The organism is Halomonas citrativorans (assembly GCF_900163645.1).
GTDB classification, from domain to species: domain Bacteria; phylum Pseudomonadota; class Gammaproteobacteria; order Pseudomonadales; family Halomonadaceae; genus Vreelandella; species Vreelandella citrativorans.
This window is the reverse complement of sequence record NZ_FUKM01000014.1, coordinates 1-115,343: the sequence shown is the minus strand read 5'-3', so window position 1 is coordinate 115,343 and position 115,343 is coordinate 1. Positions and strand designations below refer to the sequence as shown.

The following is a 115,343-nucleotide window of genomic DNA, read 5'->3' as shown; positions in this document are numbered from 1 at the left end:
GTGGTATGGAGCTATCTGGTTATTTTTTCTTGCGTGGTGGTCATGCTGATAGGCAACCGTATCGTAGAGCGAGATAACCATGAATAGCCTCTGGCCTCTGCTGATTACGCTTATCTATGTGGCCATTGCCATGATGATTGGCTTACGCGCCCGCGGTGGGCAGGCCAGCCGTGCCAATATGAACAGCTTGGAAGAGTGGGGGGTTGCCGGGCGTAGCATGGGGCCGGTCACGCTGTATCTGCTGATTGCCGCAGGGAGCGTCAGTGCTTATACCTTTATGGGCGCACCGGGCTGGGCTTATTCGAAAGGGGTCGCGGTCTTTTACGTCGCTATCTATTTGGCATATCTGGCCCTGATCGCCTGGTACTTTGGCCCCAAGGTATGGCAGTTTGGCGCTGAATTTGGCCACGTTACTCAGGCAAGCGCGATTGCTGACCGTTATCAAAGCCCTGCCTTGGGGGCGCTGGCATCGCTGGTAATGGCGGTTGGCTCAATTGCTTATGCGGTGCTTCAAACGGTTGGTTCGGCCTATATTCTGTTTGTGATGAGCGGCGGTATCATACCTGTCTGGCTAGGCGTTGTACTGGTGCTTGCCTCTATTGCTGTCTATTTATACGCCAGTGGTCAGCGGGCGATTGGGCGGACCAACGCCTTTCAGGGCGTATTAATGTTGGTCGTTGCCTGGACTGTAGGACTGTGGGCGGTGCATAGCGCCACCGGCGGTTTAAGCTTTTCAGCGGTATTTGAGCGTATTCAGTCTGAGCATGCGGCGTTTTTAACCCTGCCAGGGGCCAGCGGGGATATGAGCTTTAGCTTCTGGACCACCTCGATTATTGTCTCGATGTTCTCGTTTATGCCCCCAGTATGGACCCAGTGGATGAGTGCGTCTTCCGCACGCACTATCCGGCGCAGCGCTACCTGGCTGCCAACGTACTATGTGGTGATTTTACCCATGGTGATTGTGGGCTTTATCGGTATTTACTCGCTACCTGACCTGGCCCGAGCAGACACGGTAGCCCTTGAATACGCCATGCAGCATTTGCCCGTCGTGCTGGTAGGGCTACTGGGGGCGGGCACCCTGGCGGCTTCCATGTCATCAAGCGAGCCGTTTATTCATTCGGTGTCGCTGTCATTAAGTAAGGATGTACTGCAACCGCTGTTAAAGCTTTCAAATGCTACTACTGGCCGACTTGCCAGACTTATGATCTTACCCATTATGGCCTTGGTGATTGCACCGCTAGCGATTGCTGAACCGGGCAGTCTGGTGATGATTTTGCTGGTAGGGCTGGGGTTTGCATCGCAAGTCTTGCCTGCTTTTATCGGCATGTTCTTCTGGCCACGCGCGTCACGCTTGGGTGTTATGGCAGGCATTGTGGCAGGGTTTTTGGTTACCGTGGCATTTACTACGCTATGGCCACACCCGCTGGGCATCCACGCGGGATTCTGGGGGCTAATCATCAATTTGCCGATATTTGTGGGGGTGTCGTTAGTGACTCCGGCCACACAAGCGGATGTCGTGGAGCGTTTTTTTCGCATTGCGGCGCCGCGTGGTTTAACCCGGCTTGGGAAAAAGGCAGCGCCGTAGCGTCTCAGGTTATATCAACCTCTAGTATGCCGTGTTTGCTGATTGCCTTTTGACAATCAGCTTATCGCTGGACAGCGAGAGGCGCGACTTTATGCTGGGCTACGACTGCCCCAGCATAAAATCGTGCGCTTTAGACGCTTCAGGCCACACAATGCAGCGATTGCGGCCGCCGTTTTTAGCTTGATATAGCATCTCATCAGCCATTTTTAGCAGTTTGAATGGGTCTTGGGTATGATCTGGATAGGTCGCTACTCCGCAAGAAAGCGTTACTTTTGTTAGTGGCACTTCCTGGTATGTTAGAGAGAGTTCTGATGCCAGTGTCAATAGCGCGTTAGCACGAGACTCGGCAGCATGAACTGACGTCCCAGGTAGTAGAGCAATGAACTCTTCGCCTCCAAACCGACAAACGATATCAAGGCCACGAAAGTGATGCTTTAGCAGTTCTGCCATTTCCACCAGCACGCTATCGCCTGCATCATGGCCAAAGTGATCGTTGATCCGCTTAAAGTGATCAATATCCAGCATGAGTAACGATAGTTGGCTGGCGTTTTGCTGCGCGCGGAGGCATTCATGCTCGAATACTCTATCAAAATGACGTCGGTTATATAGGTTAGTGAGAGGGTCTTTAAAAGAGAGGTTTTCTAGCTCCTGAACGAGGCGGCCAAGCTTCTTGGTCCTTGATGCCACTTGATACTCCAGGGTTTCATTCGCAAGTGACATCTGCTGCTGAGTATGGCGGTAGTGCCAAAGAAAGATCGCCGCGTTAGCCAGTGAAAAGATCAGCGTGCCGTAGCTTAATGGTATGGTGCGCCAGGCAATAAATCCGTGGGCTACCAGCATGTCGGTCAATAAGAGTGGTATGAAAAAAGTGAAGCAAAGTGCTAATAATCGCTGTTCAGTACTTAGTTCTCGGAACCTAAACAGGGCGAGTATTAGCATGGTAGGTAGCGTGACGGTGAGTAATGCATCAAATACGGGAAAAGTAAGAGAAAGACTAACAAGCCCTAATTGAACCAGGCTGATCGCTATGGCGAGATAGGCTAAGTGTAACGCCCAAATGCTTGTCAGCCAGCGCTTTGTTTTTCCGTTAAACCAATGGCTTAGTAGTAGCCCAAGAGCAATGGGTAGCGTGTAATAACTGCCCGCGCGCAATGTATCCCAAGCCAAGGCATTATCAACCATCAACTGGCGAGCTGGCGCTTCAGCCAGCAACATTAGCCCAGAGGCATAGGCAAACAGAGCAATAGCTGAAAAGCCGCGCCTTTCAGGGCCAATTACGGCGAATATAGTCGCTATAAACGCTAAAACGAATACCAGGGCACTGACTGCAAGGTCTTGGACGGACATGTGGATGATACTTTCCAATACCTCAAGGCGCTCCATGACCTTTACTTCGCCCCACAGGCCGATATTGGTGTAGTAGGAAAATACTCGGATATTGATCGGTTTGCCGGAAAAATTCTCAGGCAGTTCAACCATGTGCCACGGCCAGCCTGCAAAATCTCCCCGCCCTTGGGCATCGAATTCGCCGTATTGGTAGATCAGTGCATCATCCAGATAGATCTGGCCAATCAGGTCAATACTGGTGATGTAGAGCACGGGGTCATTCCAGTTACCGTCTGGCAATACACCACGGAACCATACCTGTTCCTGACCGTTTCTTTCCGGTGGATTGGCAGGAAAGCTGATTGGATTCCAGGTGAGTGATGTATCGGGCGGCTGGGAAAGAGTGCTTTGAGTCTCCGCAGGGAGGTCTCCCCAGTGGTACTCCCAGCTATGGAGAGGTTGGGGGGCTGAATCAGCCTGTAAAACACCCGAATACAGCACCCACACGCAAAGTGTAATGCTCCACAGAATAGCCTTATATTTGCCATCCCCAAGCGGCAACAAAATTCTGTCCTGGTCGCTGTTATGCGGCTGTTAAACGCATTATCACTGATGATAAGCCAATGAAGTGGTGCTAAAACCCGCTCGGCCAGCCAGTGTATACATAGTGAAAGCGGCTGATGATGCTCGGCTTGGCAGGGGGAGAAGGTCCCTGTTAACTTAAAAACCGGCTGATAAACCTCATTCTTTTGTGGTGAAATAAAGTTTGTCATCCTGCGGGCTGTATAAAAAGGTGCGTATCAAAGTTTTATTATTGCGTAAATTAAAGCAACTTTATGTCATGTTGGCTACAAAAAAAGTCGGGTTTATTGTTACCCGACTTGGCTTGGTCTTTTTTAATGGTTGTTATCAGCCTAGGGTTATTAACTGCTAATACCTCCGCCTACCACGCCGCTGCGAAAGCTGTTGGATGGGTTAGTACTGCCGGTGCGGTGTTTTAGATGTTCTCCTACAGCATCCTCAGGTGAGCCTGCCAGTTCGCGGAACATGCCCATGGAACCCAGCAGTGCAGAGGATTCATAAGGCACAAAGACGCGCTCGCCGTTTTTCGCCATGTTGGGCAAGCCCTTGATATAGCTCTGGCCGAGTAAATAACCCACCACGGTGCGTTTGTTTTCCTCGCTGTCGCCAATGGCGTTCAATACCAGCTTGATGGACTCCTGCTCGCCCTGAGCGCGCAGAATGGCTGACTCTTTATCACCTTGGGCGTTGAGAATGGATGATTCACGCTGCCCTTGGGCCATGGCGATAGCCGCAGATTTTTCACCTTCTGCTTCGGTCACGGTAGCGCGGCGTTTACGTTCGGCGGCCATTTGCAGGCGCATGGCGGTTTCTACTTCTTCGGGCATGGCGATGTCCTGTACTTCTACCCGAGATATCTTGATGCCCCACTTGGACGCGGGCTCTTCCATGGCGGCCTGAATTTCGTTATTCACTTCTGCGCGAGATTCAAACAGCTTGTCCAGTTCCATTTTGCCGACCACCGAGCGCAGCGTGGTTTTCGCCAGTACTTCCACCGCTTGGCTCATGTTGACGACTTCATAAACCGCCCGCTTGGGGTCGATGATTTGATAATAAAGCGCGCCATTGATACGCACGGTCACGTTATCGGTGGTCACTACCGGCTGGCCGGGGAAATCCATCACCGTTTCGCGCCGATCAATACGAACCTCATCAGTGGTAATCGCCTGGTACTCTTCGCCCGTTTTGCGATAGCGCAGCATGGTGATTGCGCGGGGCTGCTCAATAAACGGGACAATAATATTGATGCCGCTTTCGAGCACACGATTAAATGAGCCGAGGCGCTCAACTACCATTACTTCCGACTGACGTACAATCACCAGTCCTTTGGAAATAATCACAATGCCGATAACGACAATAATCAGGCTTATTAATAAACCGGGGCTAATAGGTAAATCCATTATTAAGGCTCCTTGCGTAGGGTGGTATTGTCTTGCAAAGGGTCAGGGGCTGACGAGGGGAGGACAACCAGCGCTGTGGTACCTTCAAAGCGCTGAAAGATAACGGACGTACCGGGGGGAAGTTCTGTGGCACCCGTGTCCATAACACGCAAGCGGTAAAAGTCGCCGTTAATTTTGATACCCGTGGCATCGTCAAAGTCGCGCCGCAGCGTGTCGTAATAGTTGCCCTTTTCCACGCCCGTGCCGGTGGTGCCATAGGCAACGCCTCGGGGCGAAAAACACGGACGGATCACCCAGATACCTATTGGCACCAGAACACCGGTAAAGATACCCATGCTTAAAAGCTGCCAGGGTAGCGATACCCCCAACGCGGTAACGGCCGAGGTAAGGGCCGCGGCTATGCCAAGCGCCAGTAGCACCATGGCGCCTGACGTTAACTCCCCCAAGCTGAGAAGTAGCGCCAGCACTAACCACGTATAGGCAGGATTCCAATCCATAGAGCCTCCTTTTAAAGTTATCGTCAGCCTACCTTAAGCCACTGCATTAAGTCTGTTTAATTCGCGCATCAGTAAGCGATAGACGAAAAACGCATTAGTGATATTCTGCCTGCTTTAAGAAACCGCTTTAAGAAACATAGCGCACAAAGGGGAATCACGTGACGGGTGTGGTGTATTGGTTGGACATGATGGGTGTGATTGTTTTTGCGCTATCGGGCGTTATTCTCGCATGCCGGTCAAAAATGGACCCGTTTGGCATGCTGGTGTTGGCCGCTGTGACCGGTATTGGTGGCGGTACACTGCGTGATTTAGTGCTGGGCTTGCGGCCTGTCTTTTGGGTCGCTGATCCCACTTACTTATGGGTTATTCTGGCAACGGTGGGCGTTTCGCTGGTGGGTTTCCACTATATTCATCGCTTGTCGCGAAGATTTTTGCCTATTGCGGATGCCTTTGGCCTTGCCTTGTTTACGGTCATCGGCACCCATAAAGCGCTGTTGCTGGGAACCTCCGGTGTAGTGGCGGTATTGATGGGCATGATGACCGGTGTCGCCGGAGGAATGATCCGCGACATGCTGGCCCAGCGCGTACCGATGGTGCTGCGCGAAGAGATCTATGCTACCGCTGCCATGGTTGGCGGCACTGTATATGTCGTGCTGAAAACCTTGAATACGCCGCTGAGCGTTAGTATCGCCATGGCCTTGGCGATTACGCTGGGCCTGAGGTTAGCCGCGATTCGCTGGCACTTGGCGTTGCCGGTGTTTGCTTGGGTCACTTTGCCGCCAAAAGAGACGGATTCAGCAGCGCCGCTTTCGACGCCGGCTAAAGCCAAAGAGCGGGTCAGGATGATTCGGCGCCAGCGCAAACAGCGCTAATCAGGACGAGGGTAGCGAACCGCCTGCCGCCAGCGGTCAAACCAGCGCCTGGGTTGCAGTACGTGTAGCCTGGGTTCGCTGTTAACAAGCTCTACGCCTATGCCAAGTGCGCCAAGGCGGGCATAGAGCGCGCCATTGGCGCTCTGCTCTTCAAGCGTAACATCGGAAAGCAGCAGTAGTGGGCCGCCGGTAAGCACTAGGTTGCTCAGTTGGATGCGTTCGCCATTAATGGCCAGTTCAGCAGTGCCATTAACATTGTGCACGTTGAGTAGCCTGCCGAGCCAGTCGCTTTCTCGGGCACGGGCTAAAAATAGTCTTGCGACCAAGCCGGTGTCGCGCATGGCCAGATGCAGCTGTGTGGATAGGCGAATGGGGTCATCCCAGGTAAGTTGCGCGTCATCCATGGAGAGCTGCACCCACCAGCCTGCGTCCTGCGCCCCGCGCTCGCTTATGCGGAACACATTTTCCAAACGCAGAAATGAGTCATTAGCCGTAAAACGACGTGCCTGTAAATCGCCTTCAGTAAGTTTTAAGTAGAGTTCGATATCGCCACGTAGCCGCTGATCGAGAAGGGCGAGGTCGGCGCCAAACGCACGCAGGGTCATGTTGCCTTGGGCATTCAATCCCTCCAGTAGCCACTCGCTGCCCAGGCTTGCCTGGCCGCCAAGCAGGCGCAGGCCTGCATCTTCAGGCAGGTAGCGGTTATAGCGAGTAAAGTCCGGCACTTCGATAATCGGCAGGGCTATTCGGGTAACAAAGTATTCTGCTTCTGGCGATATGAACACTTTGCTGAGCTGGTCTGTCTGGGTGGTTAAGGCAAAGTGACGCCCCTCTACATGAGGCCTGTCATCATCGTTACGCTGTAGCACAAAGCGCGGAATGCCTAGAGAAAGCTGCGCCTGTTCGGGGCTGTCGATTTGCGCGATTAGCTCGCCGCGCCCGCTGGCCTGGTAGTCTAAAAAAGCGACTTCAAGCTGGTTGGCATCTATACGCAGCCGAGTAGGTGCCAACAGGCGCTTACCGCTAAAAGAGCCTTGGGCGAACAGCTGCCCGTTGCCAGACAACGAAACACCGTGATCTGTGGGTAAAAAGGCGTTCAGAAAACTCAAGCGCTGCACGCTGCCCTCTAGCTGAAACTGCCCACTGGGAGTCTCTCCACGCCGTTGGAAGAGGCCTTCGCGAATCACTAAAATACTTTCCAGACGCTCTTCGGGCTGCGTGTCATCAGCGACCTGCCAGCGTAAACGGCTACCACTGATATCAACGCTTGCGCCATCGGTAGCTGCCTCGCGTAGTTGCAGTGAAAGCTGCATATCGCTGGTGAGCAGGGTGCTCTGCTCATCACGCTGCCAGCGGGTAGTGAGCGAATCGCCGGTTAAGGTAAGCGCTCCGCTAAGCTGTTCAGGGGTAATATGGAGCGTTCCATTACTTTGCGCTTGGCCGCTGACCAGGCTAAACGGAGCCGGGGCCGGCAGGTAAGTGGCAATATAGGGTTGCAGGGCGCTAATACTGGCCATGCGGGCGTCCCGCCAGTGAAGTGTCGCGGTGGCGTGACTGCGGGCTAATACAGGTTCGATAGGACTTTGTGCTACCAGGTCAAGCGTCGCGTCGTTAAGCAGTGTTTGGTTGGCGTGGGAAAGCGTTGCCTGGGAGAAACCAAGTGTCGCGTCAACCATCGAGGCGTCCTTTAGCTCAGCGTTAAGTGTGCCTTGCCCTTGAGCCGTCATATCCAGTGCGTTGATCGCGATTGTGTCTGCCTCGACCCGCAAATGGGCGCTATGGGCGTGAGTGTCGCGAACGCTAACCCTGGCTTCTAAACGGCCATTGCCGGATAAGCGAATGCCCTGGCCCTCCAGCGTATTGGCGAGGTAGCGGTCCATCATGTCCAGTCGGGTAATGGTGCCTTCAAGCGCCAGTTCAGCATCCGTGGGTGGTGTTAGTTGGTCCAAGCGCTGGTTGGCCATATCGCTTTTAAGGCTTAAGGCGGTATTTACCGCATAGGGCTGTGTATCTGCCAGCGTGACATCCTGCAGGCGAGTCTCAAAATCAATCTGGTGATCGGCTACGCGTAGCTGGACGCTTCCTCTACCGGTCGCTGTGTGGCGTGGGGGTGGTGCATCTGCCTCTCTCCAGATCGTTGGTTGATCGCGCTCTAAAAGCGTTCGCTCATCCAGCGTTAAACGTAATTCAGGTGCCTTCAAAGTAAGCAGGCTGCCTGGTTTAAGTGTGCCAGAGGCAAGTTCAACATGGCCCTCCAGTGCGCCGCGGCCGTCCAGGAAAAGCCAGGGAATGGTCTCCAGATAGGGCATGAATACATTCCAGGCATCTGCCTGCGCCTTAATATCAAGTGTTGCGGAAAGTGCCGCTAGCAGTTCAGGGTTAAGTGCACCCGTGGCCGGGTCCGTGGGCGTGATCTCATCAAGCGTTGCGGTGGCTTCAAGGGCTATGGCGTTAACCAGTGTGGCTTGGTCACTTGGGCGTATCAAGCGGCCTTCTGTGATTGCCAGGTTCACATGGGGTATGGCCAGGTTTTCACGGCTAAGGGTTGTATCAGCCACCTCAAGCGTGCCCTGCGCTTCAAGGGCGATATCACCCACCGTTAAGCGGCGAATTCCTTCGGCCTCTAATGCCTTGATATGTAACTCGCCGCGCAGTAGCGACCATAACGAGAGTGTGAGCGTGGCATGCTCGGCCTCAATTGCCATCGGTAGCGCATCGTCTTCGCGGGCAAGATAAAGGTTGTCTACTTTCCAGCGACCAGGGTGGCGGCTAGTTCCTTGGCTCCAGCGAACCTCAATACCTTCAAACTGAGAAATTCTTTCCGGTAACCACTGACTATTCAGCAACCAGTAGCTGCCTACCAGCCAAACCGTTATGATAAATAGGCTACTGATCAAGGTAGCCAATACAACGCGGGATAAGCGCTTTTTAGTAATGTTCGTGTTTGACATACTCGCTTCCTGGCAGGTGACTCCTGTTGGCGCGTGTTTTATGGCATTATGCGCGACGCTGGATAGTTATGGGTTTTCGATTTCAACGCTAGGCAGGCAGCAAACGCCATGTTCAAGGATTTTTACGCGCAACACGGAGAGTATGTAGTGGTCTCCGCCGAGCAGGCCAGCCGTTTCGCTAAAGGCGTGGCAGGTGATTACAACCCGATCCATAATCCGGGTGCGCGACGTTTCTGCGTGCCTGGTGACCTGTTATTTACGCTAATACTGGTAAAGTTCGGGCTGTCGCGGCAAATGGAATTTCGCTTCACCAATATGGTAAGTGCTGATACGCCACTGCTCTTTAGTGAAGCAGAAAATGGTGAGCTTCACGTAAGTGATGAGAGTGGAAAATGTTATTTACAGGTGGTTCGTGATGGTGAGACGACCCACGATAGCGCTGCTATTGAAGCATTTGCTCGTTGCTATGTGGCGTTCTCAGGCAAAAATTTCCCGCATTATTTAAAACCGCTAATGGAAAAGCATGGGGTAATGTTTAACCCTAAACGCCCTTTGGTTATCTACGATAGCATGGGGTTTTCATTAGAGCGTTTGGATGGGTTTACGCCAGGCCTTGCCTTAACGCGCTCATCGCTTGATGTGCAGGGGAAGCGAGCAGACGCATTGCTTGAGTTTTCCATTGAATCGAAGGGCGTTGCAATCGGTGTCGGCTCTAAAAAGCTGGTGGTCAGTGGCCTTTGTCATTATGACGCCGCTGAAATGGCCGCCATTGTTGATGAGTTTTACCGGCTTAAAGCTGCCTACGAAGCTGCCTGAGTTGTTTCTGCAGTGCTGGTCCAGCAGAACTGGTTGAAATACGATTCTTGGAGGACATTTTTGCAGCACGTTGAAGTATTTCAAAAGGCCACCCGTTAATAGCGGGTGGCCTTTACGTATGGGTATCAGGCGGGGTGTTGCTCTACAGTGAGTTCTGGCTGACTGATGGTCAAACCTACCGTGGTAATGCGCCCATCAAGTACGCCTTGAACGGAGAGGGTCACGTTTTCCAACGCTATTGAGTCACCTATGCGTGGTTCGTCCGTCAATCGCTCACGCAGAAGCGCGTCTAATGTGCAGTGCATATCACGGTCTAGCGTAATGCCATAGGAGTTAAATACTTCGTCGACGTTGGTGTTGCCTTTCAGATGCAATATTTGATTGGGGAGTTGGTAGTGGTCGACCGTGGCTCCCTCCGCAAAAATACAGTCAACAAACGGCAGAACCTGTGGACGCAGCACGACAAACAAGTGATCGCCTGGCTGTAATTGGGTGGACCCACGCGGTGGGATAACGTCTTTGCCACGGGTGATCATGGCCACCACTGTGCCGTCAGGCAGTGCGAGTTGCGATAAACGACGGTTGGCTGCACGGGTAAAATCACCTAGCCGATATTCCACAATGTCGGCGTCAACATCCTCCAATGAGGTAATCTCCAGGCTGGCGGCAGGCACAACAGGCGGCGCTTCGGTAAGTTTCAGTTTACGCGCCAAGTAAGGCAGCGTAGTGCCTTGAATAGTGGCAGAAATTAATACCACGAAGAACACCACGTTGAAGATAAGTTCAGCGCCTTCCAGGCCGAAAATCAGTGGGAAAATAGCCAAAATAATGGGCACTGATCCACGCAGGCCTACCCAGGCAACCAGCCCGGTTTCGCGGTTCGTAAAACCGAACAGTTTAAGAATGGGAGTGACGGCGAGTGGACGAGCCACCAGGATTAATATGGCCGCAATCATTAGGCCTTCCAGCCATACATCCAGTAGGGAAACAGGATTAATCAGCAGCCCAAGCACCACGAACATGACGATCTGACTCATCCACGCTAATCCGTCATGAAACAAAAACGTGCTGCGCTGAAAGGCAATCGGGCGATTGCCGATCATGACGCCTGCGATAAAAATCGCCAGGAAGCCACTGCCTCCAAGGTTCGCAGCAACGCCAAAGGCGAAGAGCCCGCATGCCGCAACCAGAACGGGATAAAGCCCCGATGTGACCAGATGAATACGGTTAATAAGTTGAACGGCTGCCCAGCCGACCAGCAAGCCGACGGCGCCACCTACCCCGATTTGCAGGATAAAGAGTTTTAACAAGCCCACTCCAAGGGGCATATCGTTAACCAGTACTTCAAGTAATCCAATGGTTAAGAAAATCGCCATCGGGTCGTTGGATGCGCTTTCAATTTCAAGCGTAGACTTGAGCCGCTGATTAATATGGATGCCAGCATTACGCAGTAATGAAAAAACCGCAGCGGCGTCGGTGGAGCCGACGATGGCGCCTAGTAATAAACCATCCAACAGGGGGAGCTTTAGAATATAAGCAGCAGCGACCCCGGTAACCATTGATGTGATCAAAACGCCGAGCGTGGCCAATAGCGAGGCTGGCTTCCAAACCAGGCGGATTGAGGCGAGGGGCGTTTGTAAGCCGCCATCGAACAAAATCATTGCCAGTGCCAACGTGCCCAGCGCGTGTGCCAAACCAGGATTATTAAAGTCGATACCGCCAATACCTGCTTCCCCCGCAAGCATACCGGTTCCTAAAAACAGTACGAGTACCGGCATACCCAAGCGAGCTGACAGCTTGCTTGAAATAATGCCGACCAGTAGCAGAATTGCTGCTAGTAAAATAAGTTGGTCCACCAGAAACATACGCACGATTCCTGAAATAACTTGATATGGCCAGACCTTTTAATAATAAATGCCTGGTGTCATGTATGTGGCAAAGAGGCGTTATGCACCTCTGTTAACCGTCGTTATTTGTTAAGCGTAGGGTGGTGCTCTGCAGGGAGGAAGGCCGCCTGGTAAGCCTGGGTTCGATGAGCCAAGGGTATTCAATACGCAGTGATAAACGGCAGGCGCAATACCAGGCCATCTTTCATGGGCGGGCAGAGCCACCCCGGTATCATTTTGAATTACTACCGGGTTTTGGCGTCGCTTGTCATGGTCCAGGCTAAGGCGATTAAGTGGGTTAGCCAGCACGATCAGCGGTTTGGTGTGGTCTTCCAAGGCTGAGTGATGACCTGGCTCAGCAGCCCGCGGCATCACCTCGTGGGGAGCGGCGCACCAAAGCAATAGCGCCAGGCTCCAGAGGCCCACTTGGCCAAGCCGGAGAGACGTCATAGCGGTGGGCATGTATTGCTGAGGCAAAGAGACATCTCCTGGGTGCGCCGTATTATCATCCCTTATTGAGAGGGGAGGTCAAGGGGTTAAACATGCGTTTGCACTGTCTTTGGAGTCTTGTCATCGCTAATCGGGATTGTCTCTAATCGTTAGTTGATGTTTACGTTAACTTGCTGATATACCCTGTTCTTGGCCCTGGGGCAGCTATAGAGACTGCCACTGTTACAAACACAATCATAATCAGGAGCAAGCGTAATGGCCGTTCGCGAAATTCCCATGATCATTGATGGTCAAGCCGTCCTGTCTCAAAGCCAGGAGTGGCGTGATGTGGTTAATCCGGCGACCCAAAAGGTGGTTGCCCGGGTGCCTTTTTGCACGGCAGAAGAAGTAGAGCATGCGATTGCAAGCGCCCATCATGCGTTTAGAGAGTGGCGCAAGGTACCGCTTGGAAAGCGCATGCGTATTATGCTGGCGTTGCAGGCACTGATTCGTGACAACACCGATGAGCTAGCCGCCTTAATCACCGAAGAGCATGGCAAAACGTTGCCAGATGCCAAAGGTGAAGTAGGGCGAGGTCTGGAGGTGGTCGAACACGCCTGCTCGATTACCTCGCTCCAGCTAGGAGAGGTGGCCGAGAACGCGGCAAGCGACGTCGATGTTTATACGCTACATCAGCCGCTAGGCGTAGGGGCCGGTATTACAGCCTTTAACTTCCCTATCATGCTGCCCTGTTTCATGTTTCCGCTGGCCATCGCGGCAGGCAACACCTTTGTGTTGAAGCCTTCTGAGCAGGATCCCAGCTCGACCATGCGCTTGGTTGAGCTCGCCCATGAAGCCGGTGTGCCAGCTGGGGTGTTGAACGTGGTGCACGGCGGTCCTGAGGTTGCCAACCAGATTGTCGATCACCCAACGATTAAAGCGCTATCGTTTATTGGCTCAACCCACGTCGGCTCATTGCTTTACAAGCGGGCGGCAGATGCGGGTAAGCGTATGCAGGCGATGATGGGGGCGAAGAACCACTGTGTGGTTATGCCCGACGCAAATCGCAGCCAAGCCATCAACAATCTGCTGGGCTCAGCATTTGGTGCCGCAGGCCAGCGCTGCATGGCTAATTCGGTCGTGGTGCTGGTCGGTGAGGCGCGACAATGGATTGATGATATTGTGGATGCTGCAGGCCAGATGAAAGTGGGTCCTGGCACCCAACAGGATGCCGATTTAGGACCGCTGGTATCGCCTGCCGCCAAGGAGCGGGTGTTAGGTCTTATCGAGACCGGTGAAAAGGAGGGCGCAACGCTATTGATTGATGGGCGTAACTGCCAGGTACACGATTATCCGAAGGGCAATTTTGTGGGACCGACGTTATTTACCGATGTGACTGCGGAGATGACCATTTATCGTGAAGAGATATTTGGGCCGGTACTCTGCGTTGTCAACGTGGAAACACTCGACGAAGCGATTGCGTTTATTAATGCTAATCCTAACGGCAACGGCACGTCTATCTTCACGAATTCTGGCTGGGTGGCGCGACGCTTTGAAACTGATATAGACGTGGGGCAGGTGGGTATCAACGTGCCAATCCCGGTGCCGGTTGCCTATTTCAGCTTCACTGGCTCACGCGCTTCAAAGCTCGGCGATTTAGGGCCAAATGGAAAACAGGCGATCGCCTTCTGGACGCAAACCAAAACGGTAACAGCACGCTGGTTTGAGCCTGAAAACGTTTCAAGCGGTATCAATAGTACTATTGCATTAAGCTAACGCTTACTTACTAAGCAGTCACTGGCTCTTGTGGGGGGCCAGTGACGTTGTTGTACTCAAGGCTTAAAAATCATTCAGCAGGCTCAAACTTTCTTCCAGTAGCTTTTCAATCGGCTTAAGTTGGCTTTCATGCAATACGAGTAGAGACGGCGCCTCTTTTGGTTGTCCGACAAGGGGCACTAAAAGGGCGAACTCACTCTCCTCTAGATGAAATTCATGAATTTCACGCGGGCCTAAGGCCGTTTGGCATTGGGAGCAGCGGTAGACATCGTCCTCGCCATAAACCAACCGGTGATACATTTTGAAAAGCGTATAAAGCGCTAAGCCGCCTTCAAGCGCAGGCCAGCGTGCGGGCATTTTGGGTATATCGTCGGTGACCTCTTGCCCCTCGGCTTTGGCATCGGCGATCACATTTGCTAAAGGCATCGCCAAAATAGCTGGGTCTTCAGAGGGCAGCGGGGCGTTTTGCTTCGAGGCCTGGTCGAAGTCTCTTACCGCGCGCTTTACATCATCTAGTGTATTTAAAACGTAGTCAGCATGCTGTAGGTCGCCGGGCTCGCAGCTACCGTTCTCCCAGCCATGAATCACGCGTAGCGTCATGTCTCCTCGTGACATGGGGCGGGCCAGCAGCATATAAAGCATTACGCGAACGTGAAGCTGGCGCTCATCGGTATTGTTTTCAAACGCACGGTAGGGGTCAGCAAACAGAGCATTGAGCCGCCCTTGCGTATGCTCCTTGGCTTCGGTGTATGACATAGTGGTTTTCCTGTAAGCGCGTCGCTTATTCTCCTGTACGACGCTTATAACATTAATGTTTTATAACACTAATGGCAGTAAGCTACTTTTGTTTTGTAACGCTTTGGCTCATGTTTACAGCAGCTTTTGTTAGTCTAGACAACGTTGTAGCGAATGAATAGCAGAAGTAAGTCGTTTTCCTGCTAGCTATTTAGCGGCTAGGATACACGCGAGTAGCCACTCATTTTGACGGTTAGCTCGCTTTATATCAGGATACACTCTCAATTCACTGTCGCCAGGGGAGCCACGTTGTGTGGCTGAGAATGCTATGACGCAGACCCTGGAACCTGAACCGGTTAGTACCGGCGGAGGAAGTGCGACATGCCATACCTAACGTCAGCCGTGCTGGGCGCGGCGCTCTGTTGCTTTGCATTTTTAGGCCTTAAAGCCCGTGGGCGTAAAGGCTCATTGGATGACTTTGTTAGCGCTCGTAATTCACAAACCAGCACCACGCTAGGGCTCTCTTTTGTTGCATCTGGTATGGGAGCCTGGATTTTGTTTGCACCGCCAGAAATTGGCGCTTTTATTGGCCCATTGGCCTTGGCAGGCTATGCCCTTGGCTCCTCACTGCCTTTTATCATCCTTGGCTTTTATGGTCCGTCTATACGCCGGGCTCTCCCTGAGGGACGGAGCATCGCTGAGTTTGCCGAGGCGTGCTATGGGCGCGGAGTGCGCCACTGGGTAACGCTGGTTTCCGTGGTGTATATGGCCTGCTTTTTAGCTGCTGAATTAACCGCTATTGGAGCAATCACCTCACTGCTTTCTGATGTTCCGTCGAGCTGGGTGATTATTGGAGTAACGCTCACTACGTTGCTTTACACGGTAAGCGGTGGGCTACGCGCAAGCCTGGCCACTGACCGTTGGCAGGCATGGCTATTGCTTGCACTGTTAGTGGTGGTTTCCAGCGTCACCCTTTGGCACTTGCCTGCCATGCCGAGTAGTGCGGCATGGCCCTCTATCGCCTCTTCTGATGCGCTTAGTGTTGCTCTAACGCTTGTCATTGCGGTTACCGCCGCGAACTTGTTTCACCAGGGCTACTGGCAGCGGGTATGGGCGGCACGTGATGACCACAGCTTGGCCCGCGGGGCTTGGGTAGGAGGGATCGCCACGGTCATGATCGTTATGGTGATTGGCGGTTTGGGTATGCTTGCTGCCATGAACGGTGTTCCGCTGGGCGAACCGCCCATGCCTTTTTTTGCGCTGCTCAATAACGCGCCACCCTGGCTGGCTATAACAGCACTAGTGCTTGCCGTCACATTGGTGGCATCCAGCGTAGATACGCTACAAAGCGGTATTGCCTCACTGATAGTATCGCGCAGTGAACAGCCTGGCGTTTCCATAGCGCTCACACGCTGGATGACCGTTTTGCTTATGGTGCCTGTCGTGGTTGTCGCGCTTCAAGGAGTGTCTGTTTTACGTCTTTTTTTAATCGCTGATTTAGTCTGCGCTGCAACCGTGGTGCCCGTACTGCTGGGCTTATGGCGGCGCATGACGCCCCTTGCAGCTGTCGGTGGCGGCATGGCGGGCCTATTGGGTGCGATCTTGCCTGGGTGGGTTAGTCACGCCAGCATAAGTGAAGGGATAATGGCGGCAAGCTTTCCGAGCAGTGTGCCCACACTAGCGCCGTTTCTAGGTGCGTTGTTAGCCTCCACGGTGGTGAGCGTACTGTTGGCGTATATAACGAGTGCGAAGCCGGTTGAGCAGTAAAATTATTTCGCGCTATGCTGAACAAAACACCTACTGACTTGGGTGAAGTATTTGATGAACTATCCCATGCCGTCAGACGAAAATGGACGCCTGAAGGCGCTTTATGAGCTTGAGTTGCTCGATACGCCAATGAGCCCGTCTTCGATCGCATTACTCGCCTTGCAGTGAGGGCTCTGGACGTTTCTGCCGCTACGGTTACCCTGGTTGACGCCAAACGAGCTGACAAAGCTCAGGTGCGTGTCGTGTAATATCTGCTTAAGAAAGCCTTGATCAAGAAGGCCTGCCCAAGAAAGTCCTGCTTAAGTAAGCCCCTGGAACCAAGGACAGTTATGATTCGCAGTATTTTGACTACCCCTGATGGCGAAACTCATGAAGGGAACGAAGAGCTTTTTGTAACATGGCAGAATACCCCTGACAGTCATATATGGATCGATATGCAGGGGGAATCAGAAGAATCTGCTGAGCGGCTACTGGGTAAGTTTGAGTGTCACCCCATGGCTATTCAGGACGCCCACAAGGAGCGCGTGCCACCCAAAATAGAAGAGTTTGATAACCACGCACTGATTATTTATCGCGGTATTTCATCTTTTGATGCCAAGCTAAACTTTGTTCCTCAGCAGGTCTGCTTTTTTATTGGTGAGCGCTTTTTAGTGACGCTACATCCAGGCGTTGCCATGAGCATTGAGTGGCTCTTTAAGGAGCACGGTAAGACGTTATTAGCGAAATCACCGGAGCAGGTGGCGCTCAAGGTGATGTATAGCTCTGCCGGGTACTACATCGATAGCCTGCTTGAGTTTGAAGCAGAGTTAAGCGATTTAGAAGACGAATTACTTGAAAACGGCAACGATGTATTAATGCGCAAAATTACCATGTACCGCTCTCGCTTGGTCAAGATGCGGCGCGTGTTTAATTATCATAAAGGGATTACTCAAGAGTTAACCGTCTACGACTATGAACACGTCCCGCGTGAGGAGCGTGAAACGCTGCATGCCATTAATGATGTTGCTGAACGCTTTGAGCGGCTTTATACGCTTACTCAGATGTATTATGACATTTGCGGTGATTTAGTAGACGGTTACATATCAATCTCGTCGCACCAACTGAACATTACAATGCGCGTTCTAACGGTCATTACGGCGATCTTTGTTCCGTTAACGTTTCTTGCGGGTATCTACGGGATGAACTTTGACTACATGCCGGAACTGCACTACCGCTACGGTTACTTTTTTATTTTAGGAATTATGGCAGGAGTCGGCGGCGTACTGATTTGGCTATTCAGGCGAAAGGGCTGGTTCTAGTTCAGCAGGCTTTTAAGCGGCAGCAAGAGTTTGTTATGGTCGACAAGTCATCTTATTCCTTTGTATCAAGGAGTCTGACAATGCCTGAAACTACCGCCGTTTCTTCTACGATGGCTGCCATGCTCTTGGTCGGGCATGGTGGCGTCGAACAACTGCATTATCGTGAAGACGTCAAAACGCCGTCACCCGGCCCAGGTGATGTTCTGGTCCAAGTGACGGCGACTGCGAAAAACAATACCGATCGCAAAGCGCGTGAAGGTCTATATCCTACGAAAGAGAAGGGTGATGTCACTTCATTTGCCATGGGCGGTACGCCCACCCTAACGTTTCCGCGTATTCAGGGGGCTGATGTAGCCGGGCGTATCGTAGCGGTAGGCGAAGGCGTGGATGCCGAGCGGATTGGCCAGCGTGGCCTGCTTGATTTCAATATTTATGCGGATGAGCGCCGGGATATCAATCTAACTCCCGACTACTACGGCCATGGGGCTGATGGCGGCTACGCTGAGTATATTGCGGTACCTGCAGACCAGTTCCACTCCATTGATAATCCCGAACTCAGCGACGCTGAGCTAGCCGCGATGGGCATGTGCTCCTATCAAACGGCGTACCATATGATGACTTCGGCACACATCAAGGCTGGCGAGCGCGTGTTGGTAAGCGGTGCCAGCGGTGGCGTGGGTACCGCACTCATTCAGCTGTGCCGTATTGTCGGTGCCATTCCTTATGCGGTTAGCCAGCCTGATAAAGCCGCTGCGCTGCAAGCATTAGGGGCCGAAGCTGTCATTGACCGGGGCGACCTGCCGACCTTTGTTGAGCGCGTTTTAGAAGCCACTGGCGGTAAGCCGATTGATGCGGTGATGGACTTGGTCGGCGGCGAGATGACCGACCTGTTTATCGATACCATGATTGTTGATATGCAGCACCGCCAATCCTATCCGCGCCTTTCCATAGCCGGGGCCAGCGGCGGTAATCTCAGTGAGATCATGTGGACGCGCATTTACCTTTACCAGGTGCAGATATTTGGCGTTTCTCACGGTACTCGTGAAGAAGCCGAGCAGCTAATCGCCTGGATCCGTAGTGGTGAACTCAAGCCTGTTCTCCATGCGGCGTTCAAGCTTTCTGAACTGCATGACGCCGAGCGCTATTTTGTTAATCGGGGCAGCAATTATCTCGGCAAAATTGTCATTGTTCCGGATGCGCAGTGGGATACTCACGGCGCACCTTTTGCACTCTAACAAACGCTCAGGAGCAACGCCTTTGAAAAATATCCATACGCTTCAATTAATGGATACTCATGCGGGTGGCGATGTCAGCCGAATCGTAACGGGCGGGATTGATGCTCTGCCGGGCGCCACGGTGCGGGAGCAAATGGAGTACCTGCGCGACGATGCCGATGGCTTGCGTCGCTTGCTGCTGGAAGAGCCTTACGGTATTCCAGAGATGTCGGTGGATTTGCTGGTGCCAGCGACGCACCCCGAGGCCGCAGCGGGTTATATCATTATGGAAGTGATGGGCTACCCGATCTATTCAGGCTCCAATACCTTGTGTACGGCAACCGCCGTGCTGGAGTGTGGGATTGTGCCTAAGCAGGAAGGCATTCAGCATTTTTCGTTGGAGGCCCCGGCAGGTCTGGTACATATTGAAGCGCGTGTGCATAACGGCGTGGTCGAGTCGGTTACCTGTGAAGGCTTACCCAGCTACATTGACACCTACCGCGATACCATCCAAGTGCCTGGTATCGGCACAGTGACGTATTCCGTCGCCTATAGCGGTGGCTTTTACGCGCTAGTGGATGCTGCCGAGCTTGGTTTTAAGCTTATTCGTGAGGAAGAGCAGGCGCTTTCGGCCTGCGCGCATAAAATTGTTGAGGCCTTGCAGGCTCAGCGTGGCTTTTCCCACTACACACTGGGTGATGTAGGTCCGCTGCCTTTCCTGCATTTTATGGGCCCCGAAGAGCAAGTGGGTGAAGGCTATGTACGCTCACGTTCAACAACGTACGTGCACCCCGGTGTGATTTGTCGCAGTACTACCGGTACCGGCACCTCCGCCAGGCTAGCGTTAATGAACTACGAAGGTCGGCTCAACATAGGGGATAAACTGGAAACGGTCTCGTTACGTGAAACCGGGTTTATTGGCACGTTTACAGGGACTCATCAGGAAGGCGCCTACCAGGTCGTTGAAAACACGATTACCGGGCGCAGCTATGTGCTGGCTCAGTCGGATATTGTGATCAACTGTGATGACCCTCTGGTTTCTTGCGGTGAGCTGCACCATATTTTGAGCGACCGTCACTCTGTTAATCACTACTCTGTTACGTCGGGTGGCTAATCTCGGCTAACGCGATATAGCCCTGCGCTTCCAGGCGCTCCCAGACCGGGGCTTTTTCGGCCTCGGTCATTTGGCCCCAATAGGCAATTTCATCCAACGTACGGCCACAGCCTTGGCACGTATTTGTCGTGTCTAGCTGGCAGTGCTGGATGCAAGGAGAGAGCGGTCGGGAAACGGTGGTCATGCGAAATTCAATCGACTCAATAGCGCTTACGAAGAGGAAACTTTACCACGTAGCGATTTGATTTTGCCTTTGCGGGTCTTATGGTCAACGCGACGTCGCTGGGAGCCTTTGGTGGGTTTTGTCGGTCGGCGTACCTTTTGCTGCCGAGTCGCGCTGGTGATCAATTCTTTCAGGCGAGAAAGGGCATCTTCTTTATTAAGCTCCAGCGTGCGATAACTTTGCGCCTTGATAATCACCACACCCTCTTTACTGATGCGCTGGTCATTAAGCGCCATTAAACGCTCTTTATAAAACGGCGGTAGGGTAGAGCGTGAAATATCGAAGCGCAGGTGTACCGCTGACGCCACTTTGTTGACGTTCTGACCGCCTGCACCCTGAGCGCGAATTTGGCTAATATCAATTTCCCAGTCGGCCAAGGCAACATGGTTGGAAATAGTGAGCATCAGGTCCTCTGTGTCACAGGTGAGTAATAAGGCTAGCACACTTGACACAGAGGTGGTCGCAGCGACGGGATTCAAGAGGCGAGATTAGTGACCGGCTCACCGTTGCTAAACGCGACGACATTCGCAAACGCGTCACCAAAGTAGAGCTCGTAGCTATCTTTTTCGACATAACCCAAGTGAGGCGTCGCCACGCAGTTGGGCAGGGTAAGCAGTGGATCGTCGCAGGTCGGCTCGCTATCGAAAACATCAACCGCCGCGCGTCCTGGCCTGCCTGCTTCGAGGGCACTGACTAATGCACCTGATGCAATTAACGGTGCGCGGCTAGTGTTTACCAGAAGCGCTGTGGGTTTCATGCAGGCCAAATGGTCGGCGGTTACAATACCCCGCGTTTCATCGTTTAGGCGCAGATGCAGGCTAAGCACATCGGCACGTTTAAAAAGATCCTGCTGGCTCTCGGCAACCGTTAATCCGGCGTCCATGGCTCGTGCTCTGGTGCCTTCGCGCCCCCATACCAGTACGTTCATTTCAAATGCCTGCGCGTAGCGGGCCACTAGGCTGCCAATTTTCCCCAAGCCAAAAATCCCCATTGTGCGGCCTTTTAGCCCAGTGCCCAGCGTTTGTTGCCAGCGGCCAGCTTTAAGGTTTTCTACTTCTTCAGGCAGGTGGCGCATGCCGCAAAGTACCAGCCCCCAGGTTAGTTCAGCCGCCGCGTGCGGCGAGCCTTTACCCGTCATAACGGTAACGCCTTGGCGCTGACACGCTTTTAGGTCGACATGGGCCGCACCGCCCCCGGTTTGGCTAATAACTTTTAAATTGGGTAAGCGTTCAAGCAGCGCTGAAGTGATAGGGGTACGTTCACGAATTAATACAAGCGCATCCGCGTGATAAAACCGTGCCACCAACGCCTCAAAATCGGTCAGCGTATCGTGATAAATAGTTACGTTGTGCCCGTTGAGCATTGCATAGGCATCCAAATGGCGTACACAGTCCTGGTAGTCATCAGAAATCACGATATTCATTGGCAGGTCCTTGGTCGGTGTAAGATCATCGAAAAAAGCAGCGCCGATAGCGTGCTGTTATAAGGTGATACTACTCTCACGCTAGGCAATCAAGGATCAACGAATGAGCGATTACTTATTAGAGGATTCCCCGTTAAGTGCTGGCATGATTTACCGTCTACTCTCGGGAAGTATCTGCCCTCGCCCGATTGCATGGGTGGCCACGCAGGATGTCAGCGGGAAAGACAACCTTGCCCCCTTTTCGTTTTTCAATGTGGCAAGTGTAACCCCGCCTGTTTTGGCCTTTTCGCCACTTCTGGATGGCAGTGGGCAGCCTAAAGATACCCTGCGCAATCTAGAGGAGTTGCCGGAGTGCGTAGTGCATGTTGGCAGTGAAGCGCTGATTGAAGCATTGAATACAACCAGTGCCAGCCTGCCCAGAGAGGAAGATGAGTTTACGCTTGCAGGGCTTGAGAAAACTCTAATGTCAGGCGTCACAGTGCCACGCATTGCTGCATCCCCAGTTGCCTTTGGTTGCAAGCTTTATGATCTGATTCGCTTTGGTGACCAGCCTTTGGCAGGTACGCTCGTGCTGGCGCAGATAGTCTCTATTCATATTGACGACACCCTATGGGATGGCCGTCACGTGGATATCGATTTACTCAAGCCGATTGGCCGACTAGCGGGCAGTGACTACGCTCGCGCCACTGATCGCTTTGCTATTGAGCGCCCGGCTTAGGGAGCTGCTTTTGCCTTGGCCTACCAGGTCTGGTCCGAGCCCAGTACCTTATGAGTATGCATGAGACCTGCACTGTCGTTGCCACAACACAAGACACCTACACGTTTAGCTTAATACTGTTGCAGTGTTTTCTTTCAGCAAGCGTGCTCTAAGCACGTTCGCTGTTTTACGCTCAAGGCTTGATTCTCCAAGCTGTGGCTGCACTAATTAATGAATAGCTCGTGAATATACGTAAACCAGAGAGGCAACATGACCACATTAGTAATAGGTGCCAATGGGCAGATCGGTAAACAGTTTTGTGAACTCGCCCAACAGGCTGGGGAGCCGATTAAGGCAATGATTCGGGATGAAAGCCAAGCAGAGTGGTTCAGCGAGCGTCAGATCCCCATCATTGTTGCTGATCTTGAGGGTGAGTTTGAACACGCCTTCGAGGATTGCGATCAGGTGATTTTTGCTGCTGGCTCAGGCCCGCATACTGGACCGGATAAAACGCTCATAATTGACCTTTATGGTGCTATCAGAGCCGCTGATATCGCCAGTGAGAAAGGGCTTGATCGCTATATCATGGTGAGTGCTATTCGTGCAGAACATCCGCTTGAAGCACCCGAAAAGATGCGCCCTTACATGGCCGCCAAGTTTGCAGCGGATAGCCATCTACGTTTTGCCAAGGTTCCCCATGTCATCCTTAAGCCAGGCCCCTTGACTAACGAGAAGGCAACGCACGGGTTTGCCGGGACGATGGAGGCATCCCCCGAACAATCCATTACCCGGGCAGATGTTGCCCATGCCTTGCTGCACGTTGTGAAAACACCTACGTTGAAAGACAAGGAGTTCACGCTCTTGAACGGTAAGGAACGTATTAGTGACTTGGTGCGTTGAGCCTGAGTATCACATATTAACGATTGAAGCGCCTATTGGCGTCATTGCCGCTCACCCAGTCGCTTACCGTGAATGGTTGGCGGCTACACTTGGTACATCGCTTTGTTGATTTTAATGAAGCGACGCTCTGTGATGTGGTATTGCACGGCCACTCTCATAAGCCCCGCGATGAATGGCAGGAGGATCGTCTGCTCTTTAATCCTGGTGCGGCGGGAAAGCGCCGATTTAAGCTTCCCCTTACCCTTGGCAAATTATGGCTTGAAGAGTGCCACATAAAGCGTGTCATTATGCATCTGCCGGTTTGACCGCGTGTTTTCGCTATAAAAAAATCAGTGTAGTAATGGCGTACTACCGCTATCGAAAACGCGCTTGCTAGGCTTGTGTGGCACACGCAATGTGTGCGCAACGACAAAACAAGAAGGAGTACGGAGATGACCAGCAAGCGCATTCTGATGATTACCGGCGACTTTACTGAAGATTACGAGACCATGGTTCCTTTCCAGGCATTGATGGCCGTTGGTCATCAGGTTGATGCTGTTTGCCCTGGCAAGGCATCGGGCGACACCGTGGCGACAGCGATTCATGATTTCGAAGGTGATCAAACCTATTCTGAAAAACCTGGCCACCGCTTTGCACTCAATGCCGATTTTGAGCGTATCGATCCCGCCGATTATGATGCGCTGGTGGTGCCCGGTGGGCGTGCTCCGGAATATCTACGCTTGAATCAGGATGTGTTGGCGATGGTTCGGCACTTTTTTGAAGCCAATAAGCCTGTCGCTGCGATTTGCCACGGCGCGCAATTGCTAGCCGCTGCAAACGTGCTCAAAGGCAGACAGTGTTCTGCATACCCGGCTTGCCAGCCAGAAGTTGAGTTGGCAGGCGGACATTTCGCCAGCATTGAGGTAAATGAGGCGGTAACCGATGGCAATCTGGTGACGGCGCCCGCTTGGCCAGCCCACCCAGCTTGGCTTGCTCAATTTATGGCGCTGCTAAACCAGTGAGCGCTGGGTCGTTAGCGTAATCATACAAAGCAAAGCCTACGCGCCTAACCGACATGCACCTAACAGACATTAGGCGCGTAGTGTATTTGCCCGCTATGCTAACGGCTTACCTGAACGTTAAGAGATCACACCCATGTGCAAACTCTTTATTCACGCTAATCCTGAGTTATGGTCCAGCGCGACGCATTCACTGCGTATTGATGGCATGGTGACGAGCGTGCGAATGGAGCACTACTTCTGGCTCATTTTGGAAGAGATCGCCACGCGTGATGGTATGAATACGGCTCAACTGATTACTCGCCTGTATCATGAATCTATCGATGCCGGACACGACCTGGGTAACTTCACCTCGTTTTTACGCGTGTGTGCGCTACGCTATCAGGCGCTTCAACTAACGGGAGATATTCCCACTCATCATGAGATACCGATTGCGACGCTGGATGCTGAGGAGATTCTCGTGCGTGAAGGCCGATCCAGGCGCAGCCAGGTTCACTAATCACTGACCGCCTCAGCGTTAAAGCGAGTAGCGATAAAGCCAGTACGTGAGATAGCAGGTGAGACAGTACGTGAGACAGACATTAACAGGATTTTTATGACAGATGTTGCCACTGCGGTGCGCCAATTACTCGCCACGGCACCCGAAAAAACATTACCGATCACCTATCAGCAAGTGGCTGTGGCGTTGGGTCTGACACCTCCACGTACTATTCAGCGGGTGGCTCAGGCGCTAGAGCAGCTTATGCGCGATGATGCTGCTACCCATCAGCCGTTTATCGCCGCGCTGGTGGTAAGCCGCCGGGGCGATAATATGCCCGCCGCTGGTTTTTTTGAGCTGGCCGTAGCGCTGGGGCGCTTTCCCGATGACACCACGCAACATGCCAAGGCGTATCGTCATGAATATCAGCAGGTATTGGCGTCGCGCTCAAACGCGTAACCTTATTTAGGCGGCTTTCGTAACGGGTCCAGCAAGTCGCTTAACCCATTATGGTCAATTTCCTGCATTAATTGCAGCAGTTGGCCAATCTCTCCCGATGGAAAACCCTCCCGTGCAAACCAGTTAAGATATGGCCCAGGCAAATCAGCAATCAGCCAGCCCTGGTGCTTGCCGAACGGCATCGTGCGGGTTACCAGTTTTTCAAGGTCTTCAGGTCTCATGTCTTACTTTCCTTTGGGCTTATCTATCGCGCTGGTTTCCGAAAAGATGTAATTTTGTTAGACTTTGGTCGACAAATAATACCCCCTCGATGTCGGGCATTTACAGCTTCGGCAAGTTATTTCTGTATCATCAGGATATGACATGCATAAACATTTACGTTTTTTACTCTGCACACCGCTCTTAGCGTTTGCAGCGATGCCCGTTGCGGCGGATGAGCCTGTTGATGTTGTATTAATTGGTGGCGGTATCATGAGCGCCACACTAGGTACCTATCTTCAAGAATTAGAACCCGACTGGGATATCCACCTTTACGAGCGCTTGGGCCAGGTCGCTGAAGAGAGTTCCAACGCCTGGAACAATGCAGGCAGCGGTCACTCTGCCTTCATGGAAATGAACTATACGCCAGGTGATGGTGACCACGTTGAAATTGAACGTGCGGTTAACGTTACTGAGCAGTTTGAAATTTCCCGCCAGTTCTGGGCCCACCAGGTTGACCAAGGCATCTTGAGCGACCCGAAAGCCTTTATCAACTCAGTGCCGCACCACGCGTTGGTATGGGGGGAAGATGATGTTGCTTTCCTGCGCGAACGCTATGCACGCATGACTGAAAACCCGCTATATGAAGGCATGGAATACTCGGAAGATCGCCAGGAAATCGCTGAGTGGATGCCGTTGGTGATGGCTGGCCGTGATGAGAATACGCCGGTTGCCGCGACCCGTATGCAGATGGGTACGGAAGTTAACTACGGCGCGCAGACTCGCCAGATGATCGAAGGCTTAGGCGATAGCGATAACTTCACGCTTTCGCTTAACAGTGAAGTGCGCGGCCTTGAGCGTAATGACGACGATACCTGGCACGTGACGATCAAAAACCTGGAAAGCGGTGATGAATCCAGCGTTGATGCACGGTTTGTGTTCATTGGTGCGGGCGGTGCTGCGCTGCCGCTGCTTCAGGAATCCGGTATTCCTGAAGCGGACGCTTACGCCGGTTTCCCGGTGGGTGGCCAGTTCCTTTACACCACCAACCCTGACGTTGTCGCCCAGCACCAGATCAAGGTGTATGGCAAAGCCGGTGAAGGTTCACCGCCGATGTCGGTTCCACACCTGGACTTCCGTAACCTGGATGGCGAGCCTGCGCTGTTCTTTGGTCCATTTGCCACCTTTTCAAGCAAGTTCTTGAAAGAAGGTTCCTGGACCGACCTGTTTGGCTCCATGACATTTAATAATATCTGGCCGACAACCCAGGTGGGGTTGCATAACTTCAATCTGGTGAGCTACCTGGTGGGTCAGGTAATGATGTCCGATGACGACCGCTTTGAAGCGCTGCAGGACTTTTTCCCTGAAGCGAACAGCGATGATTGGAAGCTTTGGACCGCCGGTCAGCGGGTTCAAATCATCAAGAACGACCCTGAACGTGGCGGCCTGCTGCAATTTGGTACCGAAGTGGTAAGTGCTGAAGACGGCTCAATCGCCGCACTTCTGGGTGCTTCACCCGGTGCCTCAACTGCGCCACCCATTATGCTGCATTTGCTGGAAAACGTGTTTACTGAGCAAGTGCAAAACGGTGCGTGGCAGGGAAAGCTGACCGAAATCGTACCGTCTTACGGCCAGCGCCTTTCTGAAAACCCGGAGCTGTTGCGTGAAATGCGGGTATACACGGCAGAAGCGCTTAAGCTGAACGAGCCGATGAATGCTGCTGAAACAGATACAGACGTTCAAGCGGAAGTTGAAAACGCGCAGCCTGAATCAGAAGCCGCTGATGCCGGTGATGAAAGCAGCGCTGACGAAAACGCTGATACACAAAGCGAAGAGCAGGACGCCGAAACAGAGGAAGTTGCTCTGTAAGGTTTTGCCTGCTTAAGCCCTGAATGCACTAGCGTGTCATGTCAGGTGCGGTCGATAACGCTAGCCCCTTTTTAAGGGGCTAGCGTTTTTTTTGGATTCAATAGTGGGGATTGGCAGCTTCACAAATCAGTTGGGCAAGCGCGCGAGCTGGGGCGCTTAACTGGCTGCTTGCGCGATGAATCAATCCTACATCCCGATGAAACGTATGTTCACCCAGCGGGATGGCGCGCACCGCTGGTGGCCAGGGCTGCAGGGCGGCTACTTCTGGCACCAGGGCAATGCCCACGCCGTTGGCCACCAATTGGATAATGGTATCCAGCTCGTCCACTTCACACAGCTCATGCACATGGCAGTGCTGGGCGCGTAAAAAGCGGTCGACTTGGCGGCCGCCAAACGAGGTGCGGTCGTAACGCACAAAAGGTCCGTGGCTGAGTCGTTCGCGCCAATCATCGCCTTCCGTTAAGGCCGGGACTATTAGGCGGTAAGGTTCATGGGCCAGTGGTGTCCAGCGTAAATCGCTGTGCAGTGAGAAAGGCGGGCGAATAATGGCCGCCATATCAAGCTCGCCTGCATCCACCTGATTGACCAGCGCCATGGAGAGCCCTGGCACCACGTGGCTTCGGCAGTCGGGATAGGCTCGGTGAAAACGGGCCAAAGCACTGGGCAGTAGCGAGCGCTGAATGGAGGCAATAGCGCCTATGTTCACCGGCGTGCTCGCAGGCTTGTCGGTATTGGCTTCGCCAAGTGTCCGGTAAAGGGCTAAGAGGGTATGCGCCTGATGAAGAACTTCCTGACCTTGCGCCGTTAATACCGCCGCACGCCCTTTTCGGGCAAACAGGGTAACGCCCAGCTGTTCTTCCAGCCGCTTCATCTGTGCGCTAACAGCCGCTTGCGTTAAGCCAATTTTCTGGCCTGCCGAGGCAAAGGTGCCTTCTTGAGCAACGGCTGTTAGGGTTTTAAGCTCTCTTATCATTGATAAATAATATTTGTGAATGAGCTAAAAAGATATTGATTTTATTTTTATAAAGCTCGGCCTAGGATGATCATCACGGGTTGGCACTTTGTGTCACTCATTACATAACGATAGCGAGCAGGAGACCACTATGAGCCTTTCCCCCTTTCATCTGGCCATCCCGGTTTACGATGTAGCGCTAGCCCGGGCTTTTTACAACGACGTTTTTGGTCTGGAAGAAGGGCGCTCCAGTGACAACTGGGTCGACTTCAACTTTTTTGGTCACCAACTGGTAATTCACGGCCACCCTAAAACGCCCAGCCAAGAGAATGCTCATACCAACCCGGTAGATGGCCACGACGTACCGGTGCCGCATTTCGGCGTAATTTTAGAGTGGGATGAGTGGGAAGCACTTGCTGAGCGCTTGACGTCACGCAACACCGTTTTTGTGATCGAGCCTTACGTACGCTTTAAAGGTGAAGTGGGCGAGCAAGCCACCATGTTCCTGCTCGACCCCTGTGGTAACGCGCTAGAGTTCAAGGCGTTCAAGGACAAGAGCCAAATATTTGCAAAGTAAGTCTGCAAAGTAATTTCGCCAAGTGAGCTAGCCAAGTAAGCGATAACTACCCTTGCAGCATCTGCTCCTGGCGGCGATGTTGCAGGGGAGATTCGCCAAAGTAGCGTTTATAGTCACGGCTGAATTGCGGCACGCTACGATAGCCGACCGCCAAGGCCGCTTGGTTGACATTATGATCCTGTTGCGACAGAAGCTGCTGGGCTTTTATCAACCGTAGCCGCTTCAGGTACTGGGCAGGCGAGACGCGAGTAATCTGCTTGAAATAGTGATGGAACGTCGAAACGCTCATACTGGCTCGCTGAGCCAATTGTTCAACCGTAAACTCATCGGCGAAGCTTACGTGAAGCTTCGATAGCACCTGCACAATGCGTGAATAGTGCCCTTGGCCGTTCACCAGCGCCCTGAGTGCGGGCCCCTGCTCTCCTTTCAGCGCCTCGAAGATCACCTCGCGGATGCGCGACACCCCCATGACCGCGCACTCTGTTTCGCATTTCAGCGTGTCTGCCAAGCGGGCAACGGCATCCTGCATTCCTTCTGTCATGGCAACCGACGCCATGGGCTTGGGAGAAAGAGCGGGTGCGCCGGTATCGCCCATGGTCATGACCATCTCGCTTAACAGGGCAGGATCCAGCTTTACCGAAATGCCCAGCAGCGGCGCTTCGGGTGAGCCATGAGTTTCACACTCAAACGGCAGCGGCAGGGTCTGTACCAGGTAGTGGCCGGGATTGTAGTGAATTTCACGATCGCCCAGATAGCCCACTTTCCGGCCCAGGGCGATAACGGTCAGGCTGGGCTCGTACAGTAGCGGAGTGCGCACTTGGTGGCGCCTAAGGCAGAGCAGCGAGACGCCCGGTAGATGCGTCTGGGTGATGCCGTCTGCCTTGGTTAGCGCTGCAATAGTGCGCGCCAAGGGCGGGTAGGTAGGAAGCAACGAACTCATGAAGACCTGCCATAAACGTGCAAAAAATGAGTGACTTCGGATAATAGTGCCATAATATCGGCTTATTTTTGTTATTTTATCACAGTGATTTGTAGGAATAGGCAAAAAATACGGAGCTTCGCTCATCGTTATTGCGGTTTAATCGGCGAATAATGGTCAGGCGTCCTCACGGTCACGAGGATCACCGATTTAAGGAGTTTTATCTGATGAGCCAAGCTAAATCCTACGCTGCCTTTGCGGCGGATAAACCGTTAGCGCCTTTTTCATTCGAGCGTCGTCAACCGCGTGCCGATGATGTCGCCATAGAAATTCTTTACTGCGGTGTTTGTCATAGCGACCTGCACTTTGCTCAGAACGATTGGGGTATGAGCCAATACCCGGTCGTGCCGGGGCATGAAATTGTAGGCCGAGTAACCTCGGTAGGCAGTCAGGTGAGCCGTTTTAAAGCAGGCGATTTAGTTGGCGTTGGCTGCATGGTTGATTCTTGCCGCACCTGTAGTGCCTGTAACGATGGCGTTGAACAGTACTGCCAGGAAGGGTCCACCATGACCTACGGTAGTGAAGACCGCCAGGACGGCACGATTACCCAGGGCGGCTATTCCGATAGCATCGTGGTGAGCGAACATTTTGTGTTGAGCATGCCTGATGGCATCGACCTTGCCTCTGCAGCCCCTATTTTATGCGCAGGTATCACTACCTATTCGCCGCTTAAGCACTTTGGTATCGGCAAAGGACATAAGCTGGGCGTTATCGGTATGGGTGGTTTGGGCCATATGGCTGTGAAACTGGCCAAAGCACTTGGCGTAGAAGTGACCGTCTTTACCCGTTCCGATGCCAAAGTAGAAGAAGCCAGGCGTAATGGCGCCGACCATGTGGTGGTTTCAAGCGACCCAGCACAGATGGAAGCCGTGGCTGAGAGCTTTGACTTCATGATGGATACCGTACCCGTTCAGCACGACCTAAATCCTTACCTAAAGGCGCTTAAATACGACGGTACGCATATTCTTGTTGGTTTGCTGGAGCCTATCGAGCCTCCTATTGAAGCCTTCAATCTGGTATTCAAGCGTCGTGTCGTGGCAGGTTCTTTAATTGGTGGCATTGCTGAAACACAAGAACTTTTAACGCTGTGTGCCGAGCAAAACATCACGTGTGATATCGAAATGTTGGATATCAATAATATCAACGAAGGGTTTGAGCGCATGGCGAAAGGCGATGTGCGTTATCGTTTCGTGATTGATATGGCAACCCTTAAAAATACCGCTGTTTAAAAAAGCGTCGGTATTTACCCATCGTGGCCTGAGCCATGGTGGGTTTTTTTATACCTTTTAGTTATACATAGGTCGATAGTGGCACATAAAGTACTTCAGCTTGGTTTACTCTTGCCGATAGTAATGAACAACCATAAACGGCAAGGGAATCAACTGGATGAGACATCTCTCTATTAAGTGGACTTTGACCGCAGCGCTCGCGTTGATGGTATTGATGATAGGACTGATAAGTGGATTGGGGTTTTATGCCAATCACACCAGCGGCCGAGCGCTTGAGGAGTTAGCCGATGTCAATGTTCGGTTAACCAGTCTTGCCAACCGTACCCAAGTCAATGCACTCAGAGCACAAACGTTCCTGGACCGTTTTGCAAGCTTCAGTACGCAAGGCAATCCTGATAAAGGCCTGGAAAGCCTCCAACTGGCGATTGATGCCGTAGCAATGGCCCAAGCGAATTTTGATGAATTCAGTGCGTTGTCGGTGCCAGAGGAAAGTGAGCTTGCCGGCTACCATGAGGCTGTTGTTTTAAGCTACGAGGCATTTGTTACCGACGGCATTGTGCCCCTGCTGGAGGCTCCGCCGTTCCAGGTGCAGCGTCACCAGGAGGAATTAGGCGAGAGTGGTGTACGGCTGGATGAGGCCATGAACGATTTTATCGCTTACACCGAAGCGCGGGGACAGCGCGTGATCGAGCAGGTGGGGAATTTGACCCAAACGGTCGGCGTGATTGCGTTAGCGTTGCTCATCCTTTCGTTAGTGGCCGCTACTATTATCCGTATGGCCATGATGCACAGCGTCGTGCGCCCGCTTAACCAGGCAATAGCGCATTTTGCCACCATTGCCGAAGGAGATTTGACCGACCGCATTGAAGCGCGAGGGCGTAACGAGGTGGGCCAATTGTTCAGCGCCCTGGCGGACATGCAGGCCAAGCTGAAAGCACTGGTGCACTCTCTACGCAGTAGTAGCGAGAGCGTTTTTAATGGCGCGGGCGATATTTCATCGGGAAGTCAGGACCTCTCTTCGCGCACTGAGCAGCAGGCATCTGCGCTGCAGCAAACAGCTTCCAGCATGGAGCAAATGTCAGCGACCGTAAGCAAAAACGCAGAAACCGCTCACACTGCAGACCAGCTGTCGATTGCTGCTTCTCAATCAGCGGAAGCTAGCGGCGAAGAAGTGCAGCGCACGGTACAGTTGATGCGTGACATTGCATCCAGCGCAAACCGCGTTAACGACATTATCGGGGTTATTGACTCGATTGCTTTTCAAACCAATATTCTCGCCCTTAATGCATCGGTTGAAGCTGCTAGAGCCGGGGAACAGGGGCGTGGGTTTGCGGTTGTTGCCAGTGAGGTTCGCTCGTTGGCTACGCGCAGTGCCGCCTCTGCCAAAGAAATTCGTGACTTGATTGGGCAAACAACATCACAAATTAACGGCGGCGCGGAACAGGCTGAACGCAGTGGACATACGATTCAACAAACGGTGCAGGCGATTGGGCAGGTAACCACGTTGATGAGCGAGATATCCACGGCAAGTCGTGAGCAGGATGGGGGCATTGAACAGATTAATGCCGCACTCACTGAAATGGATTCGGTCACTCAGCAAAATGCTGCCCTGGTGCAACAAACCAGTAGTGCAGCCAGCGCGCTTGAAGATCAGGCGCAACAATTAGCCACGTTGATAGCGACGTTTCGGCTAGATGAGCAGGCGCCTATCACCTCATCAAACCAACTACCTGCGAAAAAAGCCGTCGTAAAAGAGAGTGTTGGTAAAGAGAGTATTGCTAAAGAGAGGGCAACTGAGGAGTGGGACGCGTTTTAACCGTTTTAACCGTTTTAACTGTTTTAACTACTCTAGATGTTTTAAGAACGGGGGCTGGATGCCTGCCAGGGCTACAAGCATGTTGCTCTGGCAGGCGGCCTGTAACAGGTTATACGTGGGCTGAGACGCGTAAGCGGACATAATCTGCTGTCCAGTTTCCTTGGCCATCTTTTAAGCTATGACCAAGAAGAATCATGGTGTTATCCATAATTGAGTCTCGAAGGTCATCTTCTAATCCATGTAAAAACGGATTGGCGAAGGTTTCAAGCCAGCCTGCCATCCCCGCCGGTAACGCGGTGGGACGTGGAAGCAGCTCAATTGAGTCTATCTGAAAACCAACCGTTTGCAGCAGGTGCGCGTACTCTTCTGTGGTCGGAAAATACCAGGGGTGCCGACCGCGAGCGCTAATACCCCGAAACTGAAGCGAAGCAATAAGCGCGGTACAAATAGCCGCGACATTACCGTGCCCGCCAAACTCAGCCACGAACCGCCCACCCGGTTTTAAAGCACGCTTAACACCAGAAAGAACAGCTTGAGGATCCAGCATCCAATGAAGTGAGGCGTTACTGAAAACGGCATCAAATTCGTGGTCAAACGGAAGCTCATGGGCATCAACAACGCGAGCGGTAACGCCGCGTTGGCGGGCGGCTGTCACCATTTCCTCTGATGAGTCAATGCCTAATACATCAGCACCAAGATGCATTAAACGTTCGGTTAATACGCCGTCGCCGCAGCCCAGATCCAAAATGCGCTGGCCTGGTTGTGGCGAGAGCAGCTTTACGACGTCACTGCCCAATCTGGGAACAAAATGGGCATTTTCCGCATATTGCCCGGCATTCCACTCTTGACCAGAGGCATCAGATTTAATGTTATTCATGGCAGCTTCCTGGCATCGTTATGTTTCATCAGGGGATTATCAAAGAGTATAGCCTGAAGCGCTACAACATCCTTGTATGTAAGGAAAATTTCTTAACGCTAAGCGATTTCATTAGTGGAATATTCGTGGCCTACCGATAGCTGCTACCTTGATAGATAAACTAGCGAGTAGGGAGTTCAATAATGGCAGGCGGATGGGCAAAAGAGGGTGCCGAACAAGAGCAAATCGAAAGAACACTGGATGATGCTGTCGAGCTTGCCCGCAGTCGGCTGCCGCAGGGCGAAAGCCGTAAGTATTGTGAGGAGTGCGATGAGGTGATTCCTGAAGCGCGCCGCATTGCAGTCCCAGGGGTTCGGCTGTGCGTTGTTTGCCAGAACGAGCACGACAAAAAACAGTCGAACGCTAGCAGCTATAATCGCCGAGGCAGTAAAGACAGCCAGCTTCGCTAGCAAGCCCATGTTTGCGCTTATGGGATAAAAGCGTTTAGCAGTAGGCTATTAGCGTGCGGCTGTGCGATTCTAGGCTTTGTACGAAAACTGCTTGCGCTCGACCATACGGCGTTAAAAATCAGCTCAAAATACTCATTTACACATGTAAACTCCGTTTTTTCGCTGATTTTTGCCTTATCTGGCCTTCGCTCAGCGACTTTTCGTACAAACCCTGGTGTTTGGTAAGCGATACTGATTTATAAAGGCGAGGTACCATGAACGACGTTATTAAACTCTTGAAATCCCACCGTTCAGTTCGAAAATTCAAGGATCAGCCGATTGCACGTGAGCTTCTGATCGAACTTATCCAAGCGGGTCAAGGCGCGGCAACGTCCAGTCATGTTCAAGCCTATACGGTTATTCATGTTACAAATTCGGCTAATCGCGAACAGATTGCTGAGTTAGCGGGTGGCCAGTCTTATATTGCCAGTTGTGCGGACTTTCTGGTCTTCTGTGCCGATATGAAGCGCCCAACCGAGGCATCAGAGCGGGCGGGTTCCAACGTTGTTCGAGGGATGACAGAACAGCTGTTGGTAGCCACGGTAGACACTGCCTTAATGGCGCAGAATGTTGCGACAGCTGCTGAATCAGAAGGGCTGGGCATCTGTTATATTGGCGGCATTCGCAATAACCCCCAAGCGGTTAGCGATCTGTTAAAGCTGCCTGAGCATGTTTACCCTGTATTTGGTATGTGCCTTGGCTATCCGTCTCATGAACCGGAGGTAAAGCCCCGCCTGCCGGTTGAAGCGATCTTAAAAGAAGACTACTACAGCGACGACAGTGCGCAGGTGCAAGCGTTTGATGACACCATGCAGGCGTATTATCAGTCGCGTAGCAGTGGCAATAAAGACTCCGATTGGTCACAAAACCTGAAGCCGCTGTTTGATAACAAACTACGACCCCATATGCGTGACTTCTTGATTCAGCGTGGCTTTGAAATGAAGTAGCCCAAACGGCACCTTGCTTATGACCGCCATCGCTCCTCTTCCCGATGCTTCATGAGTGATCGAATTCACTGCTGCCAGGAGGTGGCAGTGATAGTCTGGAAGCCGCCGTTTTTGAGGAAGCACTATGTGTAAGTTACGAACAGGGTATAAGCGACAAACGGGCTTTGGCCTATTATTGGTAGTGACGATGTCGGCTGCAGGATGCAGCGATTCCGAAGACGAACCCCCGCGTAATTTATCTGAACAGACAGCTACCAGCACGCAACCGGCTGACGCTTCTGTAGCGGAAGAGCCTGCGAGCATCGTATCCTTGGAAGTAGCTATTTCGACATCGGTTGCCTTGCGCCCTGATCGGCGTCTGATGGTGGAGGGAGAAACCAATCTACCTGATCAGGCGCAGGTGCAGGTTATTGTCGAGCGTGAAGTGAGTCGTGTGCGCTGGAGGGCACGTGCGCGGGTTAGTGACGGAGGCTTTGTTGCCGGTCCATTTGGTTCAGGGAGCGGTTTGCCGGATGGTGGCTATATCGTACATGTACAGCTTTCCGAAGCTAGTGTGCAGCCTCAAACCGTACAAGCCGTGATCGGTAATCGCGGGGAGAATTTGGCGGGAGAGCTGGTTAGCCAATCCCGCCATGGGTTGGGTCAAGTGGCCACCTACTCACGCCGTTTCTTGGTGGGGGAGGAGCCAAGACGAACACGTGACCAGGTGGAAGTGCATTAACATTTACGGGGATGTAGATGCTTTAGACAGAACGCCAATGGGCTAGCAGTACCGCATGTATTTCTACGTCAGAAGGCGCTTTTGCAAAGTGCTCAAGTACAAAACGCTCGTCGCGACTGACAAGATAATGCCCGGCTTTATGAAATACGTGTGTCGGGCCCAGCAGCAGTAAATCATTGGCTGCGACGGGTGAAAAGTCAGTGCCTGAATCTGGAGTTGCCATGACGCAGGGCGCTTTCCAGTCGATATTTAACGCTAAATGATGTGGAACGGTAATTGTCGTTGCTTGCACCTGTTCCCAGGGGAGGGGGCCAGTGTGTTTCAACGTCAACAGTTGAGGGGCGGTGTCGCCTTCCAGCAAGGTAGCAAGTGAACAATCCAACGCCTCGGCTAGAGCGACCAAACGCTCGTGACCAATTTGTTTAATTGCACCTGATTCCCAGTAGGAAATAGTAACATCCGACACGCCAACGTTACGTGCTAGGGCAGCTTTGTTGAGCTTGGCCCTAAGACGCAATTGCTTAATACGTGAGCCTAGCGATTCCATTTCGATTTCCTATAATTGAGCTGTGTAAGCTCGTTAAGTTTACTTCAACCACAGTTGCAGCGATGTGAGCACGCTTAGTGCGTTTAAGCACTTTTTATAAGCATGATCGCCGATCATCGACGCCGCGCCATACTAAGCGATTGTTCAGTGTCGCGCATCTTGTAATCTTATAACCGTATTACTTTTTGTAAGACGCTTTAATATGGAAGTCGTTCCATCTACAGCGCTGTTGGTTATGCGTAGGGTAGGTATAATATCGCTACGCTTTCTCGCTATAAGGATGTCTTGATGACCGTTCGTACTCGCATTGCACCTTCCCCAACTGGGGATCCCCACGTTGGTACGGCGTATATTGCGCTGTTCAATTTATGCTTTGCGCGTCAGCATGGCGGGCAGTTTATTTTGCGTATTGAGGACACGGACCGCGTACGCTCAACGCCTGAGTCAGAGCAGATGATTCTGGACTCCTTGCGCTGGCTTGGGTTGGAGTGGGATGAGGGGCCAGACGTTGGCGGCCCACATGGTCCGTACCGCCAAAGCGAACGTGGCGATATTTATGCGAAGCATGCTCAGCAGTTGCTGGACGCTGGCCATGCGTTTAAATGCTACCGCACCACAGAAGAACTGGATGAGCTGCGTGAGTCGCGTAAGGCAGCAGGCTTGCATCTGGCTCTCAAGCCGGGTGACTTGGCTTTGGATGACGCAGAAGCTGCTCGCCGGCAGCAGGAAGGCTGGCCTTATGTCGTGCGTATGAACGTGCCTAGCGAAGGTGTCTGCGTAGTAAACGATATGCTGCGCGGTACGATTGAAGTGGAGTGGGCGCAAGTTGACGCGCAGATACTGCTCAAGTCGGACGGCATGCCTACTTACCATTTGGCGAATGTGGTAGATGACCATTTAATGGAAATCACGCATGTACTGCGTGGCGAAGAATGGATTAACTCCGCACCCAAACACCAGCTGTTATATGAATACTTTGGTTGGGAAATGCCTGAGCTATGCCATATGCCGCTTTTGCGTAACCCCGACAAATCCAAGCTTTCCAAACGTAAAAATCCCACGTCGATTAATTTCTATCGCCGGATGGGCTTTTTGCCTCAAGCGGTTACCAATTACCTCGGCCGTATGGGCTGGTCCATGCCGGATGAGCGCGAGAAGTTTAGCTTACCCGATATGATGGCCGAGTTTGATATTCAGCGTGTCTCGCTGGGTGGGCCGGTGTTTGATCTAGAGAAGCTTACCTGGCTCAACGGCGTTTATATCCGCGAGGATCTGGATGACGATGCGCTGCTTACTGCGCTGCGCGAATGGGCGTTTAATGATGCCTATGTAAGGCAGATTTTGCCCCAGGTGCGCCCACGCGTAGAAACACTTTCACAAATCATGCCGCTAGCCGGGCACTTCTTCTCAGGCTTACCTACGCTTACAGAAGATGACTTCGCCAGTATTAAGCTGGAGAAAGACGAGTTAGTGAAATTGCTGCAGTTTCTGGTCTGGCGCTTCGAGGTGCTACCTGCTTGGGATAAAGAAGCGTTGCTGGCCGAAGTAAAGAGCTTGTCAGAGTACTTCGAGCTTAAAATGAAAGCATTCCTGGCGCCCGTTTTTATTGCGATTACAGGCAGTAGCTCGAGCACGTCTGTTATGGATGCCATGGCGATTCTGGGTTCCGATGTCACTCGTGCGCGTCTGCGCAGCGCTATTGATGTGCTGGGTGGCGTTTCCAAGAAACAAGCGAAACGTTTTGAAAAAGAGTACCGCGATCTGTAAGTCATTCAGCTAATGGCTGCAGGAAACGCCATTCTCCATTGACGTTAGGCGTCTGGCGTTTTTCTAGGTAATTAATGCCCTTGACGAAGACGAGCGTAATCAGTATTATACGCTCCGTCTTCAGGACATGTGGGGCCTTAGCTCAGCTGGGAGAGCGCAACACTGGCAGTGTTGAGGTCAGCGGTTCGATCCCGCTAGGCTCCACCATTTAGTTTGTTTGTCGTAACGTCCCATTCGTCTAGTGGTCCAGGACACCGCCCTTTCACGGCGGTAACAGGGGTTCGAACCCCCTATGGGACGCCATCTCTTTTATACTCTTCTATCCCCATATTGATGTAGTAATGAACTCCTTCATTTGCTGCGTTTTTTCCTGCCTGCTATCTAGCTAAATCGCTAAATCCCCACTTTATTTGTGGTATTTTCGCTTGACTTGTCCACTTTTGGTGGTCCTTGCTAAAGGTTGTGCACAACCCCGTGCTGCACCTGCGAAAAATATTCGAATTAACTTATTTTGTTTAAAAACAACAGCTTACGTTCGGTCAAAAAATAACCAATTTAAGGGGAGGTCACTGTTCATGGCGATTTAGGGGCATTTGTGAGGGGTTATGAACAAGGTTATCCACAGATAGTGTGGAAAACATTTTCCCAGCCTGGCTCTTAAAAAAGTCAAGTGCTATTACGGCCTTTTGCTAGCGTTTTGGCTGGTGCTTTCGTCTATTGATGAGGTGGGACGCGAGCGTTTGGAGAAGCGTTGTTGGGTGTCATGCTGATGAGGTCAGAATGCTCGTCTAGCGCACGTATTCGAATGTGTTTAGAGAGGAGGGCTTGCGGGAATCAGCAGGCTTGGAGGGCGGTCATATCAAAGCAGAGACGCTTAAACAAGGAAGGCCACCCGAGGGTGGCCTTCTTGATGATTAAACCGTCGAAAATTATTTTGTCGGGTAATCGCGTTGGTCATGGCCAGTGTAAAGCTGGCGCGGACGACCAATTTTATAGCTTTCGCTCAACATTTCGTTCCAATGAGAGATCCAGCCAATCGTGCGTGATACGGCAAAGATCACCGTGAACATATTGGTGGGGATGCCCATCGCTTTCAAAATGATGCCGGAGTAGAAGTCGACGTTCGGGTAAAGCTTGCGCTCAATGAAGTATTCGTCTTCCAGCGCAATTTGCTCTAGGCGCTTGGCAATTTTAAGCTGCGGGTCGTTCGCCATGCCCAGTTCGGCGAGTACTTCGTCGCAGGTCTCTTTCATTACCTTGGCGCGTGGATCAAAGTTGCGATACACGCGGTGACCAAAGCCCATCAGCTTGAACGGGTCTTCCTTGTCTTTTGCCTTATCAATGAAGCGTTGGATGTTCTCTTCAGAGTCGTCACCAATCTCATCAAGCATCGCCAGTACGGCTTCGTTTGCGCCGCCGTGCGCCGGGCCCCATAGTGCCGCGATGCCAGCGCTGATGCAGGCAAAGGGGTTGGCGCCGGTAGAGCCTGCCAGGCGTACGGTAGAGGTGGAGGCATTTTGCTCATGGTCGGCATGCAGCATGAAAATGCGGTCCATCGCTTTCGCGTAAACCGGGTTGATCTTGTACTCTTCGCACGGGTTGCTGAACATCATGTAGAGGAAATTCTCTGCATAGCTCAGGTCGTTGCGCGGGTAATTAAACGGCTGGCCAACATTATACTTGTGCGACATGGCCGCCAAAGTAGGCATTTTGGCGATCAGGCGAATAGCACTAATAGTGCGGTCTTCTTCTTTAGTGATATCCATGTGGTCATGGTAGAACGCCGCAAGGCCGCCTACGACGCCACACAGAATCGACATGGGATGCGCGTCGCGGCGAAACCCTTTAAAGAAGTTGTTGATTTGGTCGTGCACCATTGTGTGATTACGAATGCGTGCAGCGAAGTCAGTGTACTGCTCGTCGTTGGGCAGTTCACCAAAAAGCAGAGTATAGCTCAATTCAACAAAGTTGGACTCTTTAGCCAGCTGGTCAATAGGGTAGCCGCGATGCAGCAGTACGCCTTTGCCGCCGTCAATATAAGTGATGGCAGATTGGCAAGAAGAGGTGGCCATAAAGCCAGGGTCGTAGGTGAACAGGCCTTCCGCACCTAAGCCGCGGACATCAATAACGTCTGGGCCAAGGGTGCCGGAGTACATGGGTAATTCGATCGTTTTATCAAGACCGTCTACCGTCAATGTTGCTTTCCTGTCAGCCATGTTGGCCTCCTTTCGGATTCGGGTTGGGACGTAAAGTCATTGTTTCGCATGCCGCACCGGCGAAAAGGTTTGCCCACTATAAGAGCGTGCGACATTTTGTCAATTATGCAAAGCGCTAGGCATGGATGGTGCATGTAATGTTATGCAAAATTATTATTGTAGACAATTTTTGTATATAGTTAATGCTAGCTATAATAACCAGGTGGCAGAGATTTGACGAACCCTTAACAGGCTTATCAAATGACTAGAGTGCTGTCACTATATCGATGCTGCATTGCAAAATCGACTCGGGTGAGCTGCTTTTTTTGACATCATAATTGAGTTAGGTCCGAGTTCGGTTTGTCAGCAGGGGCGAAGGTTCTTATAATCCACGGCGCGCGACCGGCAGGTAGGTGGTCGTGCCCGACTTGGCAAACGGCCGAGCCCCTTCCAGCAACCACTGCCCGCTCGGGCTATGCCCGACCTGTCGCAGAGCGGGCCAAGAGAGTGTGTATAAGCCGTGAATAGCAAACGACCCGTAAATTTAGATCTAACAACGATACACTTCCCACTTCCGGCACTGACGTCGATTGCCCACCGTATTACGGGGGTTATTCTGTTCGTTGGCCTGGTGTTCGCTTTTTGGGCGTTGGGTAAGTCACTTTCATCTCCAGCAGGCTTTGATGCCGTTAGCAGCGCACTTGCCAATAATCTATTGGCCAAGTTCATTGCTTGGGGGCTGCTTTCTGCGCTGGCGTTCCATTTTGTAGCAGGGATTAAACACCTGTTAATGGATGCCGATATTGGTGTGACACTAGAAGGTGGTGTGCAAAAAGCACAGATCACCGTTGTGGTGAGTGCCGTTCTAATTATTCTGGCAGGAGTTTGGGTATGGTAACCAACGTCACAAGTTTTGGCCGAAGCGGACTGTCTGATTGGCTGATGCAGCGCGTGTCTGCGGTGGTGCTGGCCGTTTACACGGTCTTTATGGTGGCCTATCTGCTGTTTAATCCAGACCTTGACTACTACACCTGGAGCGGCCTGTTTAACCAAACGTGGATGCGGATCTTCTCATTGCTGGCTTTTATATCCATTGCAGCACATGCCTGGATTGGTTTGTGGACCGTAACCACTGATTACCTTAAGTCCACTGGCCTGCGCGTAGGTGTCCAGACGCTGATTATTCTGGCTATCTTCGTGTACCTGGTTTGGGGCATTCAAATTCTGTGGGGAGCTTGATAAATGTCTAACCTTCGTAGCCTGACGTTTGACGCCATTATTATCGGTGGCGGTGGCGCTGGCCTGCGCGCTGCTTTAGAACTGGCGAAGTCCGGTAAACAAACAGCCGTCCTTTCCAAAGTTTTCCCGACACGCTCTCACACTGTCTCTGCCCAGGGCGGTATTACCTGCGCTATCGCGTCTTCTGATCCCAATGACGATTGGCGCTGGCACATGTACGACACTGTTAAAGGCGGCGACTATATCGCTGACCAAGACGCGTCGGAGTATATGTGCTCTGAAGGCCCGAAAGCTGTATTTGAACTTGAGCACATGGGCCTGCCGTTTTCGCGCTTTGATAACGGCCGCATCTATCAGCGTCCGTTCGGTGGCCAGTCCAAGAATTTCGGTGAAGGCGGCCAAGCGGCGCGTACTTGCGCGGCGGCAGACCGTACCGGTCACGCACTGCTGCACACGCTTTACCAGAACAACCTTAAGAACAATACAACGTTCTTGAATGAGTGGTACGCGGTTGATCTGGTGAAGAATGGCAACGGTGACGTGGTGGGTTGTATCGCCATGTGCATTGAAACTGGCGAAGTTGTTCACGTTAAATCCAAGGCCACTGTATTGGCGACTGGCGGTGCTGGCCGAATTTACGCATCTACCACCAATGCCCTGATCAATACGGGTGACGGTATCGGTATGGCGTTGCGTGCGGGCTTCCCGATGCAGGATATGGAAATGTGGCAGTTCCACCCGACCGGTATTTACGGTGCGGGCACGCTGGTAACCGAAGGGTGCCGCGGGGAAGGTGGCTACCTGATCAATAAAGACGGCGAGCGCTTTATGGAGCGTTACGCGCCCAACGCGAAAGACCTGGCGGGTCGTGACGTTGTTGCGCGTTCCATGGTCATGGAAATTCTGGAAGGCCGCGGTTGTGGCGAGAAGGGCGACCACGTCTTCCTGAAGCTTGACCACTTGGGTGAAGAGGTGCTGAGCAAGCGTCTGCCTGGTATCGTTGAGCTTTCCAAAACCTTCGCCCACGTTGATCCGGCGAAAGATCCGATTCCGGTCGTGCCGACCTGCCACTATATGATGGGCGGTATTCCGACCAACATTCATGGTCAGGCGATTCTGCAGGACGAAAGCGGCAACGACCAGATCATCAACGGTCTGTTCGCCTGTGGTGAAGCAGCGTGCGTATCTGTTCACGGTGCTAACCGTCTGGGCGGAAACTCCTTGCTGGATCTGGTGGTCTTTGGCCGTGCAGCCGGTATGTTTATTGAAGGCGCGCTGAACGAAGGTATTGAGTACCTGGATGCCTCCGAGTCTGATATCGAATCAGCGATGAAGCGCATTACTCGTTGGAACGAGTCGGAAGGCGGTGAGAGCATTCCTGCGCTGAAAGCAGAGCTTCAGGACATCATGCAGAACTCTTTCGGTGTATTCCGTGAAGAGAAAAACATGCTGGAAGGCGTTGAGAAGCTTGCCAACCTGCGTGGCCGCATTGCCAATGCTCACCTGCCTGACAAATCCAACGCTTTCAACACGGCGCGTGTAGAAGCACTGGAACTTGATAACCTGATGGAAGTGGCCGAAGCGACGGCAATTGCTGCCCTTGAGCGTAAAGAGAGCCGCGGTGCCCATTCGCGTTACGACTACCCAGACCGTGATGACGTCAACTGGCTGAAGCACTCGCTCTACTTCCCGCTCACCAAAGAGCTGAAGCAGCGCGACGTCAACTTCAAGCCGAAAACTGTTGATACGTTCGAACCCAAGGTTCGTACCTACTAAACTCCGCATTGACGAGAGGGAGTTATAATGTCCAATCTTCAGGTATCCGTATACCGTTACAATCCGGAAACCGACTCCGCGCCCTATATGCAGGAGTTTCAAGTTGATACCAAAGGGCGCGATGTCATGGTGCTGGATGTTCTTCATATGATGAAAGAACAGGACAGCGGCCTGGCGTTCCGTCGTAGCTGCCGTGAGGGTGTTTGCGGCTCTGATGGTATGAACATGAACGGCAAAAACGGCCTGGCATGTATTACACCGCTGTCGGACGTTGTGAAAAACAACAAGCTGATCCTGCGCCCGCTGCCTGGCCTGCCGGTTATCCGCGATATGGTTGTGGATATGGGGATTTTCTATAAGCAGTACGAGCGTATTCAGCCGTACCTGCAAAATGAAACGCCAGCACCCGCCATTGAGCGTCTGCAGTCGCCAGAAGACCGTGAAAAGTTGGATGGCCTGTACGAGTGCATCTTGTGTGCTTGCTGCTCTACGTCTTGCCCGTCGTTCTGGTGGAACCCGGACAAGTTCGTAGGTCCTGCTGGCTTGCTGCAGTCTTACCGCTTCCTGGCGGATTCTCGCGATACCGCAACCCGCGAGCGTTTGACCAGCCTGGAAGATCCGTTCTCGGTGTTCCGCTGCCGTGGCATCATGAACTGCGTAGCGGTTTGCCCGAAAGGCTTAAATCCGACGCGCGCCATCGGTAAAATTCGCGAAATGCTGCTCGCAGATGCAACATAAACGCCTTGTGAGTCAATAAAAAGCGATTGCCACGCAACAAGTCTCGTTTTACTACTTAAATCGTGGCGCTTCGCTTGTTATCATAGGGCTTGTCATAAGGTGCGGCGCGTCGCCGCACCTTATGAGCAGTCAAGTTTAAAAGCCGGTGCTGCGAGTACCGGCTTTTGAGCATGAACTGAGTAAGAAATAGTAATTAAGTAGGGCTTCCGGCCGTTGGTCGGTGCCGCCGGCACATGTTCCGCCCCGCCGGCAGGGCAATAGCGATGTCGTTGTTTTTTGCAGCGATGCCGATACCACCCCATCAGTGTAGGGTGACCGAGAGATGCAACAAGGCATAATGGAGTTAATGTGGCGTTCCTCTCACGTTAGTGGTGGCAATGTCCACTACGTGGAAGCGCTTTACGAGCAGTACCTCGCCGATCCTGATGCTGTTTCTGACGAATGGCGTAGCTATTTTGACCAGCTACCGAGTTCCGAGGGCAGTGCCTCCCACGATGTTCCACTAAGCCCGACTCGTGATCAATTCTACCAGCTAGGTCGTGAAAGCCGCCCGGGCCGGGTAGTTGCCGCTGCCGATAGCGGTGAGAACAAAAAGCAGGTGAAAGTCCTGCAGTTGATCAATGCGTATCGCTTCCGTGGTCATCAAAAGGCTGATATCGATCCGCTTGGGCTGCGTAATCCTACCCCCGTCCCTGACCTCGATTTATCATTCCATCAGTTGACGAAGGCTGATCTTGATACCGAGTTCCAGACCGGCTCGTTTTTCCTGGGTATTGATAAGGCACCACTGCGTGAGATCGTGGACGCGCTGGAGAAGACGTATTGTCGCTCCATCGGTTGTGAGTTCATGCATATCGTGGACACCGAAGAGAAACGCTGGCTACAACGGCGCTTCGAATCAGTGCGCAGTGCTCCCAAGTTTAGCGATGATGTTCGTAAGCATGTGCTTGAGCGTCTGACGGCTGCTGAAGGTTTGGAAACTTATCTGGCATCCAAATACCCAGGTACCAAACGCTTTGGTCTTGAAGGTGGTGAGGTCTTCGTTCCGATGATGGACGAGCTTATCCAGCGTGCCGGTGGCTATGGCACGAAGGAAGTCGTTATCGGTATGGCGCACCGCGGTCGCCTTAACCTGTTGGTCAATATTCTGGGCAAAAACCCGGCTGATTTGATTGATGAGTTTGATGGTAAGAAGGTGATTGAGCGTGGTTCTGGCGATGTGAAGTATCACCAGGGCTTTAGCTCCAACGTCATGTCACCGGGCGGCGAAGTCCACCTGGCCATGTCGTTCAACCCCTCGCACCTGGAAATTGTCGCACCGGTTGTTGAAGGTTCCGTACGCGCGCGCCAAGACCGCCGCAAGGATCCTGCCGGCGACAAGGTGTTACCCATCAATATTCATGGTGATGCTGCCTTCGCGGGTCAAGGCGTGGTTATGGAGACATTCCAGATGTCTCAGACCCGTGCCTATAAGACCGGCGGCACGATTCACATCGTCATCAATAACCAGGTGGGCTTTACGACGTCCAACCCCATGGATGCTCGTTCGACCGAGTACTGTACCGACATTGCCAAGATGGTCCAGGCGCCCATTTTTCATGTAAATGGTGATGATCCTGACGCCGTTATCCATGCGACCCAAGTGGCGCTGGATTATCGACAGCAGTTCAAAAAAGACGTTGTTATTGATCTGGTCTGCTACCGTCGCCGTGGGCATAACGAAGCCGATGAGCCGTCTGGTACGCAGCCTTTGATGTACGCCAAAATCAAGGATCATGCGTCGACGCGTACGGTTTATGCAAAGCGTTTGGTTGACCAAGGCGTTCTATCTGAAGACGACGCCAAAGCGATGATGGAAACCTATCGCGATGATCTGGTCGCGGGTAACCACGTTGCCAATGCACTGGTTCAGGAACCCAATAAATCCCTGTTTGTAGATTGGGCGCCGTACCTGGGGCATGAGTGGACGGGCGATGCAGATACGTCAATTGATATGAAGCGCTTGCAGCAGCTTGCTGCAAAAATGTGCGAGATCCCGGGTGGGGTTGAAGTGCAGCGCCAGGTTGCCAAGATTTATGAAGACCGACGCAAGATGCAGGCGGGCGGTATGGCAATGAACTGGGGCTTTGCTGAAACGCTGGCCTACGCCACGTTACTTGACCAAGGGCACCCTATCCGGATTACCGGTCAGGATGTGGGTCGCGGTACGTTCTCGCACCGTCACGCTGTGGTTCATAACCAGAAAGATGGCTCTACCTACGTGCCGTTGCAAAACATGGCCGATGGTCAGCCGGCTTTCACCATTCACGACTCCTTCCTATCGGAAGAAGCTGTGTTGGCGTTTGAGTACGGTTACTCCACCACTGCGCCGAATGACCTGGTTATCTGGGAAGCCCAGTTTGGTGACTTTTTCAACGGTGCACAAGTTGTCGTTGATCAGTTCATCTCTTCTGGTGAGAGCAAGTGGGGCCGTTTATGTGGCCTGACGATGCTGCTACCCCATGGCTATGAAGGCCAGGGCCCAGAGCACTCGTCTGCGCGATTGGAGCGTTTCCTGCAAATGTGTGCTGAGCACAACATGCAGGTCTGTGTGCCGACGACACCTGCGCAGATTTATCACTTGCTGCGTCGTCAGGTGATTCGTCCGCTGCGCAAGCCGCTGATTGTTATGTCGCCCAAGTCGTTGCTGCGTCACAAAGAAGCGGTATCGAGCCTTGAAGATCTTGCCCATGGCAAGTTCCAAATGGTGTTGCCGGATCAAGCTGGCCTGACCGCTGAAAACGTAACGCGTGCGATTCTGTGCTCAGGCAAGGTCTACTATGATCTGGCCACCTGGCGTGCAGAAAATGAGCGTAACGATACGGTGATCATACGTCTTGAGCAGCTTTACCCCTTCCCGAAAGAAGAACTTCTGGAAGTGCTTCAAGCATATGGCAATGTGGAAGATATTGTCTGGTGCCAGGAAGAGCCGTTGAATCAGGGCGCTTGGTATTCCAGTCAGCACCACATGCGTACAGTGGCCGATATGCTTAAAGATGGCCTCGGACGCGAGTTGAAATTTGCAGGACGTCCTGCCTCTGCCGCGCCGGCAGCGGGTTATATGTCCGTCCATACTGAACAGCAGCGCCAGCTGGTGGAAGACGCTTTTAATCTGTAAAGCGCCCACCGGATTTAGAGAACACATAAGGGAAACGACATGGCTACCGAGATCAAAGCGCCAACCTTTCCGGAATCCGTTGCCGAAGGTACTGTGGCTACGTGGCACAAAAAGCCGGGTGACAGCGTCGAGCGTGACGAACTGATTGTTGAAATCGAAACCGACAAAGTGGTGCTGGAAGTGGTTGCACCCGAAGCGGGTACCCTGACTGACGTAATGGCCGAAGAGGGCGAAACCGTCGAGTCTGAGCAGGTACTTGGCAAAATTGGTGAAGGCAGCGCCTCGGGCGACAGCGGTAAAAAAGAAGAGAAATCTTCTGATGAGCCGAAAGCCGAGAAAGCCGAACAGCAAGATGAAAAGAAAGAAGAGAAAACAGAAGAGAAGAAAGCCAGCGGCGGCAAGCAGCATGATGTAAAAGCGCCAAGCTTCCCTGAGTCTATCCAGGAAGGCACCGTGGCGGCTTGGCACAAAAAGGTCGGTGAAGCGGTTAAGCGCGATGAAGTGCTGGCCGATATCGAAACCGATAAAGTCGTGCTTGAAGTGGTTGCGCCTGCTGATGGTGCGCTGGCTGAAATCAAAGCCGAAGAGGGCAGCCAGGTAGAGTCTGAAGCGATTCTTGCGGTCTTCACCGAAGGCGGCGGTAGCGACGTAGCAACAGCGGCCGATAAAGAGCCAGCCGCCTCTGCGGACGATGGCGCCAGCGATGAGAAAATGGGCGACAAGATCGTTGCACCGGCTGCGCGCAAGCTGATTGCCGAGCACGACCTTGACGTTGCCAAAATTGAAGGTACGGGCAAAGGCGGTCGTGTTCTAAAAGAAGACGTGCAAAAAGCCGTTAAAGATGGCTCAGCCAAGAAAGGTGCTGCCAAGTCTTCTGCGCCGAGCAAGGCGGCAGCGGCCCCAGCGGCTGTTGAAGGCGAGCGTGTTGAAAAACGCGTGCCGATGACCCGCCTGCGTCAAACGATTGCCAAGCGCTTGGTACAAGCTCAGCAAACCGCTGCCATGCTGACCACGTATAACGAAGTGGACATGACTGAGATCATGGCCCTGCGTGCGCAGTACAAAGATACGTTCTTAAAAGCTCACGATATCAAGCTGGGCTTTATGGGCTTCTTTGTAAAAGCGGCGACTGAAGCACTCAAACGCTTCCCGGATGTTAATGCCTCCATCGACGGCACCGACATTGTGTATCACGGTTACCAGGATATCGGTGTTGCGGTATCCACCGACCGTGGTCTGGTGGTCCCCGTACTGCGCGACACCGACAGCATGAAAATTGCTGATGTCGAAAGAACGATTGTTGATTTCGGTAAGCGTGGTCGTGACGGCAAGCTGGGCATGGACGACATGATCGGCGGTACCTTTACCATCACCAACGGGGGTACGTTTGGCTCTCTGATGTCGACGCCGATTATCAACCCGCCGCAAACGGCTATCCTGGGTATGCACAAGATCCAGGATCGTCCGATGGCTATTAATGGCAAGGTTGAAATTCGCCCCATGATGTACCTGGCACTGTCATATGATCACCGTATGATTGATGGCAAAGACGCCGTACGTTTCCTGGTTACGCTTAAAGAATTGCTGGAAGACCCGGCACGTCTGCTGCTGGACGTCTAAGGTACGTAGACCACGTATCCTTGCGTATTGATATTTCAATACGCGCCACCCTTCTTATGCAGTCGCACACCGCTCTTCTCTCGGCAATGTAAATACGAGAGAAGAGCACCGAGCTAAAGGAGCCAACATGGCTGACAAGTTTGATGTGATCGTTATCGGCGCCGGCCCTGGCGGTTACGTAGCTGCTATCCGCGCAGCGCAAATGGGCCTGAAAGCAGCCTGTGTTGAAAAATGGGTTAACAAGGAAGGCAAGACTGTTCACGGCGGCACCTGCCTGAACGTCGGTTGTATTCCTTCCAAAGCGCTGCTGGAAACGTCACATAAGTTTGTTGAAGCACGTGATCACTTTGCTGAAGTCGGCATTGAGATTGACGCGCCGAAGGCTAACATCGCCAAAATGCTCGAGTTCAAAAACTCGGTCATTAACAAAAACGTTGGTGGCATCAGCGCGCTGTTCAAGGCCAACGGTGTCACTTCGCTGGAAGGTAAAGGTAAAGTTACTTCGTCTACAGAAGTTGAAGTAACTGACCATGATGGCAATGTCACGACCTACACGGCTGACAACATTGTTATCGCCGCAGGCTCCGTACCGGTTGAGATTCCGCCGACGCCGCTGACCGACGACCTGATTGTTACGTCTACAGGCGCACTTGAGTTTACCGAAGTGCCCAAGCGTTTGGGTGTTATCGGTGCCGGTGTTATCGGCCTGGAGCTGGGCAGCGTTTGGAAGCGTTTAGGTTCTGAAGTGACCGTTCTTGAAGCCATGGACAGCTTTTTGCCGATGGTTGATGGCGCGATTGCCAAAGAAACCCAGAAACTGCTCAAGAAACAGGGTCTGGACATCAAACTGGGTGCACGTGTAACCGGTTCTGAGGTCAAGGACAACGAAGTCGTCGTTAAGTACACTGATGGTGACGGTGAACAGGAAATGACCTTCGACAAACTGATTGTTTGTGTGGGTCGTCGTCCTTATACGCAAGGCGTTATTGCCGACGGCGTGGGCGTTGAGCTTGATGAGCGTGGCTTTATCTTCGTTGACGACCAGTGCCGTACCAATGTCCCGAGCGTTTATGCGATTGGTGACTGTGTACGTGGTCCGATGCTTGCCCATAAAGCGTCTGAAGAAGGCGTTATGGTCGCTGACATTATCGCTGGCCATAAAGCTGAAATGAATTACGACGCCATCCCCAGCGTTATCTACACGTCGCCAGAAGTAGCGTGGGTAGGTATGACGGAACAGGATGCCAAAGCCAAAGGCATCGAAGTTAAAACCGGCTCTTTCCCGTTCTCTGCCAACGGTCGTGCGCTTGCCAATAACGCGCCTGAAGGTATGGCCAAGATTATTGCCGATGCCGAAACAGACCGCATTCTGGGTATGCACATCGTCGGTCAGCACGCGGGTGAGCTGATTGCCCAAGGCGTTATCGCGATGGAATTTGGTTCCAGCGCTGAAGATCTAGCGTTGACCTGCTATGCCCACCCGAGCACTTCTGAAGCTATTCATGAAGCGGCTCTCGCGGTGGAAGGCCATGCAATTCACATGGCCAATCGTAAAAAGCGCAAATAAGCTCAGCGGTAACCACCAAGCGCCACCATAAGGTGGCGCATCACTTTCGGGCATGTTGTAAAATAGCGCGCGAAAGTACGGGGACAACCCGTTTTGAAAACGGGTTGTCGTTCGAGTCACATGCAACCAATGGCATGAATCGATGAACCTTCACGAGTATCAAGGCAAACAGCTGTTTGCTGATTATGGTCTACCAGTGTCTAAAGGCTTTGCCGTGGACACTCCCGAAGAAGCAGTAGAAGCCTGCAAAAAGATCGGCGGCGACATGTGGGTAGTCAAAGCCCAGGTGCACGCAGGTGGCCGTGGTAAAGCGGGTGGCGTTAAGCTGATCAAAGATCCGGCTGAAGCGAAGGCGTTTGCTGAGCAGTGGCTGGGCAAAAATCTGGTAACCTTTCAGACTGACGAAAAAGGTCAGCCGGTTGCCAAGATTCTGGTAGAGACCTGCACTGATATCGCCGATGAGCTTTACCTCGGTGCCGTTGTCGACCGCACTACCCGTCGCGTGGTCTTCATGGCCTCGACCGAAGGTGGTGTTGAAATCGAAACGGTTGCTGAAGAGACGCCGGAAAAGATTCTTAAAGCCGAAATTGATCCGCTGGTTGGCGCACAGCCGTACCAGGCGCGTGAGCTGGCGTTTGCTCTGGGCCTGAAAGGCGACCAGGTCAAGCAGTTCACCAAGATCTTCCTGGGCCTATCCAAGTTGTTCCACGACAAGGATCTGGCGCTCTTAGAGATCAACCCGCTGGTTATCACTGACGAAGGCAACTTGCACTGCCTCGACGCCAAACTTGGCCTCGACAGCAACGCGTTGTACCGTCACCCGGACCTGCAGGCCATGCGTGATCCTTCCCAGGAAGATCAGCGTGAAGCCGATGCAGCGAAGTGGGAACTGAACTACGTCGCACTCGACGGTAACATTGGTTGCATGGTAAACGGCGCAGGCCTGGCCATGGGCACCATGGACATCGTTAACCTGAGTGGCGGCAAACCGGCTAACTTCCTGGACGTTGGCGGCGGCGCGACCAAAGAGCGCGTAGCAGAAGCGTTCAAGATCATCCTGTCTGACGACAACGTGAAAGCCGTTCTGGTTAACATCTTCGGCGGTATCGTACGTTGCGACATGATTGCTGAAGGCATTATCGGTGCCGTTGAGCAAGTGGGTGTCAACGTGCCGGTCGTGGTTCGCCTGGAAGGTAACAATGCCGAGTTGGGTGCTGAGAAACTGGCGTCCAGCGGTCTGAACATCATCGCTGCTACCAGTCTGACCGATGCGGCTCAGCAGGTTGTTAAAGCGGCGGAGGGCAAGTAATGAGTATCCTGATCGATAAGAACACCAAGGTCATCTGCCAGGGTTTCACCGGTGGCCAGGGCACGTTCCACTCCGAGCAGGCGATTGCCTATGGTACGCAAATGGTCGGTGGTGTTACGCCGGGCAAAGGCGGCCAAGAGCATTTAGGCCTGCCAGTTTTCAACACCGTTAAAGAAGCGGTTGAGAAAACAGGCGCGGAAGCCAGCGTTATTTACGTACCGGCTCCGTTCTGTAAAGACTCAATCCTTGAAGCCGCTAACGCTGGCATCAAGCTGATCGTGTGCATTACCGAAGGCATCGCTACGCTAGATATGCTCGAAGCAAAAGTAAAATGCGACGAGCTGGGCGTGCGCCTGATTGGCCCGAACTGTCCGGGTGTTATCACTCCGGGTGAGTGCAAAATCGGTATCATGCCGGGTCATATCCACCAGCCGGGCCGCGTTGGTATCGTTTCCCGCTCTGGTACGCTGACTTACGAAGCTGTTAAGCAGACCACTGACCACGGTTTCGGTCAGTCTACCTGTGTAGGCATCGGTGGCGACCCGATTCCGGGTTCCAACTTCATCGACATTCTGGAAATGTTCGAGAAGGATCCGAAAACCGAAGCGATCGTTATGATCGGTGAAATCGGTGGTACGGCTGAGGAAGAAGCAGCCGCCTACATCAAGGATCACGTTTCCAAGCCAGTGGTTTCTTACATTGCCGGTGTTACTGCACCTCCTGGCAAGCGTATGGGCCACGCTGGCGCCATCATTTCTGGTGGTAAAGGCACGGCTGACGAGAAGTTTGCTGCTCTTGAAGACGCCGGTGTTAAAACCGTTCGTTCTCTGGCAGAAATCGGCGACGCACTGAAAGAAGTGACGGGCTGGTAAGCTAGCAAGCGGATCAAAAAGGGGTGCCAAATGGCACCCCTTTTTTGTGTCTGCATGTTGACTGCACCGCCGTCACTTTAACCCTCGACCTCACGCTTGCGCCCTTCAAGAATTTTTCTGAGCAGCGGGCGTCCTGCCATCAGCATAAATACCGGTGCCCCGGCGATCAGATAAAAATAGTAGGTGACAGCACGCCAGATCAAAATGGCGGCTGCCGCGCTGCTTTGGCCCACCATAGGGGCCAGCAGGGCCGACGAGGAGAGTTCGGCGCCCCCGGCACCGCCGGGCAGCAGGGTCAGCTGGCCTGCCGCCATGGAAAGCATTTGCACCAGGAAGGTCCATGCCCAATCCAGATGTTGTCCAAGGCCGTACAGCGTGACGTAGAGAATGCTGTAGCGCACGATCCAGTGCACGATCCCGAATCCGAAGGCCAAAGCCAGCGCTGAGCGCGGCAGCTGAAGGGTTTCGGTAAAGGCCTGCTTGAAGAGAAGGATGCGGCGCACCATGGCATGCTGGAGCCGTGCACTGACACGCATTCGAGACAGTAGACGGCCGGTCACAATTAGTACGCGGCGATGATAGCGGCCTATGAGAACGACGCCGAGCAGTGCCAGGCATAAGAGTGCCATGGGTACCACCAACATCCATCCTAGCCGAGCATCAATTGAGCGCGTGATGACATAAATCATCATCGCGATCATCGAACAGAGAAAAAATAGCAGGTCAATGATCTGATCTACAGCAAAAATGGCGGTGGTCTGCGCGGGTCGAACGCCACGTCGCGTGAGAAGGGCGATCAGTGTCAATGGCCCACCGCTCCCCCCAGGCGTGGCGCAAATGGCGAATTCAGTGGCCATCACCGTGCCGGTAGCACGCATCAGCCCCATGTTGCCGGCGCGTCCCGCCAGTAGAACACGCAGCTTGGCACCGTTAAGCAGCCAGCAGACCAATATCATGCACAGCATCAGCGCAAACAGACCTGGTGGAAACCCCGCAAGTAGATGAATAAGGTCAGTGCCACCCAATAGTATGGGGATGGCCATAACAGCGATGAGACCTGCGGCCAGCAGCCAGAGTGTTCTTTTCATGCGTTTAATTATTCAAGGGTGGGTTTGGCTCTGGGCGAGCGTTTTCAAGGCGGGTGTCCATACGTGATAAGGCGCCAGTCTTATCGTGCTGACTGCAATGGCGCTGTAACCAACTGATCTTGGTGGTGGGCCGATAGCCTTCTTCTAACAGGCGACGAATCGTCGTCAGCCAGTAGCGCCTTGAAATAGCATGGCGCATATCCACGGGGTGTAGCCCTAGGCGAATCAGAGGTTCGTGGCGATGACGCCGCCTGGCTCGCTCATTAACGACCCAAGACATACCACGCCGCCAGCGGCTGCGTGCGCTCCACACCAGCGAGGGCGCTTTAATCGGTGTGTAGTCTGGCAGAAAGTACAGCTGGCCGGGGTCGCTGGTATAGGTAAACCCTTGGGTTTTCAGTGCCTGCCGTGCGCCTTCGCCTAAAAGCCAGGCGGGCGCAACGAACCCCTCAAGCGGCCAGCCCTGAGCACGAAAAAGTTCGACGCCACGCTGCAAACGCTCAAGTGCCTCAGCGTAGCTGAGCGGATAAAACTCACCTTCATAGGTATAAAGTCGTCGCATGAAGTAGTCACGCGGCGTACGGGGGGCGGGCGCATCATCGCAGTGATAGAAACCATGTAACGCCAGTTCGTCTCCGCGCTCCCGGCGTTGATGCAGGAGCTGCAGCAGGTCAGTATCTTCAAAGGTGTTGCTGCGATGGTGAAAGTCGGGCACGACAAGCCAGGTCATGGGGATCTCCCCCATGCTGTCGATCTCCTCGACAAAGGCGCGATAGTCCGGCCAGGTGATAGGGGCAATGTCATGGAGTACCAGTGCAAATTCCCTGTTAGCCATGCTGTGCGCTCACCGCTGTCGTATGGCTAATGCCCAGAAGTTCGCGATAGTGCTGCATCACACCCTGCACGACGATATCCCAGTCATGATGGCGTTCTACATGCGCGCGCGCACGACGGCCCATGGCTTTTGCGTCGTTTTCAAAAAGAGCTTGAATGCTGCGTGCCATATCTTCACTGTCCAGTGGTCGACACAACATTCCGCACTCTTCGGGAACGTTTTCGGTCAGCGCACCGGCGCGGGCTGCCACTACCGGAATGCCACAAGCCATGGCTTCCAGCACAATCAGCCCGAAGGTTTCTTGGGTGCCCGCATGTAACAACGCATCGCTACTGGCGAAATAACGTGCAATCTCGGCGGTTGGGCAAAAATGATTGATGACCGTTACGTTGTCGGGAACCTGCGTCGGCATTGAGGAGCCGACCAGCAGCAGATGATAGCGCTGTGCAGAAGGGTCGTCCTGCAGGCGGCGCATTGTCTCCAGCAGGATAGGCAGGTTTTTCTCTTGCGAGCCGCGCCCGGCAAAAACCAGCAGGCGTGTGTCATCATTAAGCCCCAGCTCGACCCTGACCTGCTCATCGCGAAGTGCAGGGCGAAAGGTCGTGAGATCTACGCCCAGCGGTTGAACGCGAACCTCCTTAATACCCAGCCCTTCGAGTCGCTCTGCCATCACACGGCTCGGAGCGAGGACGCGATCATAATGATCATAAAGCTTGGAGATGTAGCCATTGATCAGCGAACGTGACCAGCCCCCCAGCCGATTACTGATCATGGTGGGCAGGTCGGAGTGATAAAAGGCTATCAACGGGATATCAAGCTCGCGGGCGCTTGCGATGGCCGCCCAGCCGACGGTATACGGATCACCGGCTTCGATCAGGTCCGGACGCACCTCATTAAGAGCTCGCCTCCAAGGACGCCTTGTTAATGGGAAGCGATAGCCATTGCTGAATGGCAGTGGTGTCGCGGGCACATCAACACGGTGATCTTTTGCCAGATATACATGGCGCTCGCCAGGCACCAGCAGGGTATGGCGAGTGTTGGCCATGGCGTTCAAACGATGACGCTTGGCATCAAGATAGGTACGTACGCCGCCACTGGAGGGCGCATAAAACATGGTCATGTCGGCAATATGCACTACGCCGATACCTCCTCGAACCACTGATAGTTGAGCGGGCGACTTAAGATTGCAAATGCAGGGGGCCGCAGGCGCCCCCCTGTATAATGTGTCATTTTGATGACCATTGAAGCAAGCGGCAACAGACTATTGCCTGTCACGTTGCCGAGGTCATAAGCCCGCCCATACGGGCGGGCAGGCACTTTAGGCGGGGCGTGCCACCAGCGAACGGGTCTCTTCACGCGCTTCTACCAGCGCAACACGCAGGCTATCGCCCAGTTTATAGCGCTCTTCACCCTCGATCTGAATGCGTCCCTCTTTGTCATCAATAACCACTTTGTCGCGGTCGCTATGCATCAAGGGAGCCGGAACAAACGCGGTGGCGCCATTCTCAATCAGGCGTACGCGCATACCGCCACGGTTGATCGCCATAATGTCGGCTTCAAACGTGTCCTGGTTCTGCGCCGCAGGCGTTAAGAAGCGCACGTAGAGCCAGTCTTTTACATCACGCTCGGCCATCCGGTTTAGGCGGCGGCGCTCGGTGAGCTGCTCGGTTAGCGCCTGGCTTGCTTCTGCCGGGGCCTGTTCGCTTTTCAGTACGCGCTTGATCAAGCGGTGGTTGACCATATCGCCATACTTACGAATCGGCGATGTCCAGGTCGCGTAAGCAGCCAAGCCAAGGCCAAAGTGCGGGCCGGGCTGAGCAGACATGCTGGTAAAGCCCTGGAAACGACGCAGACGGGCATCTAACCAGGCGTCATCGCGGCTCTCAAGCACGCGCTTAAGCTCTTTGTAGTGATCAAGTTCTGTTAACGCTTCACGCTCAACGGTAATCTCTTGGCTTGCCAGGAACTCTTGCGCCGCCTCGGCTTTTTCGGGTTCGAAGGCACGGTGCACGTTAAAGATACCGTGACCGATGTGGCTTGCCAGGAAGTCCGCGCAGCAGGCGTTGGCCGCAATCATCGACTCTTCAATCATGCGGTTGGCGATACGCCGGTCTTCGGTGTTGATCGCCAGCACATTGCCTGCCGCGTCCAGCTCAAAAACGTAATCGGGGCGGTCTTTAAAGACAAGTGCGTGCTTGTTGCGCCAAGCTGTGCGCGCTTCGGTCAACTCACGCAGCGCAGTAAGCTGCTCGGCGATGTTCTCTTCGGGTGCCCAGTCGCCTTGACCCTCACTCCAGTCAGAAACGCGGTCATACACGAGTTTGGCGTGCGATTTAACATTCGCCGCGAAGAAGCGGTAGTCACCCAGGCTGCCGTCGGCATTGATAACCAGCGTACAGGCGAGCGCCGGGCGCTCTTTATCTTCCCATAGCGAACACAGGTCATCGGCCAACTGTTCAGGCAGCATGGTCACGTTTTGGCCCGGCAGATACACGGTGAAGGCACGGGTGCGTGCTTCCAAATCAGCAGCATGGCCCTCTTCCACATAAGCAGTGGGGTCCGCAATCGCGACGCTTAGCTGCCAGCCGCCTTCCGCGCGTTTGCTTACGTGCAGCGCATCATCCATATCGCGGGTTTTTTCACCGTCGATAGTGAAGAAGGGCTGTTCGGTAAGGTCTTCGCGGGTCAGGCCTTCTTCGTGAAGCGGCCATTCGGTGCCCGCATCGGGGCAGTCCTGTTCCAGCGCATGACGGGCAAGCGTGACGCGCCACGGCACCGCGGGGTCGTCCGACTTGGCGACCAGCTCATCAATCTGAGCAAAAAAGCCACGGTCATTCTCTTTAAGCGGATGGCGAACCAGGCGGGCAACCACCCAGTCACCGTCGGCAATGCTGGCTTCATCCAGGCTATTTTTGATACGTGACTTGATCACATTACGAATAGAGGGGTGATCAGGTACGACGGCCAAGCGATCTTCGCGCTTTTGAACACGCGCCACAAAGCGGTCAAGACCGGCTTCGATCAGCTTTTCAGGCTCAACCGATTTCTTGTCACCGTTTTCGTGAATCACCGCTTCTACGCGGTCACCGTGAATCACCTGCTTCATCGCGGGAGGCGGCACGAAGTAGGATTCACCGTTATCGGTTTCGAGAAAGCCAAAGCCTTTCTCGGTGGCTTTAATCACCCCTTCAGCGCGCGGGGTGGTATCACGAATTTGTTGCTTGAGCTGAGCAAGCATAGAATTATTCTGAAGCATGGGATCAATCAGTTGGCGAGAGTAGCTTGCCACTATACGGATTCCCAGGGGCTGCGCCAATTATCCGCCGGGAAGTTGATGTTAGTTAGATAGTATCTTAGATAGTATCAAGGTGTTACATAGCCCGATGAGGATCGGTTAAGCTAATGTTTCATTGATGGAGAGCGCACGTTATGACACCACGGCTGATTGCTTCTGATCTTGATGGCACCCTGTTGGGGCGCGACCATCGCTTGCACGAAGATACCATTGAGGTCTTAAGAACGTTGGTAAACCAGGGGCATCACTTGGTGCTTGCATCAGGACGCCACTACGCCGATATGCGTGTCTTTAGAGATCAGCTCAATGTTCCCATCCATTTAATCAGCAGTAACGGTGCCTATACGCACGACCCTAACGATCAATTACTGGCGGCCTACCATGTCGGATCCCCTCAGGCTGCCGCGTTGATTAAATTGCCGCGCCCGGACGACGTACGGTTAAGCCTTTACCTGGACGACGCCTGGTACATTGATGCGGAGTCACCCCGTCACTTGGAAATGCATGCAACGACAGGCTTTGTTTACCAAGTGGTGCCACCGGAGCAGATGCCTACCGAGGGGATCGGCAAGGTACTTTACGGCGGGCGCCCGGATGCGCTGTTAAAGATCGAAACCGCCATCCGCGAAATGAATGATGGCTCGCTTCACGTGACCTATTCAACCAGCGAGTCATTGGAGATTATGGCGGGAGGCGTCAATAAGGGAGTGGCGCTGTCGGCGCTGCTCAAGCGCCTCTCGGTTGCGCCTGAGGACTGCCTCGCTTTTGGCGACAACCTCAACGACGTTGAGATGCTAAGTCTGGTCGGCGAACCGCACTTCATGATTAACTCACACCCAGAAATGGCCGGCAGGCTGAACGCCGCGCGGGAGATAGGCCACCACGGCGAGGCGGCCGTAGCCGTTCTGTTACGCGAGCGGTTTGCGCTCTGAAAGCGACGTTAAAAAGAAGATTCGTTAGCGCCAGTTCCATCATTAGTCGAAGGGGGCTTGAGATGCCCGGTCCCCTCGACCATCATCATGGCCCCAGAACGACAACAACGTAGGGCCAAAGCCGCTGCAATGACGACACCCGCTGCTACCTTGATTGTGGTCGATGACGATCCGGAAATTCGTGAGCTGCTTGCTGACTACCTGGGTCGCCACGGTTATCGTGTTTTCGCCGCCGATGGCGCCGAAGCGCTGCATGCTCTGCGCTCGGAGCGCTCTCCCGACTTGCTGATTGTCGATTTAATGTTGCCCGGCGATGACGGCTTCACCATCTGCCGTGACGTGAGAAAGCATAGCGATGTGCCGATTATTATGCTCACGGCCAGTGCTGATGAAACTGATCGAATTCTTGGCCTGGAGTTAGGTGCTGATGACTACCTGAGCAAGCCATTTAACCCCCGCGAGCTTTTAGCGCGTATTAAAGCGGTATTGCGGCGTACGCGCAGTGATGCGGCGCCTATTCCCACAGGGCAAGCGCGTTGGGTGGGGTTTGGTCAGTGGCAGTTGGATCGCATGACGCGAGAGCTGATTGACGAGAAGGGTGAGCGTACCTCGCTCTCAGGGGCCGATTTTCAACTACTTCAAGTGTTTCTGGAACACCCTGCCACGGTGCTCTCGCGGGATGACCTCTATGCGCTGACCCGGGGGAGAGACGCGCCGCCGCTTGATCGCTCCATTGATGTTCACGTTTGTCGGCTTCGCCAACGGCTGGGCGAAGATGCTCAGCACTCGCAACTGATCCGCACGGTGCGAGGGGCGGGCTATGTGTTAACCGCCCAGGTAGATGCACTAACGTGAAAGCGGCAGGATGGAGAGGCATTAGGCGTAGGCTGGCCCGCTGGCTGCCCGCTTCTCTGCGCGGGCGCTTTGTCATTATCATGATCACTGGGGTGCTGGTGGCTCAAGGCGCCAGCTATGCGCTTTGGAGTTCTCAGGTACGATCCAGCCATTTGGCTCAGCTTGATGAGCTGTCCACTAACATGGCCTTTAGCATCGCCTCCACCATGCGGTTCTTCCGCTCGCTACCCGTTGAATACCGCCATATTGTGCTGGATCAGTTACGCAATATGGGCGGAACGCGGTTTTTTGTGAGCGTTAACGAGCGCCGGCTCATGGTCAACGATATTGGCTCGGGGCTGGAAAAAGAAGTTGTCGTTAACAACGTACGTTCGGTGCTCACTCGCGAGCTTAATATTGACGATGTCGTTGTCGAATTTTCGCGTCCGGAAAATCTGCGCGTACTCAATAACGAGGTGCTGCTTTATGACTTGCCGCCCCGCTGGGGGCAGCACAGCCTGATGATGGCGCCGCTATCGCCGCCCATTTTAGTCGTACAGTTAGAGCTTTCACCCGGCACCTGGCTCTACGTTGCCACGCTCCTGGGTGTGCCTGATATTTTTAGCGGCTATCGCTGGCTTTCTGAAGAGCGCTTGTTGGTAGGCCTTTTGGTGCTGCTAAGCGTGCTGGCGCTTTCGTTGCTGGGCATTACCAGCGTGACCCGGCCACTGGCACGGCTTTCACGTGCGGCCAGGCAGTTGGGGGATGACCTTGATATCCCACCCTTAAAGGAGAGCGGCCCCAAAGAGGTGGCGGCCACTGCCATTGCGTTTAATCGAATGCAGCGACGCATACGCGAGCAGATTGAGGAGCGCGAGCGGCTGTTCTCAGCTATTTCTCATGACCTAAAAACACCGATCACCCGCATGCGCCTGCGTGCCGAGATGCTGGATGACACGCTCCAGCGTGAGCGTTTTTGTGCTTCTCTGGACGAATTGGATAGTTTGGTAAAAGGGGCACTGGCATCGGTAAAAGGGCTGGACCTGCATGAAGAACCCGTGCCTGTCTCCCTGGAGCAACTGCTTGACGAGCTGGCTGAGGCGCTTAGCTTGCAAGGTGGGGAGGTCAAGATTGAGCGCCAGAGTGCCGTCAACATCGCGCCGATTGTTGCCAAGCCTCTAGCGCTGAAGCGCTGCCTGGCCAATTTACTTGAGAACGCGATTTTTTACGGTAAGCAGGCGGATATCTATCTGTTTAATGAGGAGGAAAGCGTCACCTTACAGATACGCGATTACGGCCCGGGCATTCCTGAAGAGCAGTTAGAACGCGTGTTTTCGCCCTTTGTAAGGCTGGAGCCTTCACGTAGCCGCCATACCGGTGGTAGTGGCCTGGGATTAGGCATTGCCAAGCATATCGCCCGGGCACACGGTGGCAATATTCAGCTCGCCAACCATGCTGAACAAGGCTTAATCGTGACCCTTACGCTACCGCGTCAGGAAACTATTACGGGTTTGTAATAAACCTCCAACACTATGCAGCACTCGGTAACTCACGTTGCTGCTTTTCCTGGAGTAACCTTCTAAAGGCCGAACGTCCGAGAGGACAATAACAATATCAGGAGCGACGCAATGCCGATGTTTAAGAAAACCACCCTCGCCCTCGCCTTAGCCGGGGCTACACTTGCCGCGACAGCTCATGCCGAAGAAGTCGAAGTACTTCACTGGTGGACTTCCGGTGGCGAAGCTCGCGCTGCCAACGTGCTTAAAGAGCTAATGGAAGCTGAAGGCTACGGCTGGCAGGATTTTGCTGTCGCCGGGGGCGGTGGTGAAACGGCGATGACAGTGCTCAAGTCGCGTGCCATGTCCGGCAATCCTCCCTCAGCAGCTCAAATCAAGGGGCCTGAAATCCAGGAGTGGGGCGAGCTGGGTCTGTTAGGTAATCTTGATGACGTCGCGGGCGCCGAAGGCTGGGATGAACTGCTGCCTGAGGTTGTCGCCAATATCATGCGCTATGACGGTCAGTATGTGGCGGTACCTGCTAACGTCCATCGGGTGAACTGGCTATGGGCCAACCCCGAAGTGCTGGACGCCGCTGGGGTTGAAATGCCAACGACGCTGGATGAACTGTTTGTCGCAGGAGAGGCCATTCGCGAGGCGGGCTTTGTGCCGCTGGCGCACGGTGGCCAAGCCTGGCAAGACGCTACGGTATTTGAAAGCGTGTTATTAGGTGGTCAAGGCAGTGAGTTTTACCAAGCGGCGTTGGTGGATTTAGATCCGGAAGCGCTGGGCGGCGATCAAATGATCGAGTCGCTGGAAGACTTCAAGCGTCTGCGTGAGCTAATGGATGAAGGTATGCCTGGACGTGACTGGAATATTGCCACTGCGATGGTGATTGAAGGCGCGGCAGGCATGCAGTTGATGGGTGACTGGGCCAAAGGAGAGTTTACCGCGGCGGGGCTGACAGCCGGTGAAGACTATCTGTGTGCAGCGGCACCCGGCACTGAAGACGCATTTACCTTCAACATTGATAGTCTAGCCATGTTCCGGGTGACGGATGACGGCGAGCGTGAGGCACAACAGGCATTGGCACGTTTGGTACTTGAACCTACTTTCCAGGAAGCCTTCAACCTGGCGAAAGGCTCAATCCCAGCGCGTCCTGATCTGGAGATGAGCGAGTTCGATAGCTGTGCCCAGCAGTCGCTGGCCGATTTTCAGCGCACCGCTGAAGAGGGCGGTTTAGTGCCCAGTATGGCGCACGGCATGGCCGTTCGTGCGGATGTACAAGGGGCTATTTTTGACGTAGTAACTAACTACTTCAATAGCGCTGATATGACCGCTGAAGAAGCCGCTGAACGTATGGTGAGCGCAGCGCAAGCGGCCTCATTCTAACGCACTTTTCGCTTGGCTTAGCCTGGCTCAGGTAGGGGGCAGGCAATACCGCCAGGAAATGCTGTAGGGCGCCGCCGCAACGGCGGCGCTTGAGTTTACGGGTAAGCCACTTCTTTTTATAAGAGTTACCTCCCCATGAAAAATACCTCTGCGCTGCGCTTAGGGCCTGGTGCCAAGCGGTCAACATCTTCTGGTGGTTTGCAGGCGTGGCTTCCGCGCCTGGTGTTGGCGCCGTCGGTAGCGATTTCGCTGTTTTTTGTTTACGGCTTTATGCTGTGGACCTTCGTGCTCTCGTTGACCAGCTCGCGCATGCTGCCCAGCTACGATTTTGTAGGTTTTGGCCAATATGCCCGTTTAATGGCGAATGATCGCTGGTGGGTTGCCTCCACTAACTTGATGATATTTGGCGTGCTGTTTGTGGCCATTTGTCTGGTGATCGGTGCGTTTTTGGCCATTTTACTGGATCAAAAAATTCGCCAGGAAGGCGCACTGCGCACCATTTATCTCTACCCTATGGCGCTGTCATTCATCGTCACTGGCGTGGTGTGGAAGTGGTTGCTTAACCCGCAGCTGGGTATTCAAGCGATGGTGCAGAGCTGGGGTTTTGAGTCCTTTCGCTTTGACTGGATTATTGACCCGGATATGGCGATCTACACGCTGGTCATTGCTGCCGTATGGCAGGCATCCGGGTTTGTCATGGCGTTGTTCCTGGCCGGGTTGCGCGGCATCGACGACAGCATTGTCAAAGCGGCTCAGTTAGATGGTGCAAACCTGCCGCGCATTTACTGGCGTGTGGTGATGCCCTGCCTGCGCCCGGTGGTATTTAGTGCCGTAATGATTTTGGCGCATATAGCGATCAAAAGTTTTGACCTGGTAATTGCACTGACCGGCGGCGGGCCTGGGTACGCGACCGACTTACCGGCCACCTTTATGTATGCCCACGCGTTTAATCGCGCCCAGATTGGCTTGGGGTCTGCGAGTGCCATGCTCATGCTCGGGGGCGTGCTGGCGATTTTGATTCCTTATCTCTACTCCGAATTAAGGAGCCGTAAGCATGGATAATGTCATTCGTCGCCAAACCTTCGCGGCACGGTTGGGTCGTGTTGTGCTGTATGGCGTGCTGATTCTTGCTGCCCTGTTTTATATCCTGCCGCTTATCGTGATGCTGATGACCTCGGTGAAGCCGCTAAGTGAAATCAGCGCCGGAACACTTTTATCGTGGCCACAAAATCCGACGCTCGCGCCCTGGACAAAAGCCTGGGGAGAAGCCTGTACCGGTATGCGCTGCGATGGCGTCGGCGGTTATTTCTGGAACTCCTTTGCAATTGTTATTCCCGCGGTATTGATCTCAACCACCGTCGGCGCCCTTAATGGCTACGCGCTCACCAAATGGCGCTTTAAGGGATCCGAATTGGTGTTTGCGTTAATGCTGTTCGGCTGCTTCATTCCCTTCCAGGTGGTGTTGCTGCCCATGGCGCAAACCCTGGGTTGGCTGGGCATTTCCAGCTCACGTGCTGGCTTGATACTGGTGCATGTGGTGTTTGGTATTGCGTTTACCACGCTCTTCTTCCGTAACTTTTATGTGGGTATTCCTAACGAGCTTGTGTCGGCTGCGAAGTTGGACGGCGCCGGGTTCTTCCGCATTTTCTGGCGAATCCTGCTGCCGGTTTCTGCGCCGATCATTGTCGTCTCGGTGATTTGGCAGTTCACTCAAATCTGGAATGACTTTTTGTTTGGCGTGGCCTTTTCGGCCCACAACACTCAGCCCGTGACCGTGGCGCTTAATAATCTCGTCAACACCTCTACCGGCGTACGTGAATATAACGTCGATATGGCAGCAGCGATGATCGCAGCGCTACCCACCCTGGTGGTGTACGTACTGGCAGGCAAATACTTCGTGCGTGGGTTAACCGCCGGTTCCGTCAAAGGCTAGTTGTGAGAAGAGCCTGATAACAAAGCAGGGTGTTTTTTATGTCAACATTAGAAATTCGCAACGTTCGTAAAGAGTTTGGCAGCGAGCGAGTGCTGAAAGACGTCAGTATTTCGATTAATTCCGGTGATTTTTTGATTCTGGTCGGACCTTCTGGCTGCGGCAAGTCCACGCTAATGAACGCGATTGCCGGGCTTGAGCCGGTGACCAGCGGCAATATTTATATTGATGGCGAAGACGTCACCTTTAAAACGCCTGCCGAGCGCGATATCGCCATGGTGTTTCAGTCCTATGCGCTTTATCCAAGCATGACCGTGCGCCAGAACATCAGCTTCGGGTTAGAGATGCGTAAAGTGCCCAAAGCCGAACGGGAAGCCTCGGTAGAGCGCGTGGCAGACTTACTACAAATCACTCACTTGCTGGAGCGCAAGCCTGCCCAGCTTTCCGGCGGGCAGCGCCAGCGGGTGGCGATGGGGCGGGCGCTGGCGCGTGAGCCCAAGGTTTATCTGTTCGATGAACCGCTTTCCAACCTGGACGCCAAGCTGCGCGTTGATATGCGCACCGAGATCAAAAAGCTTCACCAGCGCCTGGGCACCACGATTGTTTATGTCACCCACGACCAGGTAGAGGCGATGACGCTGGCCGACTGCATTGCCGTCATGCGTGACGGCAATATCCTGCAGCTTGGCAGCCCTGATGAGGTTTATAACAACCCGGTCGATATGTTTGTGGCGGGCTTTATGGGGTCGCCCTCCATGAACTTTATTCGCGCGATGCTGGAAAAAGAGAACGGCCGCTACCAGCTGCGAATTACAACGCCAGGTGAGATAGATCTGCTGCTTCCCTGGCCTGAAAGCCGTGCGACGCCCGGTATGGACGAGCGTCTTAATCAACCGGTCATTCTTGGCCTGCGCCCGGAACACTTTAGCGAAGAGGATGTACGTTTAACGGCGCAGGCCGAAGGCACGCTGCTGAACGCAAATATCAGCGTGGTAGAGCCGACCGGCGCAGATATCCTGCTGCGGTTGCCGCTGGGCGAGCAGGAAGTCACCGCCCGCGTTGGCCCTAAATGCCCGGTTGTCGCCGGAGCGCGCCTGGCGCTGCGTATTGATATGGAACAAGCCATTATGTTTGACGCGGTGAGCGAGCAGCGAATCGCTTAGCCAGTGGCTACTCCTTGGCCCGTGTGGCCGGAGCAGGCTCTTTATCCAGCCGTTTGATCTGACGCCAGAGATCCTGGCGCAGGTCGGCCATTCTGGGTTGCTCTTCGGGTATGAAGGCTACCGGGCGGCAGAGGCGCTGGGCGCGTAGCCCCAAACGGGCGCTAAGCAGCCCGGTGGCCAGCCCTTGACTTGCGCGAGTGGAAATTCGGCCAGCCAGGTGTAGCGAGAGCATATCCATGCTGGCATCGGCGGCGAGTTCGCTTACGCCTGCAAACGCCATGTTGCGCAACACGTTTCTAAACAGACGTAAGCGGCTGGCGTAACCAAGTTCCAGGCCGTAAAGCCGGCATAACCTGTCGACCATGGCGAGACTGCGCCAGGCTACCAACGCCATATCTACCAGCGTAAGGGGGCTGATTGCCACCATAATGGCGGTTTCCCCAGACATACGGGTTATCAGACGTTGCGCCTCACGATCGCGGGGTGCCAACAGGTGGTGGCGCAGCAGCGCCTGAACTTCCTCTCCGTTATGATGTGGCTCACAGGCGCGCTCAAACGCCTGCCAGTGAGGATCGTCCACTGAAAGCTTTAATTGCTGGCGAAGTTCTTCGGCCATTTTTTTTGCCTGATGGGGCGAGCGGTGGGGCAGTTCAGCTAAATCGCTACGCAGCCGATCATGGCGTTTCAGACGCCTTAATCGGCCGAGTTCTCTGATCAGTGACATGCCACCTAAGCCAATCAGGCTGATGCCAAACAGCTGCCACGCCAAATTCATCCACGCTGACTGGGAAAGCGCATCGGGAATGCCGGTGGCCAGTTCGACACTCCCCAGCGTGGCTGCGCCTGCCAAGGCAAACATTAACCCCCAGCGGCGTTTGCGTGGGGCGCCCAGGCTGGTAGCGGGCAACGCCTGTTCCTCGGCCGCCGTTATAAGGGGTTGGTCATCATCGGTTTCTTCAAAGCGCTGCTGCTGGCGTAGGCGGGTTTCCTGCTCGGTAACCGTGTCGGGCGTATCGTGCAGGCGAAAATTACGCCGTGGCTGTGGGTCGGTCATGCGAGTTTATCTCCAATCAGCCAATCAATGGCGGCGTCCATTCGAATATGTGTCAGTGCATCAGATGTCGATGGCATGGGTCGAAAGCTGGGGAAGTCAAAGCCCTGGTGCTGCCAGAAGTCGGCATTGGGCAGGCGGGTCGGGACATCGCCTGGGTAAACCAGCACGTCTTCGCCCTCAAGCGTTGTGCCGCGTAGTGCCGAGGAGCGTTTTCCATCCTGCAATACTTCGCGTGCCTCGGTGGCCCGAATAGCAGCAAGCGACAGCGCTTTTACCGGCACGTTGGCAAAGCGTAAATCCTTAAGCGGTTCGGCTAGAAGCGCTTCCAGTAACTGTACAACATGACCATGCTGGTCAGGCGTTACGTGATCCGCTTTGGTGGCGGCGATGGCCAAGCGGTCAATTTTTGGTGCGAACAGGCGCGACAGCAGGCTGCGTTTGCCGTAGTCAAAGCTTTGCATTAATTGACGCAGCGCACGGGAAAGGTCCTCAAACCGTTCAGGCCCGGCGTTCAGCGCACCCAGCACATCGACCAGTACAATCTGACGATCAAAACGCCTGAAATGATCACGATAGAAGGGCTTCACCACCTGTTGCTGATAGTAGCGAAAGCGGGCGGCAAGCGTGGCGTAAAGGCTGCTTTTGGGCAGGCTGTCGAGCACTTCCCTGGAAGCATCAAGATGCGGTAGAGGGAAAAACTGTAGCACCGGGGCGCCCGCCAGCTCACCGGGAAGCAAAAAACGCCCCGGTTGAAGGTCCGAAAAGCCCGCCTCCTTGGCACGGCGAAGCCCTTGTGCATAGGCGTCAGCCAAGTGCGCCAGTTGAGCTTCGTCCGCTTCAGAGGCGGGGTCCAAGGGTTTTACCGCGTCTAACCACTCGCTGAAGAGTGCGCGCCGCTGCTCGCCTTCCAGCAAGGGCTGGGCTTGGCACCAGCTGTAAAAATCGTGCTGCAGCAGCGGTAAATCGAGCAGCCATTCGCCTGGGTAATCAAACAGGTCCAGCGTTAGATGGGCGATATCTGGCGACAGCCAGCCGCTTTGGGCAGGCCGATAGCGCAACTGCAGGCGTAATTCGCTGATTCCTCGTGTCGGTTCGGGCCAGCGTGGCGGCGTATCGCGCAGCGCCGCCATGCCCGGGTCGTAGGGAAAGCGGGGAACGCCAAGATCGGGTTGATTAAGGCGCTGTGCGCCCAGTAAGCGGCCATCTCGGGCGGCGGGCAATAAATCCAGCCTTGCTTCGACGCCCGCATGACGTAGCTGATTCACCAGCGAGGTTAAAAACGCTGTTTTGCCCGCTTGTGATAGCCCCGTTACCGCTAAGCGCAGCTGACGGTCCCGGCCTCGTTCCAGTAAGTTACTCAGTTCGCGGCTTAACGGCTGGCGCATCCTGGCGTTCCTTTTGTTAATCCTGCATTCAGGAATTATAGGGCCGTAAGCGGCTCAGGTAGTGGGCTAACATTAGTGGCTAGCGTCGTTGCAAACGTAATGGCTAACGTGGTTGCTAGCATAATGAATAGCATAGCCAAGGCTTCATGAACCGTGCATTAACCGCGACTTAGCGTTGTCCCCAGCAGGTGCTGAGCGCCGGGCACCAGCCACACCGGGTCAAGGCGAGTATTGGCGGCTTCAATGCACAAAAAATGGCGCGCGGCGTCGGCAGGTGTGTCGCTGGGAGGGTTCGCACCGGGGTGCCACACCACGGTTGAATCGCTTGACTGCTTGGCAACGCGCAAGCTGCGCACGCCATCATTAAGAAGCACGGCTTCATTGCTGTGATAAATTCGGTCGATGCCACCACGGATTGCCAGCGTGCCTTGTTGCTCGGACTCTGCAAAATCACGCAGTTTATCCAGATAGCGCGCACCCGCAAGACCTTCTACCCGACACTGATGCACGTCATCAACCGCTAAATAGGAGTGCAGCGCACCGCTGGTTTTAACCGGCGCATCGCCGATGTTTTCACTGATAAGCTCAACATTTAAGCGCTGCGCGTTGGCCTGTATCACCACGCGTGCGGTGAGTTGGTTGTGCAGAGGGTGCTCGGGAGAAAGGTGCGCCTCAATTCCCTCTGCATGCTCATCAACTGCGTCCAGCCGCCAGTTGGCTTGACGAGCCAAACCGTGGAAAGGACCGTCGCGTTCAGGGCTTTCATCGGCGTAGCGTTCGTCTGCAAACCAGGGCCAGCATAATGGGATGCCGCCGCGTATAACGTCGGGAGTTGCGGGCGGTGTCGGTGTTACCCAAAGCCAGCCGGTATCATTGGTGGGTTTGAAGTGTAGCACTTGGGCGCCTTGTAGGCTGATGGCAAGTTCGCCCCAAGGCATATTGAAAAGAGCGACATTGCGTCCTTCCCACGTCGCTATTTGCTGGCCGTCTATGCTAGCCATAAGAGTTACGAGTGAATCAGGGGTCATGAGCGTTCCTTAAAAGGTGTGTATCAAATCAGGCAGGATTGTCGCGCTGTGTGCTATGGTAGGACAAGCACGATGAGTAGGTAAAACGCCTAGGTTGGCAGGTAAGAGACATAGGTAAAACCCTGAGAAGGGGATATCAAGGAGGCACTATGGGCTTTATTGCATGGTTAATTATTGGTGGTTTGGCTGGCTGGATCGCTGGCAATATCATGCGCGGCGGTGGTTTCGGCATCCTGGGCAACATCGGTGTGGGTGTGGTTGGGGCCGTGTTAGGTGGCTTTTTGTTTAGTTTGCTAGGCTTGCAGGCGGGCGGCTTTATTGGCTCGCTAGTGACCGCTACGGTAGGGGCTGTCGTACTGCTGTGGGTTATTAGTAAAGTGCGAAGCGCGTAGCGTTAAATAAAAGACGTCGTGCTTAAGCGGCGCACTGGTTCGATATCATTTGCTGCCCGGCCTTGTGTCGGGCAGTGTCGTTTTGCGCCAATCGGTCAGTTTAGCTATCGGTCTTGCCACCACTTTCCGTTACACTAAGGCGCTTTGCTCTAGCGCACTGCTGGTAGATTTTTTTGTTTCGAGGTGTCTCTTGGTCGACGCGTTAAACGCCTGGTGGGCCCAACAGCTGGTGCTGTGTGATTGGGCATTTACCCCGCATCCGCTCTCGGTGGATACGCAAGCTGCTGAGCAGCGTTTGCTGCAACTGGGTATTACCAGCCGTAACGAGCTGGCCGAACAGCTTTTTCATGCGTTAGGCGCTTCGACAGCAGAAGCGGACCGCTTATTGGGCGCGCTTGAGTGGTCGGCGTTGGCCGGGGCTGCAGGGTGGTTAAATGCCGATCAGGCTCATGCATGGGCGCACCATGTTATCCGCCGTATTACCACTGACTACAGCGATTTACGCGGCTGGCTTTCAGAGCTGCGCCGGGTGCTGGGCGCCAAGGGCTGGGAAACCGGCGCGGATGATCGTTTTATAGACGCCTGCCAGGCACTCTCAGCACTGGAAAGTGAAGACGAAGGGATTACCTGGCAAAGGCTTGAACATACGCTGGCACAGTTGCCCGCACCGGCGCCGTTATGGCCCCAGGCTGCAGAAGCACAGGTGTGGCGTTTATGTGCGCTGTTTCGCCCCGTTATTAGCTACCCCGCAAGCCGAGCCGATTGGCCGGAAGCCGACCAATGGCTTGAACGCATTTGGCAGATCAATGACCGCGAGCAGCTACTGGAAGTGGCGCTATGGTTGAGCGCTCAGGGAGAGCGTCAGCGCTGGGATATTGAAGCCCGTGAGCTGCTGGGGATGGATAACGCCCAACGGCTTGCTTGGCAGCAGGATGAAATAGAAGACTCGCCCTACGCGGGTGTCCTCAATGCGTTTGTAAGCCAAGGGGAGCCGCTTGAATGGGCCGCGTGGGACTGGCTGCGCCTGGTGGAGATTGCCTGGGCCGGTGCTTGCTGTGGTTGGTTAAGCCAGGCAGAAGCAGATGATCTTGCATGCCACGCAGCGGATCTGATGAATCATCGCTACCACGACTGGCGCGCTATTCTAAAAGCCTATATGCGCGGTCAGAGCCTTTTTGAGGGTGTCGACCGACGCGATATGACGCCTAATCCTCATCACGTCTTACTGCTCAACGCCGCGCATAGCCCATGGGCCTGCTCGCCCTCTACGCTGTTGAATGAGGCGAGTCGCCAAGCATCACAACAGCGTGTCAAAGCGTGGCGCAATACGACCCATCACTGGCTGCTGGCGTTAGCTGGCGTACGTGAACCCGATGTCATGCTGCGCCAGCTAAACCCCGGCGCACCCATTGCCGAGCAGCGCCGAGCAGATGCCGCGCTTTATCTTCAAGAGTCGCTTGGCCTGCATGCTGATGAGGGCCCCGCTGTTCTAGCCCGTTACTGGTTGCCTGCCCAGGCGCATCATCTTAATCAGTTAGCGGCCGATGCGGTGCACGGCGTGTTGCCGCCATCACAAACGCTGTTTGGTCAGCCTACGTCAGACGAGTTGAAGCAGCGTAACGCGGTGAAGGGTGTCAGCCGTCATGCGGCCACTATCCATATGGCGGAAAAGTTTGCCTTCTATTTGCACATGTCGTTGGATAGCGGTTTATTCGAGCGAGAGCCGCTGCTTACTTATGCCCGTGAACTGCGTAGCTGCTTGTGCCGTTTTTACCCTAACCCCAAGCGGTTGCTGGAAGCCTGGTTTGCCTGGGAAAGCTGCTTGCCGGAGCCTGAGCATACCTCGCTAATTAACGAGATAGCTTGGCACCTGGAAGATCCAGGGAGCCTTTTTTACTGGCTGGATTGGCGCCCCGATGCCTGGTGCGAGCCAGGCGGGCGGCCAACGCTTACGCATTTTACGGCCATGTCACTGGTTGGGCCGCTTAATAGTGCCGTGTGGAGTGAGCCTCAGCCAGAAAGCGTGCGCGAGTGCGCGGACATTAAAGAGTGGGTGGAGAGTCACTATCACTTGAGTAGTGCCGCCGATATGCAAGAGTTTCTAACCTTTATGTTGGAGGCTGGCGACCGCCAGGAGTATCAGATCAACTATGCGCCCTATACGCTGAACCCCGAGCGTCTAGAGGCGGAAATCGCGATTCTGGAATCGGGTGACTGCGCAGAAGAAGATCGCCACCATCTGCTTCGCCTACGGCGTGTGCAGGGCAATGAAGATAGCTGTAATGATGTTGACATGGCCGCATGGGATATTGCTCAGCTTGTCGACTTGGCTATCGCTGCCCGGCAGTTGGGTTGGCTGGAAAGCCAGGCATTTGCCGAGGTGCTGGACCGTGCATACCAATTGGCGGCTGATCACTATGCTGGCTGGCAAGAGTATGCCGCGGGAATGTATGCTGGATTCTCGTTTTTTATGGGTGAAACACCCGAACGTGACAGCTTTTTAGCCGGGTTTCGTCAAGCCATGGTGGCTTGGGTGTGCGGTGCACCGATCCTTGCGGGCCCTTGGGCAAGCCTCGATTTTCCGGGTAATAAACCGCGCCATTTTGCGCCGCTGCATATCGACACCTTACCCGGTGATTCACGAACATTACATTGAGACTCGCCAACCATGCATTGTCTAGCTTATAGTTTAACGCGTGTTAATTACCCCACTTTCCCAATAATAGTACGAGGTTAATCGCATGGTTGCGTTGCCACACCCCGCTGTGACCGCTGTCCGTGTTGTAAGTGTTTGTGTTGTCTTTGCTTTTCTGACTGGCTGTGCAGGCTCTTCGCATCAATCCATCGAGCCGCCCGAGGACTATTTCTCGATGACGCTGCCAGGAATGGCGAAAGGCTTTAGTCCTCAGATGTCACCCGTCAGTAATTCGTTAGACCAGTTACGTAGTTTTCAGACACCGCCACCGACCTTGGTACGTCAGGCACTACTGGAACAGCACCAGCGATGGTCGGGGACGCCTTACCGCATCGGCGGGACGTCAGAACGAGGCATCGACTGTTCGGCGCTGGTGCGTAATGTTTATCGCGATACGTTTAATTTGGAATTACCCCGTTCCACTTCGGGCCAGGTACATGAGGGGCGCTCGATCGACCGCCAAGAGCTGCAGGCGGGCGATCTGGTTTTCTTCCGTCCGCCAGGGCGTTATAACCATGTGGGCATCTATGTCGGAGATGGCTACTTTTTACATGCCTCTACTTCACAAGGCGTCATCATTTCCAGTTTGGATAACAGCTACTGGCAGCGTTATTACTGGCAGTCACGTCGAGCGCTGGAACCCACCAACCTTGCTTATTTAGGCAGTAACTTCACGCCGTGAAGGGATAGGGCTGTTGGCGTTTCGCTTCCAGCCCCGCAGGTTGTCTACTCCTGGGAATGGCATGATTGAAGGCAAAACACGCACTTGGTGGCGAGCAACAATGGCCCTGTGTTTAGGGTCATTTCTGGTATTTATTAATCTGTATGTTCCTCAACCGTTACTGCCCGAGCTTAAAACGGCCTACGAGGTGTCTACCTTAGGCGTCAGCCTGCTGATGTCGGTTGCTACACTGTCACTTGCCTTGTCCCTTTTGGTCTTTGGGCCGCTTTCCGATGCGATAGGCCGTGAAGGCATTATGCGCATTACGTTACTGCTGGCGGGGGGCTGTTCGCTGGCGCTGGCATTTGCCCCGAACTTTGAAAGCCTGCTACTGCTTCGCTTAGTCCAGGGGTTTGTATTAGGCGGCCTACCCGCCGTTGCCATTGCCTGGATGGGCGATGCCTTTGAAAAGTCTGCGCTGCTAAGCGCCGTAGGGCTCTATATTGGTGCCAATACGCTGGGTGGTATTAGCGGCCGGGTCGTAGGGGGGGCTGTCGCGGAGATAGGTGGGCCTTCCGCCTCCTTTATTGTGGTTGGGGCGATGACCCTGGTTGGCTGCGCGGTATTTTGGCGCTTATTGCCTAATAGCCATGCGTTTGAGCCCAAGCGTTTTCAGCTTCGCCGCGCGCTGGCAGACCTGGCCGGGCATTTGCGCAACCCGGTGCTGCTTGCAGCCTACTGCCTGGGCGGCATCAATTTTCTTATCTTTATCAATCAATATAGCTACATCACCTTTCGCTTGGCCGCTACTCCTTATGCGCTGGCAGCGAGCGGACTGGGGCTGATTTTCCTGACCTATTTGGGCGGCACTTTTGCATCGGCTATTTCTGGCCGACTGGCCGAGCGCACGTCTCCTGCTACCTGCATGATGGCAGGCGTGGCGATTCTGATGGCAGGTACCGCCGTTACTCTGAATGATTCGCTGGTGCTAATTATTGTCGGTCTAACGATTAATGCGTTTGGTTTTTTCTTAACGCACTCACTGGCGTCCAGCTGGGTGGGGCGCTATGCCCAAGGCGCGCGTGGCAGCGCGTCAGCCCTTTATCTGGTGTTTTATTATGTAGGCGCAAGTCTCGGCGGCTTCTGGCTGGAGCCTTTCTGGCAGGGAGCTGGCTGGCTTGGTGTGGCCTGGGCTTCGTGGATTCTATTAACGGTTACGTTAACCATCACGCTAGGAATGCGCTATTTCGAGCGCCGTTGCTGCCTTTAAAGAAGGCATAAAAAAGGCAGCCCGCAGGCTGCCTTTTTAGCAAACGTGGGCACTTAGTGCTCAACGCCACCTTCGCCGTGCACATGACCGTGCTCGGTTTCTTCCTGGCTTGCTTCACGTACGGTTGCAATCTCAACGTCAAAGTTAAGTTGCTGGCCTGCCAGCGGGTGATTGCCGTCAACGATGACGGTATCGCCTTCGATGTTCTTAACGGTCACCATCAGTGGGCCGCCTTGAGTCTGGGCTTGGAACTGCATGCCCGGCTCAATGTTTTCAACGCCCTGAAAAGCATCACGCGGTACTTCTTGTACTAGCTGCTCTTGAACTTCGCCGTAGCCCTCTTCGGGGGATACTTTAACGTTCAGCTTGTCGCCCGCTGCGCGGCCTTCCAGCTCTTTCTCCAGGCCCGGAATGATGTTGCCAGCGCCATGAAGATACGTGAGCGGCTCACGGCCTTCGGAACTGTCGAGCACCTCACCTGCATCGTTGGTCAGGGTATAGTGGAACGCGACAACCGAGTTTTGCGCAATTTGCATTGGATAACCTTTCGGTGAGTGCATGTCCCAATATGGTAACGCGTGAGGCGCGGCTTGTCAGGGGGGGAAGCCGGGTTTTTACGCCTACTCGCTAATAGTGGTGTTGCGCCTTGCAGTCACCGGGGATACCCTAAGCCAACAACTTTTCCCACTTTAAGATCACTCTCACTGGAGCTTGCTATGACAATCTTCTTTATTTGGCTTATTGCATTTGTCCTGATTGCCTACTTTGCTAATCAGAAGTGGAACAATGGCATCAGCCAAGGCCTGGACCGGCTTTTGCCTGACGTGATGAAAAGCCACGGCGATAATCGCTACTTGTGGGTAACGACGCTGGCTGTATTAGGCGCAACAACGCTGGTTCGTCCGGTGGATATTTTGCTTGTGGCTATTTTACTGGCGTTGGTTGGTTGGGTAATTGTGAAACTGGCCGATTGGGCGAGCAGTATGTCGCACTAATTAAGCTATCAAGCGGCGAATGTCATTGCCGCTATGAAAATAAAAATGCCCGGCTAAAGATAGCCGGGCATTTTTTGCATTAAAACAAATAGCTCACTCAACGTGGTAAATGTTCATCTTACCTGGCCTACAAGCCCGAGACCTATAAACCCGAGCCTATCGGCGAAGCGCTATTAATACGGAGCGACGCTTACGTTTGAGCCACTACCGATCAGGCGAACGCGCTGGCCTGCCTGGTAGGCGTGATCAGCTCCTTGTACCACCACCACGTCGCTTCCATCATCAAGGCGGATTTCCATTTCCAGTGCGCTGATGCGGTTGGCGCGGTCTTCAGCAGCGGTGCCCGCAATCGTACCACCCAGAGCGCCGGCAACGGTTGCCAACTGACGACCTGAACCGCCACCCACTTGGCTACCCAAAAGGCCACCAATGATGGCGCCGCCGCCACTGCCCAGCAAGCCTCCCGCACGGCTATCCGCCTGAATTTGTACAGGTCTTACCGCTACAATGGTGCCATAGGTAACGCTTTGGCTGGTTTTGGCTTGGTTGCCGCGATACACGTCACCTGAGTAGGGGGCAGTGTTGGCACACCCGGCCAAGGTCAGGATGCTTAACGCAGCAACAGGTAGTAAACGTTTCATTAAAACCTCCAAAGTATGCAGCTTAAAAAAGTAGTAATCAGGTGCTTCAAGGGTAGAACAATGCTTATAAAAAGTAACTGAATTGACTAATTAAGACCAGAGAATATCAAAAGGCCGTAAATCCCAGTGTAGACAGAGAATAAGAAAACAGTGTGCATGCCTAACAATAAAAAAAGGAGGCTAAAAAGCCTCCTGAGATAAAGATACTTCGTCGTAGAGTGCGTGTACGGCTAAATTAGCCAAACTGGTTCATTGTATTATCTTTGCCGCCTGCTTTAAGCGCTGCGTCGCCGTGGAAGAATTCCTTATGGTCATCGCCAATATTAGATCCTGCCATGTCTTGATGTTTTACCGTGGCAATCCCTTGGCGAATCTCTTCTCGCTGAACACCTTGTACGTAGGCCAGCATACCCTCTTTACCAAAGTAGCCCTTGGCCAGGTTGTCGGTTGAAAGCGCCGCAGTGTGGTAGGTGGGCAACGTAATAAGATGGTGAAAAATACCCGCTTCACGGGATGAGTCACGCTGGAAATTGCGCGTCCATTCGTCCGCCAACTGGCCAAGCTCGGTAGTGTCGTACTCGACACTCATTAGCTTGTCACGTTGATAGGCGGACACATCCTTACCCTCGGCTTGCCAGGCATCGAACACCTGCTGACGGAAATTGAGCGTCCAGTTGAAAGAGGGCGAGTTGTTGTAAACCAGCTTGGCATCGGGCACCACTTCACGGATACGGTTGACCATGCTGGCAATTTGCCCAACGTGAGGCTTTTCCGTTTCAATCCACAGCAAGTCGGCGCCATTTTGCAGGCTGGTAATACAGTCAAGAATGACGCGGTCTTCACCCGATCCAGCTTTAAACTGATATAGCCCTGATGCCAAACGCTTGGGTTTGACCAGCTTGCCGTGTTGCTTGATAACCACATCGCCATTATTGATATCGGCAGCATTCTCGATAACGTCACCATCCAGAAAGCTGTTGTACTGATCGCCGAGGTCGCCTGGCTCATGGGTCACGGCAATCTTCTGGGTCAGCCCGGCGCCCAGCGAGTCCGTACGAGCAACGATAACGCCATCTTCTACGCCGAGCTCAAGAAACGCGTACCGGACAGCGTTAATTTTGGCTAGAAAATCCTCGTGCGGAACCGTGACCTTGCCATCCTGGTGGCCGCACTGTTTCTCGTCGGACACCTGGTTTTCGAGCTGAATGCAGCATGCGCCGGCTTGGATAAACTTCTTCGCCAGCAGGTAGGTGGCTTCCGCATTACCAAAACCGGCATCAATGTCGGCAATAATAGGCACGATATGAGTATCATAATTGTCGATTTTGCTAATGACTTCCTGCTCTTTGGCGCTGTCCCCGCTGGTTTTTGCGTCATCCAGGGCGCGGAAAAGATGATTAAGCTCCCAGGCATCGGCCTGCTTCAAGAAGGTGTAAAGCTCTTCAATCAGATTGGCGACCGAGGTTTTCTCATGCATGGACTGGTCGGGAAGAGGGCCAAATTCGGAACGTAAGGCAGCGACCATCCAGCCGGAAAGGTAGAGGTAGCGGCGTTTGGTGGTGCCGAAATGCTTTTTGATGGAGATCATCTTCTGCTGACCAATAAAGCCGTGCCAGCAGCCTAGTGACTGCGTGTACTGTGCCGTATCGGCATCGTAGGCAGCCATGTCATTGCGCATTATTTCGGCGGTATAGCGCGCAATATCGAGCCCTGTATGAAAACGGTTTTGAGCACGCATCCGCGCTGCATGTTCAGGCTTAATCGCCTCCCACTTGCCGCTTTGGGCCTCACGTAATTGAGCGATGGCTTTAATATCGTTAAGTAGTCCAGACATGAGCAATTCCTCCAGGGTTAAATAGCACTTCGCAAGATTGTGTGTTGGTGCTGCACTTGCGAAAACGTTATCAGCGTCTACCGGCTGTAAGGCGTGGTTTCTGTCTAGGCAGAGATACCTGGTAGCGCTGCAGTGCAATAACTATTGACGACAAGGAGGGATTCAACAATTGACACTTGGAGGCAGACGGGGTTGTAACTTGACGACAGAGGGTTAACTAAATGGTGTGTTTGTGTAGTCGTTTTTCGTCAGGTGTGTAACTGGCCCATAAAAAAACGCCACCCGAAGATGGCGTTTAGCACTCAATATTGAGAGGCGTTGGGTAGGTGCTGGATCTACTCTTCGCCCTCCTCTTCATCCATGAAGCCCATGCTGCCAGTGTTAACCAACTGGGTAAGTAACGCCGCCGCACCGTCAAGCTCAAGAACGTCTTCATAGAAGGGAGCCGATTCTGACAGGCGCTTGGCAAGCGCTTCAGAGCAGGAATGGCCATCGCCATCGACAAACAGCGTGGTACCGCGCGAATCGCTACGCCAGGCAAAGCGTGAACCGGGCATTGCAAAAAGCGGTTCACCCGCTTGCAGGTGCGCTACCAGCGCTGCTTCATCCAACGGCGACTCCAGCGGGGCGACCTGATCCATGTATTTGGGTTGCGTCATCACGCGGCCAAACCACTGCGCCATTTGCTCAGGGTTGTCCAGCGTCGAGAGCATAAACTGGCGCATGCGCTCGATAGCCGCATCATCCAGCTCACCGGCCTGGCTTGCGGGCGCCATGCCTGCATCGCTGTAGCGCTTTGAAGCAGGCAACTGCTCGCCCAGGTAATCCGCGTAAGAGGTAATGGACTCATCGGCAGACGGTGCGCGAAAGCCTACCGAAATCGTCATGCAGTCATCGGTCTGGCTGACGCCGTGATGCGCCCAACCTGGTGGAAGATAAAGCATATCGCCTGGTGCCAATGTCCAGTCTGAGTCTGGTTCAACCTCAAAGGTTTCTAGAATACGCAGGTCAATGCCCTGAATAATCGGGGCATCATCGGATTGCTTACCCCCTAGCTGCCAACGACGGTGACCGCTGGCTTGTAGTAAAAAGACATCGTACTGGTCGATATGCGGGCCGACGCTGCCACCCGGCGGTGCATAGCTGATCATAATATCGTCTAACCGCCAGCGTGGCAGAAAGTCGAACTCATCCATCAGCGCAGCAACCGACGGTACATAGTGGTCAACCGCCTGTACTAACAGGCTCCAGTGGCCTTCAGGCAGGCGCTCAAACGTAGCTTCATCAAGCGGGCCATGAGAAACCTGCCAGGCACTGTCGGGGCCTTTTTCTTCTACCAGGCGCGCTTCTACACCCGGTTCACAAGCAAGGCCCGCCAGTTCATCAGGATCAATCGGGCTTAGAAAGTCAGGTATAGCGCCACGAATCAGCAGCGGCTTCTGTTGCCAGTAGTTGGCCAGGAAGTCCTCGGGCGTTAAATCGCCCAGCAGGGTAAGTGGCTTATCGTGTTGGCTCATGGCGGTATCCTAATTGAGTGGCCGCAGCGCTTATGACAAGCTGCCCAGGCGTTGAGTAAGTGCTTCAGCTTGCGCTTGTGCATTACCAATATAGCTTGCCGGGGAAAGCTCTTTTAGCGCTGCTTTAACGTCGTCTGGCAGCTCAAGGGTATCGATGAAGGCGGCAAAGCCTGCCTGATCAATACGCTTGCCACGTGTCAGCTCTTTAAGTTTTTCGTAGGGTTTTTCAATACCGTAGCGGCGCATAACAGTTTGAATCGGCTCGGCCAGCACTTCCCAGCTGTTATCCAGGTCGGCGGCTAGGCGCTCAGGGTTGGCTTCCAGTTTGCTGATGCCTTTTAAGCTGGCGTGATAGCCAATCAGGCCATACGCCAAACCTACCCCTAAATTGCGCAGCACGGTAGAGTCGGTCAAGTCGCGTTGCCAGCGGGAAATGGGCAGTTTTTGCGACAGGTGAGCAAGTACTGCGTTCGCCAGGCCGAGATTGCCTTCCGAGTTTTCAAAGTCGATAGGGTTAACCTTGTGCGGCATCGTGGATGAGCCGATTTCGCCTTCAACCGTGCGCTGCTTGAAGTACCCCAGCGAAATATAGCCCCAGACGTCACGATCAAAGTCGATCAAAATGGTGTTGAAACGACATACCGCATCGAACAGCTCGGCAATATAGTCGTGAGGCTCAATTTGCGTCGTGTAGGGGTTGAAGCTTAGCCCCAGCCCTTCGACGAAGGTGCGCGCATTTGCTTCCCAATCGATGTCGGGGTAGGTCGTCAGGTGAGCGTTGTAGTTGCCAACGGCGCCGTTAATTTTACCCAAAATCTCAACGCGCTCGATCTGCTTGAGCTGGCGCTTTAAGCGGTAGGCCACATTAGCCATCTCTTTGCCAAGCGTGGTGGGGCTTGCCGTTTGGCCGTGGGTGCGCGAGAGCATTGGCTGAGCAGCGTGGGTAATCGCCAGCTTGGCCACTTCATCGGCTACTTCGTGCATGGTAGGCAGCAGCGCTTTAAGGCCATCGGCCAGCATTACACCGTAAGAAAGGTTGTTGATGTCTTCCGAGGTGCACGCAAAGTGAATGAACTCGGTCACTGCGTTCAATTCGGCGTTGCCAGCAATTTTCTCTTTCAGGAAGTACTCGACGGCTTTCACATCATGATTGGTCGTCCGCTCAATCTCTTTGATACGTTCGGCATCAGCAATCGAAAACTCACCCACTAACTGCTCAAGAAAGGCGGTCGCCTCGGCGGAAAGAGGCGGTACTTCAACGATTTGATTGTGCTCCGCCATGCGCTGCAACCAGCGTACTTCCACAATTACGCGGGCGCGTATCAGGCCAAATTCACTGAAGTGTTCGCGCAGCGCGGACGCTTTGGCGCTGTAGCGACCGTCAACAGGAGAGAGAGCAGTCAAAGCGGAGAGTTGCATGGCATCGTTTCCAAGTAGTTCAAGAACAGGTGAGTCGGGAAAAAGTAAAGAGGCGCAAGATCCGCCATTTAAAAGCGTTAACCGAGGCTATCCAGCGCACGGCGCAGAGCTTTGCGCTGAAAAATCAACTTCCAGCGGCGTCCACCCTGCTGATGCCATAAGAGCCCAAACCGAATGCCTGACAATAAGCAGGCACGCACGCGTTCCGGCATCATACGGCTTTGCAGTAATGAGGGGTCACCCTGCACTACAATGCGCGTTTTAAACGTGGAAACCGTCTCCTTGTAAGCTTCGCCGAGGCTTGAGATGACGTTTTCATGGGTAGCGCTAAAGTGTTCGGCCTGACCCTGAATGCGGGTAAGGTGCTGGCCCAGAGAATCCATCATGTCGTTGTTGGTGCGCAGCTTATTCATGACCAGTAAAATCGTAAAACCGTAGCGCAGCACTACCGGATTGGCCTGCTTACGGCCTACCAGCGCCTCAAGCGTTTCAAGGCCACGGCGCAGGTTGTTGGGATGGCCACCATAGATCGCTTCAAAGCTTTCGGGGTTGGTATCCACGGTCGCTTCAATCAGCGTGTCCCAGGAGCGGGTATCCACTTGGCCGGTGCGCGCTAGCTCATCCACCAGGCTGGCCGCTTGAAACACTCCGGCCAGGGCAAGCGCCTGGCGTATAGCGGGTGAGTCAGGCGCCCGGTGAATGGGAGTGGGGGTGCTCATGCGGCAGTCTCCGTGGCATTCCAGGTCGCGCGAATAACGCCGCCGCCCAAGCAGATATCGCCATCGTAAAGTACCAACGATTGGCCGGGCGTCACCGCCCACTGCGGGTCATCGAACGTCACTTCAACGCCGCCATCGGGCAACGTGCGCATTTCGCAGGGGCAGTCGCTCTGCCGGTAGCGGGTTTTGGCGGTAAACCGGCCTGACGCCGCGGGTGGTTCGCCTGCGACCCAGTCCATGGCCTCGGTGGCCAACGTATCCGAAAAAAGCAGCGGATGCTGCTTGCCTTGTACCACGACCAGTACGTTACGCTCTAAATCTTTTGTCGCTACGTACCATGGGTCTTCGGAGTAGTTGGCCAGCCCGCCAATCCCCAGCCCTTGGCGCTGCCCCAGGGTGTAGTACATCAGCCCCATGTGGTCGCCAATTACATCGCCTTCAGGCGTCTCAATCTTGCCGGGTTGCGCGGGTAGATACTGCTGTAAAAAATCACGGAAGCGCCGTTCGCCGATAAAGCAGATACCCGTGGAGTCTTTCTTCTTGGCAGTGATCAGGTCGTGCGCTTCGGCAAGCGCACGAACGGCGGGTTTTTCCAGCTCGCCTACCGGGAATAGCGTGCGGGCAATGGCCGCTTCGGGCACCGCGTGCAGGAAGTAGCTCTGGTCCTTATTGCCGTCCAGTCCTTTGAGCAGGCGCGGGCGAACACCGCTAGTGCCTTGGCGGACCCGTCCTTCACGCACATAGTGACCGGTGGCAATCTTCTCGGCACCCAGCATCTCGGCGTATTCAAGAAATACCTTAAACTTGATCTCTCGGTTACACAGAATGTCGGGGTTGGGCGTACGCCCGGCCTTGTACTCTTCCAGGAAGTGCTCAAACACGTTATCCCAGTACTCGGCGGCAAAGTTGGCCGTATGCAGCTTGATGCCCAGCTTGGCACATACTGCTTCGGCATCGGCAAGGTCTTCCTTTGCCGTGCAGTATTCAGTGCCGTCGTCTTCGTCCCAGTTCTTCATGAATAGGCCTTCCACCTCGTAACCCTGCTGCTGCAGGATAAGAGCGGAGACAGACGAATCGACGCCACCCGACATGCCGACAATTACTTTGCCTGCGGCGGGCGCCTCGGTAGTGGGCGAGCCATTGGTGGATGTCATTGGCATCCTCGGTTGAAGTGATATGCAATTGGGCGGTGATTATACACGATGGGGGGTTGGTGCTTCGAGTGCTTCACTCTTGAATGACGCTTAATGGATAGCAGCGTTCGCAGATAGCGTCCTCAATGCGTTTGAGTACCAAGGGGCTTCTTAAGCGGTTTTCGTCTTTTAATGCGCGAATTTCGTCAAACGTTAGCCAGTGGGTCGCCACAATGTCACGGTCCAGCGGGGTGTCTAGCTGCTTAAGCGGCTCGGCAAGAAACCCGTGGCTGTGAAAGGTCTGGCCATTCTTTGCGTGAAAAACATACAGCCCCAAATAGCCCGTAAGCGTCACCTGCCAGGCTGTCTCTTCTTGCACTTCCCGTACTATTGCCGCCATAGGGCCTTCGCCCAACTCAATATGTCCCGCCGGTTGGTTAAAAACGGTATTTGGACCGCCCTTGGCTTCTTCAACCAGTAAAAAGCGGTCGTGACGTTGAATAACACAGGCGGCCGTACTGTGAATGGCACTGCTTCGAGTAGCGCTCATGAGGGCTTTCGCTGGCGCGAGGTAGGCGGTTTTCCCGAGCGCTGGGGGCCTGGCGCCTTTCTTGGGGCATGCAGGGTTTCCTTGCGCCATTCACCAGGCTGTAAATCACCCAACTGCCAGGCGCCTATCGAGGCACGAATCAAGCGCAGCGTGGGAAACCCAACGTGGGCGGTCATCCGGCGTACCTGGCGGTTACGGCCCTCGCTAATGGTCAGTTCCAACCAGCTAGTGGAGGGGTGGCGCTTGGGGTCGATGGCCGGTTCGCGGGGGGCAAGTGCCGGTGGCGCTATTAATCGGGCTTTGGCAGGGCGGGTAGGGCCATCCTTCAGCGTAATCCCGGCCTGCAACGCATTAAGCGCGGCGTCGTCGATCTGGCCTTCAAGCTGTACCCAATAGGTTTTGGGTTGCTTGTGGCGAGGGTGCGCAATTCGATGGATGAGCGCGCCGTCATCACTGAGTAACAGGAGACCTTCAGAGTCATAATCAAGTCGTCCAGCCGCATAAATATCGGACACGTCAATAACATTAGCCAGGGTGGCTCGCCCTTCGTTATCGGTAAATTGGGAGAGCATGCGGTAGGGTTTGTGGAGTAAATATAGGCTGCTCATAAAGTCTCTTACATCGTGCACCGGATTTGTCGACAATCTCTCATGCGGTTAAAGTGCAGCGCTGGTATACTCCTGCGTGACCGCTGGAGTCGTCGTCAACACCACCGAAGTGATATCAAGGCAGCCAGATTGAGCTGCTCAGCGCGCTTCGCGGCACGGTCTATCGTCGAATGAGCCGCGTAGCTTAGGATTTTATAACTAAAGCGACAGAGAAAAGAGGTTAACGCAAAAATGTCCCAAACGCCGAAGATCATTTATACGCTTACCGACGAAGCCCCTGCGCTCGCGACATATTCCCTGTTACCGATTATCGATGCTTTTACAGACCCGGCCGGGATTGAAGTCGAGACACGCGACATTTCATTGGCGGCACGTGTTCTGGCCCAGTTCCCTGACCTGCTTAACGACGAGCAGCGCGTTAGTGATGACCTGGCAGAACTTGGCAAGTTAGCGACTACGCCTGAAGCCAATATTATTAAGCTGCCCAATATCAGCGCCTCTGGCCCGCAGCTGAAAGCCACGATCAAAGAGCTTCAAGGCCAAGGCTACCCGCTGCCGGAGTACCCGGAGGAGCCTAAAAACGACGAAGAAAAAGCTATCAAGGCGGCTTACGACAAGGCCAAAGGTAGTGCGGTAAACCCGGTGCTGCGTGAAGGTAACTCTGACCGCCGTGCGCCGAAGTCGGTCAAGAACTACGCGCGCAAGTACCCGCATCGCATGGGCGAGTGGAGCAGCGACTCTCAGTCTCACGTGGCTCACATGAGCGAAGGCGACTTCTACGGCAGCGAGCAATCCGCCGTCATGGAAAAAGCGGGCAAGCTCAAGATCGAACTGCAGCAAAAAGATGGCACTAAAACGGTCTTGAAAGAAGGCCTGGCCGTTCTTGAAGGCGAAGTGATTGACGCGGCCACCATGAGCAGCCGCCGCCTGCGCAGTTTTATCGACAGCGAAATCAACGATGCCAAAGTGCGCAACGTGCTGTTCTCGCTCCACCTGAAAGCCACCATGATGAAGGTTTCCGACCCGATCATGTTTGGCATCGTGGTTGAAGAGTTCTACAAAGCCGCACTTGAAAAGCACGCCGATGCGCTGAAGTCAGCTGGCTTTAACCCTAATAGCGGTATTGGCGATCTCTACAGTGCCATTGAGTCGCTGCCAAGTGACCAGCAAGACGCTATCAAAGGTGATATCGAAGCGCTTTATAAAGAGCGTCCGCCGATGGCAATGGTGAACTCCCACAAGGGCATTACCAATCTTCACGTACCTTCTGATGTGATCATTGACGCCTCCATGCCGGCGATGATTCGTGATTCCGGCAAGATGTGGGGCGCTGACGACCAGTTGCATGATACGAAAGCCGTCATTCCTGATCGTTGCTATGCCACTATCTACCAAGCGGTGATCGAAGATTGCAAAAAGCACGGTGCGTTTGACCCGACCACCATGGGTAGCGTGCCTAACGTGGGCCTGATGGCGCAAAAAGCCGAAGAGTACGGCTCCCACGACAAAACCTTCCAGATCGCTGCCGACGGCACCGTAGTGGTTACCGATGAAAACGGCAATACGCTGTTTAGTCATGACGTTGAAGCAGGCGATATCTGGCGTATGTGCCAGGCCAAAGACGCACCGATTCAGGATTGGGTGAAGCTTGCGGTGACGCGTGCGCGCGAAAGCGGCATTCCGGCTATTTTCTGGTTGGATGCTAATCGTGCCCACGATGCACAGCTGATCAAAAAGGTAGAAGCGTACCTTAAGGATCACGATACCAACGGCCTGGATATTCGTATCCTGGCGCCGGTTGATGCCATGGCCGTATCGCTTGAGCGTATCCGCAAAGGCGAAGACACCATTTCTGTCACCGGCAACGTGCTGCGCGACTACCTGACCGACCTGTTCCCGATCATGGAGCTGGGCACCAGTGCGAAGATGCTGTCTATCGTTCCGCTGATGAATGGTGGTGGTCTGTTTGAAACTGGCGCGGGCGGTAGTGCTCCCAAGCACGTTCAGCAGTTCCTGGAAGAGAATCACCTGCGTTGGGACTCACTGGGCGAATTCCTTGCGCTGGCGGCATCGCTTGAGCACCTGGGCAGCACCTTCGGCAACGCACGTGCCACCGTGCTGGCGAAAACGCTTGATGAAGCCAACGGCAAGTTCCTGGATAGCAACAAGTCGCCTTCACGTAAGGTAGGTGAGCTTGATAACCGTGGTAGCCACTTCTACCTGGCGCTTTATTGGGCAGAAGCGCTGGCCGCTCAGAATGACGATGCTGAACTGAAAGCACTGTTTGCTAAGTTGGCCGAGAAGCTGGAAGCCAATGAGCAAACCATCGTTGCAGAACTTAACGATGTTCAAGGAAAAGCCGTTGATATTCAGGGCTATTTCCGTCCGAACGGTGAGCTGGCAAGCCAAGCCATGCGTCCGAGCAAAACGCTGAACGATGCGTTAGCCGTGGTGGCAAAAGGTTAAGGCCAAAATGCCCTCGTTAATGGGGGCGTGAAAGCGAAACCCTCGTTCCAATAAAGAACGGGGGTTTTTGACTTTTGAAGTATGATATTTTGGATGCCATGTGAACCCTTGTAGAACTTAAGCGTCATAGTCTTTGACGGGTTACCCTTGCGGCTGCAAAGGTGGAGTCGTTCCGACTAGGTCGTTTTATGCGTCTTGAGAGAACCAACAGTGCGATCTATGTCTATTCCAATGTTTGATATGACAATGTTCGGTATGACGACGGTTGATGTAATCGCAATGTCATATGCGATGGCTGGCATGACGCGGCCCGAAATGCCTGATGATGGGGATGTAGCGACTCAGTCTGCTGAGCCCGCTTTAGCGCAACCGCCTCTATACAAGGTCGTGCTGCATAACGACGACTACACGCCCATGGATTTTGTTATTGAAGTGCTGCAAGAATTTTTCAGTATGGATAGCGAAAAAGCGGTGCAAACGATGCTGGCGGTGCATACCCAAGGAAAAGCGACCTGTGGTGTCTTTACGCGAGACATTGCAGAGACCAAATGTCATCAGGTTAATGAGTATGCACGTGAGTGCGAACACCCGTTAATGAGTGATATTGAAGCCGCAAATTGAAAGGGTTGATAAAAATTTGTTGGTGAGGCTTGCAACCCTGCCATTTGTACCCGATGTTGAAAGTGCCGGTCGACTAAATTGATCCGACGCAAGTCCTAGGTGGCGAAATGCCCTAGGTAGTAGCGAAAAGGGGACTGCCATGCTGAGCAAAGAACTTGAACTGACCCTGAACACGGCTTTTACCGTGGCACGCTCAAAGCGCCACGAGTTCATGACCGTTGAGCACCTACTGTTAGCGTTGCTGGATAATGCCTCAGCAGTTGATGTCTTAAAAGCGTGTGGGGCAAACCTCGACAAGCTGCGGTCCGATCTGCAGGATTTTATTAATTCAACCACACCGCTTATTCCCGAAGGCAGTGGGGACCGTGAAACGCAGCCAACGCTTGGTTTTCAGCGTGTGCTACAGCGGGCGGTTTTCCATGTTCAGTCGTCAGGCAAAAGCGAAGTTACCGGCGCCAATGTATTGGTGGCCATTTTTTCTGAGCAGGAAAGCCAAGCGGTCTATTTCCTCAAGCAGCAAAGCGTTGCCCGTGTCGATGCGGTTAACTACATCGCCCACGGCATTTCCAAAGTAGCAGGCCATGGCCAAGCGCAGTCATCATCACCGCAAGAGGGTGAGGACGTTGAAGAAGGCACAAGTGAAGGTGGTGCACATCCGCTGACGGGATATGCCACTAACCTGAACGAGCAAGCCCGGCTGGGAAAAATTGACCCGTTAATTGGCCGCGACCACGAGCTTGAGCGCGTTGTACAGATTCTGGCGCGTCGGCGTAAAAACAACCCGCTGCTAGTGGGTGAGGCTGGCGTGGGCAAGACTGCTGTGGCCGAAGGCCTTGCCAAACGTATCGTTGAAGAAGATGTTCCAGACGTTATTGCAGACGCCGTGGTTTATTCGCTGGATATGGGCGCGCTGCTTGCCGGAACCAAGTACCGCGGCGATTTTGAAAAGCGTTTGAAAAGCCTGTTGAGCGAGCTGCGCAAGCAGCCCAATGCTGTACTGTTTATCGATGAAATTCATACGATTATCGGTGCGGGCGCCGCGTCCGGTGGCGTAATGGATGCCTCTAACTTGCTGAAGCCGTTGCTTTCCTCGGGCGAGCTGCGCTGCATTGGCTCCACGACGTTCCAGGAATTTCGCGGTATTTTTGAAAAAGATCGTGCATTGGCGCGTCGCTTCCAGAAAGTCGACGTACTCGCGCCCTCGGTTGACGATACGATCAAAATTCTTAAAGGCCTGCGCTCACGCTTTGAAGAGCACCATGAGCTTAAGTACACCGATGGTGCGCTGGAAAGCGCGGCACGCTTGGCCGATCGTTACATCAACGACCGTCATTTGCCGGATAAGGCCATTGACGTCATTGACGAGGCGGGCGCTCACCAGCGGCTATTGCCACCTGAAGTGCGCAAAAACACCATTGACGTAGAGCAAGTGGAAGCCATTGTGGCCTCTATTGCGCGTATCCCGCCGAAGAGCGTTTCAAGCTCGGACCGCAAGCTGCTTGAGAAGCTCGATCGAGACCTGAAAATGCTGGTGTTCGGTCAGGACGAAGCCATTGATACGCTCTCTGCCGCTATCAAGCTTTCGCGTGCAGGGCTTAAATCCCCCGATAAGCCGGTAGGTAGCTTCCTGTTTGCTGGGCCGACGGGTGTAGGTAAAACCGAAGTGGCCAAGCAGCTTGCCCATATCATGGGTATCGAGCTTGTGCGCTTTGATATGTCGGAGTACATGGAGCGTCACACCGTATCGCGCTTGATCGGTGCGCCTCCCGGCTATGTCGGGTATGACCAGGGCGGGCTTTTAACCGAAGCAGTGACCAAACAGCCGCACTGCGTACTGTTGTTGGATGAGATTGAGAAAGCGCACCCTGAAGTCTTTAACCTGCTGCTGCAGGTAATGGATCATGGCCGCCTGACCGATAACAACGGACGTGAAGCCGACTTCCGCCATGTTATTGTCATCATGACGTCTAACGCAGGTGCTGAGCAGGCCTCGCGTCGCTCTATCGGTTTCCAAAGCCAGGATCACTCAACCGATGCGATGGAAGTCATCCGCCGTACGTTCTCGCCGGAGTTCCGTAACCGCTTGGACGGTATCATTCAGTTCCATGCGTTACCGACGTCTGTTGTGCGTAACGTGGCCGACAAGTTCTTGATTGAGCTGCAGGCGCAGCTGGACGAGAAGCGTGTACAGCTCGAGGTTGATGATGCAGCTCGGGATTGGTTGGCCGAGAAAGGCTACGATCCGGATATGGGTGCTCGCCCCATGGCGCGCTTGATTCAAGAGAAGCTGAAAAAGCCGCTTGCCGAAATGATTCTGTTTGGCGAGTTGGCCGATAATGGCGGTATTGTGCATGTCAGTCTGGAGGAGGGGGAACTGCATCTCTCCACCGAGACTGAGATGGCGGATGCGCCCTGAAAAGGGCGCTAAGATCGCCTTAATGTGTAGCGCCTAATCATACCGTAATGCACAGCGCCCTGTCTTCGACGGGGCGTTGTCGTATACAGGTAACGGCGCCGTACTGCGTGCTGGCTGAAAAGGCGTTATAAAGGCTTAGCGCGAACGGTAGACAATGCGGCCTTTGGAAAGATCGTACGGCGTTAGTTCCACTTTCACTTTATCGCCCGTCAGAATGCGGATATAGTTTTTACGCATTTTGCCGGAGATATGAGCGGTTACAACGTGACCGTTCTCAAGCTCAACACGGAACATGGTGTTGGGAAGGGTATCAACGATAACACCTTCCATTTCAATATGATCTTCGCGTGCCATATAGGCAGATCCTCACTTATTTAACGTAGTTAGCAAACCAAAACCGTTTCAGGTTTTAAGGGCCAAAGGGCTGGCACTTAAGAAACAGCGCTATATTGTGCCGTAAGCCCGTCGTCAAGGCAAAAAAGCTGGCTTAATTTGCTCGCTTTAGCGAATTAAAGGCCGCCAATAACGCCCATCCAGTACTTCAATGGGAGAAAAATCCTGCTTGTAGCGCATTTTACGACACTCTTCGATCCAGTACCCTAAATACAGGTGGGGCAGGCCTTTTTCACGCGTCAGCGCAATGAGCTGAAGGATAGCAAGTGTGCCTAACGAGCGCCTGTCTAGAGCATCGCCAACGCCAAAAAACGTGTAAATGGCCGAAAGACCATGCTCTAGCTGATCAAATGCCGATACGGCCACTAGCTCCGAGCCTGCATACAGCTCCAGCAGGTAGGCATACGGCTCCTCTAGGGTTAAAAACGTGCGGTACTGTTCACGATTGGGTGGGTACATGTCACCATCGGCATGGCGATGGCGAATATAGTGTGCATAGAGCTCATAGTGTCGCGCCTCATAGCGTGCAGGAACGACGCGGGTGGTGATATCTGCGTTACGTCGCCATACCTTGCGCTGGGAGCGGTTAGGCGCAAAGGGCTCAACAGGAATACGCACGGACTGGCAGGCATTACAGTTTTCACAGTGGGGCCGGTAGAGATGCCGACCGCTGCGCCGAAACCCGAGTAGCGCAAGCGAGTCATATACGCCCCGAACGGGAGACTCTTGCGGGTCAAGAAAAAGCGTTGTCGCTTCTTTGCCGGGTAAATAGCTACAGGCATGAGGCACGGTAAGGAAGAAGCGCAGATCCCGCACCGGTCGACGCGGAGTATTACTACTCAAAGCTTGCCCTCCTTGATAAATTAACCCAACCCGGCCAGCATCACGGGGTGTTATAGCGCGATATCGCTTCGAGCCAAGGTGATGCAGGCACTGACAATGCCTCATGTGATGACACATTAAACGCCGCTTCGGGCAACCACTGTTCAAGATAGTTGATGAACGTCTCTCGGGCGACTGTTGTCGCACCCATGCTTGCAAGGTGCGGTGTGTGCATTTGGCAATCAATCAACTTGCCGCCATGTGCCTGCATAGCGCCCGCCAAGTGAGCAAGGGCCACTTTAGAGGCATCGGCAATGCTCGAAAACATCGATTCGCCGAAAAATACCGGTCCCATCGCTAAACCATAAAGACCGCCTACCAATTGGCCGGCGTGATGGACCTCGATACTGTGTGCAATCCCTAGACGGTGAAGCGCTACGTAGGCATTGTACATATCAACGGTGATCCAGGTACCTGCGTCTTCATCGCGTGGCGCAGCACAGGCATTAATGACATGTTCAAATTGTTGATTAACGGTGACGTCAAAGCCCCCATTGCGCAGTCGTTTTGCTAAGCTACGCCGCAGCTTGAACTGTTCAGGACGTAGTACCATGCGCGGATCGGGGCTCCACCATAAAATGGGGTCGTCATCGCTGTACCATGGGAAAATACCGTGCCGGTACGCTTCCACCAACCAGCATGGAGAAAGCTCACCACCTGCTGCCAGTAGCCCATTGGGCGAGTCCATGGCAATGCGGGTAGGCGGAAATGTTGGGTATGGCGAAGAAAGCCAAGGTAGCATTACTTGCTCCTGTTACTGAGCACTTGATGAGAAGCTCTGTGACGGCGCAAGGATGCTCGGTATGATGCAAACTCGCAAGTGGATTAAAGACACCATTGAGGTGTAAAGGGAGAATCGCTTGAAAGTGAATAAGGCGGTAGACAAGCGAACGCAGCGTAATTCGCGTCAAGCACCATCTTCGGCCTCTTCTACGCGGGTTAAAGCCGCGAAAGATAAAGCTCGCCGGTTCGGTCTGCGCTTGCAAGGCTCGGTGCGTGAAGGCGTAGTAGTGGTACTGCTGGCGCTGTGCGTTTTTTTATTATTAGCACTGTTTAGTTATCACCCAGAAGATCCAGGTTGGTCTTACCAGGGGCCTGAATCGGATGTTCGTAATTGGATGGGGCCGGTCGGCGCTTGGCTTGCGGATGTACAGTATTCGCTTCTGGGGGCAAGTGCTCTGTGGTGGCCTGGCATGTTTGGCTTTTCCGCATGGTGGCTAATGCGCTCGCGCCAGGTACGCTTTGAGCTCGACCCCGTGGCGGTTGCCGTGCATGCCGGTGGTCTGGTGCTGCTTATGTTTGGCACGACCATGCTGGGTGCGCTGCACTTTTATCACCCTGCCAGTATTTTACCCTATGCCTCCGGCGGTATTTTGGGGGAAGGGTTAGTCAATACCCTCAAACCACTGGTCGGCAGTGGTGGTGTGGGACTAATCGCTGCGGCCTTGATACTGATAGGCTTCCCGCTGTTTAGCGGTACGTCCTGGCTGCAGGTGGCGGATGAAGTAGGTCGCCGCTTATGCCGTATTGGTGGCTGGTTGAGTGTCCGCCGAGAGAAAAGTCGTGAGAAACGCCGCGAGCGCGCTGCGCTGCGCGCCTCTTTAAAGCCTGTTCCAAAAGCGGAAGAGCCTCCACGAGCACCTAAAGCCAAAACCAGCCGCGATACACATCGTGAACGTCGCGAGCCCGAGTTCTCGGCGCCGTCTGCCGCGCAAGAAACGCCTGCGGCGACCACAAACGATACGTCGATCCCTTGGGCAGCGAGCGCTTTTTCAGCGGCAACGACGGCTGCCGAAACACAGACCAAGCCTGCGGTGGTAACGGCCACTGAGCCTGACTCTATACCGCAGCCAAAAGCCGCACCAGAACCCGCGCAAACGCCAACGCCTGAGGCGGTGAGCCCAGCAACGGCGGAGAGTGATGAATCAGTATCGATCAACGCTGATCGCACTTCTGGGCTATCCAAAGCGCTTGAACCTGAGATCATCCCTGAACCAGCGCCTCACAACGATGCTGCTCCAGCCGTTGAATCATCAACGCCTGAATCGCCGATGTCGTTACGCGCTTCTCGTGAAGACGATACCGCAGTGCCCGCTGCCTCACACTTCTTTCGCCAAGAAGAGGACGCCGACGAAGCGAGAGACGATGAGCAGGGCAGCGCGCAAGATGATGAGCGGGGCAGTGAACAGGGCTTGAAAACAGAGGACTCGAAAACAGAGGGCTCGAAAACGGAAGAGTGGCAGTACGATGGCTGGAATGAGAAAGAGCAGGCGGTTCAGAAAGACACGCCGCTGCGCCCTGAGTCTAAGCTAGGCGAACCCAGGCTAAGCGCGTTTGATCAGCCTGAGGTGGCGCCTCAAAGTGAGCCTTCACTTACCGCTACGCCTTCGGTGAATCCCGTGACGCGCCAAGAACGAGTGCCTGAAGTCGTTCCTGAGCCGGTATGGGAAGAGGATGAAGATGAGCCTTTGCTCAGCCCTACGCCTTTGCCAGCCAGTGCCGCACGCCATGAGCCGACCTTCTCTGCGGATAACGTGGTCAATGAAGCTGACAGCGGGCCAACGCTCTGGACCGTTGAGCACCTCCAAAATCAGCGGCCTGCCTTTGAGACGTTTCCAGAGCCGGAAGGCGATGTGCCAAGTCTTCAACTGCTAACGCCTGCTGAGCCACATCAGCCGAACTACACAGACGAACAGCTGGCCAATATGGCAGAGCTGCTGGAAGTGCGGCTGCGTGAATATGGTGTAAAAGCAGAAGTAGTCGATACATGGCCAGGCCCCGTCATCACGCGATTTGAAATCAAGCCGGCGGCAGGGGTGAAAGCGTCCAAAATCAGTAATCTTTCCAAAGACCTGGCCCGCTCGCTAATGGTAAAAAGCGTGCGCGTGGTTGAGGTGATTCCAGGACGTCCTACCGTTGGGATCGAAATTCCCAACCCGCACCGGGCAATGATTCGCCTGCGTGAAGTCATCGACTCCGAGCGCTATCAGCAGGAAACCTCGCCGCTGACCATGGCGCTTGGCCAGGATATCGGTGGCGGGCCCGTGATTGCCAACCTCGGCAAGATGCCCCACCTGTTGGTGGCGGGCACCACCGGTTCAGGTAAATCAGTAGGCGTTAACGCAATGCTGATTTCGATGCTGCTGAAGGCCACGCCAGATGAGCTCAAACTCATCATGGTGGACCCTAAAATGCTGGAGCTTTCGGTCTACGACGGTATTCCGCATCTGTTGGCGCCGGTCGTGACCGATATGAAAGAGGCCGCTAACAGCCTGCGTTGGTGTGTCGCTGAAATGGAGCGCCGCTATAAGCTGATGGCCGCCATGGGCGTTCGTAATATTGCCGGCTTTAACGGCCGATTGGATGAAGCCGAGCGCGCAGGTGCCCAGGTAGCCGACCCGCTTTGGGAGCCGCAACCCTGGGAAATGCACCAAACGCCACCAGTGCTTGAGAAGCTGCCCTATATCGTGGTGGTCATCGACGAATTTGCCGACATGTTTATGATCGTCGGCAAAAAGGTGGAAGAGCTGATTGCGCGCCTGGCGCAAAAAGCGCGGGCAGCCGGTATTCACCTGATCCTGGCCACCCAGCGCCCCTCGGTGGACGTGGTAACGGGCTTGATCAAGGCGAATATTCCTTCGCGCATGGCATTTCAGGTCTCTTCACGGATCGATTCTCGTACGATTTTGGACCAGGGCGGCGCTGAAAGCCTGTTGGGTCATGGCGACATGCTGTATTTGCCTGCGGGCTCCGGTCCGCCTAATCGAGTGCATGGCGCGTTTGTTGATGATGACGAAGTACACCGTGTGGTAGAGGATTGGAAGCGCCGCGGCACCCCTGAATATATTGAGGAAATTTTGTCGGGCGGCGTCTCGGCTGATGCGCTAACGGGGCTTGAGGCCGAAGGCAGTGACGGCGACGATGCTGAACAGGACGCACTTTATGATGAAGCGGTTCAGTTTGTGACCGAAACCAAAAAAGCCTCGATTTCTGCGGTACAGCGGCGCTTCAAGATTGGTTACAACCGAGCCGCGCGCTTGGTCGATGCCATGGAGGCGGCACAGATCGTTTCTGCTATGGGCAGTAACGGCGCCCGCGAAGTATTGGCGCCACCGCCGGTGGGGCATTAATGCCGCAATTAGTAATCCTGCATTTAGTAATCATGCAAGAAGCGTGAAAGTCGCGCCGCGGATGAAACCCCGTGGCGCGTTTCGCGTCTGAAAAACCACATGGACGTTGTTGAAAGTCCTCAGCACTGGTTTATCTGTACTGGTTCATCTGTACTACTTTTATCAGCTTCAATCCGGCAGCGTATGTCTATTCAACCCGACAACGTATGCCCAGGGAGAACACTATGCGCGACACGCAAACACTGCTTTCTTCACCCTTGTCATTGGCAGCGGCCGCTCTTGGATTGACGTTTGCTACCCCCGCTGCATGGGCCAATGATGCCGCTGAGCGTTTAACCGAGCGCCTGGAACCCCTGGAAAGCTATCAGGCGACCTTTGAGCAGCAGATTCTTGATGGTAGTGGCCAGCGATTGCAAAGTGCGCGTGGCGAAATGTGGCTCTCACGCCCAGGTATGTTGCGTTGGGAAGTCGAAGCGCCTTATACACAGGTCGTCGTGTCCGATGGCAACGATGTTTATCTCTACGATCCGGACCTTGAGCAGGTAACGGTTCAGCCGATGGATGACCGCGTAACGCACACGCCTGCGCTTCTGCTCTCTGGCAGTATCAGTGACCTGACGGCAAGTTATGATGTGGTTTATGAGCAGGAGAGCGGTGAAGATGTGTTCACGCTGATCCCAAGCTCGGCAGACACGCTGTTTGAAGAGTTGAGCATGGTGTTTGACAATGACACGCTCACCGAGCTTTGGATGATGGACAGTACTGGTCAAAAAACGCTTATTCGGTTTAGCGATATCACCCAGAATGGGTCTATTGACCGTGGCCTGTTTAACTTCGAAATTCCGGAAGGCACCGACGTTATTCGTGAAGAGCTCTAAAACGTCGGCGGTTTACCCGTGAATGATCAGGCGCCTTAGGGCGCCTGATCTGCTTCCTGGTCACGATTTTCCCGCCATGCCATTATCTCGCCGAAGCGCTTTTCCTGGCCAAACTGGCTAGGCTCAAAAAAGCGTGCTTTGGGCAAATCCTCTGGCCAGCAGTCGTGAGCGCTACCAGCGGGATAGCCATCAGGCTCGTTATGCGCGTAGCGGTAGCCTTCGCCATGGCCTAGCTGCTCCATAAGCCTGGTGGGCGCATTGCGTAAATAAGTGGGTACCTCTATTTGGGGCTGCTGACGCGCGTACTGTTTTGCAGCGCTCCAGGCGCGGTCAATTCGGTTACTTTTGGGCGCCACGGCCAAATGGATGGCTGCATGGGCAATGGCACGCTGGCCTTCGTAGTCCCCCAGGCGAAGGTAGGCGTCCCAGGCAGCAATCACCAGCGGAAGCGCACGTGGGTCGGCATTACCAACATCTTCTGACGCAATGGCGCTAAGCCTGCGAACAACATCCAAAGGATCACCACCGCCCTGAATAAAGCGCGCCATATAAAGTAGCGCTGCGTCAGGGCGTGAAGAGCGTATGGATTTATGAATCGCCGAGAGCAGGTCGTAATAAGCGTCGCCCTGCTTATCAAATGCGCTTGCCTGATGGCCGACAACGTCTGCCAATACCGACATGTGAAGCACCTCTTGGCCATGCTCTGGCTGGGTAAAGTCACAGGCGGTTTCTAAAAGTCCCAACGCGCGCCGGGCATCGCCCGCACTTGCGTGCGCCAGGGCAGCAAGCACATCGTCCTCCACGACAATCGTACGTTTGCCAAGGCCGCGCTGCTCGTCAGTCAGCGCTTGGCGCATGACGGCTATCAACTCCTCTTGCGAGAGTGCTTTCAAAACGTAAACTCGAGCGCGAGATAGCAGGGCAGAGTTGACCTCGAAGGAGGGGTTCTCCGTGGTGGCGCCAATCAGGGTTAGCAGCCCCGACTCTACGTGAGGCAGCAAGGCATCCTGCTGGCTCTTGTTTAAGCGATGGATTTCATCCAGAAACAAAATAACTGGAGAGGCATGCTGCTGGGCGCGCTCAACCACGGCGCGTATCTCTTTGACGCCTGCCATCACCGCGCTTAAATGCTCCAGATGTGCGCTGGATGCGCGCGCGAGTAGCTCGGCCAGTGTTGTTTTGCCAACACCTGGAGGCCCCCACAAAATCATTGAGCGTACCAGGCCTGCTTCGGCCATGAGACGAAGCGGCTTGCCTTGACCCACCAGCGCCTGCTGCCCGACGTAGTCATCAAGCGTCTGCGGGCGCATCCGATACGCCAACGGCGCGTCATCGCTGGGTGTTGCACGCTGAGAGTCGAAAAGATCCATGTATACTTCCGTTGTAAATTGAGACATTGAGTAACGAGGTAATCATAAGTGCGTATGGCAAATGGCGTATTGCCCGACTACCTTTTGCATAGCTCCCATAAAAACTGATACAAACGATATGCTTGTCAGGGTGGCGCCTTAAGCGCATGGTGATATCTAATTATAATACGTAGCGGTACCTTCTTGACGATAGCGCTTAGCCATCGCCCATAGGCGTAGTGTAGTAATACCCGCTTATGATTGCGTGCCCAACGCCACTTCAGGGTTAAGGCGGCAGGCATGACACCACAAAGGAGACGGCACGATGTTAAACCAACTGCGTCTAGATCATGCCAACATGGCACGAATACTTCATGTCTTGCAGCTTAAACAAAAGACCCTGGCTCAGGGTGAACGACCCAATTTTCAGCTGATGCGTGAAGTCGTGGATTACATTTTGTCTTACATGGAAGGTTTCGCGGCACCGTTAGAGCGTATATGCGTTGATCGTTTGGAAACCCAAGCGCCCGAGCATCTGGAATTAATGGAGAAAATGACCAGCGATTATCTTGAGCTCAAGCCGCGCCTTCAACTTTTGTCCGACAACATCGATACGATTCTGATGGACAACATCTTGCCGATGGATCGTTTTGCCGAGGATTTAAAAGCTTACCTTGAGGCGCATAGGGCGTATCTACGCCAGGAGCGAGAAGGTCTTTTCCCTCTTATTGATCAATATTTTAGTGAGGAAGATATGCAAGAGCTGCTGCACGCGCTGCCAGAAGGCGCTGAGCAGGAGCTTGAGCGCCTGCAACAGGATTACCCAGAGCTTTACGCTGAACTACGCGGCGCGGACATACCCGCGATCTAATCAGCAGAGCGTTCCTTTGGCTGCCAGCGGGGCGTGTTAAACTAGCGCCCCGTGAATGAGCGGCTGATGGAGAAGCAGGTGTGCTTATCAAAGCAAACGGCAAAGGGGCAGTAATGGCTGGCCCCGTGCTGATTTTTGACTCCGGCGTGGGTGGGCTTTCGGTCGCCCGGTCACTGCGTCAGTATTATCCTGATACGGCGATGTGCTACGCCTGCGATAACGCGTGGATGCCTTATGGGCTGCGTGATGACGTAACGCTTTCTGCTCGTATCGTGTCGGTTTGCCAGGCCGCCGTTCAGGCCTGCCAGCCAAGCGTGCTGGTCGTTGCCTGCAATACGGCCAGCACACTCGCGCTGGATGGTTTGCGCAACGCTTTGACGATCCCTGTGGTCGGCACGGTGCCCGCCATTAAACCCGCCGCCGCCATTAGCCAAACGCGCCATATTGGTCTGTTGGCTACTCGCGCTACTGTAGGTAGGCCCTACACGCAAAAGTTGATTGAAAACTTTGCCAGCGACTGCCTCATCACCCGGGTAGCCGCCGATGCGCTGGTGCTGGAAGCCGAGGGGCTACTTGGCGGCGGCCAGCCTGACCGCCAACGGCTTCAGCAAGCCCTGGCGCCTCTTTGGCAAACGTCGAGTACTCAGCCGTCAGTGGATACCGTTGTGCTGGGCTGTACGCATTTCCCCCTGTTAAAACCTTGGCTTGAAGCACTCGCCCCCACACCCGTGAATTGGATTGACTCCGGTGATGCTATCGCTCGGCGCGTAGGCCAAATCGCGCCGCCGTTAAAAAAAGGGCAAGATGGCCGATTTTTTACCACTGCTTCTGCCGATGGGCTAAGCCCAGGTTTTGCGCAGTTTGGATTTTCTGTTCCTGGCCGGTTGGCGTTAAGCGCTTAGGGCGCGTATTTTCAGCCTGAGCTGACACGACTGTTATTAGCATCGATATTAATACCGTTTATGAAAAAAGAGGCGCCGACTTGGCTATCCCCGTGATACAACCCGAACGTTATGACGAGCAGCTTGCCGAGAAGCGTGCTTACCTGGAAAGCACCTTTGCGGTGTTTAATCCGCCCGCACTTGAGGTCTTTGCCTCACCGCCCAGTCACTATCGCCAGCGCTGTGAGTTTCGTATCTGGCATGAAGGCGATGATCTTTACTACGCCATGTTTGAGGTTGACCCAGCCGATCCTAAAAACAAGCAGGTCGTGCGGCTTGATCAGTTTGACGTTGCAAGCGAGTCCATCAATGCGCTAATGCCGCGTCTGCGCGAGGCGTTTCTGGCCAGTGACGAACTGCGTCGGCGCCTATTTCAGGTGGAGTTTCTCACCACGCTGTCAGGCGAGGCGCTGGTAACGCTGATTTACCACCGCCCGCTAGGTGACGCTTGGGAGCAAGAAGCACGCGCCTTGGAAGCTGAGCTTGGCATTATGATCATTGGGCGCTCACGCAAGCAGCGCCTGGTGCTTACCCGTGACCACGTGTGGGAGCGTTTAACGGTTGATGGGCGCCCGCTTGACTATCAGCAGGTCGAAAACAGCTTTACCCAGCCAAATGCACATATCTGCCAAACGATGCTGAGCTGGGCGCGGGAAGTGACTGCCGGACGTCAGGATGAAGACCTGGTCGAGCTTTACTGTGGCAACGGTAACTTCACTATTGCCTTGGCTGATAATTTTCGGCGCGTACTGGCCACTGAAATTTCGCGCACGTCGGTCGCCAGCGCTAACGTCAACCTTGAAGCCAACAAAGTCACCAATGCCCATGTAGCCCGTATGTCAGCCGAAGAGTTTGCGCTGGCGCTTAAAGGCGAAAAAGGCGGGCGGCGCGTGGCTGAAATGGCATTGGACGAATATCGCTTCTCCACGGTGTTGGTTGACCCGCCCCGCGCTGGGTTGGATGCGCAGAGCTGTCAGCAAATCAGTGAATACGATCAGATCGTCTATATTTCATGCAACCCGGCAACACTTGCCGAGAATCTGGCGCTGCTCACCAAAACGCACCAGATAGAACGCTTTGCCCTATTTGACCAGTTTCCATTCACCGACCATTGTGAATGTGGCGTATGGCTCACGCGGCGCAAGAATGGTCAATAGGGCGCATAATGCGAAAGAGGTATACACCATGAAGAACATGTCAGATGGATAGAGTGATGATCCTGGGTGGCGTAAGCTAGTCGTTATATTGGCCTAAAGGCCTATCGTTCCACGTTTTTTGGCCAAGTGTGGCCCCGGCAGTCGAGGTGATGGATGCAATACGTTGCGAGTGAAGAGAGTCGGCAAGACCTTTTGAAGCAGCTATTTGAGCGCTTGGAAGCGCGGCTGGAACCGGAGCGAGCAACGGCGATAGAGACGTTTGCACGACGTTTTTACGCGAGCGTGCCGTTAGAGGATCTTGTTGATCGCCGTTTGGACGATCTGTACGGCGCCACACTATCCATTTGGCAGTTTCTACAGCACCACGATGCGAAGCGCCCTAAAGTGCGCGTTTTCAACCCTGACTTTGAAGAGCATGGCTGGCAGTCGACGCATACATTTGTGGCGGTACTGCATGAAGACATGCCTTTTTTGGTCGACTCGATACGAATTGAACTGAATCGCCAAGGGCTTACCGTCCATGCGATCCAAAATACCGTGTTTGCTGTGGCCCGCAATGAGCAGAATCAGCTGCAAACGCTGGCCTCACCTCGTGATGCCAACGCCCCTGAGGCGCGTGAGTCGCTCATCGTTATCGAGGTTGATCGTCATACTGATCCTGACGCGCTGTCGAATATCGAGAAAAAGCTCTATCAAGTACTGCGTGATGTACGTACCGCGGTTGATGACTACCATGCGATTACCCGCCAGATCACCGCCGCGATCCAGGAACTTGAAAAGAACTGCCCCCCGCAAATCGACCCGGACGATCATGAAGAGGCCATCGCCTTTTTAGAGTGGCTGGTTAAGGATAATTTCACCTTCCTGGGGTATGACGAATACCTGTTGGAAGGCGATGAGCTGCAGCGCGACCCGAATAGCTTACTTGGGGTCTTCCGCCTGGATGATCCGCGCTACGATGAGCGCATTCGTGCCGAAGAGGGCATTGACGAGCACGGCAATTATGAGCTGGTTCCTCAACTGCTCACGTTTGCCAAAAGCGCTCATCATTCGCGGGTACATCGCCCGACCTACCCGGACTACATTACCGTTGACCGCTATGACGACGACGGTAATGTGATTGGCGAGCGTCGCTTCTTTGGCCTGTTCACCTCGACGGTGTACAACGAGTCGCCGCGCAATATTCCGCTGCTGCGCCGTAAACTAAAAGCTGTCTCGGATGTCGCCGGGTTTAATCCCCAAGGGCATAACGGTAAGCAGCTTCTACAGGTGCTGGAAGTTTATCCTCGCGATGACCTGTTCCAGATCAGTACGGATTCACTAGCGCATACGGCGCTGGGCATTCTTGATATTCGGGAACGCCGCCAGGTACGCCTGTTTATCCGTGCCGATGTTAGCGGCAAGTTCTACTCGTGCCTGGTGTTTGTGCCTCGCGATGTGTTTTCAACCGATCTGCGTCAACGCATTCAAAACCTGCTGTGTGACGAGCTTGACGCGCATTTTGGCGATTTTAATACCTACTTGTCAGAGTCGGTTCTGGCGCGTATTCAATTGATTCTGCGCTTTAACGGCGATGCACCCAGCCAGTACGACCTTAAGCGCCTGGAAAGCAAGGTTGCCCGCTTGGCACGCAGCTGGCGTGATGAGCTGATGGCCGCGATGATTGAGGGTTTTGGAGAAGAGCGCGCCAATCATCAGATGGAGAAGTTCCAAAGTGCCTTCTCGGCAAGCTATCGCGAAGACTTCAATGCGCGCACCGCAGTATTCGATGTACAGCACTTGCTGGCATTGGATAACGGTGAGGCGCTGTCGCTGTCGCTTTATCGGCCGCTGGAAGAGCAGGGCAGTGGCGTAAACCTGAAGCTTTTTCATCGTGGTTCGCCAATCCCGCTATCGGATGTGTTGCCCATGATGGAGAACCTGGGGCTTCGGGTTATTGGTGAGCGCCCCTACGACATTAATGCGCCGCAGCAGCATTACTGGATTCACGACTTTGAGCTTGAGCACAGCAATAAAGATGTCAGCCTGGGTGAAATGCGCGAAACCTTCAGTGACGCGTTTAAACGTATTTGGGCGGGCGAAGCGGATAACGATGCCTTTAACCGGCTGATTATTGCGGCAGGGCTGGATTGGCGCGAAGTTGCCATGCTGCGTGGATACGCACGTTATCTCAAGCAAATCCGCTTTGGCATGTCTCAAAACTACATTGCCGCGACCTTGGCCAACTACCCGGCCATTACTCAGTTACTGGTGGAAATGTTCCGTCTGCGCTTTGATCCTGCGCTGGACACACACGATACCGATGAGTGCATCACGCGGCTTAATGAGCAGTTGGAAGCCGTTGCCAGCCTAAACGATGACCAGCTGTTACGTCGTTTTATGGAGCTTATTCAGGCAACACTGCGCACCAACTACTACCAGCGTGCTGAAGACGGCCGCTTTAAAGACTACATCGCCTTTAAGCTTGAGCCTTCCAAAGTCACCGGAATGCCCAAGCCACGGCCGATGTTCGAGATTTTTGTCTGCTCGCCACGCGTGGAAGGTGTCCACCTGCGCGGTGGCAAAGTAGCCCGCGGTGGTTTGCGCTGGTCTGACCGCCATGAAGATTTCCGTACCGAAGTGTTGGGGCTGGTAAAAGCGCAGCAGGTCAAAAACGCGGTGATCGTGCCGGTGGGCGCCAAGGGTGGTTTTGTATGTAAGCGCATGCCTGAAAATGCTGACCGCGAAACGAAGCAGAACGAAGGCATTGCTTGCTATAAAACCTTTATCCGTGCGCTGTTAGATGTGACCGATAATCTGGATGGCAGCGACGTTGTTCCGCCTAAAAACGTGGTGCGCCACGACGAAGACGATGTCTACATGGTGGTTGCCGCCGATAAAGGAACGGCCACATTCTCGGATATCGCCAACGAAATCTCTATCGAGTATGGCCACTGGCTAGGGGATGCGTTTGCCTCCGGCGGGGCGAACGGATATGACCATAAGAAAATGGGCATTACCGCGCGCGGTGCCTGGCAGTCGGTTAAACGTCACTTTAAAAACCTCGGCGTAGATACCCAGCGGGATCTGTTTAGTGTCGTCGGTATTGGTGATATGGCGGGCGACGTATTTGGTAACGGCATGCTGCTTTCCGACAAGATTCAACTGGTGGGTGCGTTCAACCATCTGCATATCTTCGTCGACCCCAGCCCTGATGCTGAGGCGGCCTTTGCCGAGCGTACAAGGCTGTTTAACCTGCCGCGCTCCAGCTGGGAAGATTACAGTGCCGAGCTGATTTCGCAGGGTGGCGGTATCTTTAACCGCAGTGCCAAGTCCATCGCGATTACTCCTGAAATGCAGCAGGTCTTTGGTATTCAGGAAGAGCGCCTGTCGCCAAATGAATTGATTCGCGCCATGCTCCAGTCAAAGGTCGACCTGGTCTGGAACGGCGGTATCGGCACCTACGTGAAAAGCTCGGATGAAACCGATGCCGATGTCGGCGATAAAGCTAACGATGCGCTGCGCATTAATGGCGAAGACCTTAACTGCCGCGTAGTGGGCGAAGGCGGCAACCTGGGGATGACTCAACGTGGCCGGATGGAAGCTGCCGCCAAAGGTGTGCGCGTTTACACTGACTTTATTGATAACGCAGGTGGCGTTAACTGCTCTGACCACGAGGTCAATATCAAAATATTGATCGATGATGTGGTGAAGCGCGGCGACATGACCGACAAGCAGCGTAACGACCTGCTGGCAGAAATGACCGATGAAGTTGCCGACCTGGTGATTCTTGATAACTACCGTCAGGCCCAAGCGCTGGATCTCTCCGAAATACTGTCTTGCCAAGGCATCGGGCCGTATCGCCGCTTTATCAGCGAGCTGGAGTCTGCCGGGCAGATTGATCGTGAGCTTGAGTTCCTGCCTGCAGATGAGACCTTAAAAGAGCGTGCCGCCAATCAGCAGGGTATGCGCTTGCCGGAGCTTTCGGTACTGATTTCCTACGCCAAGAGCACGCTAAAAGGTGACCTGATCACCTCTGATGTGCCCGATGATACGTATATCCACCGCCATCTTGAGCGCCTGTTCCCGTCTGTGCTGACAGAGCGCTACCAGACCGAGATGTATGAGCACCGCCTGAAGCGTGAAATTGTGGCAACGCAAGTCGCGAATGATCTGGTTGATCACATGGGGGTTGTGTTTGTCCGTCGGTTGCGCGATTCCACTGGCGCCGGACGGGCAGATATTGCGCGTAACTATGTCATTGCGCGGGATAGTTTCAACCTGCTGTCACTTTGGGCACAGATTGAAGACCTGGATAACCAGATCCCCAGCGACGTGCAGCACTCCATGATGCTGGACCTGATGCGCCTGATCCGCCGCTCGACACGCTGGTTCCTGCGCCAGCACATGGGACTTTCGACTCAGGATACCATTGAGTACTTCGCGCCTCGGTTGGCGCAGCTGCAAGAAGAGATGGGCGAACTGTTAAGCGGCGAAGAGCTTGATGCCTGGCGCCAGCGTCGGGATGAGCTGCAGGACGCGGGCGTGCCGGAAGCGCTGGCATCTACCGTTGCCGCCGCGCCTAGCCTCTATGCCGGGTTGGGGATCATTCAGGCTGCACGGGTTACCAATGAGAAGCCCCAGCGAGTCGCCGAAGTGTTTTACGAAATTGGCAGCCGTTTGGAACTTCCCTGGATGAGCCAGCAGGTAACGCAGTTGGGAGTGCGTGACGCATGGCAGGTGCAGGCCCGGGAAACGTTCCGGGATGATATCGACCGGCAGCAGTTGGCCTTAACTACCAGCGTACTGAAGTTGGAAGCCGGTAGCCGCGATACTCAGGAGCGTGTGGACCAGTGGCTTGAGCAGCATGCTGACCTGCACCACCGCTGGTGCCGTTTGATTGATGAGGTGCGTGGCGGTAGTGAGGGTGGATTTGCGCTGTTTGCCGTCGCCGTACGCGAACTGGTAGACCTTGCAGAAAGCGATAGTGAAGTATAAGCGCGTAAGCATTCGCTAACACAACGCATACTTGTTGTAAGAAGTAACCGTGCTTGAGGTAACTCAGGCACGGTTTTTTTGTGCGCGGTTTCTGGTTAAGCTCAAGCGCGGTGCGCTAAAAGGGCAGGATGCGCTATACTCTGCGCCGCCCATTCTCCCAGAGAGACTCTGTCGATGTATTCACTCGCGCGTTCGCTGTTCTTTCGTATTGACCCCGAAACCTCACACGGGCTGGCGCTGGGGGCGTTAGACACATTACAACGCGTGGGCGGTATACGCCCTTGGGTGGGCAAGCCAATAGAGGATCCTGTTGAACTGATGGGGTTGTGCTTTGCCAACCGCGTGGGGCTTGCTGCAGGGCTTGATAAAAATGCTGATCACCTGGATGCGCTTGGCGCGCTGGGCTTTGGTTTTGTCGAAGTGGGCACGGTGACCCCCAAGGCGCAGCCGGGTAACGCCAAGCCGCGCTTGTTCCGTTTGGCGGGCCATGACGCCATCATTAACCGCTTTGGGTTTAATAACAAAGGGGTTGAGCATTTAATTGAACAGGTGAAAAAGCGCCACTATAAAGGCGTGGTGGGCATTAATATTGGCAAAAATCTGACCACCTCGGTTGAAAATGCCCTGGAGGACTATTTAGCCTGCCTGAATGCCGTTCACCCGGTCGCCGATTATATTACCGTGAATATTTCTTCACCCAATACGCCGGGGCTTCGTACGCTGCAGTTTGGCGAGCAGTTGGATGCATTATTAGGCCCAATTCGTGAGCGTAGCCGGGTGCTGGATGCTGAAGCGAACCGCAAGGTGCCGCTACTTATTAAAATCGCCCCGGATATGAGCGAAGAGGAAGTCGCGCTCGTGGCTGGAAGTATTGCTCGCAACGAACTGGACGGCGTCATCGCGACTAACACGACCGTTTCCCGTGAAGCGGTCAAGAGTGACCCTCAGGCGGAAGAAGCGGGAGGGCTATCGGGAAAACCCGTTTTTGAACCCTCTAACGTGATTATTCGTCTGCTGCGACAGCATCTACCAACGCTACCGATTATTGGCGTAGGCGGTATTGATAGTGGTGAAACCGCAAAAGCCAAAATCGCGGCGGGTGCTGATTTGGTTCAGCTCTATTCAGGCCTAATTTACCAAGGCCCTGCGCTTGTGAACGAATGTGCCAGCGCGCTAAAACGCAGTAATTCGCGTGGTTTTGATGCTAAAAAGCCCGCTTAAGAGCGGGCTCCATGTTCCAAAATGTAGATTAAGGAAGTTATAACCGGTTAGGTCATGACCATGGGATTCTTGTGGATACCGGAAACGCCGGTCATACCGTCCCATTGGTCTCCGCGACCTTCACGCCAACCGCTCATCCAGTACTCGCGTAAATTAACATCTTGACTGGGACATTCATCACGGGAGCGGCCGATAACACCTGCTTTGTACCCGTGAACATAAGCCCGCTGGAAGCGGTCACGTTTTTGTCGTTTCATTGGCTAACCTCTTTTCATGAAAGCCTTTAATAAGAAATAGTGCACTATGCCTTAGTGGCGTCAGGCTCCTATTTCGAGAGCTAACCTCAAGAGCAGGCAGCCAGCATGGTACTTTTGTCTAGCACTCACGTGCTGAACCGACCAAGCGGCGCCCCAAACAAGCCATAGGTCATAAATGGCCTAGACAAGCAACGCATGCGTTTTTAGTAGCTACTCTCTTATTCTTAGATCAAGATGGGGGCACTTGTCGACCCCCAAATTGTCATAAGATGTAAATACATTTGCCATATATAGGAATATCGCGCGGTTACGCGCTGCCATGACTATGACCGAAACGAGTCAAAACGCCCCCTTGAACCTGTTGGCGACCTGCCCGAAAGGCATTGAAGGCCTGCTGGCCGATGAGCTGGCAGCGCTAGGCGCGACGCCTGGAAAGACCACGGTGGCAGGCGTGTACTTCACCGCCAGCCAGTCCATCGCCTACCGTGTATGTTTGTGGTCACGGCTTGCCAACCGGATAATCCTGCAGCTCGTTCGCGAGCCGATGATTGAAACGCCCGAGCAGTTACGCGATGTCGTTGCCCGTATTGCCTGGACCCAGCATTTGGCCGTGGGCAAAACCCTTGCCGTAGATTTTCATGGCCGCAGCGACCACATTCGTCATACCCGCTTTGGCGCGCAAACGGTGAAAGACGGCGTGGTAGATTCGTTGCAGCTTGCCGGGCAAGAGCGGCCGTCCATTGATACTAAAACGCCCGATTTGCGCCTGTACGCACATTTGCACCGGGCGAATCTCACGATTGGTATCGACCTCTCGGGCGAGAGTCTTCATCGCCGAGGGTATCGTCGCGACGTAGGCCATGCGCCGCTGAAAGAGAACCTGGCGGCCGCGCTACTCATACGCGCGGGCTGGCCCGAGCGAGCCAAGGCTGGCGAGCCGTTGATCGACCCACTGTGTGGCGCGGGCACGCTGTTGATTGAAGCGGCGCTAATGGCCGCCGACCAGGCACCGAACCTGGACCGCGAACGCTTTGGCTTCAAGGGCTGGGCTGGGCACGATGAAGCGCTCTGGCTTGAGCAAAAGCGCGAGGCCGAAGCGCGTGCTTCTATTGGCCGCAAGCGGTGTAAAACGCAGCTGCTGGGCTTTGACCAAAGCCCTGCGGCGCTTTCTGCGGCGAAAACCAACGCGATGCGTGCAGGTATTCCAGCGCTGATTACCCTGCACGGGCAAAGCCTTGCCCAGCTAACCCGGCCCGAGACCCTCATCGCATCAAGCGGGCTGTTGATCACCAACCCGCCGTATGGTGAGCGGTTGGGCGAGCTTCCCGAACTGGTGCGCCTTTACGCCCAGCTGGGCGAAAAAGCCAAGGCACTGTTTCCAGGTTGGACGCTGGCAATGTTTACCGGTAACCCCGACCTGGGCCACCGTTTGGGGCTGCGGGCACACAAGCAGTATGCGTTAAAAAATGGTGCGCTGGATGCCAAGCTGCTGCTGATGGATATCGGCACGTCAACTGCCAATAATGATGCTCAGGCAGAAGGGCAGCCTACCGATCAAGCGCCTGTTGCTACGCAAGTTACTCCACAGAAAGCGTCGCGTGCGGTGTCCGAAAACGCCCAGATGTTTGCCAATCGTCTGGTTAAAAACCAGAAGCGCCTCAAAAAATGGTTAAAGCAGAGCGGAGAAACCTGCTACCGGCTCTATGATGCCGATATGCCTGAGTTTGCGCTGGCGATTGACCGCTATGGCGACCGTGTACACGTTCAAGAGTACGCCGCGCCGAGCTCTATCAACCCGGCTCAGGCGCAAAAACGCCTGTTTGACGCCTTGGAAGTGTTGCCTGATGCGTTGGGCGTTGACCCCAGCAAGGTATATATCAAGCGTCGTGAGCGGCAAACCGGCACCGCCCAGTACCAAAAGCGTGATGCCAGCGGCGAGCGTTTTGACGTGCGCGAAGGCGATGCGCGGTTGTGGGTTAATCTGCGTGACTACCTGGATACCGGGCTGTTCCTGGACCATAGGCCAGTGCGCCGCATGTTGGGTGAAATGGCCAGCGGCAAGCGCTTCTTAAACCTGTTTTGCTACACCGCCACGGCCACGGTACAAGCCGCGCTGGGCGGCGCCAGCGACAGCGTTAGCGTGGATATGTCTAACACCTACCTTGAGTGGGCAAAAGACAACTTTACGCTGAACGAACTCGACCTGCGCCTGCACCGCGTGGTGCGCGATGATTGTTTCCGCTGGCTGGAAACCGCTAACGCCGAATTTGACCTGATCTTTATGGACCCGCCGACGTTCTCCAACTCGAAAAAAATGCGCGATACACTCGATGTACAGCGCGACCACCCACGGTTGGTAGAGCTGGCTATGGCGCGGCTTGCGCCCGGTGGGACGCTGGTATTCTCGAATAATCAGCGTCGCTTCAAGCTTGATGATGCACTTAGCGAGCGCTATGCGGTGGAGGAGATTACCTCGCGTACCTTCGACCCCGACTTTCAGCGGCGCACCAATATGCATCACGTATTCCTGCTGCGTCACCGCAGCTAGGGCGTAAGGGCTTGCGGCGGTGATCTCGCTTACGCTCTACACCACGCTGGGTTGCCATCTGTGCGCCCAGCTGGAAGGCCTGCTGGCAGCGCTTGCCAATCAACCGGTGGCACTGCAACGCATTGAAATCAGTGATTGTCCGGAGTTGCTAGCGCGCTACGGCGAGCTTATTCCGGTTGTCGCGGATAGCCATGGGCATGAGCTGATACGCGGTTTTGAGATAGAGCGCTTAAGCGGTTGGTTGCGTCAGCGCGGCTGGCTAAGTGAGCACGCGCTAACACGCCTGATGCAACCTGATGAGGCGCCGCCAAAAGGGCGTTATGTTCGCAACGGGCGGCGTTTTCTGGGTGAGTGATGACTTACTGGGGGCACTTAAAGCAGATCAAGCAGCGAAAGCTGGCGCATCGCTTCCTGGCCTTCTGGAGTATGGTCATCAACGTCCAATACTTTATGAAACCCGCGCGACTTTTGAATGGTCGTCTCATCTTCCAGCCACATCTGAGCCTGCTCAAGCGTGTCGGCCAGTTGATGTTTTAAGCCGCCAAACTGCGTGCCGATTTGCCCCCAGGCGCGACTAAAAATCCAGTCGCCAAACATATCCTGGTGAATATGAACCAGCACATAGTCGTGGTCGGTTTCCCACCTTACGATCACAAGCTTACTCCCACGGTTGTTCTTGACACTGGCTTACCCATTAGGCACTCCTTGTCCTGAATACTCTTTTCCAATTTGATGCGGCGGGCGGTATTGTAAAGCGCGTTATCGCAAACGCCTATCTTTGCTTATGAAGCGTTTTTCTGTGAAGAGGCTTGCCTGTCCTGCGGACTAGAAGGATCACGTTGTGAAGCTGACTGTAGATGCCAATATACCCGCCGCCGAACGCTGCTTTGGTGATTTTGGCTCGATTACCCATCTGCCAGGGCGTGAAATAAGCACGGCACACGTCAAAGACGCTGATGCGCTGATTGTGCGCTCCATCACCCAGGTCACTGCCGCGCTATTGGCAGACAGCGCTGTACGCTTTGTCGGTACCTGTACGATTGGCACCGACCATATTGATCACGCCGCCCTGGCCGAGCGCGGTATTACCTTTGCAAGCGCGCCTGGTTGCAACGCTGAAGCGGTGGTGGACTATGTGCTCAGCAGCTTGCTAACGCTTGCTGAGCGCGATGGCTGGTCGCTGCTCTCACGAACGGTGGGCATTGTGGGCGTCGGCAATGTAGGCAGCCGCTTGCTTGCCCGCCTTAATGCGTTGGGCGTCAACACACTTGCCTGTGACCCACCCAGAGCAGAGCAGGAGGGCGAGCAAGGCTTCGAGCCGCTGGATACGCTGATCGATCGTTGCGATATTCTCTGCCTGCACACGCCGTTGGTGTCAGATGGGCCGCACGCCACGTATCAGCTGCTGAATGCTCAACGCATCAATGAATTAGCGCCTGGCACGGTATTGCTAAACGCAGGGCGGGGCGACTGTGTTGATGGGTTAGCGCTGCGTGGTCGGTTAGCGGGTAAAGGGGATATTACCGCCGTGCTGGACGTGTGGGAGAGCGAGCCAGACATTGACGCAGGGCTGCGCGACCTGGTGGCACTTGCCACGCCGCATATTGCCGGGCATAGCCTGGACGGCAAGCTGCGCGGTACCTGGATGATTCAGCAGGCGTTAGCCAGCCATCTTGGTACTCCCAACCATGATGCGTTTGCCGATATCTGCCCGCTGCCAGCGTTGGCGTCATTGCACTTGCAGGACGCACTGCCGGTCGAGGATGCGCTGCGTGTATGCATGCGTGCGGTGTATGATGTGCGCCGAGACCACGACAGCCTGCAGCGCCAGGCGCTTGTGGAGGGTATCAAGCAGGGCTTTGATACTTGCCGAGCCAATTATCCGCTGCGCCGTGAATTTGCCACGCTGAACGTGCAGCTATCGGGCAGTGCGGTTGAGCTTGAAGCGCCTTTGAGTGCCGCGGGCTTTCGCGTCTCGCGGTTATCCTAACGCGCAAAAAGAACAGGCCCACATAAAGCGGGCCTGATACGTCTGATGCGTGCGGATGTTTCTTATTGACGGTAAGCGGCTTCTTTTAGCGCACGAATACGGTCATCCAGCGGCGGGTGGCTGGCAAAAAGCTGCTCTACCAGTGAGCGTGTTTGGCCTTTGGTGATCGCCATGGCGCGTAGAGTGTCGGGCATTTGGTCCGGCATTTCTGTTTCCGCCTTCAAGCGGGCCAGGGCATTCACCATGGAGCCTGTCCCTGCTAACCGTGCACCGGCCTCATCGGCACGGTATTCACGGTAGCGAGAGAACCAGGCAACGATAGCCGACGCCACAACCCCGAACACAATTTCAGCGACAATCACGACCGCGAAGTAACCCATAAAGCCCAGGCCGCCTTCGCCGCCGCTGCGGCTTTTAAGAAAACTATCTACCAATTGCGCCACCACACGGGCAAAGAACATCACAAAGGTGTTCACCACGCCCTGAATCAGCGCCAGCGTTACCATGTCGCCATTGGCAACGTGGCCAATTTCGTGGGCAAGCACTGCGCGCACTTCGTCGGGGCGCATCCGGTTTAACAGCCCGGCAGAAACCGCCACCAAAGCGTCATCTTTATTCCAGCCGGTGGCAAACGCGTTTGACTGCTGGGCGGGGAAAATGCCCACCTCCGGCGTTTTAATACCGGCCTCGCGGGCAAGCTCAGCCACGGTATCGACCAGCCACTGCTCGGTGGCGTTGGAAGGAGACTCAATAATCACCGTGCCGGTACTGCGTTTCGCCATCCACTTGGAAATAAACAGCGAGATCAGCGAGCCGACCATGCCGAAGATAAAGCAGAAAATCAGCAGGCTGGTAAAGTTGATTCCTTGGCTGCGTAAATAACCCTCAACACCAAACAGGCGCAGCGTAATACTAGCGACAAGCAGCACCGCCAGGTTGGTGGCTAAAAACAGCACAATTCGCATCATGGTGCAGGTTCTCCCTAAGAGGACAATAAAGCGTTACTAGAATGCTTGCTTAGATACGTACACTTCATGGCAGTTTCAAGTCACCGCCCGCCTTATTGACGGTAGCGGGACAAGAAATTACCGAACCTGTCCAGAGCGTCGCCCAATTGATCCGCCCAGGGCAGTGTCACGATGCGTACATGATCAGGTTCTGGCCAGTTAAACGCCGTGCCTTGAACCAGCAGAATTTTCTCTTGAAGGAGCAAATCAAGAACCAGCTTCTGGTCATCTTGAATATTGAAGACCTTGGGGTCCAAACGAGGAAACGCATAGAGCGCGCCTTTGGGCGTGACACAAGAAACGCCAGGAATCGCGTTGAGCTTTTCCACCGTGATGTCGCGTTGAGCCAGTAAGCGGCCACCTGGTAGAATCAGGTCATTGATCGACTGATAGCCACCCAGTGCGGTCTGAATGGCGTGCTGGGCAGGCACGTTGGCACACAGACGCATGGAGGCCAGCATGGTCAGCCCCTGGATAAAATCCTTGGCGCGCTGTTTGGCAATCGTGCCAGAAATCGTCATCCAGCCGGAGCGAAAGCCCGCACAGCGGTAGCTTTTCGATAGCCCGTTCATGGTAATCACTAGTTGGTCATCGTCGGCCAGGGCGCCGGTCGCGGTATGTTCTACGCCGTCATAAAGGATCTTGTCGTAGATCTCGTCAGAGAACACCACCAGATTGTGCTCTTTGGCCACGGCCAATACATCGCGCACCACGGCCGGTGGATAAACCGCGCCGGTCGGGTTGTTGGGGTTAATCAGCACAATCGCGCGGGTACGGCTGGTAATCTTGGCGCGGATATCGGCAATGTCCGGCGTCCAGTCGGCCTGCTCATCGCACCTATAGTGCACGCCGTGGCCGCCAGAAAGATTGGCTGCCGCTGTCCACAGCGGGTAGTCCGGCGCGGGAATCAGTACTTCGTCGCCATCGTTTAATAGCGCCTGCATGCACATCACAATCAGTTCGGATACGCCGTTGCCGATGTAAATATCTTCGATGCCAACGCCTGGAATCTCCTTGCGCTGGCACTCCTGCATAATCGCCTTACGCGCCGAGTAGAGGCCTTTGGAATCACAATAGCCTTGTGCCGTGGGCAGGTTGCGCATCACATCCTGCAAAATCTCTTCTGGTGCTTCAAACCCAAAGGGCGCCGGGTTGCCAATATTCAGCTTTAAAATCCGCTGGCCTTCATCCTCAAGCCGCTTGGCATGGTCAAGGACCGGGCCACGGATGTCGTAGCAGACGTTATTGAGCTTGTGAGATTTTTTGAGTTCAGTAGATGGCGGCTCGGCATTTTGTGAGTCCGTATTCTGAAGTTCAGTAGGCGTTTGAAGCTGAGAGGTTTCCATGAGTGATTTATCCAAAAGTGTCCAAAGGCCGTGCGGCGGCGCCGGTCGATTTATCCATTATGCGTCGGAAAGTGGCTGATTGTCTTCGTCGTTTTGCACAATGGGCGGCGGAATATCGTCAGGTGTTTCCAGCGTTAAACGGCCAAGCTTACCGTCACGCAATTCGTGTAGCAGCACTTCGGCGCCACGGTGTAAATCTACCTCGCCACCCGCGCGCAGGCCGCCCCGTTTACCGGCAATTTCTTTCAGGATGGCATGGCCATCAAATCCGGCGATCGCCAGGAAGTCGGGCTTCTTCGGGCCGTCGGCGTCCACGTCATTATCGACCGGCGCTTCATAAGTGGGCAGTGTTTTGAGTTTGTAACGTGCGGACAACTCTTCAGGGTAGCGCTTGGCAAGCTCGGCGCTGGTAACAATACCCACGTCGGTATACTCAATGGCGGTATCGCGAATAGCGCCGCTGGCCGCCAGCCGGTAGGCGCTGGCCTGGTCTTCAATCTTGGGCCACAGCACGCCGGGCGTGTCGATCAGCGCCACGCGGCCATCAATACGCACTTTCTGTTGGCGCTTGGTGACCGCCGGTTCGTTACCGGTTTTGGCAATTTTACGCCCGGCCAAGCCGTTAATCAGGGTGGATTTACCCACGTTGGGAATTCCCATCACCATCACCCGAACGTCGCGGTCAGCACGTACGTCGCCCGCTAACTCGTGACAAAGTTTGGGAATTTTCTTTAACTCACGCGTGTTGGTCGTGGTGATCGCGAGCGCCCGGGTATCGTCCTGGGCATCGAAAAAGGCCACCCATTCCGCGGTACGCTCTGGGTCTGCCAGGTCCGCCCGGGAGAGTATTTTCAATACCGGCTTATGGCGGGTCAGCTCGGCCAGCATCGGGTTGGCGCTGGAGTAGGGCAGACGTGCGTCAAGTACTTCAATGACCACGTCAATCTCCGGCAGCGCATCCTTTATCTGGCGGCGGGCCTTGTTCATATGTCCGGGGAACCAGCCGAGCATGAGTTTCTCCTACAAGCACAAAAAACGGGCATAAAAAAAGCGAGCAACCATTCTACCAGATGGCGCCCGCCTTGCTGCGATTCGTTAAGGGGTTAGAGGTAGCGTTTACTCGTCAGGATGAAACTCTAGCGATACTGAGTTAATGCAGTAACGCAGCCCTGTGGACTCCGGCGGCCCGTCGGGAAACACGTGCCCTAAATGGGCATCGCAGTGGGAACACACAACTTCAGTGCGCACCATGCCGTGCGTGGTATCGCTATGCTCCTCAACGCTGTTTCTGCCAAGCGGCCTGTCGAAGCTAGGCCAACCACAGCCCGCATCAAATTTGTGCTCGTTTTCAAACAGCGGCGCGTGGCAACAAATGCAGTGGTAAATGCCTTGAGCATCGCTTACCTGGTAGTCGCCTGTAAAAGGGCGCTCGGTGCCTTTCTCGCGTGCTACCCGGTACTGTTCAGGCGTCAGCTGTTCACGCCACTGATCGGAGGGTTTTTCAATTTTGGCCATTTAGTGTCTCCTTTCCCTTTATGACTTGCAGGCTAGCGTACTCTTTTCAATTAAGACAGCGTAGTTCGTGCTTGGGTTCAGAAGGCGAACAGGGTGTAACTACCCGCTTGCAAGGGAGTTAAGTAGTAGGAGTAAACGAGATTGGCGTATAGATAGAAAGCAGAGCGATATCATAGGGCTTGACAGAAATGCGTGCTCTGAGTAATATACGCGCCACCTCGACGAGGCAATGAAACGTCCCATTCGTCTAGTGGTCCAGGACACCGCCCTTTCACGGCGGTAACAGGGGTTCGAACCCCCTATGGGACGCCAATTACATCGTTAAGGTATCGGAGTGCGGGAATAGCTCAGTGGTAGAGCATCGCCTTGCCAAGGCGAGGGTCGAGAGTTCGAATCTCTTTTCCCGCTCCAATTTGGTCGTGTGGTTAAGCAAGTGCAGGTCGAGAGCTGGAACGCCAGCCCGGTCGAATCTCTTTTCCCGCTCCAAGTACGTCCCATTCGTCTAGTGGTCCAGGACACCGCCCTTTCACGGCGGTAACAGGGGTTCGAACCCCCTATGGGACGCCAATCCGATGGCGAGAAATTGATTAAGCGGGAATAGCTCAGTGGTAGAGCATCGCCTTGCCAAGGCGAGGGTCGAGAGTTC

99 protein-coding genes, 5 tRNA genes and 1 riboswitch (1 of these 105 running past the window's edge) are annotated in these 115,343 nt (G+C 54.1%); of the genes, 62 read left to right on the top strand and 42 right to left on the bottom strand.

Going from position 1 to position 115,343, the window contains the following annotated elements; genetic code table 11:
• A protein-coding gene (locus tag CZ787_RS03845) for a hypothetical protein (RefSeq protein ID WP_087106353.1) crosses the window boundary here: on the top strand, positions 1–87 show its 3' portion. The gene continues 141 nt to the left of window position 1, outside the view; only the last 87 of its 228 coding nucleotides appear in the window; its start codon lies off the left edge, out of view; its stop codon occupies positions 85–87.
• Positions 80–1,585, top strand: a complete 1,506-nt coding sequence (locus CZ787_RS03840) for a sodium:solute symporter family protein (RefSeq protein ID WP_087106351.1) — start codon at positions 80–82, stop codon at positions 1,583–1,585. The genes CZ787_RS03845 and CZ787_RS03840 overlap by 8 nt, the downstream gene beginning before the upstream one ends.
• A gap of 99 nt (positions 1,586–1,684) precedes the next feature.
• Here the strand turns inward: CZ787_RS03840 and CZ787_RS03835 are convergent, their stop codons facing one another.
• The 3 genes from CZ787_RS03835 to CZ787_RS03825 all read right to left on the bottom strand — a co-directional run bounded on the left by CZ787_RS03835 (position 1,685) and on the right by CZ787_RS03825 (position 5,390).
• The gene (locus tag CZ787_RS03835; protein WP_087106349.1) at positions 1,685–3,475 is read right to left on the bottom strand and encodes a GGDEF domain-containing protein; all 1,791 of its coding nucleotides are present in this window, start codon (positions 3,473–3,475) and stop codon (positions 1,685–1,687) included.
• A gap of 359 nt (positions 3,476–3,834) precedes the next feature.
• The gene (locus CZ787_RS03830) at positions 3,835–4,893 is read right to left on the bottom strand and encodes an SPFH domain-containing protein (RefSeq protein ID WP_087106347.1); all 1,059 of its coding nucleotides are present in this window, start codon (positions 4,891–4,893) and stop codon (positions 3,835–3,837) included.
• 2 nt (positions 4,894–4,895) lie between these two features.
• Positions 4,896–5,390 (bottom strand): nodulation efficiency, NfeD-like protein, encoded by a 495-nt coding sequence (locus tag CZ787_RS03825; RefSeq protein ID WP_087106345.1) that lies wholly within the window; start codon positions 5,388–5,390, stop codon positions 4,896–4,898.
• Positions 5,391–5,548: 158 nt separating this feature from the next.
• Here CZ787_RS03825 and CZ787_RS03820 point away from each other — a divergent pair, with 158 nt between their 5' ends.
• Positions 5,549–6,262, top strand: coding sequence for a trimeric intracellular cation channel family protein (locus CZ787_RS03820; RefSeq protein ID WP_087106343.1), 714 nt, complete (start codon positions 5,549–5,551; stop codon positions 6,260–6,262).
• On the opposite strand, the gene CZ787_RS03815 is transcribed toward CZ787_RS03820, so the two are convergent.
• Complete coding sequence (locus CZ787_RS03815; protein WP_087106341.1) at positions 6,259–9,213, bottom strand: hypothetical protein; 2,955 nt, start codon at positions 9,211–9,213, stop codon at positions 6,259–6,261. The genes CZ787_RS03820 and CZ787_RS03815 overlap by 4 nt on opposite strands.
• Before the next feature lie 108 nt (positions 9,214–9,321).
• Here CZ787_RS03815 and CZ787_RS03810 point away from each other — a divergent pair, with 108 nt between their 5' ends.
• Complete coding sequence (locus CZ787_RS03810) at positions 9,322–10,029, top strand: DUF3581 family protein (RefSeq protein ID WP_087106339.1); 708 nt, start codon at positions 9,322–9,324, stop codon at positions 10,027–10,029.
• A gap of 125 nt (positions 10,030–10,154) precedes the next feature.
• On the opposite strand, the gene CZ787_RS03805 is transcribed toward CZ787_RS03810, so the two are convergent.
• Together CZ787_RS03805 and CZ787_RS03800 are read right to left on the bottom strand one after the other, a co-directional pair.
• The gene (locus CZ787_RS03805; protein ID WP_087106337.1) at positions 10,155–11,894 is read right to left on the bottom strand and encodes a potassium/proton antiporter; all 1,740 of its coding nucleotides are present in this window, start codon (positions 11,892–11,894) and stop codon (positions 10,155–10,157) included.
• Between the two features lie 111 nt (positions 11,895–12,005).
• Positions 12,006–12,392: a hypothetical protein gene (locus CZ787_RS03800; protein ID WP_140398963.1), complete on the bottom strand. Its 387-nt coding sequence runs from the start codon at positions 12,390–12,392 to the stop codon at positions 12,006–12,008.
• 228 nt (positions 12,393–12,620) lie between these two features.
• Between CZ787_RS03800 and CZ787_RS03795 the strand changes: the two genes are divergently transcribed.
• Positions 12,621–14,120 (top strand): CoA-acylating methylmalonate-semialdehyde dehydrogenase, encoded by a 1,500-nt coding sequence (locus CZ787_RS03795; protein ID WP_087106333.1) that lies wholly within the window; start codon positions 12,621–12,623, stop codon positions 14,118–14,120.
• 63 nt (positions 14,121–14,183) lie between these two features.
• On the opposite strand, the gene CZ787_RS03790 is transcribed toward CZ787_RS03795, so the two are convergent.
• Entirely contained in the window at positions 14,184–14,876 is a 693-nt protein-coding gene (locus CZ787_RS03790; RefSeq protein ID WP_087106331.1) for a hypothetical protein, read from the bottom strand.
• A gap of 266 nt (positions 14,877–15,142) precedes the next feature.
• Positions 15,143–15,247: riboswitch (TPP riboswitch) on the top strand.
• Here CZ787_RS03790 and CZ787_RS03785 point away from each other — a divergent pair.
• From CZ787_RS03785 to CZ787_RS03765, 4 genes are all read left to right on the top strand, one after another.
• Positions 15,237–16,622 carry a sodium:solute symporter gene (locus tag CZ787_RS03785; protein WP_087106329.1) on the top strand — a complete coding sequence of 462 codons (1,386 nt, stop codon included), beginning with the start codon at positions 15,237–15,239 and terminating at the stop codon, positions 16,620–16,622. Its footprint overlaps the riboswitch before it by 11 nt.
• A 329-nt stretch (positions 16,623–16,951) precedes the next feature.
• Positions 16,952–17,920 carry a magnesium/cobalt transporter CorA gene (corA, locus tag CZ787_RS03775; RefSeq protein ID WP_087106327.1) on the top strand — a complete coding sequence of 323 codons (969 nt, stop codon included), beginning with the start codon at positions 16,952–16,954 and terminating at the stop codon, positions 17,918–17,920.
• Positions 17,921–18,000: 80 nt separating this feature from the next.
• Positions 18,001–19,155, top strand: a complete 1,155-nt coding sequence (locus tag CZ787_RS03770) for a zinc-binding dehydrogenase (protein ID WP_087106325.1) — start codon at positions 18,001–18,003, stop codon at positions 19,153–19,155.
• Positions 19,156–19,177: 22 nt separating this feature from the next.
• Positions 19,178–20,248, top strand: coding sequence for a proline racemase family protein (locus CZ787_RS03765; protein ID WP_087106323.1), 1,071 nt, complete (start codon positions 19,178–19,180; stop codon positions 20,246–20,248).
• Here the strand turns inward: CZ787_RS03765 and CZ787_RS03760 are convergent.
• The 3 genes from CZ787_RS03760 to CZ787_RS03750 form a co-directional block, all read right to left on the bottom strand.
• On the bottom strand, positions 20,232–20,432 hold the full coding sequence (locus CZ787_RS03760) for a DUF1289 domain-containing protein (protein ID WP_087106321.1): 201 nt from the start codon (positions 20,430–20,432) through the stop codon (positions 20,232–20,234). The genes CZ787_RS03765 and CZ787_RS03760 overlap by 17 nt on opposite strands.
• A 26-nt stretch (positions 20,433–20,458) precedes the next feature.
• On the bottom strand, positions 20,459–20,875 hold the full coding sequence (arfB, locus tag CZ787_RS03755) for an alternative ribosome rescue aminoacyl-tRNA hydrolase ArfB (RefSeq protein ID WP_087106319.1): 417 nt from the start codon (positions 20,873–20,875) through the stop codon (positions 20,459–20,461).
• 71 nt (positions 20,876–20,946) lie between these two features.
• On the bottom strand, positions 20,947–21,894 hold the full coding sequence (locus tag CZ787_RS03750) for a D-2-hydroxyacid dehydrogenase family protein (RefSeq protein WP_087106317.1): 948 nt from the start codon (positions 21,892–21,894) through the stop codon (positions 20,947–20,949).
• Positions 21,895–21,997: 103 nt separating this feature from the next.
• Here CZ787_RS03750 and CZ787_RS03745 point away from each other — a divergent pair, with 103 nt between their 5' ends.
• The 6 genes from CZ787_RS03745 (at position 21,998) to CZ787_RS03720 (ending at position 25,426) form a co-directional block, all read left to right on the top strand.
• A complete protein-coding gene (locus CZ787_RS03745; protein WP_087106316.1) occupies positions 21,998–22,612 on the top strand; it encodes a flavin reductase family protein in 615 nt (204 codons plus the stop codon).
• 249 nt (positions 22,613–22,861) lie between these two features.
• Positions 22,862–23,491: an NAD(P)H-binding protein gene (locus CZ787_RS03740; protein WP_087106314.1), complete on the top strand. Its 630-nt coding sequence runs from the start codon at positions 22,862–22,864 to the stop codon at positions 23,489–23,491.
• A 35-nt stretch (positions 23,492–23,526) separates the two neighbouring features.
• Complete coding sequence (locus tag CZ787_RS03735) at positions 23,527–23,796, top strand: metallophosphoesterase family protein (protein ID WP_254908556.1); 270 nt, start codon at positions 23,527–23,529, stop codon at positions 23,794–23,796.
• Positions 23,797–23,922: 126 nt separating this feature from the next.
• Positions 23,923–24,492, top strand: a complete 570-nt coding sequence (locus tag CZ787_RS03730; protein WP_087106310.1) for a DJ-1/PfpI family protein — start codon at positions 23,923–23,925, stop codon at positions 24,490–24,492.
• Positions 24,493–24,625: 133 nt separating this feature from the next.
• Entirely contained in the window at positions 24,626–24,988 is a 363-nt protein-coding gene (locus CZ787_RS03725; RefSeq protein ID WP_087106308.1) for a ribbon-helix-helix domain-containing protein, read from the top strand.
• 96 nt (positions 24,989–25,084) lie between these two features.
• Positions 25,085–25,426: a hypothetical protein gene (locus CZ787_RS03720; RefSeq protein WP_087106306.1), complete on the top strand. Its 342-nt coding sequence runs from the start codon at positions 25,085–25,087 to the stop codon at positions 25,424–25,426.
• Positions 25,427–25,428: 2 nt separating this feature from the next.
• Here CZ787_RS03720 and CZ787_RS03715 read toward each other — a convergent pair whose 3' ends face one another.
• The gene (locus CZ787_RS03715; RefSeq protein ID WP_087106304.1) at positions 25,429–25,647 is read right to left on the bottom strand and encodes a DUF3820 family protein; all 219 of its coding nucleotides are present in this window, start codon (positions 25,645–25,647) and stop codon (positions 25,429–25,431) included.
• A 142-nt stretch (positions 25,648–25,789) separates the two neighbouring features.
• Here CZ787_RS03715 and mqo point away from each other — a divergent pair, with 142 nt between their 5' ends.
• Positions 25,790–27,493, top strand: coding sequence for a malate dehydrogenase (quinone) (gene mqo / locus CZ787_RS03710; protein ID WP_087106302.1), 1,704 nt, complete (start codon positions 25,790–25,792; stop codon positions 27,491–27,493).
• Between the two features lie 97 nt (positions 27,494–27,590).
• Here mqo and CZ787_RS03705 read toward each other — a convergent pair whose 3' ends face one another.
• Positions 27,591–28,466 carry a LysR substrate-binding domain-containing protein gene (locus CZ787_RS03705; protein ID WP_087106300.1) on the bottom strand — a complete coding sequence of 292 codons (876 nt, stop codon included), beginning with the start codon at positions 28,464–28,466 and terminating at the stop codon, positions 27,591–27,593.
• Between the two features lie 130 nt (positions 28,467–28,596).
• Between CZ787_RS03705 and CZ787_RS03700 the strand changes: the two genes are divergently transcribed.
• Positions 28,597–29,022 carry a VOC family protein gene (locus CZ787_RS03700; protein WP_087106298.1) on the top strand — a complete coding sequence of 142 codons (426 nt, stop codon included), beginning with the start codon at positions 28,597–28,599 and terminating at the stop codon, positions 29,020–29,022.
• A 46-nt stretch (positions 29,023–29,068) separates the two neighbouring features.
• Here CZ787_RS03700 and CZ787_RS03695 read toward each other — a convergent pair whose 3' ends face one another.
• Positions 29,069–29,962, bottom strand: coding sequence for an AraC family transcriptional regulator (locus CZ787_RS03695; protein WP_087106296.1), 894 nt, complete (start codon positions 29,960–29,962; stop codon positions 29,069–29,071).
• Between the two features lie 206 nt (positions 29,963–30,168).
• On the opposite strand from CZ787_RS03695, the gene CZ787_RS03690 reads away from it, so the two are divergent.
• Positions 30,169–31,230 carry an NAD(P)-dependent alcohol dehydrogenase gene (locus CZ787_RS03690; RefSeq protein ID WP_087106294.1) on the top strand — a complete coding sequence of 354 codons (1,062 nt, stop codon included), beginning with the start codon at positions 30,169–30,171 and terminating at the stop codon, positions 31,228–31,230.
• A 157-nt stretch (positions 31,231–31,387) separates the two neighbouring features.
• Positions 31,388–33,046, top strand: coding sequence for a methyl-accepting chemotaxis protein (locus CZ787_RS03685; protein ID WP_087106292.1), 1,659 nt, complete (start codon positions 31,388–31,390; stop codon positions 33,044–33,046).
• A 109-nt stretch (positions 33,047–33,155) separates the two neighbouring features.
• Here the strand turns inward: CZ787_RS03685 and CZ787_RS03680 are convergent, their stop codons facing one another.
• Positions 33,156–33,923, bottom strand: a complete 768-nt coding sequence (locus tag CZ787_RS03680) for a class I SAM-dependent methyltransferase (RefSeq protein WP_087106290.1) — start codon at positions 33,921–33,923, stop codon at positions 33,156–33,158.
• Between the two features lie 182 nt (positions 33,924–34,105).
• On the opposite strand from CZ787_RS03680, the gene CZ787_RS03675 reads away from it, so the two are divergent.
• From CZ787_RS03675 to CZ787_RS03665, 3 genes are all read left to right on the top strand, one after another.
• Positions 34,106–34,372, top strand: a complete 267-nt coding sequence (locus tag CZ787_RS03675; RefSeq protein ID WP_087106287.1) for a DksA/TraR family C4-type zinc finger protein — start codon at positions 34,106–34,108, stop codon at positions 34,370–34,372.
• A gap of 254 nt (positions 34,373–34,626) precedes the next feature.
• Positions 34,627–35,358, top strand: coding sequence for an oxygen-insensitive NADPH nitroreductase (gene nfsA / locus CZ787_RS03670; RefSeq protein WP_087106285.1), 732 nt, complete (start codon positions 34,627–34,629; stop codon positions 35,356–35,358).
• Positions 35,359–35,482: 124 nt separating this feature from the next.
• On the top strand, positions 35,483–36,079 hold the full coding sequence (locus CZ787_RS03665; RefSeq protein WP_087106283.1) for a hypothetical protein: 597 nt from the start codon (positions 35,483–35,485) through the stop codon (positions 36,077–36,079).
• Between the two features lie 22 nt (positions 36,080–36,101).
• Here the strand turns inward: CZ787_RS03665 and CZ787_RS03660 are convergent, their stop codons facing one another.
• The gene (locus CZ787_RS03660) at positions 36,102–36,626 is read right to left on the bottom strand and encodes a helix-turn-helix domain-containing protein (protein ID WP_087106281.1); all 525 of its coding nucleotides are present in this window, start codon (positions 36,624–36,626) and stop codon (positions 36,102–36,104) included.
• A gap of 288 nt (positions 36,627–36,914) precedes the next feature.
• Between CZ787_RS03660 and gltX the strand changes: the two genes are divergently transcribed.
• The 3 genes from gltX to CZ787_RS03645 all read left to right on the top strand — a co-directional run bounded on the left by gltX (position 36,915) and on the right by CZ787_RS03645 (position 38,696).
• Complete coding sequence (gene gltX / locus CZ787_RS03655; protein WP_087106279.1) at positions 36,915–38,393, top strand: glutamate--tRNA ligase; 1,479 nt, start codon at positions 36,915–36,917, stop codon at positions 38,391–38,393.
• A gap of 131 nt (positions 38,394–38,524) precedes the next feature.
• Positions 38,525–38,600, top strand: a tRNA-Ala gene (locus CZ787_RS03650).
• A gap of 20 nt (positions 38,601–38,620) precedes the next feature.
• Positions 38,621–38,696 (top strand) — tRNA-Glu (locus CZ787_RS03645).
• Positions 38,697–39,322: 626 nt separating this feature from the next.
• Here CZ787_RS03645 and gltA read toward each other — a convergent pair.
• Entirely contained in the window at positions 39,323–40,609 is a 1,287-nt protein-coding gene (gltA, locus tag CZ787_RS03640) for a citrate synthase (RefSeq protein ID WP_087106277.1), read from the bottom strand.
• Between the two features lie 499 nt (positions 40,610–41,108).
• Between gltA and sdhC the strand changes: the two genes are divergently transcribed.
• The 9 genes from sdhC to sucD all read left to right on the top strand — a co-directional run bounded on the left by sdhC (position 41,109) and on the right by sucD (position 52,866).
• On the top strand, positions 41,109–41,486 hold the full coding sequence (gene sdhC, locus CZ787_RS03635) for a succinate dehydrogenase, cytochrome b556 subunit (protein WP_087106275.1): 378 nt from the start codon (positions 41,109–41,111) through the stop codon (positions 41,484–41,486).
• Positions 41,480–41,827: a succinate dehydrogenase, hydrophobic membrane anchor protein gene (sdhD, locus tag CZ787_RS03630; protein WP_087106273.1), complete on the top strand. Its 348-nt coding sequence runs from the start codon at positions 41,480–41,482 to the stop codon at positions 41,825–41,827. The genes sdhC and sdhD overlap by 7 nt, the downstream gene beginning before the upstream one ends.
• 3 nt (positions 41,828–41,830) lie before the next feature.
• Complete coding sequence (gene sdhA, locus CZ787_RS03625) at positions 41,831–43,603, top strand: succinate dehydrogenase flavoprotein subunit (protein WP_087106270.1); 1,773 nt, start codon at positions 41,831–41,833, stop codon at positions 43,601–43,603.
• 27 nt (positions 43,604–43,630) lie between these two features.
• Positions 43,631–44,341, top strand: coding sequence for a succinate dehydrogenase iron-sulfur subunit (locus CZ787_RS03620; protein WP_087106268.1), 711 nt, complete (start codon positions 43,631–43,633; stop codon positions 44,339–44,341).
• Between the two features lie 322 nt (positions 44,342–44,663).
• A complete protein-coding gene (locus tag CZ787_RS03615) occupies positions 44,664–47,498 on the top strand; it encodes a 2-oxoglutarate dehydrogenase E1 component (RefSeq protein WP_087106266.1) in 2,835 nt (944 codons plus the stop codon).
• Positions 47,499–47,537: 39 nt separating this feature from the next.
• Positions 47,538–49,118 (top strand): 2-oxoglutarate dehydrogenase complex dihydrolipoyllysine-residue succinyltransferase, encoded by a 1,581-nt coding sequence (gene odhB / locus CZ787_RS03610; protein ID WP_087106264.1) that lies wholly within the window; start codon positions 47,538–47,540, stop codon positions 49,116–49,118.
• 127 nt (positions 49,119–49,245) lie between these two features.
• Entirely contained in the window at positions 49,246–50,685 is a 1,440-nt protein-coding gene (gene lpdA, locus CZ787_RS03605; RefSeq protein ID WP_087106262.1) for a dihydrolipoyl dehydrogenase, read from the top strand.
• A gap of 142 nt (positions 50,686–50,827) precedes the next feature.
• Positions 50,828–51,994, top strand: a complete 1,167-nt coding sequence (sucC, locus tag CZ787_RS03600; protein ID WP_087106261.1) for an ADP-forming succinate--CoA ligase subunit beta — start codon at positions 50,828–50,830, stop codon at positions 51,992–51,994.
• On the top strand, positions 51,994–52,866 hold the full coding sequence (gene sucD, locus CZ787_RS03595) for a succinate--CoA ligase subunit alpha (RefSeq protein ID WP_087106259.1): 873 nt from the start codon (positions 51,994–51,996) through the stop codon (positions 52,864–52,866). Before sucC ends, sucD begins: the two co-directional genes overlap by 1 nt.
• 77 nt (positions 52,867–52,943) lie before the next feature.
• Here the strand turns inward: sucD and CZ787_RS03590 are convergent, their stop codons facing one another.
• The 4 genes from CZ787_RS03590 to CZ787_RS03575 form a co-directional block, all read right to left on the bottom strand.
• Positions 52,944–53,954, bottom strand: coding sequence for a lysylphosphatidylglycerol synthase transmembrane domain-containing protein (locus CZ787_RS03590; protein ID WP_087106256.1), 1,011 nt, complete (start codon positions 53,952–53,954; stop codon positions 52,944–52,946).
• Positions 53,955–53,958: 4 nt separating this feature from the next.
• Positions 53,959–54,789 carry a DUF2334 domain-containing protein gene (locus tag CZ787_RS03585; protein ID WP_087106254.1) on the bottom strand — a complete coding sequence of 277 codons (831 nt, stop codon included), beginning with the start codon at positions 54,787–54,789 and terminating at the stop codon, positions 53,959–53,961.
• Complete coding sequence (locus CZ787_RS03580; protein WP_087106252.1) at positions 54,782–55,924, bottom strand: glycosyltransferase family 4 protein; 1,143 nt, start codon at positions 55,922–55,924, stop codon at positions 54,782–54,784. Before CZ787_RS03580 ends, CZ787_RS03585 begins: the two co-directional genes overlap by 8 nt.
• 183 nt (positions 55,925–56,107) lie before the next feature.
• Complete coding sequence (locus CZ787_RS03575) at positions 56,108–58,045, bottom strand: exoribonuclease II (RefSeq protein ID WP_087106457.1); 1,938 nt, start codon at positions 58,043–58,045, stop codon at positions 56,108–56,110.
• 173 nt (positions 58,046–58,218) lie between these two features.
• Between CZ787_RS03575 and CZ787_RS03570 the strand changes: the two genes are divergently transcribed.
• The 7 genes from CZ787_RS03570 (at position 58,219) to CZ787_RS03540 (ending at position 65,831) form a co-directional block, all read left to right on the top strand.
• Entirely contained in the window at positions 58,219–59,016 is a 798-nt protein-coding gene (locus CZ787_RS03570; protein WP_087106249.1) for a Cof-type HAD-IIB family hydrolase, read from the top strand.
• A 129-nt stretch (positions 59,017–59,145) separates the two neighbouring features.
• Positions 59,146–59,871, top strand: a complete 726-nt coding sequence (locus CZ787_RS03565) for a response regulator (RefSeq protein ID WP_087106247.1) — start codon at positions 59,146–59,148, stop codon at positions 59,869–59,871.
• An 80-nt stretch (positions 59,872–59,951) separates the two neighbouring features.
• Positions 59,952–61,367 carry an ATP-binding protein gene (locus CZ787_RS03560; protein WP_087106455.1) on the top strand — a complete coding sequence of 472 codons (1,416 nt, stop codon included), beginning with the start codon at positions 59,952–59,954 and terminating at the stop codon, positions 61,365–61,367.
• A 111-nt stretch (positions 61,368–61,478) separates the two neighbouring features.
• Positions 61,479–62,738, top strand: coding sequence for an ABC transporter substrate-binding protein (locus CZ787_RS03555; protein ID WP_087106245.1), 1,260 nt, complete (start codon positions 61,479–61,481; stop codon positions 62,736–62,738).
• Positions 62,739–62,873: 135 nt separating this feature from the next.
• Complete coding sequence (locus tag CZ787_RS03550; RefSeq protein WP_087106243.1) at positions 62,874–63,800, top strand: carbohydrate ABC transporter permease; 927 nt, start codon at positions 62,874–62,876, stop codon at positions 63,798–63,800.
• Positions 63,793–64,671, top strand: a complete 879-nt coding sequence (locus CZ787_RS03545; protein ID WP_087106241.1) for a carbohydrate ABC transporter permease — start codon at positions 63,793–63,795, stop codon at positions 64,669–64,671. Before CZ787_RS03550 ends, CZ787_RS03545 begins: the two co-directional genes overlap by 8 nt.
• Positions 64,672–64,709: 38 nt before the next feature.
• Complete coding sequence (locus CZ787_RS03540) at positions 64,710–65,831, top strand: ABC transporter ATP-binding protein (protein ID WP_087106240.1); 1,122 nt, start codon at positions 64,710–64,712, stop codon at positions 65,829–65,831.
• Positions 65,832–65,838: 7 nt separating this feature from the next.
• Here CZ787_RS03540 and CZ787_RS03535 read toward each other — a convergent pair whose 3' ends face one another.
• From CZ787_RS03535 to CZ787_RS03525, 3 genes are all read right to left on the bottom strand, one after another.
• Positions 65,839–66,885, bottom strand: coding sequence for a YcjF family protein (locus tag CZ787_RS03535; protein WP_087106239.1), 1,047 nt, complete (start codon positions 66,883–66,885; stop codon positions 65,839–65,841).
• A complete protein-coding gene (locus CZ787_RS03530) occupies positions 66,882–68,270 on the bottom strand; it encodes a YcjX family protein (RefSeq protein WP_087106237.1) in 1,389 nt (462 codons plus the stop codon). The genes CZ787_RS03535 and CZ787_RS03530 overlap by 4 nt, the downstream gene beginning before the upstream one ends.
• A gap of 158 nt (positions 68,271–68,428) precedes the next feature.
• Positions 68,429–69,298, bottom strand: a complete 870-nt coding sequence (locus tag CZ787_RS03525; RefSeq protein ID WP_087106235.1) for a D-hexose-6-phosphate mutarotase — start codon at positions 69,296–69,298, stop codon at positions 68,429–68,431.
• Positions 69,299–69,447: 149 nt separating this feature from the next.
• On the opposite strand from CZ787_RS03525, the gene CZ787_RS03520 reads away from it, so the two are divergent.
• The 4 genes from CZ787_RS03520 (at position 69,448) to CZ787_RS03505 (ending at position 74,316) form a co-directional block, all read left to right on the top strand.
• Positions 69,448–69,690, top strand: a complete 243-nt coding sequence (locus CZ787_RS03520) for a GlsB/YeaQ/YmgE family stress response membrane protein (RefSeq protein ID WP_087106233.1) — start codon at positions 69,448–69,450, stop codon at positions 69,688–69,690.
• Positions 69,691–69,880: 190 nt separating this feature from the next.
• A complete protein-coding gene (locus CZ787_RS03515) occupies positions 69,881–72,346 on the top strand; it encodes a YbeU/YbeR family protein (RefSeq protein WP_087106231.1) in 2,466 nt (821 codons plus the stop codon).
• Between the two features lie 85 nt (positions 72,347–72,431).
• A complete protein-coding gene (locus CZ787_RS03510; protein ID WP_087106229.1) occupies positions 72,432–73,067 on the top strand; it encodes a C40 family peptidase in 636 nt (211 codons plus the stop codon).
• Between the two features lie 61 nt (positions 73,068–73,128).
• Positions 73,129–74,316, top strand: a complete 1,188-nt coding sequence (locus CZ787_RS03505) for an MFS transporter (protein WP_087106227.1) — start codon at positions 73,129–73,131, stop codon at positions 74,314–74,316.
• A 53-nt stretch (positions 74,317–74,369) separates the two neighbouring features.
• On the opposite strand, the gene CZ787_RS03500 is transcribed toward CZ787_RS03505, so the two are convergent.
• Positions 74,370–74,852 carry an FKBP-type peptidyl-prolyl cis-trans isomerase gene (locus CZ787_RS03500; protein ID WP_087106225.1) on the bottom strand — a complete coding sequence of 161 codons (483 nt, stop codon included), beginning with the start codon at positions 74,850–74,852 and terminating at the stop codon, positions 74,370–74,372.
• Between the two features lie 180 nt (positions 74,853–75,032).
• Here CZ787_RS03500 and CZ787_RS03495 point away from each other — a divergent pair, with 180 nt between their 5' ends.
• Positions 75,033–75,311, top strand: a complete 279-nt coding sequence (locus CZ787_RS03495) for a hypothetical protein (RefSeq protein WP_087106223.1) — start codon at positions 75,033–75,035, stop codon at positions 75,309–75,311.
• Between the two features lie 173 nt (positions 75,312–75,484).
• On the opposite strand, the gene CZ787_RS03490 is transcribed toward CZ787_RS03495, so the two are convergent.
• The 8 genes from CZ787_RS03490 to CZ787_RS03455 form a co-directional block, all read right to left on the bottom strand.
• A complete protein-coding gene (locus tag CZ787_RS03490; RefSeq protein ID WP_087106221.1) occupies positions 75,485–75,952 on the bottom strand; it encodes a glycine zipper 2TM domain-containing protein in 468 nt (155 codons plus the stop codon).
• A gap of 235 nt (positions 75,953–76,187) precedes the next feature.
• Positions 76,188–77,786, bottom strand: coding sequence for an isocitrate lyase (locus tag CZ787_RS03485; RefSeq protein ID WP_087106218.1), 1,599 nt, complete (start codon positions 77,784–77,786; stop codon positions 76,188–76,190).
• 335 nt (positions 77,787–78,121) lie between these two features.
• Positions 78,122–79,303, bottom strand: a complete 1,182-nt coding sequence (locus tag CZ787_RS03480) for a cupin domain-containing protein (RefSeq protein ID WP_087106216.1) — start codon at positions 79,301–79,303, stop codon at positions 78,122–78,124.
• A gap of 30 nt (positions 79,304–79,333) precedes the next feature.
• Entirely contained in the window at positions 79,334–80,722 is a 1,389-nt protein-coding gene (gene purB / locus CZ787_RS03475; RefSeq protein WP_087106214.1) for an adenylosuccinate lyase, read from the bottom strand.
• A 77-nt stretch (positions 80,723–80,799) separates the two neighbouring features.
• Positions 80,800–81,441: a high frequency lysogenization protein HflD gene (gene hflD / locus CZ787_RS03470; protein ID WP_087106212.1), complete on the bottom strand. Its 642-nt coding sequence runs from the start codon at positions 81,439–81,441 to the stop codon at positions 80,800–80,802.
• A complete protein-coding gene (gene mnmA / locus CZ787_RS03465; RefSeq protein WP_087106210.1) occupies positions 81,438–82,595 on the bottom strand; it encodes a tRNA 2-thiouridine(34) synthase MnmA in 1,158 nt (385 codons plus the stop codon). Before mnmA ends, hflD begins: the two co-directional genes overlap by 4 nt.
• Positions 82,596–82,668: 73 nt before the next feature.
• Complete coding sequence (locus CZ787_RS03460) at positions 82,669–83,124, bottom strand: NUDIX domain-containing protein (RefSeq protein WP_087106208.1); 456 nt, start codon at positions 83,122–83,124, stop codon at positions 82,669–82,671.
• Positions 83,121–83,732, bottom strand: a complete 612-nt coding sequence (locus CZ787_RS03455; protein WP_087106206.1) for a pseudouridine synthase — start codon at positions 83,730–83,732, stop codon at positions 83,121–83,123. Before CZ787_RS03455 ends, CZ787_RS03460 begins: the two co-directional genes overlap by 4 nt.
• A gap of 231 nt (positions 83,733–83,963) precedes the next feature.
• Between CZ787_RS03455 and CZ787_RS03450 the strand changes: the two genes are divergently transcribed.
• From CZ787_RS03450 to clpA, 3 genes are all read left to right on the top strand, one after another.
• The gene (locus CZ787_RS03450) at positions 83,964–86,198 is read left to right on the top strand and encodes an NADP-dependent isocitrate dehydrogenase (protein ID WP_087106202.1); all 2,235 of its coding nucleotides are present in this window, start codon (positions 83,964–83,966) and stop codon (positions 86,196–86,198) included.
• A gap of 315 nt (positions 86,199–86,513) precedes the next feature.
• The gene (clpS, locus tag CZ787_RS03445) at positions 86,514–86,819 is read left to right on the top strand and encodes an ATP-dependent Clp protease adapter ClpS (RefSeq protein WP_087106453.1); all 306 of its coding nucleotides are present in this window, start codon (positions 86,514–86,516) and stop codon (positions 86,817–86,819) included.
• 139 nt (positions 86,820–86,958) lie between these two features.
• The gene (gene clpA, locus CZ787_RS03440) at positions 86,959–89,235 is read left to right on the top strand and encodes an ATP-dependent Clp protease ATP-binding subunit ClpA (RefSeq protein WP_087106200.1); all 2,277 of its coding nucleotides are present in this window, start codon (positions 86,959–86,961) and stop codon (positions 89,233–89,235) included.
• A gap of 135 nt (positions 89,236–89,370) precedes the next feature.
• Here clpA and infA read toward each other — a convergent pair whose 3' ends face one another.
• The 3 genes from infA to aat form a co-directional block, all read right to left on the bottom strand.
• A complete protein-coding gene (gene infA, locus CZ787_RS03435) occupies positions 89,371–89,589 on the bottom strand; it encodes a translation initiation factor IF-1 (protein WP_007111068.1) in 219 nt (72 codons plus the stop codon).
• A gap of 147 nt (positions 89,590–89,736) precedes the next feature.
• Positions 89,737–90,471: an arginyltransferase gene (locus CZ787_RS03430; RefSeq protein ID WP_087106198.1), complete on the bottom strand. Its 735-nt coding sequence runs from the start codon at positions 90,469–90,471 to the stop codon at positions 89,737–89,739.
• A gap of 40 nt (positions 90,472–90,511) precedes the next feature.
• Positions 90,512–91,252, bottom strand: a complete 741-nt coding sequence (aat, locus tag CZ787_RS03425) for a leucyl/phenylalanyl-tRNA--protein transferase (RefSeq protein ID WP_087106196.1) — start codon at positions 91,250–91,252, stop codon at positions 90,512–90,514.
• A gap of 118 nt (positions 91,253–91,370) precedes the next feature.
• Between aat and CZ787_RS03420 the strand changes: the two genes are divergently transcribed.
• Together CZ787_RS03420 and lolA are read left to right on the top strand one after the other, a co-directional pair.
• Positions 91,371–94,640 (top strand): DNA translocase FtsK, encoded by a 3,270-nt coding sequence (locus tag CZ787_RS03420; RefSeq protein WP_087106194.1) that lies wholly within the window; start codon positions 91,371–91,373, stop codon positions 94,638–94,640.
• Positions 94,641–94,864: 224 nt separating this feature from the next.
• Positions 94,865–95,518, top strand: a complete 654-nt coding sequence (gene lolA, locus CZ787_RS03415; RefSeq protein ID WP_087106192.1) for an outer membrane lipoprotein chaperone LolA — start codon at positions 94,865–94,867, stop codon at positions 95,516–95,518.
• Positions 95,519–95,553: 35 nt separating this feature from the next.
• On the opposite strand, the gene CZ787_RS03410 is transcribed toward lolA, so the two are convergent.
• Positions 95,554–96,888 (bottom strand): replication-associated recombination protein A, encoded by a 1,335-nt coding sequence (locus CZ787_RS03410; protein WP_087106190.1) that lies wholly within the window; start codon positions 96,886–96,888, stop codon positions 95,554–95,556.
• A gap of 304 nt (positions 96,889–97,192) precedes the next feature.
• On the opposite strand from CZ787_RS03410, the gene CZ787_RS03405 reads away from it, so the two are divergent.
• The 5 genes from CZ787_RS03405 to CZ787_RS03385 all read left to right on the top strand — a co-directional run bounded on the left by CZ787_RS03405 (position 97,193) and on the right by CZ787_RS03385 (position 106,034).
• Positions 97,193–97,738 carry a hemerythrin domain-containing protein gene (locus tag CZ787_RS03405; RefSeq protein WP_087106188.1) on the top strand — a complete coding sequence of 182 codons (546 nt, stop codon included), beginning with the start codon at positions 97,193–97,195 and terminating at the stop codon, positions 97,736–97,738.
• A 113-nt stretch (positions 97,739–97,851) separates the two neighbouring features.
• The gene (gene murI, locus CZ787_RS03400) at positions 97,852–98,640 is read left to right on the top strand and encodes a glutamate racemase (protein ID WP_087106451.1); all 789 of its coding nucleotides are present in this window, start codon (positions 97,852–97,854) and stop codon (positions 98,638–98,640) included.
• 80 nt (positions 98,641–98,720) lie between these two features.
• Positions 98,721–99,836 (top strand): tRNA (uridine(54)-C5)-methyltransferase TrmA, encoded by a 1,116-nt coding sequence (trmA, locus tag CZ787_RS03395; RefSeq protein ID WP_087106185.1) that lies wholly within the window; start codon positions 98,721–98,723, stop codon positions 99,834–99,836.
• Between the two features lie 153 nt (positions 99,837–99,989).
• Positions 99,990–104,813, top strand: coding sequence for an NAD-glutamate dehydrogenase (locus CZ787_RS03390; RefSeq protein ID WP_087106183.1), 4,824 nt, complete (start codon positions 99,990–99,992; stop codon positions 104,811–104,813).
• Between the two features lie 174 nt (positions 104,814–104,987).
• A complete protein-coding gene (locus tag CZ787_RS03385; RefSeq protein WP_087106181.1) occupies positions 104,988–106,034 on the top strand; it encodes a quinone-dependent dihydroorotate dehydrogenase in 1,047 nt (348 codons plus the stop codon).
• Positions 106,035–106,081: 47 nt separating this feature from the next.
• Here the strand turns inward: CZ787_RS03385 and rmf are convergent, their stop codons facing one another.
• Positions 106,082–106,291 carry a ribosome modulation factor gene (gene rmf, locus CZ787_RS03380; RefSeq protein ID WP_087106179.1) on the bottom strand — a complete coding sequence of 70 codons (210 nt, stop codon included), beginning with the start codon at positions 106,289–106,291 and terminating at the stop codon, positions 106,082–106,084.
• 325 nt (positions 106,292–106,616) lie between these two features.
• Between rmf and rlmKL the strand changes: the two genes are divergently transcribed.
• Complete coding sequence (rlmKL, locus tag CZ787_RS03375) at positions 106,617–108,839, top strand: bifunctional 23S rRNA (guanine(2069)-N(7))-methyltransferase RlmK/23S rRNA (guanine(2445)-N(2))-methyltransferase RlmL (protein ID WP_087106177.1); 2,223 nt, start codon at positions 106,617–106,619, stop codon at positions 108,837–108,839.
• A gap of 19 nt (positions 108,840–108,858) precedes the next feature.
• Positions 108,859–109,194 carry a glutaredoxin family protein gene (locus tag CZ787_RS03370; protein WP_087106175.1) on the top strand — a complete coding sequence of 112 codons (336 nt, stop codon included), beginning with the start codon at positions 108,859–108,861 and terminating at the stop codon, positions 109,192–109,194.
• Between the two features lie 17 nt (positions 109,195–109,211).
• On the opposite strand, the gene CZ787_RS03365 is transcribed toward CZ787_RS03370, so the two are convergent.
• Positions 109,212–109,493, bottom strand: coding sequence for a hypothetical protein (locus tag CZ787_RS03365; RefSeq protein ID WP_018916661.1), 282 nt, complete (start codon positions 109,491–109,493; stop codon positions 109,212–109,214).
• A gap of 187 nt (positions 109,494–109,680) precedes the next feature.
• Here CZ787_RS03365 and pdxB point away from each other — a divergent pair, with 187 nt between their 5' ends.
• A complete protein-coding gene (pdxB, locus tag CZ787_RS03360) occupies positions 109,681–110,829 on the top strand; it encodes a 4-phosphoerythronate dehydrogenase PdxB (protein ID WP_087106173.1) in 1,149 nt (382 codons plus the stop codon).
• Between the two features lie 62 nt (positions 110,830–110,891).
• Here the strand turns inward: pdxB and htpX are convergent, their stop codons facing one another.
• The 4 genes from htpX to msrB all read right to left on the bottom strand — a co-directional run bounded on the left by htpX (position 110,892) and on the right by msrB (position 114,697).
• Positions 110,892–111,797, bottom strand: coding sequence for a protease HtpX (gene htpX / locus CZ787_RS03355; RefSeq protein WP_087106171.1), 906 nt, complete (start codon positions 111,795–111,797; stop codon positions 110,892–110,894).
• A 92-nt stretch (positions 111,798–111,889) separates the two neighbouring features.
• Positions 111,890–113,182, bottom strand: a complete 1,293-nt coding sequence (locus tag CZ787_RS03350; RefSeq protein WP_254908550.1) for a pyridoxal phosphate-dependent aminotransferase — start codon at positions 113,180–113,182, stop codon at positions 111,890–111,892.
• A gap of 57 nt (positions 113,183–113,239) precedes the next feature.
• Positions 113,240–114,193 (bottom strand): ribosome biogenesis GTPase YlqF, encoded by a 954-nt coding sequence (gene ylqF, locus CZ787_RS03345; protein WP_087106169.1) that lies wholly within the window; start codon positions 114,191–114,193, stop codon positions 113,240–113,242.
• Positions 114,194–114,298: 105 nt separating this feature from the next.
• Positions 114,299–114,697, bottom strand: a complete 399-nt coding sequence (gene msrB / locus CZ787_RS03340) for a peptide-methionine (R)-S-oxide reductase MsrB (RefSeq protein WP_087106167.1) — start codon at positions 114,695–114,697, stop codon at positions 114,299–114,301.
• Between the two features lie 236 nt (positions 114,698–114,933).
• On the opposite strand from msrB, the gene CZ787_RS03335 reads away from it, so the two are divergent.
• The 3 genes from CZ787_RS03335 (at position 114,934) to CZ787_RS03325 (ending at position 115,264) form a co-directional block, all read left to right on the top strand.
• Positions 114,934–115,009: transfer RNA gene (locus CZ787_RS03335), tRNA-Glu, on the top strand.
• 24 nt (positions 115,010–115,033) lie between these two features.
• Positions 115,034–115,108: transfer RNA gene (locus CZ787_RS03330), tRNA-Gly, on the top strand.
• Between the two features lie 80 nt (positions 115,109–115,188).
• Positions 115,189–115,264, top strand: a tRNA-Glu gene (locus tag CZ787_RS03325).
• Positions 115,265–115,343 lie beyond the last annotated feature (79 nt).

Excerpts from the sequence above, each read along its gene's own strand:
- CZ787_RS03840 (WP_087106351.1), top strand. The coding sequence starts at position 80 with ATGAATAGCCTCTGGCCTCTGCTGATTACGCTTATCTATGTGGCCATT.
- CZ787_RS03830 (WP_087106347.1), bottom strand. The coding sequence starts at position 4,893 with ATGGATTTACCTATTAGCCCCGGTTTATTAATAAGCCTGATTATTGTC.
- CZ787_RS03825 (WP_087106345.1), bottom strand. The coding sequence starts at position 5,390 with ATGGATTGGAATCCTGCCTATACGTGGTTAGTGCTGGCGCTACTTCTC.
- CZ787_RS03815 (WP_087106341.1), bottom strand. The coding sequence starts at position 9,213 with ATGTCAAACACGAACATTACTAAAAAGCGCTTATCCCGCGTTGTATTG.
- CZ787_RS03810 (WP_087106339.1), top strand. The coding sequence starts at position 9,322 with ATGTTCAAGGATTTTTACGCGCAACACGGAGAGTATGTAGTGGTCTCC.
- CZ787_RS03805 (WP_087106337.1), bottom strand. The coding sequence starts at position 11,894 with ATGTTTCTGGTGGACCAACTTATTTTACTAGCAGCAATTCTGCTACTG.
- CZ787_RS03795 (WP_087106333.1), top strand. The coding sequence starts at position 12,621 with ATGGCCGTTCGCGAAATTCCCATGATCATTGATGGTCAAGCCGTCCTG.
- CZ787_RS03790 (WP_087106331.1), bottom strand. The coding sequence starts at position 14,876 with ATGTCATACACCGAAGCCAAGGAGCATACGCAAGGGCGGCTCAATGCT.
- CZ787_RS03785 (WP_087106329.1), top strand. The coding sequence starts at position 15,237 with ATGCCATACCTAACGTCAGCCGTGCTGGGCGCGGCGCTCTGTTGCTTT.
- corA (WP_087106327.1), top strand. The coding sequence starts at position 16,952 with ATGATTCGCAGTATTTTGACTACCCCTGATGGCGAAACTCATGAAGGG.
- CZ787_RS03770 (WP_087106325.1), top strand. The coding sequence starts at position 18,001 with ATGCCTGAAACTACCGCCGTTTCTTCTACGATGGCTGCCATGCTCTTG.
- CZ787_RS03760 (WP_087106321.1), bottom strand. The coding sequence starts at position 20,432 with ATGACCACCGTTTCCCGACCGCTCTCTCCTTGCATCCAGCACTGCCAG.
- arfB (WP_087106319.1), bottom strand. The coding sequence starts at position 20,875 with ATGCTCACTATTTCCAACCATGTTGCCTTGGCCGACTGGGAAATTGAT.
- CZ787_RS03750 (WP_087106317.1), bottom strand. The coding sequence starts at position 21,894 with ATGAATATCGTGATTTCTGATGACTACCAGGACTGTGTACGCCATTTG.
- CZ787_RS03745 (WP_087106316.1), top strand. The coding sequence starts at position 21,998 with ATGAGCGATTACTTATTAGAGGATTCCCCGTTAAGTGCTGGCATGATT.
- CZ787_RS03740 (WP_087106314.1), top strand. The coding sequence starts at position 22,862 with ATGACCACATTAGTAATAGGTGCCAATGGGCAGATCGGTAAACAGTTT.
- CZ787_RS03730 (WP_087106310.1), top strand. The coding sequence starts at position 23,923 with ATGACCAGCAAGCGCATTCTGATGATTACCGGCGACTTTACTGAAGAT.
- CZ787_RS03725 (WP_087106308.1), top strand. The coding sequence starts at position 24,626 with ATGTGCAAACTCTTTATTCACGCTAATCCTGAGTTATGGTCCAGCGCG.
- CZ787_RS03720 (WP_087106306.1), top strand. The coding sequence starts at position 25,085 with ATGACAGATGTTGCCACTGCGGTGCGCCAATTACTCGCCACGGCACCC.
- CZ787_RS03715 (WP_087106304.1), bottom strand. The coding sequence starts at position 25,647 with ATGAGACCTGAAGACCTTGAAAAACTGGTAACCCGCACGATGCCGTTC.
- mqo (WP_087106302.1), top strand. The coding sequence starts at position 25,790 with ATGCATAAACATTTACGTTTTTTACTCTGCACACCGCTCTTAGCGTTT.
- CZ787_RS03705 (WP_087106300.1), bottom strand. The coding sequence starts at position 28,466 with ATGATAAGAGAGCTTAAAACCCTAACAGCCGTTGCTCAAGAAGGCACC.
- CZ787_RS03700 (WP_087106298.1), top strand. The coding sequence starts at position 28,597 with ATGAGCCTTTCCCCCTTTCATCTGGCCATCCCGGTTTACGATGTAGCG.
- CZ787_RS03695 (WP_087106296.1), bottom strand. The coding sequence starts at position 29,962 with ATGAGTTCGTTGCTTCCTACCTACCCGCCCTTGGCGCGCACTATTGCA.
- CZ787_RS03690 (WP_087106294.1), top strand. The coding sequence starts at position 30,169 with ATGAGCCAAGCTAAATCCTACGCTGCCTTTGCGGCGGATAAACCGTTA.
- CZ787_RS03685 (WP_087106292.1), top strand. The coding sequence starts at position 31,388 with ATGAGACATCTCTCTATTAAGTGGACTTTGACCGCAGCGCTCGCGTTG.
- CZ787_RS03680 (WP_087106290.1), bottom strand. The coding sequence starts at position 33,923 with ATGAATAACATTAAATCTGATGCCTCTGGTCAAGAGTGGAATGCCGGG.
- CZ787_RS03675 (WP_087106287.1), top strand. The coding sequence starts at position 34,106 with ATGGCAGGCGGATGGGCAAAAGAGGGTGCCGAACAAGAGCAAATCGAA.
- nfsA (WP_087106285.1), top strand. The coding sequence starts at position 34,627 with ATGAACGACGTTATTAAACTCTTGAAATCCCACCGTTCAGTTCGAAAA.
- CZ787_RS03665 (WP_087106283.1), top strand. The coding sequence starts at position 35,483 with ATGTGTAAGTTACGAACAGGGTATAAGCGACAAACGGGCTTTGGCCTA.
- CZ787_RS03660 (WP_087106281.1), bottom strand. The coding sequence starts at position 36,626 with ATGGAATCGCTAGGCTCACGTATTAAGCAATTGCGTCTTAGGGCCAAG.
- gltX (WP_087106279.1), top strand. The coding sequence starts at position 36,915 with ATGACCGTTCGTACTCGCATTGCACCTTCCCCAACTGGGGATCCCCAC.
- gltA (WP_087106277.1), bottom strand. The coding sequence starts at position 40,609 with ATGGCTGACAGGAAAGCAACATTGACGGTAGACGGTCTTGATAAAACG.
- sdhD (WP_087106273.1), top strand. The coding sequence starts at position 41,480 with ATGGTAACCAACGTCACAAGTTTTGGCCGAAGCGGACTGTCTGATTGG.
- sdhA (WP_087106270.1), top strand. The coding sequence starts at position 41,831 with ATGTCTAACCTTCGTAGCCTGACGTTTGACGCCATTATTATCGGTGGC.
- CZ787_RS03620 (WP_087106268.1), top strand. The coding sequence starts at position 43,631 with ATGTCCAATCTTCAGGTATCCGTATACCGTTACAATCCGGAAACCGAC.
- CZ787_RS03615 (WP_087106266.1), top strand. The coding sequence starts at position 44,664 with ATGCAACAAGGCATAATGGAGTTAATGTGGCGTTCCTCTCACGTTAGT.
- odhB (WP_087106264.1), top strand. The coding sequence starts at position 47,538 with ATGGCTACCGAGATCAAAGCGCCAACCTTTCCGGAATCCGTTGCCGAA.
- lpdA (WP_087106262.1), top strand. The coding sequence starts at position 49,246 with ATGGCTGACAAGTTTGATGTGATCGTTATCGGCGCCGGCCCTGGCGGT.
- sucC (WP_087106261.1), top strand. The coding sequence starts at position 50,828 with ATGAACCTTCACGAGTATCAAGGCAAACAGCTGTTTGCTGATTATGGT.
- sucD (WP_087106259.1), top strand. The coding sequence starts at position 51,994 with ATGAGTATCCTGATCGATAAGAACACCAAGGTCATCTGCCAGGGTTTC.
- CZ787_RS03590 (WP_087106256.1), bottom strand. The coding sequence starts at position 53,954 with ATGAAAAGAACACTCTGGCTGCTGGCCGCAGGTCTCATCGCTGTTATG.
- CZ787_RS03585 (WP_087106254.1), bottom strand. The coding sequence starts at position 54,789 with ATGGCTAACAGGGAATTTGCACTGGTACTCCATGACATTGCCCCTATC.
- CZ787_RS03575 (WP_087106457.1), bottom strand. The coding sequence starts at position 58,045 with ATGCTTCAGAATAATTCTATGCTTGCTCAGCTCAAGCAACAAATTCGT.
- CZ787_RS03570 (WP_087106249.1), top strand. The coding sequence starts at position 58,219 with ATGACACCACGGCTGATTGCTTCTGATCTTGATGGCACCCTGTTGGGG.
- CZ787_RS03565 (WP_087106247.1), top strand. The coding sequence starts at position 59,146 with ATGACGACACCCGCTGCTACCTTGATTGTGGTCGATGACGATCCGGAA.
- CZ787_RS03560 (WP_087106455.1), top strand. The coding sequence starts at position 59,952 with ATGATCACTGGGGTGCTGGTGGCTCAAGGCGCCAGCTATGCGCTTTGG.
- CZ787_RS03555 (WP_087106245.1), top strand. The coding sequence starts at position 61,479 with ATGCCGATGTTTAAGAAAACCACCCTCGCCCTCGCCTTAGCCGGGGCT.
- CZ787_RS03550 (WP_087106243.1), top strand. The coding sequence starts at position 62,874 with ATGAAAAATACCTCTGCGCTGCGCTTAGGGCCTGGTGCCAAGCGGTCA.
- CZ787_RS03545 (WP_087106241.1), top strand. The coding sequence starts at position 63,793 with ATGGATAATGTCATTCGTCGCCAAACCTTCGCGGCACGGTTGGGTCGT.
- CZ787_RS03540 (WP_087106240.1), top strand. The coding sequence starts at position 64,710 with ATGTCAACATTAGAAATTCGCAACGTTCGTAAAGAGTTTGGCAGCGAG.
- CZ787_RS03535 (WP_087106239.1), bottom strand. The coding sequence starts at position 66,885 with ATGACCGACCCACAGCCACGGCGTAATTTTCGCCTGCACGATACGCCC.
- CZ787_RS03530 (WP_087106237.1), bottom strand. The coding sequence starts at position 68,270 with ATGCGCCAGCCGTTAAGCCGCGAACTGAGTAACTTACTGGAACGAGGC.
- CZ787_RS03525 (WP_087106235.1), bottom strand. The coding sequence starts at position 69,298 with ATGACCCCTGATTCACTCGTAACTCTTATGGCTAGCATAGACGGCCAG.
- CZ787_RS03520 (WP_087106233.1), top strand. The coding sequence starts at position 69,448 with ATGGGCTTTATTGCATGGTTAATTATTGGTGGTTTGGCTGGCTGGATC.
- CZ787_RS03510 (WP_087106229.1), top strand. The coding sequence starts at position 72,432 with ATGGTTGCGTTGCCACACCCCGCTGTGACCGCTGTCCGTGTTGTAAGT.
- CZ787_RS03505 (WP_087106227.1), top strand. The coding sequence starts at position 73,129 with ATGATTGAAGGCAAAACACGCACTTGGTGGCGAGCAACAATGGCCCTG.
- CZ787_RS03500 (WP_087106225.1), bottom strand. The coding sequence starts at position 74,852 with ATGCAAATTGCGCAAAACTCGGTTGTCGCGTTCCACTATACCCTGACC.
- CZ787_RS03495 (WP_087106223.1), top strand. The coding sequence starts at position 75,033 with ATGACAATCTTCTTTATTTGGCTTATTGCATTTGTCCTGATTGCCTAC.
- CZ787_RS03490 (WP_087106221.1), bottom strand. The coding sequence starts at position 75,952 with ATGAAACGTTTACTACCTGTTGCTGCGTTAAGCATCCTGACCTTGGCC.
- CZ787_RS03485 (WP_087106218.1), bottom strand. The coding sequence starts at position 77,786 with ATGTCTGGACTACTTAACGATATTAAAGCCATCGCTCAATTACGTGAG.
- CZ787_RS03480 (WP_087106216.1), bottom strand. The coding sequence starts at position 79,303 with ATGAGCCAACACGATAAGCCACTTACCCTGCTGGGCGATTTAACGCCC.
- purB (WP_087106214.1), bottom strand. The coding sequence starts at position 80,722 with ATGCAACTCTCCGCTTTGACTGCTCTCTCTCCTGTTGACGGTCGCTAC.
- hflD (WP_087106212.1), bottom strand. The coding sequence starts at position 81,441 with ATGAGCACCCCCACTCCCATTCACCGGGCGCCTGACTCACCCGCTATA.
- mnmA (WP_087106210.1), bottom strand. The coding sequence starts at position 82,595 with ATGACATCCACCAATGGCTCGCCCACTACCGAGGCGCCCGCCGCAGGC.
- CZ787_RS03460 (WP_087106208.1), bottom strand. The coding sequence starts at position 83,124 with ATGAGCGCTACTCGAAGCAGTGCCATTCACAGTACGGCCGCCTGTGTT.
- CZ787_RS03455 (WP_087106206.1), bottom strand. The coding sequence starts at position 83,732 with ATGAGCAGCCTATATTTACTCCACAAACCCTACCGCATGCTCTCCCAA.
- CZ787_RS03450 (WP_087106202.1), top strand. The coding sequence starts at position 83,964 with ATGTCCCAAACGCCGAAGATCATTTATACGCTTACCGACGAAGCCCCT.
- clpS (WP_087106453.1), top strand. The coding sequence starts at position 86,514 with ATGCCTGATGATGGGGATGTAGCGACTCAGTCTGCTGAGCCCGCTTTA.
- clpA (WP_087106200.1), top strand. The coding sequence starts at position 86,959 with ATGCTGAGCAAAGAACTTGAACTGACCCTGAACACGGCTTTTACCGTG.
- infA (WP_007111068.1), bottom strand. The coding sequence starts at position 89,589 with ATGGCACGCGAAGATCATATTGAAATGGAAGGTGTTATCGTTGATACC.
- aat (WP_087106196.1), bottom strand. The coding sequence starts at position 91,252 with ATGCTACCTTGGCTTTCTTCGCCATACCCAACATTTCCGCCTACCCGC.
- lolA (WP_087106192.1), top strand. The coding sequence starts at position 94,865 with ATGCGCGACACGCAAACACTGCTTTCTTCACCCTTGTCATTGGCAGCG.
- CZ787_RS03410 (WP_087106190.1), bottom strand. The coding sequence starts at position 96,888 with ATGGATCTTTTCGACTCTCAGCGTGCAACACCCAGCGATGACGCGCCG.
- CZ787_RS03405 (WP_087106188.1), top strand. The coding sequence starts at position 97,193 with ATGTTAAACCAACTGCGTCTAGATCATGCCAACATGGCACGAATACTT.
- murI (WP_087106451.1), top strand. The coding sequence starts at position 97,852 with ATGGCTGGCCCCGTGCTGATTTTTGACTCCGGCGTGGGTGGGCTTTCG.
- CZ787_RS03390 (WP_087106183.1), top strand. The coding sequence starts at position 99,990 with ATGCAATACGTTGCGAGTGAAGAGAGTCGGCAAGACCTTTTGAAGCAG.
- CZ787_RS03385 (WP_087106181.1), top strand. The coding sequence starts at position 104,988 with ATGTATTCACTCGCGCGTTCGCTGTTCTTTCGTATTGACCCCGAAACC.
- rmf (WP_087106179.1), bottom strand. The coding sequence starts at position 106,291 with ATGAAACGACAAAAACGTGACCGCTTCCAGCGGGCTTATGTTCACGGG.
- rlmKL (WP_087106177.1), top strand. The coding sequence starts at position 106,617 with ATGACCGAAACGAGTCAAAACGCCCCCTTGAACCTGTTGGCGACCTGC.
- htpX (WP_087106171.1), bottom strand. The coding sequence starts at position 111,797 with ATGATGCGAATTGTGCTGTTTTTAGCCACCAACCTGGCGGTGCTGCTT.
- CZ787_RS03350 (WP_254908550.1), bottom strand. The coding sequence starts at position 113,182 with ATGGAAACCTCTCAGCTTCAAACGCCTACTGAACTTCAGAATACGGAC.
- ylqF (WP_087106169.1), bottom strand. The coding sequence starts at position 114,193 with ATGCTCGGCTGGTTCCCCGGACATATGAACAAGGCCCGCCGCCAGATA.
- msrB (WP_087106167.1), bottom strand. The coding sequence starts at position 114,697 with ATGGCCAAAATTGAAAAACCCTCCGATCAGTGGCGTGAACAGCTGACG.